The following is a 115,343-nucleotide window of genomic DNA, read 5'->3' on the forward strand; positions in this document are numbered from 1 at the left end:
GTGCGCCTGGAGCCCTCCCCCAAGAACCTCCGGGGGCTGAGCCACCGGGAGTGGGGGGATGGGACCGACGCCCTGCCCATCCTGGTGGAGGTGGCCAACCCCAGCCAGGGACGCCTTCGGGGGCGCACCGACGAGGCCCTGGTGCTTACGGGAAAAGACAAGGCCTATCTGTTGGCCAGCCGCCTGGGGCGCCTCTTCGTGCCCTACGACGAGAAGGGCAAGCCCATCGAGGAGCGGGTGGGGCGGGACCTGGCCACCCTGAAGGCCTTCCTGGACGCCCAGGAACTCTTCGACGAGGAGAAGGCCGTGCGGCTGGAGGGCATCCCGGGATATCGGGAGGTTCAGGAAAAGGGGCTGGGGGCCTTCCTGAAGCCCCTGCCCGCGGGACGGTAAACGAGCCCTCCGGATGGTCCGGAGGGGGGAGAAGGCCCGGCCCTCAAGGCCGGGGCGAAGGAGCGAGGGAGGGAACGGGATGAGGAAGAGTCGGTTGGGTCTGTGGACAAGGGGTTTCCTGGTCGCCGCGGCGTTGGCGGCCCTGGCGGGGGTCGCCGCGGCGGCTCCGGCGCAGGATGTGTACGCCAAGAAGGGCATGGTCTCCAGCGCCCACGAGCTGGCCTCCAAGGCGGGGGTGGAGATCATGCGCCGGGGGGGGAACGCGGTGGATGCCGCGGTGGCCACCGCCCTGGCGCTGAACGTGGTGGAGCCCAATGCCTCGGGCATCGGAGGGGGAGGCTTCATGACCCTGCGGACCCGGGACGGCAAGGTGGTGGTGCTGGACTACCGGGAGACCGCTCCTCGGTCCGCCGGCAAGGAAATGTTCGCCTCCGAGCAGGCGAAAAAGGAAAAGTGGTCCATCCAGGGAGGCCGGTCCGTGGGGGTCCCGGGATGGCTCGCGGGGATGATCTACGCCCTGGAGCACTATGGCACCATGACCTTCGGCCAGGTGGCGGAGCCCGCCATCCGTCTGGCGGAGAAGGGCTTCCCGATCCACCCCATGCAGAACCAGGTCATCACCGATGAGTTCGACAAGCTCACCCGGTACAACGATCCTGCCAAGGTGGCCTTCCTGAAGGAGGGGCTTCCCCTGGCGGCGGGAGAGCTTTGTGTGCAACCCGAGCTGGCCAAGACCTACCGCCTCGTCGCCAAGGAGGGGTCGAAGGCCTTCTATCAGGGGGAGATCGCCAAGGCCATCGTGGAGGCGGTGAACAAGTCCGGCGGGAACATGACCCTCCAGGACCTGAAGGACTACAAGGTGCTGGTTCGGGAACCCGTCTTCGGGACCTACCGGGGCTACAAGATCTACTCCACCCCTCCCGCCTCCAGCGGAGGGACCCACATCGTGGAGCTTCTGAACATCCTGGAGAACTTCCCCATCGCCAAAATGGGGCACAACACCCCCGGAACGGTGAACGTCCTGGCGGAGGCTATGAAACTGATCTACGCGGATCGGGCGGCCTACATGGCCGACACGGCCTTCGTGAAGGTTCCTCTGAAGGGGCTTGCCAGCAAGGAGTACGCCAAGGCTCAGGCCGAGCGGATCCGGGAAGGAAAGGTCGCCTCGGAGGTGCCGGCGGGGGATCCCTGGAAGTACGAGGGGGGCAAGACGGCCTACCTGGGCGGGGGTATCGACGAACGGGTGAGCACCAGTTCCTTCTCCGTGGTGGATGCGGCGGGGAACATCGTGGCCAGCACCAACACGGTGAACTACTTCTTCGGGTCCGGGGTCATCGTTCCCGGTTACGGCATCGTGCTCAACGACGAGATGGACGACTTCTCCTCCGATCCGAAGAGCGTCAACGCCCCGGAACCGGGCAAGCGTCCCCTCTCCTCCATGTCTCCCACGGTGGTGCTGGATCCCAAGGGGAACCCCTACATGACCGTGGGCGCCGCAGGAGCTACCCGGATCATCACCTCGGTGGCGCAGATCCTGATGAACTGCATCGATTTCGGCATGACCATGGACCAGGCCATCGAACAGCCCCGGGTGAGCAACGGGGTCTTTGGGGGCAAGGCGGGCAAGCTGGAACTGGAGAAGGGCTTCGACCCGAAGACCGCGGAGGTTCTTCAGGCCATGGGGTATGTCCTGGACAAGGACAAGCACATCGGCACCGCCCAGGGCATTCTGTTCGATTTCCAGAAGGAGACCCTGAACGGGGGGGCGGACTCCCGGCGGCTGGGCGTCCCCGTGGGCTTCTAGAACAGCGGACGTGAAGGGGGCCCCGCCGGTTCGGCGGGGCCCCTGTACAATGGCCCCATGAAGGTCCCCTCGATCCTCCCTCGAACCCTTCGCCCACGCCTCGTCTCCCCCCTCTCCCTGGGGGGAGCCCTCTGCCTCGTCCTGTGGGTCGCTACCCTGCGCTTTCGGCAGAACTACGTCCTGGCCTCCCTGGACCGGGCGGTGGTGTCCGACGGCAGCGGCCCCCTGGTTCTGGCGGCCATGGAGCTGGTGCTCCTCAACGCCCTGCGGGCCACCTTCCTCTACCAGGGTTGGTTCTTCCTGGGGGCGGCCCTGGACCGGAAGGGGGGACGGGGGCTTCCCTCCCTCCTCCTGCCCCTGACGGCCATCCCCCTCTGCTACGTGGTGCCCCTGCTCCTGGGCGGGGGGCTGCGGCTGCATTTCGGCACCTCCGCCGTCCTGGGGGTGGTGTCCGTCGCCCTGGTGCACCGCCTCACCCGAGGCCTGCGGGGCTGGGGAAACCGGACGGTGGTGCTGGCCCTGCTGGTCTTCTCCTTCCAGTGGCTGGATGTGGCCCCCTCCCTCACCCGGTGGGGCTTCGGTCAGGGGGAGCTGTCCCTGGCGGTGAAGGGCATCGGGGTCCTCATGGCGGACGGGGAGCTGCTGGACGGGGTCGGGCTGGGGGGCTTCGCCCTGGCCTTTCTGGGAGCCCTGGGGACGGTGCAGATCCTGGTGGGACAGATCCTCCAGGCCCGACAGTTCCAGCGTCTTCGGACCCAGGACCGCAAGCTGGAGCTGCTGCGCCGGGAGGCGGAGCGCAACTGGGTCTTCCGGGAGCTGCAGCATCTGGTGCACGACCTGCGCCGCCCCCTGACCACCATCCTGGGGCTGGCGGACGTGCTCCTCTCCTCCCTGCCCGGGCATCGGGAGGAGCTGACCCGGATGATCCGGGCGGGGGAGGGGATGGACCGGATGATCGGGGAGATTCTGCGGGACGACGCCCTCTCCCGGACCTCCGCCGGGGAGGTGCTGGACCTGGCCCTCTCCCAGGTGAGCCCCCTGCCCTGGCGGGCCCGGGTGAGGGAGCGCATCGACCCGGAGGCCGAAGCGGCCCCGGTGCGGGCCAATCGGGTGCGCCTCTCCCGGGCCCTGGTGAACCTCCTGGACAACGCCGCCCGGGCGGGGGAGGCGGCGGAGGCGGGCGGGGAGGTGGAGCTGACCTGCTCCTTGGAGAGCCGGAACGAGTCCCCGGGGGTGGTCTTCGCGGTGAAGGACCGGGGCCCCGGATGGAGGGAGACTCGCCCGGGGGAGTCGGGGTTCGGCTCCACGGGCATGGGGCTTGCCTTCGTCCGGGAGACGGCGCGGCGTCACGAGGGCCTCCTGGAGTTCCGGGACCGCCCGGGCGGGGGGTGCGAGGTCCGGCTCTGGCTGCCCCGGGCGGAGGAGGAGGGTGAGGCATGAGCCTGGTGCTGGCGGCGCTGGACGACGACGAGGGGATCCTCTTCACCCTGGAGGCCATGGCCCGCACCCAGGGCTGGACCATGCGCACCACCACCCGATACGAGGAGTTCCTGGACTGGGTCCGGGGAGGCGAGGCGGACCTCTTTCTGCTGGACTACCACCTTCCCCGCATGGGAGGCAGGGCGGTGCTGCAGGAGGCCAAGGTCATCCGTCCGGAGGCCCCGGTGCTGATCCTCACGGTGGAGCAGAGCCCGGAGGTGGCGGAGACCCTTCTCCTGGAGGGGGCGGAGGACTTCATCGCCAAGCCCCTGCGCCTGACGGACTTTGCCGCCCGGATCCGCCTCCACGAACGCCTGATCCGCTCCCGGGATCGGGACTGGCGGGAGCGGCGCAAAGGCATCGCCCCGCCCACCCTGAGGCGGGTCCTGGAGGCCCTGCGGGGGTTCCCGGGGGAGGCGGGGATCGACGAGGTCGCCTCCGCCTGCGCCCTGGCCTACACCACCGCCCACCGGTACCTGGAGCATCTGGTGGACCGAGGCTTCGCGGTGCGCTCCGAGAAGAGCGTGGACGGCCGCCCGGGGCGGCCCGCGGTGCGCTATCGGGCGATGAGGGGTGCGTGATGCCCCTTGCGGGGGACCCGGAGGGGGGAGTATGGTGAATACATAATCGCGTTTCGGAGGTGTTCTCCCTTGAGTTTCTGGACGTTGCTGGTTTCCTTCGCCCCCTGGTTTTCCCTCAAGATCATCTCGGACCTGCCCTTCGGCAACCCCCTGACCATGCTCAAGATCTCCATCGTGGTGGCCTTCGTTCTGTGCGCCTATCAGGGCTGGAAGGACAAGACCCGAAGCTCCATCTTCTGGGGGAGCATCTCCTTCTTTTCCTTCTGCATGGTCGCGGTGGTCCTGACCACCAACATGTGGGTGATCCGGCACATGGGGGTGCTCTCCCAGATCCAGCTGGTGGCCATCGCCTTCGGCTCCATGGCGGCGAAGCGTCCCTTCACCCTGGCCTACGCCAAGCAGCATGTCCCTCAGGAGCTGTGGAACCACCCCCGCTTCCTGCGGAAGAACTACCTCATCACCGGAGCCTGGGGGGTTTCCTTCCTCTTCTGCCTGGCCCTGGCGGTGCTGGAGCTGAACGGTCACGGCCCGGGCAAGCTCCTGGTGGAGATCCTGGACGACGGCTCCATGCTGGCGGCCATGGTCTTCACCAAGTTCCTCACCCGGCACCCCACCACCGCGGAGACCCCCGCCTAGGGTTTCTTCGCCGGTTCCCCGCCTTCGGAACGATCCAGGGGGCTCCTTCGGGAGCCCCCTTTCGCTTCCCTTCACGGGGAGTTGACCGGCCTGTATCCAAGTGGTATTTTTCTGGTATCCAGACAGGAGGCGTGACCATGGGGCGCAACCCGCAGGACAACCGGCTGTCCATGAAGGCCTACGAGTGGATTCGGGACGAGATCCTGGCCAATCGGCTCCACGAGGGGGAGCCCCTGAGCGAGAACCGCCTGGCCCAGGAGCTGGCCATCAGCCGGACCCCCATCCGGGAGGCCCTGCGCAACCTGGAGCAGGACGGTTTCGTGAAGTCCGTCCCCGGCAAGGGGGCCTTCGTGGCGGAGGTGTCCCGGGAGGACGTGGTGGAGATCTACGAACTCCGCCTTCTCCTGGAGCCCCTGGCGGCCCGCACCGCCGTGGGTCGGGTGCCTGAGGAGGCGATCGACGCCCTGGAGGCGGACTGGCGGGATCTCCGGGATCGGGCCGCCCGCGGGGAGGCGGTGGAGTACGAGGAGGTGCACCTCCTGGACCGGCGCTCCCACGGCCTGCTGAACGAACACTCCTCGAACCGCAAGCTCCGGCAGATCCTCTCTCTCCTGCACTCCCAGATCGAGCGGTTTCAGTTCCTCTCCGCCCGGTCCCTGGCGGACGTGCGGGACACGGCGGCCCAGCACCTGGAGATCTGCGCGGTGCTGCGCCGACGGGATCCGGAAGCCCTGGCGAGGCTTTTGGAGGAGCATATCCGGCGCAGCGAGGACTACATCCTGTCCCGCTATCTGCGTCGGTAATTTTTTTATCATCTATCGGTATACTGACGGGATTTTTATTGTATCCCGATCGGGGGCGGACAGGGAAGGAGACGGAAGGATGGGCTGGAAACCGCTTGTTTGGATCATCGACGAGGAGTGGCCGGACTACTCCGTGGAGACGGGACTGCTGGAAGAGGCTTTTCCGGGGTGCGACATCCGTTTTTCCGGGAACGACTACGCCGCGGACCTGGAGGCCTTCGGCGCGGAAGCCGACGCGGTGCTCTGCCAGATCTACGTGGAGATGCCCCGGGCGACCCTGGAGCGGATGGGGCGCTGCCGGGTGGTGTCGGTCTTCGGCGGGGGCTTCGACCGGGTGGACACGGAGGCGGCTCGGGAGCGGGGCATCCAGGTGACCTTCGTGCCGGGGTACTGTGTGGAGGACGTGTCGGACCACGTCCTCGCCTCCCTCTACCACGCCAACAAACGCATCACCGCCTACGGGGAGGCCCTTCGGCGGGGCATCTGGGGCGCCCAGGCGGTGGAGAGGCCGGCGCGCCGGATCTGCGGGTCCACCCTCACCGTGGTGGGACTGGGGCGCATCGGCAGCGCCACCGCCCGCAAGGCCGCCGCCCTGGGGATGCGGGTGCTGGCCTTCGATCCCTACGTGTCCGACGAGGCCTTCGCGGCGGCGGGGGCGGAGCGGGTCTCCTGGGAGCAGGGCTTCCGGGAGGCGGACTTCCTGAGCATCCACGCCAAGCTGACCCCGGAGACGGAGGGGCTGGTGGGGGCCCGGGAGCTGGGGTGGATGAAGCCCTCGGCGACCGTGGTCAACACCGCTCGGGGGCCCATCCTGGACGAGGACGCCCTGGTGGCGGCGGTGCGGGACGGGCGTCTCGCCGGGGCCTATCTGGACGTGATCCGCACCGAACCCCCGGTGTTGTCGGACCCGGTGTTCCACTGTCCCGGCATCCTGGTGACCCCTCACATCTCCTACCTCTCGGAGCAGTCCTTCCTGGAGCTGCGCACCCGGGCGACGACCAATGCCGTCCGGGTGCTCCAGGGGCTGCCGGTGGAAGATTCGGTGGAGGCCGTGGGTTGAAGACAAGACACAAAGGGGGCGCAAAGGCCCCGAGGAGGCGTGACGGGTGAGACTCAGCGACGAACAGAAACGGATGTACGACGGTTCCCGGGGGCCGGGGGTCCAGAAGGCCATGGAGCTGCTGGTGGCCCTGGGGAAGGCTTTCGATGCGGAGGAGATGATCCCCGTGAGCCGGACCCACGTGGCCCTGAGCGGCCAGGAGGGGGACACCTACTGGTGCGAACTCCTGGTGAACGGCGGGGCTCGCGCGGTGGTCCCCCCCACCACCAACCCCGCCTGGGACACCCAGACCCTGACGCGGCACTACGACGTGACCCCCGGGGAGCTGGACCTGGCCCTGCGCACCGTGGACGTGTACCGCCGCATCGGGGCGGTGCTCACCTTCTGCTGCACCCCCGAGCTGGCGGGGAACGTGCCCACCTTCGGGGAGCACGTGGCCTTCTCCGAGTCCAGCGCCACCCCCTACGTGAACTCCGTCCTGGGGGCCCGTTCCAACCGGGAGTCCTCCGTGAGCGCCCTGGCCTCCGCCGTCACCGGGATCACCCCCCTCTACGGCCTGCACTTCCGGGAGAACCGGCTGGGGACGTTCCTGGTGGACGTGGAGGCTGCGCCGAAGGAGCCCTACGACTGGGGCCTGTTGGGCTGGTACGTGGGCAAGCGGGTGGGGGCCCAGGTGCCGGTGTTCCGGTTCCGAAACCTTCAGGGACGTCCCTCCCCGGAGGCGCTGCTCTACCTGGGGGCGGAGCTGAACACCAGCGGGGCGGTCCCCCTGTACCACATCCTGGGGGTTACCCCGGAGGCTCCGGACGAGGCCGTCGCCTTCGGGGGGCACAGACCCGCCGGGAGCCTCTCCGTGACGGACCGCAACCTGGAGGAACAGGAGGCGGAGCTTTCGGAGAAGGGCGGGAAGATCAACCTGGTGATGCTGGGGTGTCCTCACTATTCCTACGCCCAGCTTCGGGAGCTGGATCGCCTCCTGGCGGGGCGCACCGTCTCCGTGCCCTTCTGGGTGCTCACCTCCGGGGATGCCATGGAGCTGGCCCGGCGAAGCGGCGAACTGGCCCGCATCGAGGCCTCCGGGGCCCGGCTGGTGCCGGATACCTGCATCGACGAGCCCTGTTGGAAGTCCTTCGAGGGGGGGCTGGGGGTCACGGACTCCCCCAAGTGCATGTACTACCGGGAGAGGCGGGGGCAGCCCTTCGTGATCCGGCGCCTCGGGGAGTGCGTGGAAGCCGCCGTGAAGGGAGAGATCTAGCCTTGGAGTACGAGGAAAAGCGCTATCGCTGCCGCAGCATCGTCAAGGGATCCGGGGAGGGGGAGGCCATCGTCTCCCGGGAGGCCATGTGCTTCTACCTCTGCGATCCCGAGACGGGGACGGTGATCGAGAAGAACCACCCCCTCCAGGGGCGGAGCATTGCCGGGAAGGTGCTGGTGCTCCAGTCCGGCAAGGGCAGCTCGGTGGTGCAGGTGGACGGGTTCTACCAGCTCTCGGTGAAGGAGACCCTCCCCGCCGCCATCGTGGTGCGGGAGACGGAGCCCGTGCTGGTCTCCTCCGCCGTGGTGGTGGGGGAGCCCATGGTGGATCGGGTGGAGGCGGACCCCTTCGAGATCATCCGGGACGGGGACTGGGTCCGGGTGGACGGGGAGGCCCAGGAGATCCTGGTCCGGCGTCCCCGGGTCTGAGGAAGAGCAGGAGAAGGCCGTCGCCTTCGCGGAGGGAGGAGATCCCGGAAAGCCGCGCACCGTGAAAGCTCCACGCGCCCGGAACCTGGCGTCCAGCCGCCCCTCGGGGCGGGAGATGGAAAAACGGGAGGGATTGGGATGTTGAAGAACCGCGTGTTCGTCGCACTGGCCCTGGTGGCCGCCCTGCTCTGCTTCGCCGCCGTTCCGTGCTTCGCCGCCAAGGCGGAGGTCACCATCAAGGTAGGCTACATCCTGCCGGAGACCCAGTCGGACCACATCATCATGCGGGACGTGTTCAAGAAGGACGTGGAGTCCAAGTCCGGCGGCCGGATCAAGGTGGAGCTGTACCCCAACGCCCAGCTCGGGGGAGACCGGGAACTCATCGAGTCGGTGCAGCTGGGGACCATCCAGATGGCCATCCCCGCCACCTCCGCCCTGGCGGGCTTCGAGAAGCGCTTCCAGGTCTTCGACCTGCCCTTCCTCTTCAAGTCCAAGAAGGCGGCCTACAAGGCCCTGGACGGGGAACTGGGCAAGAAGATCGACGCCCTCCTGCCCCCCCTGCGGATGGTCAACCTGGGCTACGGGGAGAACGGCTACCGCCACGTCACCAACAACCGGGGTCCCGTCACCAAGCCCGCGGATCTGAAGGGCCTGAAGCTCCGCACCATGGAGAACCCCATGCACATCGCCTTCTTCAAGCTCCTGGGCGCCAACCCCACCCCCATGAACTTCGGGGAACTCTACACGGCGCTGCAGCAGAAGACCGTGGACGGGGAGGAGAACCCCATCTCCCTGGTCTACACCTCCAAGTTCTACGAAGTGCAGAAGTTCTACTCCCTCACCGGGCACGTCTACAGCGCCACCATGCTCCTCACCAACAAGGCCTTCTTCGAGAAGCTCCCCAAGGATCTCCAGAAGGTGGTGGCCGACGCGGCCCGGCGCTACGTGACGGAGCAGCGGAAGCTGTCGGACAAGCAGGAGCAGAAGTTCCTGGCGGACCTGAAGAAGGCGGGGATGCAGATCAACGACCTCACGCCGGAGCAGAAGGCCGCCTTCGTGAAGGTCACCCAGCCCGTGTACGATCAGTTCAAGGACCAGCTCGGCGCGGACCTGGTGGAGGCGGCGAAGAAGGTCGCCAACGAGAAGTAGTTCCTGAGCCACCCTCCGCCCCCTGCCCCCGCGGCGGGGGGCGGATCACCGGGGCCTCCGGGCCCCTCAAGGAAGGGATCCCGTGATGCTCAAAAAATGGTTCGACAACGCCGAGGAGTACCTCCTGGTGGGGAGCCTGGCGTTCAACGTGGTCCTGGTGTTCTTCCAGGTGGTCATGCGGTACGTGTTCCAGAACTCCCTCTCCTGGAGCGAGGAGCTGGCCCGGTACATCTTCCTCTGGCAGACCTGGCTGGGGGCGAGCTACGCCGTGAAGGAGCACCGGCACCTGCGGGTGGAGATGCTGGCGGACCGCTTCAAGGGGCGGGCCCGGCTGGTCTTCGAACTTTTCGTGCTGGTGGTCTGGTTCGGCTTCAGCGGCTTTCTCGCCTACCAGGGATACCAGATGACCTCGTTCCTCGCCCAGAGCGGCCAGACCTCCGCGGCCATGCAGATCCCCATCTCCTGGGCCTACGCCTCCGTCCCCGTGGGCTGCGGCCTCATGGCCCTTCGTCTGGTGGGGGAGATTCGGCGGGTCTTGGCCGAGGCCCTCGCCACCCCCAAGGAGGTCTGATCCCGTGGAAGCCCTCATCCTCTTCGGACTGCTCATCGTCCTCATCGCCCTGTCCATCCCCATCGGCATCACCCTGGGGCTGGCCACCGCCGTCAGCTTCGCCCTCACCAGCGACATCCCCCTGGTGATCCTGGCGCAGAAGTCCTTCTCCGCCCTGGACTCCTTCCCCCTCCTGGCCATCCCCTTCTTCATCCTGGCGGGGGCCCTCATGAGCTACGGGGGAATCTCCAAACGCCTGGTGGCCCTGGCGGAGGCCCTGGTGGGCTTCATCGTGGGCGGCCTGGCCATGGTCACCGTCCTGGCCTGCATGTTCTTCGCCGCCATCTCCGGCTCCGGCCCCGCCACCGTGTCCGCCATCGGATCCTTCATGATCCCCGCCATGCGGGAGAGGAAGTACGCGGGGGCCTTCGCCACCGCCGTCACCGCTGCCGCGGGGACCATCGGGGTCATCATCCCCCCCTCCATCCCCTTCGTCATCTACGCCGTGGTGTCCGGCGCCTCCGTGGGGGAGCTGTTCATCGCCGGGGTCGTGCCGGGGGTGCTCATCGGCATTGCTCTCATGGTGGTGTGCTACTTCACCGCCCGAAAGCGGGGTTACCAAAGCTCCGCCGAGCCCCCCTCCTTCGCCCGGGTGGGCAAGGCCTTCCGGGAGGCGGTGTGGGCCCTCATCGTCCCCATCATCATCCTGGGGGGCATCTACGGGGGGATCTTCACTCCCACGGAGGCGGCGGTGGTGGCGGTGGTCTACTCCGTGTTCATCGGCAAGTTCGTCTACCGGGAGCTGGACTTCAAGACCCTCTACGACGCCCTGAAGGACGCGGTGCTGGTGAACGGAGCCACGTCCTTCATGATCGGCCTCTCCATGGCCTTCGCCGCGTACCTCTCCATGGCCCAGATCCCTGCCATGATGGGGGAATGGCTTCTGTCCGTCTCCTCCAGTCCCGTCACCACCCTGATGATCATCAACGTGTTCCTGCTCATCATCGGGTGTTTCGTGGACAACATCGCCGCGGTGATCATCCTCACCCCCATCCTGCTGCCCGTGGTGACCCAGCTGGGCATCGACCCGGTGCACTTCGGGCTCATCATGACGGTGAACCTGGCGGTGGGGTTCATCACCCCGCCCTACGGCATCAACCTCTTCGTGGGGTCCGCCGTTTCGGGGGAGTCCATCGAGGACATCTCCCGGGAGGTGATGCCCCTCATCGCGGTGATGATCCTGTGCCTGCTCCTCTTCACCTACGTGCCCCAGACCAGCATGGCCCTGGTGGAGCTGTTTCGGCACCACTAGGGGGTTCCGCGTCCCTTCCCGGCGGCCCTTCGGGGCCGCCTTTTTTTTTCGGGTCGAAGACAGAAGAATCGGAGGGTTACGAAACAACGGTTGAATTATTGTGAATTAGACAAACTATTGAATGCCCGACTTGTATGGAGTAAGATCAAATCCCCGGTGTTCCCCAGAGCCGAGGGAAGGGGGTGCGGGCATGGAACGGGTTTTTTCCTTTCTGTCCACCCAAAGGGGGACCGAATCTCCCCTGGGTCGCGCCGTCCGCCCGTGCTGCCCCATCCTTCCCGCCGGTCTGGGGTGCCTGAACCACGCCCGGGGCCTTTCCCGGGGCTGTCAGGTCCGCCCCCCCGCCCTTTTCTTCCCCTTCTGAAAACCAGCCATGCACCACGGTCCCGTCCGCCCCGTCCCGAAGCGGGTGACTTGCGCGTCCGCAGGCTCCCTGCCCTTGGGGTGCTGCATGGGATCGGCACGCGGGGGCTCGAGGGTGCCCCGGCGTCATGAGGGTTGGACCCGTCTGGTCGTCCAAAGGGAGGTAGAGAAGATGCATCAACGAACCGCCGACGTGATCATCGTAGGGGGAGGCGTGCACGGCTGCGCCGGAGCCTACGAACTTGCCAAGGCCGGCGTCAAGGTGGCCCTCTTCGAGGCGAACTATCTGTCCTCGGGGGGGTCGGGGCGTTCCGCCGCGGGGATCCGGCAGCACTTCGGCACCGAGGTGAACTGCCGCCTGGCCCAGTACAACGTGCAGTGCTTCACCCATCTGGAGGAGGAGCTGGGGGCGGAGCTTCCCCTGGACTACGCCCAGTGGGGCTACATGTGGGTGGCCTACACCGATTCCTGTCTGGACCAGCTGAAGAAGAACGTGGATCTCCAGAACAGCCTGGGGACCCCTTCGGTCATCATGACCCCCGGCGAGGTGAAGGCCAAGTGGCCCTATCTGCGCCTGGACGGGATCATCGGGGCGGCCTTCTGCCATCAGGACGGGCACATCAACCCCCAGACCATGACCATCGCCTACGGCCGTCAGGCGGAGCGCCTGGGAGCCACCGTGAAGACCCACAGCCCCGTGGAGCGCCTCCTGGCCTCGGGGGACAAGATCACCGGGGTGGTGGTGAACGGGGAGGAGTGGCACGCCGACAAGGTGGTGCTCACCGCCGGTCCCTGGTCCACCCCTCTGGCCGCCACGGTGGGGGTGGAGCTTCCCGTGTCCCCGGAGCGGCACAACCTGCTGGTGACGGAGCAGGTGGAGCCCTTCCAGTGTCCCATGGTGCTCTGTTTGGACGACGGGGCCTACTTCAAGCAGTGCCCCAACGGGTCCTTCTTCCTGGGTCGGGACGACGCGGGGGAGCCCAAGACCACCGAGAGCGGCAACTCCTGGAAGTTCCTGGAGGGGGTCACCAAGAGCGTCCTCTCCCGCATCCCCGTCCTGTCGGGGGTCCGGGTGGTGCGCCAGTGGTCCGGACCTTACGACAACACCCCGGACCACCAGGCCATCATCGACTGGGCGCCCGTGGAGGGGCTTCTCATCAACTGCGGGTGGAGCGGCCACGGACTGCAGTTCGGTCCCAGCGGCGGCCGGCTCATCCGGGAGATGGTCACCGGCCAGCCCACCTTCGTGGACATCCGCCGGTTCCGTCTGGCCCGGTTCGCGGAGAACGACCTGTTCTTCGAACCCGCCTACATCTAGGACCTGAGGGAAGGAGGTTCCGTCCATGCGCATGATCGACGAACATCCGATCTTGGAGTACCGCCACGGGCAGCGGGTGAAGTTTTCGTTTGACGGCCGGGAGATGGAGGGGTACGAAGGGGAGCCCATCGCCATGGCCCTTCACGCCAACGGAGTGCGGATCTACCGGGAGACGCCGGAGATGAAGCGTCCTCGTGGGTTCTTCTGCGCCATCGGGAAGTGCAGCAGCTGTTTCATGGTGGTGGACGGGGTTCCGAACGTGCGGACCTGCGTGACCCCCCTGACGGCGGGGATGAACGTCCAGACCCAGCGGGGCAAGGGCACCGTGGCCCTGGAAGAAGCCTAGGGGGGCAGGGGAGAATGAAGACCACCGACATCCTGGTCATCGGCGGCGGGGCCGCAGGGCTTTCCGCCGCGGCGGAGGCGGCCTCCGCGGGCGCGAAGGTCACCATCCTGGAAAGCGACCTCCAGCTGGGAGGCCAGCTCATCAAGCAGACCCATAAGTTCTTCGGGAGCAAGGACGAGTACGCCGGCACCCGGGGCTACAAGATCGCGGACATCCTCCTGGAGGAGATCCGGTCGGCGGGGGATCGGGTGGAAGTGCACACCAACACCACCGTCACGGGGTACTACCGGGAAGACGGCACCATCACCGCCATGCGGGGAGAAGAGGAGTACTTCCGGGTCCAGGCCAAGAAGGTCGTGGTGGCCACGGGGGCCCAGGAACGCCTCATCCCCTTCCCCAACAACGACCTTCCGGGGGTGTACGGCGCGGGAGCCGTGCAGACCCTCATGAACGTCTACGGCGTCCTGCCGGGCAAGCGGGTCCTCATGGTGGGGGCGGGGAACATCGGCCTCATCGTCAGCTACCAGCTCATGCAGGCGGGAGTGGACGTGGTGGCGGTGGTGGAAGCCATGCCCAAGATCGGCGGCTACTGGGTGCACGCCGCCAAGATCCGCCGCCTGGGGGTTCCCATCTACCTCCAGCACAGCATCAAGGAAGCCTACGGCAAGGACGTCATCGAAGGGGCCACCATCCAGGAAGTGGACAACACCTGCAGCGGCATCGGGAACGAAAAGCGCATCGACTGCGACATCATCTGCATGGCCGTGGGCCTGTCGCCCACCACGGAACTCTGCTGGCAGGCGGGATGCGCCATGCAGTACGTCCCCCAGCTTTGCGGATACGTCCCCAAGCGGGACCGGACCATGCGGACCAGCCACCCGGACCTGTGGATCGCCGGAGACGCCTCGGGGATCGAAGAAGCCAGTGCGGCCATGGTGGAAGGTCGCATCGCGGGCCTGAACGCCGCCGCGAGCCTGGGCCTTCCCGTGAAGGCGGAGGGCATGAAGGAATACTGGCAGCGCCTGGACCACCTCCGGGCGGGAGAAGTGGGAGAGAAGATCCGCTCCGGCATCGGCCAGGTACTCGTGGACACCTGGGAGGGCAAATGACATGACGGACAACGAAAAACTCTTCAACAGCGGCGTCCTCACCGACACCCGCCCCGGGGCGGTGCTGCCCCCGCAGGACCTCTGGGAGACCAAGAAGAACGGCCTGGTGGTCATCGAATGCCCCCAGCGGATCCCCTGCAACCCCTGTCACACCAGCTGCCCCACAGGGGCGGTGGTCCCCTTCGAGGACATCAACGACGTGCCTCGGATCGACTACGCCAAGTGCACCGGCTGCGGCATGTGCGTGGCCAAGTGCCCGGGGCTGGCGTGCTTCGTGGTGGACCTCACCTGGGGAGGCCCGGACCAGGCCCTCATGAAGCTCCCCCACGAAATGCTCCCCCGCCCGGAGAAGGGGCAGAAGGTGCACTGCCTGGACCGGACCGGCGCCACGGTGTGCGAAAGCACCGTGGAGGCGGTGACGGAACCGTGGAAGGACCGGACCCTGGTGGTGCACGTGGGCGTTCCGAAAGACCAGATCGGCCAAGTCCGCGCCGTAAGGGTGGTGAAGTAGCATGAGCCAGGTCATCCAGAAGGGCCCGGTGTGCGACAACGAAGAGGTCAAGCAGAAGCAGCGGGACATCGTCATCTGCCGCTGCGAGGAGATCACCCTGGGGGAGATCCAGGACTGGATCGCCAAGGGTTACGACACCTTCGACGAACTGAAGCGGGTGCTCCGGGTGGGCATGGGCCCGTGCCAGGGCCGAGGCTGCCAGGACATCATCCTCCGGGAGGTGGCCCGCATGACCGGACGTCCCGTGGCTCAGGTCCCCTCCGGCACCGTCCGGCCACCCGTCAAACCCATCAAGCTCGGCATCCTCGCCGCGAACCAGGGCAAGGAGTAGACCCTCCGGCCGTCCCGGTCTCCCTCGCCCTCGGGGGAAGGACGGGGCGGATCGGAAGCGAAGCATTCCCGGCCCCTTCCCCCAAGGGGCCCGAAGGTACGAAGCGGCCCCGGCGTCTCCTGCGCGCCGGGGCCGTTCCTTCCTCGTCGAAGGCCTGCTAGAGGAACAGTCCCCAGGCCCCCAGGAGCATGAGGCAGGAGCCCAGGAGGCGCCCCTTCAGGGGTTCGTGGAAGACGAAGTGGGCCAGCACCACCGAGAGCAGGATCCCCAGCATGGACAGGGGTTCCGCCAGGCTCACCTCCAGCCCCCGCAGGGCCAGAAGGAGAAGCAGGTAGGCGTAGATGTTGCAGGCCCCCGCCACCAGGCAGGCCCGGGGGCGGGATCGGAGTAGCCTCCAGGGAAGGCTGGTCCGTCGCCGGACCGCCAGAAACGCCAGGGCGTAGAGCCCCGAGAAGGCCGCCTGGACCAGGGCGTAGGGCACCGTGGGGGGGTGTTCCGCCAGAAGCCCCACGACCCGGGCGTCCACCACCCGTCCCGCGGCGATGAACAGGGAGGCCACCATCATGGTGCGGCAGGGCCGGTTCGCCGCCAGGGCCCGCAGGGAGGCTCCCAGGCTGACCCCCGGGTTCAGGAAGGTGCTGCCCCAGACCATGAGGGCCATGCCTCCCACCTTCCAGGGGGAGAGGGATTCCCCCAGGAAGAGCACCGAGAGGAGCAGGAGGAAGAAGACGTTGAAGTTGTACACCGGCCCCACCAGGGAGACCTGCCCCTCCGAGAGGGCCCGCACGTAGAGCAGGATCCCCGCGAGGTACACCCCCGCCGCCGCGGCGGCCGCGGGGACGAAGCTCCAGGAGGCCAGGGGTTCGAAGAAGGCGAAGGGGAGCAGCAGCAACGCCCCCGTCCACCCCAGGAGGACCACCACCGCCAGGGAGTCCTCCCCTTCCCCCATCTGCTTGAAGGCGATCTTCTCCCACCCCAGCAGGAGGATGCGTCCCCCCATGGCCGCAAGGGCCAGGGCGGTCACAGGGTCCCCCTCCTCCGGGGGGGAAGGGACAGGGGGTGCCTAGGGGATACGCTCAAGGGGATGCCTCCTCCGGTTCCGTGGATCCCCGCAGTCTAGGGGAAACGGGACGAACGCGCATCCCCCGTTCTGCGGGGACGGGGGATGCGCAGCCCCGGTGCGGCTTGTTTCCCCCCGTTCCATCCGGTAACATCCCAAGACAACACGGACTTTTTGGAGTGCTCGTGGGGAAACGGAAGGGGTGTCGCCATGGAGGCGCGGGATGTGAAGCGACTGTTCGCGGGGCAGGTCTCTCCGGTGATCCTGGACGGGGGCATGGGTACCCAGTTGGCCCTTGCGGGATGGCGCCCCCCCCTGTTGCCGGAGGAGATGGTCCTGGAGAATCCCGATTCGGTGACGGCGATCCATCGGGCCTACGTCGAGGCGGGGGCTCGGATCGTGGAGACCGACACCTTCGGCGGGTCCGCCCTCAAGCTGGCCCATCGGGGCCTGGAGGGGCGAACCGAGGAGATCAACCGCCGGGCGGCGGAGCTGGCCCGGCAGGCCGTGGGAGATCGGGCCTTCGTGGCGGGCTCCATGGGCCCCATCGGGCGGCTGGTGGATCCCCTGGGAGACCTGACCTTCGACGAGGCGGTGGAGGCCTTCCGGCCCCAGGCGGCGGGCCTGGCCCGGGGAGGGGCGGACTTCCTCCTGGTGGAGACCATGCTGGATCTCAAGGAGGCCCAGGCGGCGGCGGTGGCCTGCCGGGAGGCGGCCCCGGGACTGCCCTTCGCGGTGAGCTTCACCTTCGACAAGGACGGATCCACCGTCACCGGGACCCCCCCGGAGGCGGCGGCGGTCTGGGCGGAGGCCGTGGGGGCCTTCGCCGTGGGGGCCAACTGCGGTGTGGGGCCGGAGGAGTACGTGGACACGGTGCATCGCCTGGCGGCCTCCACGGACCTTCCCGTGTTCGTCTACCCCAACGCGGGGGTCCCCTCCTCCCGGGATTACCTGGGGCCGGAGGCCTTCGCCGGGGCCTGTGAGGCCCTGGTCCGGGCGGGGGCGGCGGTGGTGGGGGGCTGCTGCGGCACCACCCCGGAGCACACCGCCGCCCTGGTCCGCCGCCTGGGGGGCATGGCCATCCCCCCCTCCCTGCGGCGGGAGCGGGGGGTGCTGCGCTTCGCCAGCCGCTCCCGGGTGGTGGAGGCGGGGCAGGGGCGCCCCCTCCTGCTCATCGGGGAGCGGATCAACGTGTCCCGCAAGTCCCCCCTGCGGGAGGAACTGCGGGTGCAGGACTACACCACCGTGCGGGCGGAGGCCCGGGACCAGACCGCCGCGGGGGCGGGGCTGCTGGACGTGAACGTGGGGCTGCCGGAGATCGACCGGATCCGCGCCATGGGGAAGGCGATCCACGTGGCCGAGGCGGCGTCGTCCCTGCCCCTTTCCGTGGACAGCGACGACCCGACGGTGCTGGAGCGGGGGCTGCGGGAGGCGGTGGGGGTGCCCCTGCTGAACTCCGTCACCGCCAAGGCGGAGGCCCTGGAGCGGGGTATCGACCTGGCCTGGAAGTACGGGGCGGTGCTGGCGGTGCTCACCATCGACGAGTCGGGCATCCCCGAGCGGGCCTACGACCGGGTGGCCATCGCCCAGCGGGTGCTCCTTCGAGCTTCCGAACGGGGCCTGGGGCCGGAGCGGATCCTCCTGGACCCCCTCACCCTGGCCCTGGGAGCGGATCCTCGCAACGCCCTGGCCACCTGCGAGGCCCTGCGGTGCATCCGGGAGCTGGGGGGGCACACCATGCTGGGGATCAGCAACATCTCCCACGGCCTCCCCGCCCGGGGTCTGCTGAACCGCACCTTCCTGGTGATGGCCATGGAGGCGGGGTTGGACGCGGTGCTCTGCAACCCCCTGGACGAGCGGCTCCTCGCCACCGTGGCCGCCGCGGATGCCCTGAGGGGGCGGGACGAGGGGCTGCGGCGCTATCTGGCCTTCGCTCCGGGCTGGTCCGAGGGAGTTCCCGCATCGGGGGGCGCCTCCCGGGGCGAACCCGCCAAGGGGGGGGAGCAGCCCCTGACCCGCTGCATCCTGGAGGGGGACCCGGCGGGGGCGGAGGCCTCCGCCCGGGCCCTGGTGGACCGGGGCACCTCCCCCCTGGACCTGGTGTCCTCCTGGGTGGTCCCCGCCCTGGAGGAGGTGGGGCGGCTCTACGAGTGCGGCGACACCTTCCTCCCCCAGCTTCTGGCCTCCGCCCAGGCCGCCGGGGGGGTGTGCCGCCTGGCGGAGGAGCTTCTCGCCCGACAGGGGGTGAAGCAGGAGCCCAAGGGAACGGTGGTCCTGGCCACGGTGGAGGGGGACCTGCACGACCTGGGGAAGAACGTGGTGGGCATGGTGCTGGCCAGCCACGGCTACCGGGTGGTGGACCTGGGCAAGGACGTCCCGGCGGAGCGCATCCTGGAGGCGGCGGAGGCGGAGAGGGCGGACGTGGTGGGCCTTTCGGCCCTCATGACCAGCACGGTGCCCCAGATGGAGGCGGTGATCCGGGGCGCCCGGGAGCGGGGGGCCGCCTACCGCATCATCGTGGGGGGGGCGGCGGTGAGCCCCCAGTACGCCGAGTCCATCGGCGCCGACGGCACCTCCTCCGACGCCGTGGGGGCCGCCCGCCTGGTGGAGCAGCTTCTGGCCCGCCGCTGATCCCTTCTGAAAGCACCCCTTCCCCGGGCATCGGCCCGGGGCAAACCCTGCGGAGGAGGCGTTGCCGGTGCACCTGCGCGACCTGTTCCGGGCGAAGAAGCCCGTGGTTTCCTTCGAGATCTTCCCCCCCAAGGCGGGAACCCCGGTGGAGGGGATCTACGCCACCCTGGGGGCCATCCGGGACCTGAACCCGGACTTCGTCAGCGTCACCTACGGCGCCGGGGGTAGCACCAAGGACCTGACCCGGGACATCGCCTCCACGGTGAAGAACCGCTTCGGTCTGGAAGTGATGGCCCACTTCACCGGCCTGGCCCACACCCCCGCGGAGGTGGACGAGATGGCGGAGGACCTGATGGACGAAGGGGTGTGCAACGTCCTGGCCATGAGGGGGGATCCCCCCCTGGACGGAGTCCTGCCCCCGAACCCCGCCTTCCCCCACGCGGCGGACCTGATCCGGCACCTGCGCCGAGGGTTCGGGGACGACCTCTCCATCGCCGCAGCGGCCTACCCGGAGGGGCACCTGGAGTGCCCCGACCCGGAGCAGGACCTGCTCCACCTGAAGGCCAAGGTGGACGAGGGGGTGGACTTCCTGGTGACCCAGCTCTTCTTCGACAACGAGCTGTTCTACCGGTTCGTGGAGAAGGTCCGGGCCCTGGGGGTGACCGTGCCCATCTGCGCGGGGGTCTTCCCGGTGCTGAACCCCAAGCAGGTGCAGCGCATCCTCTCCCTCTGCGGCGTGGCCTTTCCCCCCCGGTTCGCCCGCATCCTGGCCCGCTACGCCGACGACCCCGCCGCCTTGGCGGAGGCGGGGATCGCCTACGCCACGGACCAGATCATCGACCTCCTCTCCTGGGGGGTCGAGGGGATCCACCTGTACACCATGAACCGTCCCGAGACCACGCGGCGCATCATGGACAACATCGGCCTGGTGCGCCGCAGTCTGGTGGACCGGAACGAAGGAGAGGCGTCCTAGAGAAAAAGGAGCGGCAAGGGACCAGGGAGGGCGCAGCGGGACGGGGACTGGGGATCCGAGGAGCGATGGATGGCCTGGATCCGGGAAGAGGGGAAGGGAGTGTCGTTGGGATGGTGCGACGTAGACGCGGGTTTTGGGGGGTCGGGCTTCTGGGGGCGTGTCTTGTTTTCTGGGCGTCCTGCGCCTTCGGGGCTCCCACCACGGGAGAACAGGCACTGAAGGCGGCCCGGAACTGGGCCGCTGCGGGGGCGCGTCTGGGGGAGAAGACCTCCTCCGGGGCCGGAACGGTGGCTTCCTACCGGGACGGAAAGGGGCAGGTCCTGTTCCACGTCGTCCGCCTGGGGGCGGGGACGGTGATCCTTCCCGGGGACGACCGGGTGGAGCCCATCCTGGCGTTCCTTCCCGAAGGGAGCTACGACGACCGCACGGATAACCCCCTCCGTGCCCTGGTGAGGCGGGACCTGAAGGGACGCTTCGCTGTCCTGACCTCGGGTGGGGCCTCGGAGAAGGGGGCGGGGGAGGGCAACGAGACGAAATGGCGTCGCCTGGAGTTGGGACGGCAGGCCGAGGGCGGCGTCGGCGGCGTCTCGGACGTGCGGGTGGCTCCCCTGGTGGCGGCCCGGTGGAATCAGGCGGAGGCCTACAGCGGCGGCCCCCTCTGCTACAACCTCTATACCCCGGAGAACCTGGTCTGCGGCTGCGTGGCCACCGCCATGGCCCAGGTGATGTACACCCACCGCCATCCCGCGGCGGGGGTGGGCACCCCCTCCTTCCCCATCCGGGTGAACGGGGTGGACCAGACCCGGGCCCTGCGGGGGGGCGACGGGGCCGGAGGCCCCTATGTCTGGGATGCCATGATCGCGGTTCCGGGGCCGGGGATCACCTCCGCGTCCTGTCAGGCCATCGGCGCCCTCACCCACGATGCGGGGGTGGCGGCGAAGATGCGTTACAGCAGCGCGGAATCCGGCACGGGCACGGAGGACGCCCGGGACGCCCTGGTGGGGGCCTTCGGCTACGGCAACGCGGTGCTGGGTTTCAGCGGCGCCTACGGGACCAACGTCCCGGGCAGCGTCCTCCGGGCCATGGTGAACCCCAATCTGGACGCGGGGTACCCGGTCCTCCTGGGGCTCACCCAGACCAGCGACGGCAGCGGCCACGAGATCGTCTGCGACGGCTACGGCTACGAGGCGGGGACGGGTTACCACCACCTGAACCTGGGGTGGAGCGGCGCCAGCGACGCCTGGTACAACCTGCCGAACATCGACGCGGCCATCCCCTTCGATGTGGTGGACGACCTCTGCTACAACATCTTCGTCTCCGGGACCGGGGAGATCGTCAGCGGCCGGGTCCTGGACGGGGCGGGCAATCCCGTGGCGGGGGCCACGGTGACCGCCGCGGGGGGCGGCCGGACCTTCACGGATCTCACCGACTCCAAGGGGGTCTTCGCCCTGCCCCAGGTCCCCTCGGGGGTCACCTACACCCTCACCTCCTCTGCCGGGGGGACCCGGACGGTGACGGTGGGGGTCTCGCAAAACGGCGCCGCCTCCACGGGGAACGTGTGGAACGTCCTCCTGGGGACGGCCCCGGACCCGAACCCCACCCTCACGGTCACGCCTCTTCCCACCCGGCGTCCCTCCAGCGGCGGGGGCGGGTGTGCCGCCCTGGGGTTCCTGCCCTTGCTGGCCCTGGTGGTCCTTCCCCTGGCCGCTCTGCGCCGGAGGGGCTGAGGGAGAGGGGGAAGGTCCCGTGCCTTTCGTCCGCCCGTCGGACACCTGCCCGGCGGGGGGACTCCGAGAGACTGCAAGGGGTGAAGAAGGAGGGATTTCGTTGCTCCGAGGAAAGGTGTGGGGCGCGGCGTTTCTGGGGCTGCTCTGCCTGAGCGGGGTCGCATGGGGGGAGCAGTGCCCGGGAGGGGTGCTGCGTCATTACGGCGTCCCGGGGGCCAACTTCGTCCGGGACGACGGGACGGGGCTGGAGGTGGCGCTGCTCTCCCGCTTCGCCGAGTCCCTGGGGGTGCGGTACGAGCTGGTCCCGGTGTCCCCGGAGGAGGCTCGGGCCCTTCTGGGGAAGGGACGGCTTCCCGGGGGTTTCGGCCGGGGGTGCGTCCTTTCCGGCGGCCTTGCCGCCGGGGTCCCCGAAGGGACCCGGGCCTCGATCCCCCTCTTCCCCTTCCAGTTCTGGCTTCTCGCCCCGGGGGATTCCCCGCTGCGGGGGGAGACCAGCCTGGGGCGGACGGATTGGGACATCCGCGTCGCCAAGGGGAAGATGAAGGGACGGAAGGTCTTCGCCCTCCGGGACGAGGTCTCCGCCCCCTTGGTCGAATCCCTGCGCCGGGAGGGGTTCCGGGTGGAGTTCGCCGGAGAGGAAACCGCCGACCTGCTTTCCCGGCTGCGGAAGGACCCGGAGGCCCTGGCCGTTCTGGACGCCCCCCGGGCCCTCCTGGCCCTCTCCACCTGGCGGGACGAGGTGAAACGACTGGGGGTCCTGACCCCGGAGACGGGGACCCGGGTGCTCTTCCCATTCCAGGACGAGGGGCTTCGGGGGGCCTTCGACGCCTTCGCTCAGGGGCTCTGGCGGGACTGGAGCTGGGCCCGCATGGCCCGAGACTCCTTCCCCCCGGTGTTCAACTACTACACCCCCTTCTTTCGCCGGGGCAATCCGGAACCGGCCCCCCTGTGGCTGCGCCCGGACCCGGCCTACTACCCCAAGAAACCCTGACCTGTCCGCCCGCCTCCCCCGAGGGGGAGGCGGGCCATTACCTCGAAGGAGAGGAACCCAATCATGACGACGAAGCATCGCGGAGGGACGGGAATCGGGCTGCTTGCGGCGGCCCTGTTGCTGTGGACAACCGCGGCCTTCGGGGCCCCCACCACGGCGGATCAGGCCCTCTCGGTCGCCCGGAACTGGGCCGCCGGAGGAGAGCGCCTGGGGGAGAAGACCTTTCCCGGGACCGGGACGGTGGTCTCCTACGGGGACGGCAAGGGGCGGACCCTGTTCCACGTCGTCCGCCTGGGAGCGGGGACGGTGATCCTCCCCGGGGACGACCGGATGGAGCCGATCCTGGCGTTCCTTCCCGAAGGGAGCTACGACGACCGCACGGACAACCCCCTTCGGGCCCTGGTGCGTCGGGACCTGGAGGGGCGATTCGCCGCCCTGGCCGCCGCGCCCGTTTCCCTGAAGGCCTCGGGGGAGGGGCACACGACGAGGTGGCGTCGCCTGGAGTCGGGAGGGCAGGCCAAGGGCGGGGTCGGCGGCGTCTCGGACGTGCGGGTGGCCCCCCTGGTGGCGGCCCGGTGGAACCAGGAAGGGGCCTTCGACGGCGGCCCCCTCTGCTACAACCTCTACACCCCCGAAAACCTTCCCTGCGGCTGCGTGGCCACCGCCCTGGCCCAGGTGATGTACACCCACCGGCACCCCGCCGAAGGGGTGGGGGCCCGATCCTTCCCCATCTCCGTCCGGGGAGCCGCCCAGACCCGGACCCTTCGGGGAGGGGACGGGTCCGGGGGACCCTACGCCTGGGACGCCATGGTCCCTGTCCCGGGGCAGGGGGTCTTTGAGGCGGCCTGCCAAGCCATCGGCGCCCTTGTCCACGACGCGGGGGTGGCGTCGAACATGAACTACAACACCCAATCCGAGGGCGGGTCCAACGCCATCGCGATCCAGGGGGTGGAGCGCCTCGTGGAGGTGTTCCACTTCTCCCAGGTCCGGACGGCCTACTCCGGCGCAAGCCTCACCTCCCTTGCCCCGGAGGCCCGGACCCGCATGATCAACCCGAACCTGGACGCCTCCCTCCCCGTGGTGCTGGGCATCTCCGGGAAGTGGCTCTTCTCCGACCGGTACGGACACGCGGTGGTGTGCGACGGCTACGGCTACGACGGGGGAACCCCCTACCACCACCTGAACCTGGGCTGGGGGGGCAAGGACGACGCCTGGTACAACCTCCCCGACGTGGACCTGACCGTCTACCCCTACTCCGCCTTGGAGAGCTGCGGCTACAACATCTACCCCCAGGGGACCGGGGAGATCGTGAGCGGCCGGGTCCTGGACGGGGCGGGCAACCCCGTGGCGGGGGCCACCGTGACCGCTTCGGGGGGAGGCGAGACCTTCACGGACGTCACCGACCCCAAGGGCATCTTCGCCCTGGCCCGGATCCCCTCGGGGGTCACCTACACCCTCACCTCCTCCGCCGGGGGGGCCCGCACCGTGACGGTGGGGGTCTCCGACAGCGCCACCTCCGTCACCGGGAACGTCTGGGGGGTCACCCTGGGGACGGGGCCCACCGCCTCCCCGGACCCCACGGGGGGAAACACCAAGAGCAGCGGAGGGGGCGGCTGTTCCGGCCTGGACCTCCCGACTCTGGCTGCGCTGGCGCTGGCGCCCCTGGTGGCCCTGCGGGGGCGGGCCTAAGGGGGACGCATCGGCGCCATTGATCCGTGGTCTAGCCTGAAGGATGTTTTTGTCCTCTGTGTCGTGGTGACGTGGCGTGGTATCTGCTATAGTGATCTCGCTGCAAGGCTAAGGCGATGTCCCGTTGGGAAGGAATGTCGACGCATCGGTGCTTCGCGAAGAGGAGGGAGACGATGAGATGATCCACAAGAGCCTGTTCTGGCTGTTCGCGCTGGTCCTGTTCCTTCCCTGCGGCTCCGTGGGGGCTCAGGCTTCCGCTCCTGCGTCCTCAGGGGCGGCACCGGGGGAGTATCTGGTGGTTTTTCCGCCCAGCAGCTTTGTGTTGGCATTTCAGGAGGGGGCGAGGGACGTGGCCCTTAAGGCCCTGGTCTCCACCCAGAAGGAGTATCTGCGAGATCAGTACCAGTTGGAGGTGGTGACGGTCTACGATGCCATCGGCCGCACCAACGGCAAGGGGATGTACCACGTGCGCAGCTCCAAGGGGGCAACCAGCGAGGAGGAATCCCGCAAGCTCCTGGAGCGCATGGGAAAGGACAGCAACCTGGAGTCCGTGTCCCCCAACCGGCAGGAAGGGCTGGCGGAGCCCAAGGGGGCCGTGAAGAAGCCCTAGGTCTCCCGGGTCCGAAGCGCCACGCAACGATCCGTTCCCCCTTGGGGGAACCCAAACGAACCGGAGGTGAAGCCTGTGAAGAAATGGGTAGCCTGGTTGGCTGTGTGTGCCCTGTTGATGGCGGGGACGGCCTTTGCGGAAGCCACACGGATCCGCGCTGTGGGGGCGTCCCGATATGTGGAGGGAGAGGCTTTGGTGGTGCTCCAGGGGCCGGATCGGACCCTTGCGGCTCAGAACGTCTCGTCCTTCCGCAGCGCTCTCACGCGACAGGCTGATACCTTGGCCGCCTCGGTGGGGGCGAAGACGGCGGCGACCTACGCCGCCGTGGCGGTCGCCTCGGGGCGGAACATCGTGTTCCTTCGGTCCTCCACCCGGACCACGGAGCAGCTTCTGGCGGACCTGAAGGCCAATCCCGCCGTCCTGGGGGCCCAGCCCAACTACCTGGCCCGGGCCTTCAAGACCCCCAACGACCCGTCCTACTCCCAGCAGTGGGGGCTTCCCAAGATCAACGCCCCCACCGCCTGGGACACCGTGACGGGACCCCTGGCGGGGGCGGATCCGGTGTATGTGGCGGTGATCGACACGGGGATCGACTACAACCACCCGGACCTGGCGGGCAACATGGGCCGGGACAAGGACAACCTCTACGGCAAGCGGTTCTACAACAACGGCACCGTGGGAACGGACCCCATGGACGTGGACGATCACGGGAGCCATGTGGCGGGGATCATCGGCGCGGTGGGGAACAACGACACGGGGGTCTGCGGGGTGAACTGGGCGGTGAAGCTCCTGGCGGTGAACGTATTCTCCGAATTCGGGCCAGGGGATTATCGCGCCTACAACACGGACACCATCGCGGGGATCGACTATATCCTGGCCCAGAAGGCCCGGGGGCTCAACGTCCGGGTGGCCAACATGTCCCTGGGAGGATGGAATACCCCTCCCGTCGGGGTGGACGCCTACGGTACCGCAATCCAGGCCATGAGCGACGCGGGGATCCTGGTGGCCATCGCGGCGGGCAACGAGTACCAGAACATCGACAGCCCCGGAGGTCCCGGGTCGGATCCCAGCGACCCCACGGCGGACTACCGGGGGCAGCGCCCCTACCCGGCGTGCTACCGGTACACCAACACCCTCACGGTGGGGGCCACGGATTCTGGTGATGTCAAGTCCGTCTTCTCCAACTACAGCCCCAACTGGGTGGATCTGGCCGCTCCGGGGACCGGGATTTACAGCACTCTCCCCGTGTCCAAGGGGAGCTATGGCAACATGAGCGGTACCTCCATGGCCACGCCCTTCGTGGCGGGGGCGTCGGCTCTCCTCATGGCTGCCCAGCCCACTCGGAGTACCACGGAGATCCGCACCATGATCCTGACATCGGGGAACACGGTAGGCGGCACCTTCTGGAAGAACGGACGGCTGGACGTGGCCAATTCCATGGGGGCCACCCCGCCCACGCCCACGGGCGCGGGCACCGCGACCCCCACCCGGGCGCCCTCCGGCGGCGGGGGCGGCGGCTGCTCCGGTCTGGGCTTTGCCCCCTTGGCGGTGCTGATCCTGCTGCCCCTGCTGGCCCTGAAGCGGCGGTAGCCCTTCGGCGACTCCAGGGAAGGAGCGCGAAAGGCGCAAGGTCAAGGAACAAGGAGGGCCTCCCCGGCCGGGGAGGCCCTCCTTTGTGGTTCCGGATCCTGCCGCTCCCGGTTCGGGGGCGGCTCTGCGCCTCGGGGGCGTCAGCGGAAGGTGCCGTCCGTGACCCCCTGACATCCCCGGCATCGGTCGCCGTGGGCGGGGGGGTAGGCCTCCCCGCAGATCGGGCAGACCACCGGGGGCGTCTTGTCCCGGGGCTTGAAGACTTGGGGGTCCACCTGCACGGGGCGATGGTCCAGGATGTCGTACCCCGCCCGGCAGATCTCCCCCAGGATGGCCTCCAGGCTCTGGTCCTTTTTCGGGGTGAGCTTGAAGAACCAGTCGTGGATGACCGGGAAGTTCTTGAGCTTTTCCGTGCTCAGGGAGATGCGGACCCCTTTCCCCGTCCTCTTGTCGTAGAACACCGCCGCGAACCGCCCCGTGTCCACCACCTTCAGCCAGTGGTTTCCCACGGTGCAGGGGGTCAGAAGCTGGATCGCGTCGGTGAGGCACTTGCGGGTCTCGCAGATCACGTCCATCTCGATGCCCGGGGGAAGAAGCTCCCAGGCCAGATTGACCATCTGGAGCCCCAGGACGCCCCCCGGCGCCATCTTCCCGTGGAATTGCTCCAACTCCTTCAGGAAGTCCTCGTAGGAGGCGAAACGCCCGTAGTTCATACCGCGATCTTCTCGATCTTGACAGCGCAGGCCTTGTAGGAGGGCGTGAGGGTATCGGGATCGAAGGTCTTCACGTCCCCGCTCAGGAGGCGGTTGGAGTTGGTCTCCCAGAAGTGGAAGGTCATCCAGACCATGCCTCGGGGCATGCGCTTGGTGACGTTGGCCTTGATGCGCACCTCTCCCCGGCGGGACTTCACCCGGATGGTCTCCCCGGTGACGATCCCCAGGGCCTGGGCGTCCTCCACGGAGATGTCCGCCCGCTCTTCGGGCATCCGCTCGTTGAGCCCCTTGGCCCGCCCCGTCTGGGTGCGGGAGTGGTAGTGGGTCAGGCGGCGTCCCGTGCTGAGGACGAAGGGGAACTCCTCGTCGGGCTGCTCGGCGCCGGGCACCCAGTCGATGGCTTGGAAGTTGCCCTTCCCCCGGGAGAAGTTCCCGTCCACGTGGAGGATGGGCGTTCCGGGATGGTCCTCGGAGGGGCAGGGCCACTGGATGCCGCCGATGGCGTCCAGGCGGTGGAACTTGATGCCCCCGAAGGCGGGGCACAGGAGGGAGATCTCGTTGTCCCACAGTTCCTGGCCGCTGTCGGAGGGCCATTGGTGGCCGAAGTGCTTGGCCGTCTCCTTGAAGATCCACCAGTTGGGCTTGGCGTCTCCCGGAGCTTCCTTGACCTTGCGCACCCGGCTGATGCGGCGCTCCGTGTTGCTGTACGTGCCCTCGTCCTCGCACCAGGAGGCGGAGGGGAGGATGACGTCGGCGAAGGGGGTGGTCTCGTTCTGGAAGATGTCCTGGACCACCAGGAACTCCGCCGAGTTGAGGCAGTGGGCGATGTGCTCCACGTCCGGTTCCGTGGCCACCAGGTTTTCCCCGAAGATCCAGAAGGCCTTGAGCCGGTCCGTGGTGAGGCCGTTGGTCATCTCGGCGATCTTGAGGCCCGGCTTGGAGGGCAGGCTCTCCACCCCCCAGAAGCGGGCGAACTTCTCGTTGATCTCCGGCTTGTCCACGTTCTGGTAGCCGCAGTACATGTTGGGCAGAGCCCCCATGTCACAGGCCCCCTGCACGTTGTTCTGTCCCCGCATGGGGTTGACGCCGCCGCCCTCCACCCCCATGTTGCCCAGGAGCATCTGGAGGTTGGCCAGGGACATGACGTTCCGCTTCCCCGTGTTGTGTTCCGTGATGCCCAGGGTGTAGATGACCATGGCGGGTTTCACCGTCCCGAGCATCCGGGCGATCTCCACGATGGTCTCCTCGGGCACGCCGCTGATCTCCGCTGCCCGCTTGGGGGGGTACTCCGCCACCTTCGCGGCCAGGGCCTCGAAGTTCTCGCACTTCTCCTCCACGAACTTCTTGTCGTAGAGTTCCTCCTGGATCAGCACGTGCATGATTCCGTTGAGGAAGGCGATGTCCGTCCCCACCCGAAGCTGGGCGAAGATGTCCGCGTAGTCCGCAAGCTCCTGCTTGCGGGGGTCCACCACGATGAGTTTGGTCCCCGTCTTGACCCCGTTCTTCAGGTACGTGGCCGCCACGGGATGGGCCTCCGTCATGTTGGTGCCGATGCAGAAGAGGAGCTTCGCCTTGGCGTACTCCCCGATGGTGTTGGTCATGCCGCCCGCTCCGAAACTGGACAGTAGCCCCGCTACTGTAGGAGCGTGTCAGACCCGGGCACAGTGGTCTATGTTGTTCGTGTTGAAGACCATGCGGAAGAGTTTCTGCATGCTGTAGGAATCCTCGTTGATGCTGCGCGCGCAGCTCACCCCTCCGACCGCATCCGGGCCGTGCTCTTCGATCACCTCCTTGAATCGGGATGCCACCAGGCCGAGGGCTTCGTCCCAGCTGGCTTCACGGAAGGTGTCTTCCGGGCTTTTCTTTTCCCCTTTCCGGATTCGGATGAGGGGTTTGGTGAGGCGTTCGTCGGAGTAGATGAAGTCGTAGCCGAAGCGCCCCTTGACGCACAGACGTCCCCGGTTGGGCATGCCGTCGGGGGTCCCGGTGACCCGGGTGATCTGGTCGCCCTTCATGTGGAGGTCCAGCTGGCAGCCCACCCCGCAGTAGGGGCAGGTGGTGCGGACGACCTGGGTCTGCCACGACCGTCCCTGGCCGATGGTTTTTTTCTCCACCAGGGCGCCCACGGGACAGGCCTGGACGCACTGGCCGCAGAAGACGCAGTCCGAATCCTCCAGCTTCACCCCCACCGGCGGGTTGATGGCGGTGTGGATGCCCCGGTGCTGGAAGTCGATGGCGTGGTAGCCCGACTGCCAGTCGCAGGACCGGACGCACCGGCCGCAGAGGATGCACTTGTTCATGTCCCGGACGTAGAAGGGGTTCGTGTCGTCCAGGGGGATGTCCGTGTTCACGTCGCCCTCGTCCCGCAGGGGGGACTTTTCGATGCCCAGCTCGTAGGCCAGATCCTGCAGGGTGCAGCGACCGTTGGATTCACAGGAGAAGCAGTCCAGGGGATGGCGGATGAGGATCATTTCCACCACCGCCTTGCGGGTGGCGATGGCCTTGGGGCTGTGGGTGAGCACCCCCATGCCGTCGGTGAGGGGAGTGGTGCAGGCCGGCAGAAGCTTGGGGTTGTTCTCCACCTCCACGAGACAGACGCGGCAGGCGCCGCTGGGTGGCAGGGCCGGGTGGTCGCACAGGGACGGGATGTGGATGCCGTTGGCTCGTGCGGCCTGCATGATGGTCATGCCCGGTTCTGCGGTGATGGTTTTCCCGTTGATTCTTGCTGTGATGGGATTGGAACCCATGAACCAAAACTCCTTTCCTTGGAAGATTCCTCAACTGCGCGCGGAAAAGGCGCATCCAGGGTAAGAGCACGCGTCGCAGCTCCTGCACAATCCCCCCCTTCCCCAACGTCGGACCTCTTCTCCCGTGGGAGGAGTGCCCGCATAGAGACGATCCAGAAGGACGTCCAGGGACGTCCGTTGTGCAAAAACCGCCGAGGCGGGAACGCCTACGAGGAATGCCTCCCCTTTCTGGGCAAGCATCAGGTTGGCCCCCGGAATCAGGGGGACCCTTCGGAAAACCACCCGGTCGCAGAGGGAGCGGATGGCCCGAGGTGTCTGGTCGTCCGCATCCACGCTCATGCCTCCGGTGCACAGGACGATCCGGGCCCCCTTGTCCAGCCACGCGGCGACGGCCCGGGCGATCTCGGAGGCGTCGTCGGGGCAGAGGGTGTGTCCCATCAGGGGAGCGCCGTAGGGTACGAGTTTGGTTTGCAGCTTGGGCAGGAAGGCGTCCTGCACCAGCCCTTCGTAGATCTCCCGCCCCGTGGTGACCAGGGCGGTGGGGAAGGGGTTCCAGGGCAGAACGGAAAGGGGGGCCACCCCCAGCACGCGGTCCACCTGTTCTCTTTGGACGGCCAGGGGGCCGATGCGGAAGGCCGCCGTCAGGGTCCCGAGGCTCACGGCGGTCCGGTTGGCCCGGGTGGTGAAGATCCAGTCGGGGTCCTGGTTGATGAAGTCCACGTCCTCGTCCCGAAAGTGCAGCAGGCCGGGACGGGTCGCCGTGAGGGTGCATTTCCCCTCCTCAGGTCCGCGAAGCTCCAGCCCTTCCCCTTGGACCCTTCGTCCCAGGAGGAGCGCTGCCTCGTCCTCGTGGACCTCCTCCGGGTCCAGCATCAGAAAGCGGATGTGGGACTTGCCCATGCGCAGGAGGAGGGGCACGTCCTCCTGCGCGATGCGGTGCCCCCTGCGGAAGCGGGCGCCCTTGAATCCCCCCACGGGATCGATGAGGGTCAAGTCATGGGAGAGGATTCTGCCGACGGCCTGCTCGACCGGGAGGGTTTCAGTCTTCACGTGTCTTCACCGCGATTCCGCCTTTCCATAAAAAAAGGGACCGTGCCCCATGCAAGGAGCACAGTCCCCCTACGTCAAGACGCAGGTGTGCGGCTCTCCTTGCCAAACAAGGGAGGCGTGCCCGTTTCCAGACACACCCTATCGGCCGCACACCACGGACACGGGGCCCGACAGGCAATGCGGCTCGGAGGCGCTCTATGGGGTCTCCCCCTGGGGGGAGACTTGGGGTCTTCGGTCGAGTACAGGAAGTTCCCCGCCGCCGAGGAGTTTTCTCGCGAACCGTCCTCCGCCGGATGTCCGCCGCAGAACGGAAAGCCGCCGCGCCCCGGGGGCACCAACCCCGGAGTCTGCCTCGGTGCTTCGGGAGTGCAGGCTGCGCATCCTCCCCCCTGTGGTTCTCGCGGAGGATAGGCCGCAGGCCATTCACAACACAGAGCCATCTTCATTCAGACTTGGTGGGCGTGTCAAGCATATCTGTGAAATATGTCACTGGAGGCCGGTTTCCTGGGGGAGAGGAAACCTTCGGGATCGGGTTGCGCCAAACCCCGATCGAGAGGGGGATCGTGGGTCGAGTGAAGGAGTCCCGTCATGGGGAACGGGATTGCCTCGGAGGTTTCCGATGGGCCCAAGATGTCCTTTTTCGTCTCGGGATTCGGAAAAGCGAGAGCTGGTGCCAAGAAGCACAAACCGGAGGTCCTGTGTGCGACGGGCCTGGCCGGGGAGAAACCGGATCGGACCGAGAGGATCCTGTCCCCTGTTTTGTGCAGAGCAGCGGAAAGGGCGGGGCCTTTTTTCTTTCGCGGAGAACCGGAGGTTTCTTGTGCAAGAACAGGGGGGGCTTTCTTTGCCCTTGCCCCTTCCGGGAAATTTGTGCATAATATATCCAAATGTCGTGGCCGCACGTTCCTCTTGCCCCGAGCTCTTTTCGGGCGAGCCGGCCTACGTTCCCCCATTGCCGACGCCGTATCCCCGCTTTCCGTCCTTTTTCGAGCGCGAAAGGGAGAGGGTTCGTTTGCATATCTTGTGAATTTTAGGTCGACCGGGTCCCGTGGGGGACCCACCCTGGGCTGGGACAGCCCTGGCAGCGTGTGCAGGATCCACGGGGATCCTGGGGCGAAGGAGGGCCTTCGCCGGAGTTCTCAAATCCTTTTTCTCATTGCTCGGCATTCCAACAAGGGTCGTTACTCCCCAAACGGGGAGGGAGGTCTGTTCCCCGGGAGCGGTTCCCCTGGGAACAGGCTTTGGCGTGTTTTGTCCTGCCTGCGGACTTCAAGGGAGTGCGCAGGAGAAGATGGGAGGTCTGTCATGAAGGTTCAGGAGGAGATTCTCGGCTGCTTCGACGCATGGAACCGGGCCCTGCAGAGCGGGGATCCCGGGGAGGTGGCGAAGCTGTACGCGGCGGACGCCATTCTGTTGCCCACGGTGTCCAACGCGGTGCGGCACAATTTCGCGGAGATTCGGGACTACTTCGCCCATTTCATGGAAAGCCATCCCAGTGGGCGGATCGACGAACCCAACGTGCGGGTCTACGGGGACCTGGCCATCAACTCGGGGGTGTACACCTTCTCCTTCCCCGATAAGCCCCCCATCCAGGGGCGCTTCACCTTCGTCTACCGGAAGAACGGACAGCGCTGGGAGATCGTGGAGCACCATTCCTCCCGGATGCCGGAGTAACGCCTCCGGGGGCGTCCTCTCTCGGAGGGGCGGCGGATTTGCGAGGGGTTCTTCCCCCTTCCCGAGGTTTTCGGGGTGGTCCGGAGGGCCGGATCTAAGGGGGTGCAGTTGCGGGAATGGGGTATCGGGTGTTTCTCCTCGGGGGTTTGGAGAAACGTAGGGCGATGGGAGGTATGGGAATGCTGGAAAGAGAAGAGGTCGTTTCCAGGACGCGGGAGATCGTGGCTCCCTGGAAGGGCCGCAAGGGCGGGTTGATCCCCATCCTGCAGGGGGCCCAGAACGCCTTCGGCTATCTGCCGGCAGAGGCGCTCCAGACGATTTCCGAGGAGCTGACGGTGCCGCTTGCGGAGATCTACGGGGTGGTGACGTTCTACGCCCAGTTCCACCTCAAGCCCCGGGGTCGTCACATCATCCGGGTGTGCCGGGGGACGGCGTGCCACGTCCGGGGGAGCCTGAAGCTGCTTCAGACCGTCAAGGAGTCCCTGAAGGTGGAGGAGAACGGCACCACCGAAGACCTGCGCTATACCCTGGAGCCGGTGGCCTGCATCGGGGCGTGCGGTCTGGCGCCGGTCATCATGGTGGATTCGGACACCCACGGCCGACTGGTTCCGGAGAAGCTCAAGGAAATCCTGGACCATTACGAGTAACCCAATCACGAGTTCGGAGGGGGACACCACGGTGGCGAAGATCACGAGCCTCGAGGATCTGCGGAAGATCAAAGAGCACGCGAAGGACCAGACGTCCGCGAGGTCCGAGGGAAAGACCCGCATCATCATCGGCCTGGGGACCTGCGGCATCGCCGCGGGGGCGCGGGCGGTGATGGAGGCGGTGATGGAGGAGCTGAACAAGAGGGGACTCAAGGACGTCTCCGTGGAGGGGACCGGGTGCATCGGCATGTGCCAGCAGGAGCCTCTCCTGGACGTGATCCGTCCCGGGGAGCCCCGGATCACCTACGGCCGCGTGACGGCCCAGGACGTGCCCCGGATCGTTGCGGACCACCTGGTGAACGGCCGGATCGTGCAGGACAAGCTCATCGGCCGGGCCGAGTAGGAGGACGAGAAGATCATGCCGACATACCGGAGTCACGTACTGGTCTGCGGAGGCACGGGCTGCGTCTCCAGCGGCAGCGCCAAGCTTCAGGAGGCCCTGCAGAAGGAGCTGGGCAAGCAGGGTCTGGACAAAGAGATTCTCCTGGTCCAGACGGGCTGTCACGGGATGTGCGAGGCCGGGCCCATCATGGTGGTGTACCCCGAGGGGACCTTCTACACCCACGTGAAGCCCGAGGACGCCGCGGAGATCGTGGAGGAGCACCTGCTCAAGGGGCGGGTGGTCCAGCGGCTTCTGCACAAGGAGGACCTCACCGCCGAGGCGGTGGCCCACTACAAGGAGCTGCCCTTCTACTCCAAGCAGATGCGCATCACCCTGCGCAACTGCGGCTACATCAACCCGGACAACATCGACGAGTACATCGGCCGGGACGGCTACCAGGGGCTGGCCAAGGTGCTCCAGGATCTTTCCCGGGACGACGTGATCAACGAGATGAAGACCTCCGGCCTGCGGGGGCGGGGCGGTGGCGGCTTCCCCACGGGGATGAAGTGGGAGTTCTGCAAGAAGTCCCCGGGGGACAAGAAGTTCGTCATCTGCAACGCCGACGAAGGGGACCCCGGGGCCTTCATGGACCGCTCCCTGCTGGAGGGGGACCCCCACGCCATCCTTGAGGGCATGGCCATCGGGGCCTACGCCATGGGGGCCGACGAGGGCTACATCTACTGCCGGGCGGAGTACCCCCTGGCCATCAAGCGGCTGCACCAGGCCATCGCCCAGGCGGAGGAATACGGCCTGCTGGGCAAGAACATCATGGGCACGGACTTCTCCTTCGAGATCCACGTGAAGGAGGGGGCGGGGGCCTTCGTCTGCGGCGAGGAGACCGCCCTCATGGCCTCCATCGAGGGGCAGCGGGGCATGCCCCGTCCCCGGCCGCCCTTCCCCGCCAACAAGGGGCTGTGGGAAAAGCCTTCCAACATCAACAACGTGGAGACCTGGGCCAACGTGGCACAGATCATCCTCCACGGGGGAGCCTGGTATGCCTCCGTGGGCACCGAGAAGTCCAAGGGCACCAAAGTCTTCGCCCTCACGGGGAAGGTGAAGAACACCGGGCTGGTGGAGGTCCCCATGGGCACCACCATCCGGGAGGTGGTCTTCGAGATCGGCGGCGGCATCCTGAACGACAAGAAGTTCAAGGCTGTGCAGATCGGCGGACCCTCCGGGGGCTGCCTCACGGAGGAGCACCTGGACCTGCCCATCAGCTACGAGTCCCTCACCGCCGCCGGGGCCATCATGGGTTCCGGGGGACTGGTGGTGGTGGACGAGGACACCTGCATGGTGGACGTGGCCAAGTTTTTCCTGGAGTTCACCCAGGCGGAGTCCTGCGGCAAGTGCGTCCCTTGCCGGGAGGGCACCAAGAAGATGCTGGACATCCTGACCCGGATCACCGAAGGCAAGGGGCAGGAGGGGGACATCGAAAAGCTCCAGTACCTGGGCACCCAGATCAAGGACGCGTCCCTCTGCGGCCTGGGGCAGACCGCCCCGAACCCGGTGCTCACCACCATCCGCTACTTCCGGCACGAGTACGAGGCCCACATCAAGGACAAGAAGTGTCCCGCCGGAGCCTGCGTCGCCCTGACGAGCTTCGTCATCGACCCCGCCAAGTGCATCGGCTGCACCAAGTGCGCCCGGGTCTGTCCCGTGAACGCCATCACCGGGGAGATCAAGAAGCCCCACGTGATCGACGCGGAGAAGTGTGTCAAGTGTGGTGCCTGCGCGGAGGCCTGTCCCGTGAAGGCTATTTCCCGACGCTAAAGCGCTAAAGAGAGAGGGTTGAGAGGGTATGCAAGGAATCGAAGCAATCATCAACGGTCGAACGATCGTCGCGGAACCGGGGATGACGATCCTTCAGGCTGCCAGGGCCCACGGGATCCACATCCCGACCCTGTGCGACCATCCGGTACTCAAGGCCGTGGGGGCGTGCCGAGTGTGCCTGGTGGAGGTGGAGAAGAACCCGAAGCTGCTGACCGCCTGTTCCACTCCCCTGAGCCCGGGGATGGTGGTGCACACCCATTCGCCCCGGGTCCTGGAGGCCCGTCGGGCGGTGGTGGAGCTTCTCCTGATCCGTCATCCCCTGGACTGCTTCAGCTGTTCCAGCAACGGGAAGTGCGAGCTTCAGGACGTGGCCTACGAGCTGGGGATCCAGAAGTCTCCCTTCGCGGAGGAGGGGGACACCTGCACGAAGTACGCCCTGGAGGACGCCAACCCGTTCTACGTCCGGGACATGAACAAGTGCATCCTCTGCGGTCGGTGCATCCGGGCCTGCGACAGCCTGGCCCAGTACCACGCCATCGACTTCCAGAACCGGGGGATCAAGACCATGGTCCAGCCTCCCGTGGGGGTCGACCTGGAGCACTCGGACTGCACCTTCTGCGGCCAGTGCGTCCAGGTGTGCCCGGTGGGGGCGCTTTCGGAAAAGACCGCCCGGGGGCTGGGTCGGCCCTGGGAGATGCGGTCCGTGAAGACCACCTGTTCCTACTGCGGGGTGGGGTGTGAACTCCACATCCAGGTGAACGCCAAGACCGGAAAGATCGCCAACGTCACCACGGACTACGAGAGCAAAAGCGCCCTGAACGAGGGGCGGAGCTGCGTGAAGGGGCGATTCGCCTGGCAGTTCGTGCACAGCGAGGAGCGCCTCACCAGGCCGCTGATCCGGGAGAACGGCGTCCTGCGCGAGGCCACCTGGGAAGAGGCCCTCAACGCGGTGGTGGGAGGGCTGGGGCACATCCGGGAGCAGCACGGCCCGGATACCATCGGTTTCTTCTCCTCCGCCCGGTGCACCAACGAGGAGAACTACCTGCTCCAGAGGCTGGCGAGGGAGGTGATCGGCACAAACAACGTGGACCATTGTGCCCATCTCTGACACAGCGCTACCGTGAAGGGTCTCGGTGAGACCCTCGGAAGCGGCGCCATGACCAACGATTTCCGGTCCATCCGGAAGGCGGACGTGCTGTTCGTCATCGGTTCCAACACCACGGAGGCCCACCCGGTCATCGGCTCCTGGATCAAGGAGCGTCGCCGGGCGGGGGCGAAGCTCATCGTCTGCGATCCCCGGAAGATCGAGCTGGCGGAGTACGCCGACGTGTACCTGCGGCAGAAGAGCGGCACCGACGTGGCCCTGGTGAACGGGCTGATGCACGTCATCCTGCGGGACAACCTGCAGGACGAGGCCTTCCTCGCCCAGCGGGTGGAGAACTTCGAGGCACTGAAGGCCCAGGTGGCTTCCTACACCCCCGAGGTGGTCTCGGAGATCACCGGGGTGGCCCCGGAGCTGATCGAAGAGGCAGCCCGGATCTACGCGAAGGGGCCCAACTCGGCGATCTTCTACACCATGGGGATCACCCAGCACGTCACGGGAACCAACAACGTGCGGAGCATGGCCAACCTGGCCCTTCTGTGCGGCATGCTGGGGCGCCCGGGCACGGGGGTGAACCCCCTTCGGGGGCAGAACAACGTGCAGGGGGCCTGCGACATGGGCTGTCTGCCCGACGTGTACTCGGGCTACCAGAAGGTGGCGGACCCCCAGTCCCGGGAGAAGATGGGCAAACTCTGGGGGGCGGAACTTCCCGCCGGGCCGGGGATGACCCTGGTGCGGATGATGGAGGCGGCGGGAAGCGGCACCTTGAAAGGGCTGTTCATCATGGGGGAGAACCCCATGGTGACGGACCCCGATACGAACCACGTGCGCCACAGCCTGGAGAAGCTGGACCTCCTGGTGGTGCAGGACATCTTCCTCACCGAGACGGCGCAGATGGCGGACGTGGTCCTGCCCGCCGCCTGCTGGGGGGAGAAGGACGGCACCTTCACCAACACCGCCCGTACGGTCCAGCGGGTCCGCAAGGCGGTGGAGTCTCCGGGGGAGGCCCGGGGGGACTGGGAGATCCTGCAGGACATCGCCGTGCGCCTGGGGGCGCCCTGGAACTTCCGCAGCGCCTCGGAGGTGTTCGACGATCTGGCCCGGGTCACCCCGAGCTACGGCGGCATGAGCTACCGCCGCCTGGAGGAGAAGGGGCTGGCGTGGCCCTGCCCCACCCCGGAGCATCCGGGAACGCCGATCCTGCACACGGAGAAGTTCCCCCGTCAGGGCGGGAAAGCCACCTTCTCCCCCTGCGAGTGGAAGGCTCCCCACGAGTGGCCCGACGAGGAGTACCCGTACCTGGCCACCACGGGACGTCTTCTGTACCACTACCATTCCGGGAGCATGACCCGACGGAGCGCCCCGGGAGAGTTCGTCAAGGAGCTGTACGTGGAGGTGCACCCCGCCGACGCGGCGGCCCTGTGCCTGGAGGAGGGGCAGCTGGTCCGGGTCACGTCCCGCCGGGGCAGCGTGGAGGGCAAGGCAAAGGTCACCGACCGGGTCCCCCCGAAGATGGTCTTCCTGCCCTTCCACTTCGGCGAGGCTTCGGCCAACGTCCTCACCGCCGCGGTGATCGACCCGGATTCGGAGACTCCGGGTTACAAGGTCAGCGCGGTTCGGGTGGAAAAGGTCTGACGGAACCGAGGAGGGGGGAGCGGGGCGCTGCGCCCCCTCCCTCCCCATCCAAACCATAGGAGGGAGATCAAAAGTCATGAATTTCAAGACCCCTGCGGAGCTGGCCAAGTCCGGCTGCGCCGTCGCCAAGGCCAAGTGCGCCTGGTCGGTCCCCCAGATGCTCATCATGGGCATCCTGGCGGGGGCCTACATCGCCTTCGGAGGCTTTCTGAACACCGTGGTCACCCAGGACCTGGCGAAGTACGCCGGGGTGGGGGTGACGAAGTTCCTGGGCGGGGCGGTCTTCTCCGTGGGACTCATGTTGGTGGTCATCGGCGGAGCGGAGCTGTTCACGGGGAACTGCCTCATGCCCATGGGGGTCATGGCGGGCTGCGCCACCTTCAGCGGGATGCTGCGCAACTGGTTCTGGGTGTACACCGCCAACCTCATCGGCTCCCTCCTGGTGGCCCTGCTGGTCCACCTGGGAGGCATGGACACCGGCGCGGTGGGGGTCAACGCCCTGAAGATCGCCTCCGCCAAGATGAACCTTTCCATGGATCAGGCCTTCTTCCGGGGCATCCTCTGCAACTGGCTGGTGGTGATGGCGGTGTGGATGAGCATGGCCGCCCAGGACATCGTCGGCAAGGTTTTCTCCATCTTCTTCCCCATCATGGCCTTCGTCGCCTCCGGTTTCGAACACAGCATCGCCAACATGTACTTCATGGCCCTGGGGATCTTTGCCAAGGGCGACGCCGCGGTGGTGGCCGCCGCGGAGCTGGCCCCGGAGAAGCTGGCCTCCGTCGGTCTGGGGGGCTACCTGCACAACCTGATCCCCGTCACCCTGGGGAACATGGTGGGAGGCATCCTCTTCGTGGCGGTGGCCTACTACCTGGTCTTCCAAAAGAACCTGGAAAACATGGAGTAGCCGTGGTCCCCAAGCGGAAGAACTCCTTGGGCGGAGGCGGGGCGATCCCCGCTTCCGCCATTGTGTTAGGGGGGGGAGAGGGCCGCCGGATGGGAGGCAACAAGCTCTTCCTGGCGGTGGACGGGCTGCTGCTGCTCCACTGCGTCCTGGATCGGATCTGTCCCTGGTTTCGGGAGGTCCTCCTGGCGGTGGGGCCCAAGGACGCCTCGTCCCTGTCCCTTCTGCTGGAGGGTCGGTCCTGGGCCTCCCCGGTGCGGGTGGTGGTGGACCGGGCCCCGGGAAAGGGTCCCCTGGCGGGGTTGGTCGCGGGGCTGCGGGAGATGGATTCCCCCTGGGCCTTCCTGATGGGGTGCGACATGCCCTGGATCCAGGAGCCCCTGGTTCGGCGCATGTGGGCCCTGCGGGAACGGGAGGAAGGGGTTCTCTGCTGGGAGAGGGAGGGCTACCTGGAACCGCTCCACGCCTTCTACTCCCGCTCCTGTCTTCCCTTCGCGGAGGAGGCCCTGGCCCGCAAGGACCACAAGCTGAAGAGCTTCTACCCCCAGGTGCCGGTGCAGGTGGTGCCCGAGGAGGCCTTCGCGGACCTTCCGGGACACCGCCGATCCTTCGAGGGGATCAACACCCCTCTGCAGCTGGAGCGGTTCCGGGAGTCCCGATAGCCCCAGGTTCCGTCAACCCTTCGATCCGCTCCGGCCACGCGTACACGTTCATCCGTCCCTCCCGGGCGAAGCCCACCAGGGTGATCCCTCCCCTTCGGGCCGCGTCCACCCCTGCGGCTGTGGCGGCGGAGACGCTGGCCAGGAGGGGAATCCGCGCCCCCTGCGCCTTGTAGACCATGTCCGCCGGGAGGCGTCCCGAGACGGCAAGGAAGCAGTCCTCCGGTTCCAACCCTTCCTTCAGAGCCCACCCCACCGCTTTGTCCACCGCGTTGTGTCGCCCCACGTCCTCCACCAGGAAACGCCTCGAGGTGGTCGTCGAGACGAGCACCGCCACGTGGACGCTGCCGGTCTTCCGAAAGAGAGGACCCTCCGCCAGCTGCGCCACAACCCCTTCCAGGGAGGCGAAGGGCAGGGACCACCGCACCTTCAGGGGACCCAGACGCGCCGCCTCCAGGTCCTTGGGGTCCACCAACCGGGTGGCGGCGGTGTGCAGCCTCCGGGCCAGGGGAGGGATGCCCTCTCGGGGGGTCCTTCGGGTCACCCGGACCCGTCCCGGCTCCAGGGAGAGGTCCTCCACGTCCTCCCGGGAGAGGATGCGTCTGCGACAGGCCAGGTTTCCCAGGGCCCAGAGTTCCTCGTTCCCCCGGGTGAGGATCACCTGTGCCTCCTCCAGCCCGTCCACCTCCAGGGTCAGGGGAACCTCCTCCAGCAGCTCGTCCGTCCAGGGGCGGCAGGTGCCGTCCCGAAAGGCCCGAAGGATCTCCATCCGACGTACCGGCGTTTCCATGGGGTCGCCTCCTTTTCTTGGCATTGTAGCCTTGACGGAGGAGGAAGAGTCCCTCCAATTTCCTGAAACTTTGTTGCAATAACTCCGCTTTCCCCTTAGCCTGGATTGCGGAAAAAACAGGGGGTGTTTGCCTTTGAGAAAAGCAAAATTGCGTTTTTTTGTATGGGTCAAAGCACCTTGTGAGGATCCGGGGTGTGAGGTATCATCGTGGACGCCTTTATTTTGTGAAACCGTGGACGTTACCTCGGGAAGGCGTGGGCAGGGTATGATAGGGCAAGGATCGAACAGAAGCACTATAAAGGAGGCGAGGTAAAGCGATGAGCTGCGGTGAAAACAATCCTCAGTACCAGGAGTTGGGGGCCTTCATCGACGGGCTTCCGGAAAAGCGCGGGGAGCTCATCACGGTGCTCCACAAGGCCCAGGGCATCTTCGGGTATCTGCCCGAGGAGGTGCAGGCCTTCGTGGCGAAGAAGCTGGACATCCCCCTGGCGAAGGTCTACGGGGTGGTGACGTTCTACTCCTTCTTCACCATGGTGCCCAAGGGCAAGGTGGTGGTGTCGGTGTGCATGGGAACGGCCTGCTACGTCCGGGGGGCCGAGGAAGTGCTGGCGGAGCTGGAGAAAGTCCTGGGGATCAAGGCGGGGCAGGTGAGCGCCGACGGGCATTTTTCCCTGGATACCCTGCGGTGTGTGGGGGCCTGCGGCCTTGCGCCGGTGGTCATCATCAACGGCAAGGTCTACGGACGCCTGACTCCCGCCCAGATCCCGGGGATCATCGCTCCCTACCGCCCCGTGACCCAGACCGCTTCCCAGGAGGTGTGTTCCTGTCATGTCTGAGAAGATCCGCTCCCTCGACGAACTGCGCAAGATCAAGCAGCAGATGAAGGACGGCACGGACCTTCGCGAGAAGGGCCAGAACATCGAGAACCTCATCGACGTGAAGGTCAGCATGGCCACCTGCGGGATCGCCTCCGGCGCCCGGGAGACCATGTCGGAGATGATGGAGGAGGCCAAGGCCCGGGGGTTGGACAACGTGGTGTTCACCCAGTGCGGCTGCATGGGCCTCTGCCACTCCGAGCCCACCATCATGATCACCCGCCCCGGAGAGGAGCCGGTGACCTACGGCAACGTGAAGGGACGGGAACGCATCAAGGAGATCTTCGACCACACCATCGAAAAGGGCGAGCTGGTGGACGGGGTCATCCCCGTAAGCTACCGCACCTCCCACGAATAAGGGGGCCGCTGGACGATCATGGCTCAGATGAAGATGCACATCCTGGTCTGCGGCGGCACGGGCTGCATTTCTTCCCAGAGCGACGTGCTGGCCCAGGCCCTGAAGGACGCCCTCAAGGAACAGGGGTTGGAGAACGAAGTGAAGGTGGTCCTCTCGGGCTGCTTCGGCTTCTGCGAGCAGGGGCCCATCGTCAAGGTGGCCCCGGACAACACCTTCTACGTGAAGGTGACCCCGGAGGACGCGGGGGAGATCGTGGCGGAGCACATCGTCAAGGGGCGCAAGGTGGACCGCCTGCTCTACCAGGACCCGGAGACCCGGGAGCACGTCGCCGACTCCAAGCACATGGATTTCTACAAGAAGCAGATGCGCATCGCCCTCCGGAACTGCGGCTTCCTGGATCCGGAGAACGTGCAGGAATACATCGCCCGGGACGGCTACGAGGCCCTGGGACGGGTGCTCTCCACCATGAAGCCCGCCGACGTGGTGGACACGGTGAAGAAGTCCGGCCTCCGGGGTCGCGGTGGCGGCGGGTTCCCCACGGGGCTCAAGTGGGAGATCGCCAGCAAGTACGGGGCGGACCAGAAGTACGTCATCTGCAACGCCGACGAGGGAGATCCCGGGGCGTTCATGGACCGGTCCATCCTCGAAGGGGATCCCCACTCTGTGGTGGAGGCCATGGCCATCTGCGGCTACGCCATCGGCGCCAGCAAGGGCATGGTGTACATCCGCGCCGAGTACCCCCTGGCGGTGGAGCGCCTCCAGAAGGCCATCGTGGCGGCTCGGGAGATCGGCCTGCTGGGAAAGGACATCCTGGGCACGGGCTTCGACTTCGACATCGAGCTGCGCTACGGCGCCGGGGCCTTCGTCTGCGGCGAGGAGACCGCCCTCATCCAGTCCCTGGAGGGCAACCGGGGCGAGCCCACCAGCAAGCCCCCCTTCCCGGCGGAGAAGGGCTTCTGGGGCAAGCCTTCCAACGTGAACAACGTGGAGACCTTCGCCAACGTGCCGCCCATCATCCTCAAGGGGGCGGACTGGTTCGCCTCCATCGGCACGGAGAAGTCCAAGGGCACCAAGGTGTTCGCCCTGGCGGGGAAGGTGAACAACGTGGGGCTGGTGGAAGTGCCCATGGGCACCACCCTCCGAGAGGTCATCTACGACATCGGCGGCGGCATCCGGGACGGCAAGGCCTTCAAGGCCGTGCAGACCGGCGGTCCCTCCGGGGGCTGCCTCACCCAGAAGCACCTGGACACCCCCATCGACTTCGACAACCTCATCGCCGCGGGTTCCATGATGGGCTCCGGCGGGATGATCGTCATGGACGAGGACAACTGCATGGTCTCGGTGGCCAAGTTCTACCTGGAGTTCACCGTGGAGGAGTCCTGCGGCAAGTGCACCCCCTGTCGGGTGGGCAACAAGCGGATGCACGAGATCCTGGAGAAGATCACCCAGGGCAAGGGCACGGAGAAGGACCTGGCCCGGCTTCGGGAGCTGGCCCTGGTCATCAAGGACACGGCCCTCTGCGGTCTGGGACAGACCGCCCCGAACCCGGTGCTGTCCACCCTGGACAACTTCGGGGACGAGTACCTGGCCCACGTGCGGGATCATCGGTGCCCTGCGGGCAAGTGCAAGGACCTGGTGCAGTACGTCATCGATCCGGAGAAGTGCAAGGGATGCACCCTGTGCGCCAAGGTCTGTCCCGCCGGGGCGGTGACGGGCAAGCTGAAGGAAGCGCACGTCATCGACCAGGAGAAGTGCGTCAAGTGCGGCGCCTGCTTCAGCGCGTGCAAGTTCGGCGCCATCTCCAAGAGCTAGAGGGCGGGAGGCAGAAACGATGATCAGCCTGAATATCGACGGCAAGTACGTCAAGGTCCCCGAGGGCTCCACCATCCTGGACGCGGCGAAGGCCCTGGGCATCGAGATCCCCACGCTGTGCCACCTGGATCTGCATGCGGTAGGCCTGGTGAACAAGGGCGCATCCTGCCGGATCTGCGTGGTGGAGGTGAAGGGGCGCCGCAACCTGGCCCCCGCCTGTGCCACCCCGGCGGTGGAGGGGATGGAGGTCAAGACGAACACCATCCGGGTGCTCAACGCCCGGAAGACGGTGCTGGAGCTGCTCCTTTCGGACCACCCGAAGGACTGCCTCACCTGCGCCAAGAGCGGCAACTGCGAACTCCAGGAGATGGCGGAGCGCTTCTGCCTGCGGGAGAACCGCTACGAGGGGGGCCTGCAGTCCACCTACAAAAAGGACCATTCTCCCTCCCTGGAGCGGGACATGGACAAGTGCGTCATGTGTCGGCGCTGCGAGACCATGTGCAACGAGGTCCAGACCGTGGGGGTGCTCTCCGGGGTGAACCGGGGCTTTACCTCCGTGGTGGCTCCGGCCTTCGAGAAGCCCCTGGAGGAGTCGGTGTGCACCTTCTGCGGCCAGTGTGCCGCCGTGTGCCCCACCGGGGCGCTGGTGGAGCGGGACTACTCCTGGCAGGTCATTGAGGCCCTGGCGGACCCGGAGAAGGTGGTGGTGGTGCAGACTGCCCCGGCGGTGCGCGCCGCCCTGGGGGAGGAGTTCGGTCTGGAGCCCGGCACCCTGGTGACGGGCAAGATGGCCGCGGCCCTTCGGGCCCTGGGTTTCGACCACGTCTTCGACACGGACTTCGCCGCGGACCTCACCATCATGGAGGAGGCCTCGGAGTTCCTGGACCGCCTCACCCGACACCTGAACGGGGACAAGGACGTGCGGCTTCCCATCCTCACCTCCTGCTGCCCCGCCTGGGTGAAGTTCTTCGAGCACCAGTTCCCCGACATGCTGGACGTGCCCTCCACGGCCAAGTCCCCCCAGCAGATGTTCGGGGCCATCGCCAAGAGCTACTTCGCCCAGAAGCTGGGGATCCCCCGGGAGAAGATGGTGGTGGTCTCCATCATGCCCTGCCTGGCGAAGAAGTACGAGTGCTCCCGACCCGAATTCGCCGAGAACGGGAACCCCGACGTGGACATCTCCATCTCCACCCGGGAGCTGGCGCATCTCATCAAACGGGCCAACATCGACTTCCTGGCTCTGCCCGACGAGGACTTCGACAAGCCCCTGGGCGAGTCCACGGGCGCCGCGGTCATCTTCGGCACCACCGGCGGGGTCATCGAGGCGGCGGTGCGCTCTGCCGTGGAGTGGGCGACCAAGCAGCCCCTGGATTCCGTGGACTTCACCGCCCTTCGGGGCTTCCAGGGATGCCGGGAGGCGAAGCTCCCCGTGGGAGATCTGACGCTGCACATCGGCATCGCCCACGGCCTGGGCAACGCCCGGCGGCTTCTGGAGGCGGTCAGGAAGGGAGAGGTGGAGCCCTTCCACGCCATCGAGATCATGGCCTGTCCCGGCGGCTGCGTGGGCGGCGGCGGCCAGCCCTACCACCACGGCAACCTGGAGATCGTGAAGAAGCGCGCCGAGGCCATCTACCGAGAGGATCGAAACAAACCCATCCGGAAGTCCCACGAGAACCCGGACATCATCCGGCTCTACGAGGAGTTCCTGGGCAAGCCCCTGGGCGAGGTGTCCCACCACCTGCTCCATACTCACTACTTCAAGCGCAGCGAGCAGTAGGCTCCCAGCTCTGTCCGAGGCCCCCGGATCCCCCGGGGGCCTTTTTCGTGGGGTGGTCCCGCAAACCCTCCGGCGTGCCTTAGAATCGAAGCAGTTTGTGTCCACCCGAAGGAGGAAAGGCCCTTGAACATCGGGATCATCGGCGCGGGGGTCACGGGGCTCACCGCGGCCTACAGGCTTGCCCGGGCGGGGGAGAAGGTGACGGTGTTCGACCGCTCCCCGGAGGCGGGGGGCATGGTGCGCACCTTCCAGATGGGGGGAACCCGTCTGGAGTCGTTCTACCACCACTGCTTCAACAGCGACACGGACCTGGTGTCCCTGGTGGAGGAGATGAACCTGGGGGCCCGGCTTCGCTGGAAGGCCCCGATCAACGCCCTCTGGGTGCCCCAGGGGCTGTACCGCTTCACCACTCCCGGGGACCTGCTGCGCTTTCGTCCCCTGTCCCTTGCCGGGCGGGTGCGCTTCGGCCTCCAGGTGCTGGGGGCCAAGCGGGTGAAGGACTGGAAGACCCTGGAGGGGATCACCGCCCGGGACTGGGTCTGCGCGGGCGCGGGGCGGGACGTGTGGGAGACCCTCTGGGGGCCCCTCATGCGCTCCAAGTTCGGGGACTCCGCGGAGGACGTGGCGGCGGTGTGGCTGTGGAACAAGCTGGTCCTCCGGGGGGGCAGCCGCTCCAAGGACCTGAAGAACGAGGAACTGGGCTACCTGGAGGGGAGCTTCGGGGTGCTCTGGGACGAGGTGGCCCGGCGGATCCGCACCCTGGGCGGCCGGATCTGCCTGGGGGAGAGGGTGGACCGGATCGTCCCCCGGGAGGAGGGGGTGGAGCTTTCCGTTTCCGGAAGCCTCCAGTCCTTCGACCAGGTGCTCTTCGCCGCCGCCCCGGCGCTGTTGCCTCCCCTGGCCCCGGACCTGCCGGGGGACTACGCCGCCTCCCTGGGGGAGCTGCCCTACCAGGCGAACCTGTGTTTGTGCCTCAAGCTGGAGGGGCCGCCTCTCTCTCCCTTCTACTGGATCTCCGTGGCTCGGGAGGACTGCCCCTTCGTGGCGGCCATTGAGCACACCCGGCTGGTGGATCCCGCCGCCTACGGCGGCACGGTGCTCTACCTCTCCCGGTACCTGGACGCGACGGACCCCCTCTTCTCGGCGGACGACGAGACGGTGGTGGCCCGCTTCCTGGAGTCCCTCACGGACCTGTACCCCCTCTTCTACCCCGACCTGGTGACGGAGAGCCACCTTTCCCGGGAACGATACGCCCAGCCCGTGGTGGGACTGGGGTACAGCGGACGGATTCCGGACCTTCGCACCCCCCTGAAGGGGCTCTACCTGGCCTCCATGTCCCAGATCTACCCGGAGGACCGGGGGCAGAGCTACGCCGTCCGGCTGGGACGGGAGGCGGCGGAAGAGATGCGCCGCGACGTCCGGAGGGGGCTGTAGCATGCACGCCCTGGAGGTGTTGGGCCGGGTGCTGGTGCTGCTGGGGGACCTCCTCCTGCGGGAGGGAGGGCGCCTGGTGGTGTGGTGGGGGGTGCTCACCCTCCTGGGGGCGGCGACCTACCCCCTGGTGTTCCCCCTCTGTCGTCGCCTGGGCGACCGGGGCTGGGGGGTGGCCCGGGCGACGGGGCCCTTCCTGGGGGCCTACGGGGCCTGGCTGCTCTCTTCCCTGAAGCTCCTTCCCTTCGCCACCGCCTGCTGGGTCTCCGCGGCGGTCCTGGTGGGGCTGGGGGTCTGGCGGGGCCGGGGGATGCGGGACGAGCTGCTCCGCACCCTGCGACGGCGCCGGGCCCTCTTCCTGACGGAGGAGGGGGTGCTGCTCTTCGCCGGGGGGGCCTGGGCCCTGCTGCGGTCCTTCCGCCCGGACATCCTGGACCTGGAGAAGTTCATGGACTTCGGCTTCCTCAACGCCGCCCTCAAGGCCGTCTCCATGCCCCCCGTGGACATGTGGCAGGCCGGGTCGGGGATCAACTACTACTACTTCGGGCACGTCACCGCCGCCTTCGTCACGCGCCTTTCCGGGATCGCCCCGGAGCGGGCCTACAACCTCATGCTGGCCACCCTGTGCGCCCTGGCCTGCATGGTGCCCCTGGCGCTGGTCTACAGCCTGGTGCGCCGCCTGCGGGGGCAGAACTTCCGCAACGCCCTGGTGGCGGGGTTCCTGGCCGCCTCCCTGGTGGCCCTGGGGGGGAACCTCCACGGCTTCCTCTACGGCTACGCCCTGCCCCTGGCCAAGCAGGCGGGGTTGTACTCCGGGGAGGTGAAGGCCTACTGGTACCCCGACGCCACCCGGTTCATCGGGTACTTCCCTCCTACCAACGACAAGACCATCCACGAGTTCCCCGTCTACTCCTTCGTGGTGTCGGACCTGCACGGACACGTCCTGGCCATTCCCCTGGTCCTGGCCCTGGTCAGCCTGGCCTGGTGTCTGGTGCCCCGGTTCCGCCGTCCCCTCTCTCGCACCTGGCGGGACCTGCTTCCCCGGGGCTGGCCGGAGCTGCTCCCGGGGCTGCTTTTGGGGATCCTCTTCATGACCAACGCCTGGGACTACCCCATCTACTGGGGGCTCCTCTGTTGGACCGCCTTCCTCCTGCCCCTGCGGAACCTCTCGGGGAAGGAGCTGGCGGCGCGGTTCGTCGCCGCGGCCCGATGGGGCCTTCTGGCCCTGGGGGTGAGCCAGATCGTCCTTCTGCCCTTCACCCTGCACTTTTCCTCCATCGCCAAGGGCATCGGGGTGGCGAAGGACCACACCCCCCTGTGGCAGCTGGGGGTGCTCTGGGGCGGCCCCGCCCTGTGGGCCCTGGTGCTGGGGGGCTTTCTGTTCTTGGAGGGGCGTCGCCGCCGCAGGGAGGGGATCCCCACCCGCCTGTCGGAGCCGGACCGGTTCGGCCTGCTGCTCTTCGCCTACGGGGCCTTTCTGGTGCTGGTGCCGGAGCTGGTCTACCTCCGGGACATCTACGAGAACGGCTACGCCCGGGCCAACACCATGTTCAAGTTCACCTACCAGGCCTTCATCCTCCTGGCCCTGGGCAGCGCCTACGCCGCCGGGCGGGTGCTCTCCTCCCTGGAGCGGCCGCTGGTGCGGATCCCCGGCCTCATGGCCGGGGCGCTGCTTCTGGCCATGCCCCTCTTCTACCCCCCCCTGGCGGTGTCGGGAGGCTACGCCCCTCCCGCCCGGGGGGACTATCGGGGGTTGGACGGTCTGGCCTTCCTGAAGGCCAAGGATGCGGGGGACTATGCGGCGGCCCTGTGGCTTCGGGACCGGGAGCCCCGGCAGGTGGCCATCCTGGAGGCCTACGGGGACAGCTACTCCGACCACGGACGCATCTCCATGGCCACGGGGCTGCCCACGGTGCAGGGGTGGTACGTCCACGAGTGGCTCTGGCGGGGGGACCCCCAGGTACCCCGGGACCGGGAGGGGGAGGTGCGCCGGGTGTACGAAAGCCCCGGATCTCCCGAGGCCCGGAAGGTGCTGGACCGCTACGGCATCCGGTACATCGTGGTGGGGGAGATCGAACGGAAGAAGTTCCCCACCCTGGACGAGGCGGGGCTGGAAGCTCTGGGCAAGCAGGTCTTCTCCTCCGGCAAGACCCGGATCATCCAGGTGGAGGGGCGCTAGAGGGATCCTTCCCCGGGGGCCTCAGAAGGTCCGCAAGCAGCAGAAGGGCCCCGGCGGAGAGAAACAGGTCCGCCAGGTTCAGGGAAGGCAGGGGGAGGGGGTGGCGCAGCGCCAGGTAGTCCACCACCCCTCCCCGGAGGAACCGGTCCGTCAGGTTGCCCAGGGCCCCTCCCCAGAGGAGGGCCAGCTCGGGGCACCGCAGGGGCGAGGAACGCAGCCGCGCCGAGAGCGCCCCCAGGGCGGCGAGGCCCCCCAGGGCCAGGAGGAGGCCCCACCCCCCGGAGGCCCCCAGGGAGAAGGCCACCCCCCTGTTGAGGGAGGGGGCCAGGGCGGCCCACCCGGCGTCCCGAGGGAGGAGCCCCTCCGCGCCCAGGCGCAGCACCTGGGCCTTCACCCCCTGGTCCAGGAGCGCCAGGGCGAGGGCCCACCCGGCGAAGGACCAGCGGCGGGGGGGACGAACCGGGGGGGGCGGGGTCGCCCCCGCCCCCCCCGCGCATCCACGGGGCTTCACGCCCTAGGCCACCGTGACGTCCCGGTTCAGGTACACGTCCTGCACCGCCTGGATGAGGGCGACCCCCTCCTTGAAGGGCTTCTGGAAGGCCTTGCGCCCCAGGATGAGCCCCGTGCCGCCCCCCCGCTTGTTGAGCACCGCGGTGTGCACCGCCTCCTCCAGGTCCCGGGACCCGGAGGCCCCGCCGGAGTTGATGAGCCCCATGCGGCCCATGTAGCAGTTGGCCACCTGCCAGCGTACCCAGTCGATGGGGTGGTCCGGCACCAGGTCCCCGTAGACCCGGTCGTCGGTCTTCCCGAACTTCAGTGCCCGGAACCCCCCGTTGTTCTCCGGCAGCTTCTGCTTGATCAGGTCCGCCTCGATGGTCACCCCCAGGTGGTTTCCCTGTCCCGTGAGGTCCGCGCTGACGTGGTAGTCCGTCTTGCCCTGCACGAAGGCGGGGTTGCGCAGGTAGCACCACAGGATGGTGGCCATGCCCAGCTCATGGGCGTGGTGGAAGGCCTCGGAGATCTCCAGGATCTGTCGACGGCTTTCGGGAGAGCCGAAATAGATCGTGGCTCCCACCGCCGCCGCCCCCATGTTCCAGGCCTGGTCCACCGAGGCGAAGAGGGTCTGGTCGTGCTGGTTGGGGTAGGAGAGAAGCTCGTTGTGGTTGAGCTTCAGGACGAAGGGGATCTTATGGGCGTACTTGCGGGCCACGGACCCCAGGACCCCCAGGGTGCTGGCCACGGCGTTGCACCCCGCCTCCAGGGCCAGGCGCACGATGTTCTCCGGGTCCAGGTAGAGGGGGTTGGGGGCGAAGGAGGCTGCGGCGGAGTGCTCGATGCCCTGGTCCACCGGCAGGATGGACAGGTAGCCCGTGCCCCCCAGCCTTCCGTGGCCGAAGAGCTGCTGCAGGGACCGCAGCACCGGCACGGAACGGTCCGAGGGGAGGAAGACCCGGTCCACGAAGTCCGGTCCGGGCAGGTGGATCTGGTCCTTGGGGATGCCTGCGCACCGATGGGTCAGCAGTTCCTTGGCCTCTGCGCCCAACAGTTCCTCCAGCTTCGCCTGTTTCTTGGCCATGGGGACACCTCCTTTGGTTTCCTCCTCCGGGGAGGGTTTCGCGTTCCCATTCTACCCGCATGGTGGGAGCTCCGGGGCGGGAGGAAACGGGAATCGGTGGACGGGAAGCTCCGGGAGGCGCATCATGGCTCTATCCGAGACGGGAGGTGTGTAGGAAATGCGGGAACTGGACTGGGAGGGGCTGCAGACGGTGGCGGCGGCCCCGGTGCGGCCCGTGGTGGTGGACGTGTGGGACCCCTGCTGTCCCCCCTGCGTGGCCCTGGGGCCCTACTTCGAGGAACTGGGGGAGTCCTACGGAGACCGGCTGGACTTCTACAAGTACAACCGGGCGGAGGATCGGCGGATCATGCAGGGCCTGTCCCTGCGGGGGGTGCCCACCCTGCTGTTCTACCTGCCCGGGGGCGAGCTGATGCGCCGCCTCACGGGGGACCAGGAGGCCACCCGTGAGGCCCTGAGACAGGGGTTGGAGGATCTGCTGGCCCGGGTCGCCGGCTGAGCGATAGGGGGACAATACGACAAAAAAACCGGCACAGCCGGGATCATCGAGAGGAGGAAAGAGGAATGACGAAACTTCGCACGGGGATCCTCGGGTTGGCGGCGGGGCTGCTTCTGTGGGCCCTGCCCGCCTGGGCGGCGGCGCCCTTCCACATCGGCGTGGTGACGGGGACGGTCTCTCAGGGGGAGGACGTGCTCCGGGGGGCGGAGCGCCTTTTGGCCCAGTACGGAGACGTCTCCAAGGGGGGCATGGTGAAGCACGTGACCTACCCGGACAACTTCATGTCCGAGATGGAGACCACCATCGCCCAGATCGTGGGGCTGGCGGATGATCCGAAGATGAAGGTCATCGTGGTGAGCGAGGCCATCCCGGGGACCACCGAGGCCTTCCGGCGGGTGAAGGAGAAGCGCAAGGACATCCTCTGCTTCGCCGGGGAGGCTCAGGAGGACCCGGCGGTCATCGCCAGCGCTGCGGACCTGTCGGTGAGCCAGGACTTTCTCTCCATGGGCTACATCATGGTCCTGGCGGCGAAGAAGATGGGGGCGGACACCTACGTGCACATCTCCTTCCCCCGGCACATGAGCTACGAACTCCTCTCCCGGCGCCGGAAGATCCTGGAGCAGACCTGCAAGGACCTGGGGATGAAGTTCGTCTTCGAGACCGCCCCGGACCCCACCAGCGACGTGGGGGTGGCGGGGGCCCAGCAGTACGTGCTGGAAAAAGTCCCGGCGTGGCTGGCCAAGTACGGCAAGAAGGCGGCGTTCTTCAGCACCAACAACGCCCAGGTGGAGCCCCTGCTCCGGCGCATCGCCGAGCTGGGAGGTTTCTACGTGCAGACCGATTCTCCCCTGCAGGGGTATCCCGGGGCTTTCGGCATCGACCTGTCCAAGCAGAAGGGCAACTTCCCCGCCATCCTGAAGAAGATCGAGCAGGCGGTGGCCGCCCGGGGCGGCTCGGGACGTCTGGCCACCTGGCCCTACGCCTCGGGGTACGCCATCACCGCGGGTCTGGGAGAGTTCGGCAAGCGGGTGGTGGAGGGCAAGGCCCGTCTGGGGAACTTCCGGCACCTCATGCAGGCCCTGGACGCGGTCTCTCCGGGCATCGCCTGGAACGGCAGCCTCTACACCGACGTGGCCACGGGGGTGAAGACCCGGAACTTCGTCCTGGTCTACCAGGACACCTACGTGCTGGGCAAGGGACGGCTGGGCCTGGACAAGGCCTCGGTGCCCCAGAAGATCTACCGGATCAAGTAGCGTTTCTCTGCCGAGGGAGGCGCAGGGAAGGGGGGAGGGTTTTCGACCTCCCCCCTTCCGGCGGAAGCGCTCAGGGACACGGCTCCTCTCTTCGGGGGGGCCGTGTCTTTTCCTGTGCTCTGCGAGCCTCCAGGGCACGGCGGATTTCCCGCACGCTTTGGAACACGTCCACGTTCCAGACGTCCGCCCCGATTTTCTCGGACCACCCTCGGGACGTCCTCCCTCCTGCCCGCAATCTCCTGCGGCGTGGCGAAGCAGGGGTCGCTGGCCTCAAGGATTATCCAGCGCCTACAGCAGGGTCGTCTTGCCGCTTCCCAGAAAGCCCGAGAGGAGGAAGACCCGGCACTTGCGGTCCCTCACGATTCGGCCTCCCGGGAGTCCATCTGAAGCCCCAGATGGCACCCCCCCAGCTGGTAGTACAGGCACCGCCTTCCCGCGCAGGGGCTGCAGGGAGAGGGGCCTCCGAAAAACGCCCCCCCCTCCTTCCCCAGGCACAGGAAGGAGTATTGGGTCTTTCGGGGGTGGAACATGACGGAGCCGCGGGTTTCCGCCCCGAGGGTGGCCGCCGTCCTCCCCAGGCGTTCGACGCTCTCCACGAGGGGGCGGGAGGTGTTCCCGGAGCCGGGGTAGAACTCCCCGACGACGCGGTTTTCCCCGAAGGGGCGATCCGGGGAGCCGACCCATTCCCGCAGCAGGCGGTGCATGTCGTAGAGGGCGATGGAGCCCGCCACGTCCAGGAGCAGTCCCCACATGGCGTTTCCCTGCTGGCTCATGACGCGTTCGCACTCCCGTTCCAGCCCGTCCCCCAGGGTCCAGACCATCAGGACCAGCGTCCCCGCGCTTCCGGTCACCTCCCGGGGGAGCACGTCCACCACCTCCTCCGGGGCGATCCCCGCGACGCTGGCCCTGGGGGCGAGGAGCCCTTCTCCCTCCTGGGCCCAGAATCGGCGGAACGCTTCCACCTTGGGGACGTGCCGCTTCCCGAGGGCCTGGTAGTGCCGCTTTAGGGGGGAGAGGTCGACGGCCAAGGGGAGTCCCGGGAACTCCCGGGGGGGATCGTCGCTTCGCCCGGAAGAGAAGTGGATGGTCATGGGTCTCATGGGTTCACCTCCATTGTGTTGCGCAGACAGGGGTTCAGAACGTCATGGCCCGGACGAAGCGCTCCTGAAAGTCCGGAAGGCGGGAAAGCTCGATGTAGCGCATCCTTTGGGCCGTCCGGGTCGTCCGCTCGTAGAAGCTTCGCGAGGCGAGGGCGCGGCAGGCTCCCAGGCCGGAGGTGTTCTGGACGCTTCGCACCTTTTCCGGGGGGACGTCCGGGACCAGGCCGACGGCGATGGCGCTGGGGACGTGGAGGTTGTTCCCGAAAGCCCCCGCCAGCAGGACCTCGTCCACCTCCTCCCGCGTCACGCCCCGTTCCGCAAGCAGCACCTCCACGCCGGTGTGGATGGCCCCCAGGGCCAGCTGGACCTCCCGGACGTCCTTTTGCGTCAGCGCCACCCCTTCCCGATGGTCCCCCAGGAGGAAGATCGTCATGCCCCTCTCGTCCCGGGCGAGGCGTTCCCGAAGCTGCGGGTGGGTGCACCGTTCCGGGGGAACGAACCGCCCGCTCCGCTCCACGATGCCCTCCCGGAGCAGAAGCGCCAGGGCGTCCACCAGCCCGGAACCGCAGAGCCCCTGGGGGCGCCCCCCTCCGATGACATCCAGGCACAGTCCCTCCGGCGCGAGCCTCACCCCTTCCACCGCTCCCTGCTGGGCCCGCATGCCCCACCGGATGCGCGCCCCCTCCAGGGCCGGACCCGCCGCGGTGGCGCAGCAGTGCAGGGCCTCCCGGTTGCCCAGCACGATCTCGTTGTTGGTGCCGATGTCCACGAGAAGCCGCAGGGGGAGTTCCCCGTCCATCTCCATCGCGGTGGTCCCCGCCACGATGTCCCCCCCCACGTAGCCCGCCACGTTGGGGATGAGCCGCACCGGCGCCTCCGGGTGGGGAGCCCGAAGCCCCAGGGATGCGGATCGAACGGGCTCGTGGGCGAGGAAGGCCGGGGCGTAGGGGCTTTTCCCGATGCTCTCCGGGGAGACCCCCAGGAGAAGGTGCTCCATCACCGTGTTTCCCGCCACCACGATTTCCCGGATCTCCCGAGGGGGGACGCCGCTTTGCGCCGCCATCTCCCGGAGGGCGTCGTCCAGCCCGCGGACGATGGCCCCCTGGAGCCCCTCCAGGCCCTGGGGATGGGCCGTGGAGGCGGAAATCCGGGAGATGACGTCGTCCCCGAAGACGATCTGGGGGTTCAGAAAGGAGTGCAGCCCCAGGGGCTTTCGTCCCTGCAGGTCCAGGAGGCAGCAGGCCACCGTGGTGGTGCCCAGGTCCACGGAGACCCCCAGGCCGGGGCGCGGGTCGTCCCAGGGGAGCGTCGTATGCGGGGCGAGGTTCTCCAGGATCTTCTCGTTCGTCCCCTCGGTGGTGTCCAGCACCAGGACGGCGCCGCTTCCGCGCAACGTGGCGCAGCAGGCCAGGCGGACCCCCGATGCCCGATCCGCAGGGGACAGGGTCCGCTCCTCCGTGGGCGATAGGGGGCTCAGGAAGGCGCCCCCCTCCTTCGGGCGGATGCGGCACTTCCCGCAGACCCCCACGCCGCCGCAGGAGTGCCCCAGGGGGACGCCGGCCCGAAGGGCCAGGTCGTCGATCCGTTCCCCCGGGATGCCCTCCGCAGTGGCGCCGGAGGGGAGGAAGACCAGGCGAAGGGGTCGGTCGGCCATGTCAGGCCCAGCCCCTGGCGAAGGCCAGGACGTCGTCGCCTATCTTCCCGGCCCGGTAGTCCCGGATGGAGGCCGCCTTGAAGGGGGCGTAGGGAGGCTGGGAACGGGGAGAGAGGACCTCCTCGTCCCTTCGGAGGATGTGAAGACACGGGGAGATGCGTTTTTTCACGGTAGACACCCCTTCCTGCCCGGATCGGGCGGAGGTCTTTCGGGGATGGGGAAAAGCCCGGACCGGGCCACGGGGGCTTGAGCATCCGCCCCGGGACCAGGTCGCCCGAGAGAAAGGAGAAAGCGACGAGGGTGACCCTGTCCCCTGGGGAGTGTACCCCCTTGAGCAGGGGAGTGAGCAGCACCTCCCTGCAGCGGCAGCCTTCCATGATGCACCCCAGGACCAGGGGCAGGGCAAAGGCAATGCAAGAGGCGCGAAGGACGTTGCCTCCCAGGGGGAGACGAAGGGGGTGTTTCGTTTTTCCTGTTTTGTCGCGATGGTTCCCCTTTTGACAGGAGCCTTCGGGTCTGCTAGCGTTTTGTCCACAAGGGCGCGACCTGCGCCCCCATACGTAGGGTCGCGGCGGAGGAAGCCGGTGCAAAGCCGGCACAGCCCCGCTACGGTAAGGAGGACGACGTGCGGACGATCGCCACGGGGGGACCCCTGGAAGGCCCGCACGGAGGAGGATTCCAAGTCCGGATACTGCGCCGATGGCCCCACGGCTCCTTCCTCGAGGGCGGAAGGTGTCCTTTTGATTGCCCAAGGACTCCGCCCCAAAGGGACCCCTTCCCTCCCGAGGAGGAGTGTCTTCTGCGCCCGAGGACGGCGGCGGTCCCGAGGGGGACCGGAGGCGATGAGGAACGGAGGAGAGGGACCATGAGGAAGGGGTTTGGACGGGTTCTCTGGGGTGCCGCTGCGGGGATCGTCCTGCTGGCGGGGTGCGCCTTCGCCGTGGAGGCGGACAGCGCGGTCTACGCCACCAGCGACTTCACCACCGGGAGGCTGGGGGTGGCCGCGGGGAACGCCCTGACGCAGGTGGGCACCGTGGCGGGCGACCCGGGGGTGCTGGTCTTCCGCAAGAACGGGGCGGAGAAGGTGCTCTACCGGGAGCCGGTGAACTACGGGGCGGGGGAGGACACGGTGACGGTCTTCGACCCCGCCAACTGGTCCGCCCCGGAGGCGAACCTGCGCATGGGCCACAACATCTGCGGCGCCGTCGCCTCGGGACAGCACCTGTTCTGTGCCAACTACTACAACGACGGCACGTCCTCCTTCCTCACGAAGCACGACATGAACGACCGGTACAAGCTGGTGGCCAGTCTGGACCTGGACGACAAGAACGCCGCCAACGGGTCGGAGTACGTGAAGGACGTGGCCCTGGTGGACGGGGCCCTCTTCGTCCTGGTGGAGCGGCGGGACGGGGCCTGGCCTCCCGCCTTCTTCCCCAGCTCCCTGGTGAAGGTGGACCCCTCCGCCCTGACGGTTCAGGGAAGCGCGGAGCTGAACCCCAACCCCTCCACCATGGCCTATTCTTCCATCACAGGGAAGTTCTACGTGGCCTGCGTCGGCGGAACCCGCAACGCCGCGACCCTGCCCGCCACCTCCATCCAGACGGTGGTGCCCTCCACCTTGGCGGTGGGGACCTTCGCCACGGCGGAAAACCTACCCGCTTCGGACAGGCAGTACGCCTTCGACCAGATCGGCGTGGCGGGAGGGGTGCTCTTCGTGACGGGGTACTTCAACGGCCCCGTGACCTGGCCCGCTCCGAACCCCTGCAAGGTCTACTCCTGCACCCTTCTGGCCCCGGCCATGACGGAGCGGGGCAGCTTCACCGGCTGGATCAACGACGCCGCCGCAGACCCGGAGCAGGGACGTTTCTGGGTGTCCCACCGGGGCACCGGGCAGGCCGACGGGGCCCTGGTGCTCTACGGTCTCTCGGGATCGGAGGTGCGCCGGTTCGATGAGGCGAAGCTGGGCGGCGTGCCCTACGCCGTGGCGCCCCTGACCCGCACCGGCGGCGGAAGCGGCGGCGGGTCCGGCGGCGGCTGCTCCGCTGCGGCCTTCTCCCCCTTCGCCCTGTTCCTGCTGCTGCCCCTTCTGGCCTTGCGGTGGCGGCGCTAGATTCCTACCCGGGGGGCCGGGCGGAACGCCCGGCCTCCCTCTCCCGCTGGGCCCGGCTCCTCCTTCTGGGAGGAGCCTTGGCATTTCTGGGCGCCCCCGCCCGGGGGGAGGACCTGCCCCCGGTGACGGTAACGGACACCCGTCTGGAGGCGGAGGAGGGGGCCGCTTCTCCGGGGTGCGTCACCATCCTCCGGCCCGAGGAGGTCCGGGGGGAGGCCAAGACGGTGGCGGACCTGCTGGAGCAGAGCGCGGGGGTGCACGTGGTGCGCCTCCGGGGTCGGGGCAACTACACCGTGGCCCTGGTGCGGGGCAGCACCGCCGCCCAGGTGGCGGTGTACCTGGACGGGACCCTGGTGAACTCCGCCGGGGAATCGGCGGTGGACCTCTCCACCCTCCCGGTGGAGTCGGTGGAGCGCATCGAGGTGTACCGGGGGGCCATCCCCGCCCGGTTCGGCGTCTCCGGCGCGGGGGCGGTGGTCTCCATCCTCACCCGGCGTCCCCGGGGACGGGAGGGGTCCGTCCTGGTGCAGGGAGGCTCCTACGGTGAGTGGGGACTCTCGGGACGCTACGGCAACGATCTGGGGGACGGGCGCTACCTGGTCTCCTTCGGGTTCTCCGGATCCCAGGGGGATTTCTCCTACCACAACGACAACGGCACCCCCTGGAATCCCTCGGACGACTACGACGCCACCCGACAGAACAACGACTGGACGGAGGGGAACCTGCTCTTCCGCTACCAGGGGGACGACGGCTGGCGCTTCCGCGCGGAGGCCTACCGTCGGGACCAGGACCTGCCCCGCAAGGCCTCGGGGAACGACCGCCCCGGGGACCCGCCGGGGTCCAACCTGGACACGCGACGGCTGCGCCTCGCCGCGGGGAAGGAGGGAAGCTGGGAAGGGGGCTCCTGGAGCTGGGACCTGACCTACGGTCGCCTGGAGAAGGAGTTCTTCGATCCCCTGGACCCCCGGACCCTGCCCACCCCCCGGTCCACCCGCAACCAGTACGACACGGACCTGTGGGACCTCTCCGGCGGGACCACCCTGACCCCCTGGAAGGGGCACCGGGTGGACCTGCGCATGCGCCTGGCCCACGAGGCCCTCTCGGTGAAGGGGGACTACGTGGACCGCTACGGCCTGCGGGGGGAGTACACCCAGAACGCCACGGACCTCACCGCGGAGGACCGCATCGACCTGGGCGGGGGGACGGTCCTGGTCCCCACCCTGCGCTGGAACCGGGTGGACGACGAGTCCCACCTCTCCGGCGGCCTGGCCCTGGAGGGGCGCTTCTCCTCCTCCCTGGGGTGGCACGCCTCCTGGGGGGTGTACCACCGGGCGCCGAACCTCTACGAGCGCTACGGCGACGGGGCCCTCATCCTTCCCCGGCCGGACCTGGAGTGGGAGCGCTCCGTCCAGTGGGACGCGGGGCTCCGCTGGTCCGGCACGGTCGCGGGGGGCCGGACGACCCTGGACGTGTCCTACTTCCAGGCGGACGCGGAGGATCTCATCGAGTTCGTCATGGCGGGGCCCTACGTGGGGTACTACGACAACATCGGCAAGAGCTTCGTCCGGGGGGCGGAGGTGGAGGCCACCTACGCCCGGGACACCTGGGACGCCGTCCTGGCCTACACCTACACGGACGGGGAGAACCGGACCCCCGGGGGAAACTACGGGAAACCCCTGCCCAACCGGCCCAAACACGCCGCCACCCTGCGGGTCAACGGGGACCTGCTCCCCCGCCTCCGGGGTTTCCTGGAGGTGGAGTACCTGGGGGAGAACTGGGTGGACGCGGGGGCCAACCTGGCCTACGAGGACCTCACCACGGTGGGGCTGGGGATCAAGTGGAGCCTCCGGGAGGGGGGCGTCCTCACCCTGGGGGTGCGGGACCTCTTCGACCAGTCCTCGGACCGGAAGAACCTCCCCACCTACGGCCCCTCGGAGCTGGCCTGGTACCCCGACCCGGGGCGCACCTTCTACGCATCCTACCTGTGGACCTTCTGATCGAGGTCCCGGGGTGAAGGAGACGAGACATCCATGAACGACCCACAGAACCCGGGGCGGCGCCGATTTCGAGCCCCCCTTCTCCTGTGCTGCCTGGCGGCGCTGCTTGCGGGAGGCCTTCCCGCCTGGGGAGCCCCGAAGGGGGAGGCCCCCCGCCACGCCCGGCTCTTCTCCCTGGATCGGAAGGAGGGGCTGACGGTGCTGCACAACCGCCTCCCCTGGGGAGGGGCGACGGAAGAGCTGGCCTGGGTCCTGACCCCGGACCCCTCCGCCCCGGTTCCTCCGGCCCTGGCCGGACTCCCCCGGCTTCGGTGTCCCGCCCGGCGCATCGTGGCCCTCACCATCCCCGCGGTGAGCGCCCTCTCCCTGTTGGGTTGCTCGGACCGCATCGTGGGGGTGGGGGGCAAACGGTTCCTCTACGATCCGGGGAAGGAGCTGGCGGGGGTGACGGAGGTGGGACCCGAAGGGGGCATGGGGCCCGACGCGGACCTGGAGCGCATCGTGGCCCTGAAGCCCGACGTGGTGCTGGCCTACGTCTACACGCCCCAGGAGAGGGCCACGGCGGAGCGCCTCGCCTCCCTGGGGGTCCCGGTGGTGTTCCTCTCGGAGTACCTGGAGGCGACCCCCCTGGGGATGGCGGAATGGCTGGTGGCCGTGGGAGCCCTGGTGGGTCGGGAGGCCCAGGCCCGGGCCTTCTACGACCGCACGGTTCTGGACTACGGGGCGATCCGCGCCCGGGCCCTGGGGGCTCAAGGTCGGCCCAAGGCCCTGGCGGGAGCCCCCTTCCAGGGGAGCTGGTACGTGGCGGGACGGGACAGCTGGCTGGCCCGCCTGGTGGGGGACGCGGGGGGGGACTACCTCTGGAAGGACCTGCCCGGCCGGGGCTCCGTGCCCGTGGAGGCGGAGACGGTCTTCTCCCGGGCTTCGAAGGCGGACGTGTGGGTGCAGTGCGGTCTCTGGCGCTCCCTGGAGGAGATCCGCCGCAGCGACCCCCGGCTGGCCCAGCTGGCTCCCTTCCGGGGCGGTCGGGTCTTCAACAACGACGCCCGATCCCGGCCCGGAGGGGGCAACGACTACTACGAGAGCGGGGTCTGGCGCCCCGACCGGATCCTGGGGGACCTGGCGGCGGTGCTGCACCCGGAGCGCTTCCCGGGGCACCGGTTCACCTACTACCGCAGACTCCCGGTAGGGAAGCCTTGAGGGCGGACGCCCTCCCCCGGGGCCTCTGGCTTCTGCTGCTGGCGGGGGCGGCCCTGGTCGCCTTCGGGGCGGACCTGTTCCTGGGCTCCGTCTCCATCCCGCCGGAGCGGGTGCTGCGGGCGCTCCTCTCCTGGGGGGTCCAGGACCCCCAGGACCGCATCGTCCTGGCCTTCCGCCTCCCCCGGGCGGCCACGGCCCTGCTGGCGGGGGCGGCCCTGGCCGCCTCGGGGCTGCTGATGCAGACCCTCTTCGAGAACCCCCTGGCGGGGTCCTTCGTCCTGGGGGTGGACTCCGGGGCGGGGCTGGGGGTGGCCCTGCTGCTTTTGGCGGCGGACTCCCTGGGGGCGGGGATCTCCCGCTTCCTGGCCCTGGGGGGGGTGGCGGCGGCCTCCTGGGCCGGGTCCCTGGCGGTGCTCCTGGTGGTGCTGCTGGTCTCCCGGCGGGTGGAGAACAACACGGTGCTCCTCATCCTGGGGCTCATGTTCGGCTACGCCTCCGGGTCCCTGGTGACGGTGCTGCTGCATTTCTCCTCGGGGGAGCAGGCCCACGGGTACCTGGCCTGGAGCTTCGGCACCTTCTCCGGCACCACGGGGGCCCAGGTGGGGGTGATGGCCCTGGGCATCCTCCCCGCCCTTCTGGCGGCCTGCGCCCTGGCCAAGCCCCTGAACGCCCTCCTCCTGGGGGAACGCTACGCCGCCACCATGGGGGTCCCGGTGCGCCGCCTCCGGGGGGGGCTCATCGTGGTGGCCGCCCTCCTGTCGGGGAGCGTCACCGCCTTCTGCGGTCCCGTGGCCTTCCTGGGCATCGCCACCCCCCACCTGTGCCGGGCCCTGCTGCGCACCGAGGACCACCGGGTCCTCCTGCCCGCCTGCGTCGCCGCCGGGAGCCTCCTGGCCCTGGGGGCGGACCTGGCCTCCCGGGGGCTGGGGGGCGGTCTGCCCCTGCCGGTGAACGCCGTCACCTCCCTCCTGGGGGCGCCGGTGGTGGTCTGGGTGGTGCTCCGGGGAAGGGGAGGACGACGATGAACGACCCCATCCTGGAACTGCGGGACCTGTCCGTGGGCTACCGGCTGGGGCGGGGGCGGACCGTACCCCTGGCGTCGGGGCTCAACCTGGCCCTGGCCCCGGGGACCCTCACCGCCCTGGTGGGGCGCAACGGGGCGGGGAAGAGCACCCTGCTGCGCACCCTGGCCCGGCTGCTTCCCCCCCTGGAGGGGCAGGTGCTCTTCCGGGGGCGTCCCGTGGGGACCCTGGGAGCCCGGGACTTCGCCCGATCCGTGAGCCTGGTGCTTCCGGAGCGGGACGCCCCCCCGAACCTGACGGTGCGGGACCTGGTGTCCCTGGGGCGCACCCCCCACACGGACTGGCGGGGCCGGTTGGGGGAGGGGGACCGCCGGGCGGTGGAAGAGGCCCTGACGACCCTGGAGCTGGAGGCGCTGGCGGACCGGAGGGTGGTGTCCTTGAGCGACGGGGAGCGGCAGCGGGCCTTCGTGGCCCGGGCCCTGGCCCAGGAACCGGAGCTGCTGCTGCTGGACGAGCCCACGGCCTTCTCGGACCTGCTGCACAAGGCGGAGGTGCTGCGCATCCTTCGGGAGACCTGCCTCCGGGGGGCCACGGTCCTGCTGATCCTCCACGACATCTCCGTGGCCCTTCGGTTCGCCCACCGCATCTGGGTGCTGGAGGAAGGACGGGTGGAGGAGGGGATCCCGGAGGACCTGCTCTTAGCCGGGACCCTGGAACGGCTCTTTTCTTCTCCTCGGCTGCGCTTCGACCCCCTTCGGGGGACCTATCGGGTCCCCCAGGAGGAGTTCCGGGGGGCCGTGGCCCTGCGGGGAGAGGGGCGGGCGGAGGCCTGCGCCGCCCTGGCCCTGGAGCGGTGGAAGCTGCGGCAGGACCCGGATGCGTCCCTGGTCCTGGAGGCCCGGGACGGGGTCTTCCGGCTCCGGGAGGGGGACCGGGACCTGGGGGTCTTTGGGCGTCTGGAGGACCTGGAGCGGGAACTCCGACGGCACCTTCCGGGGGAGGCCCCGGGAACGGCGGAAGGGAGCTGAGAGCGTGGGGTTGCTTGAGATCATGCGGCTCGGGGGGGCCATCATGTGGGTCCTCCTGGGAATTTCCGTGGCCGCGGGGGCGGTGGTGGCGGAACGGCTGCTCTTCTTCCGACGGGCCTCCACCGACCCGGTCCGCCTGGAGGAGGGCATCGGCACCGCCCTCTGGGAGGAAAGCCCCGAAGAGGCCCTGCGCCTGGCCGCCTCCCGGGACGGATCCCTCCATCGGATCTTCGCCGCCGCCCTGGGGCACTGGGACGCCCCGGCGGAGACCCTGAAGCTCCTCCTGGAGCAGGAGCTGCGTCGGGAGGTGTTTCGCTGGGAGAAGGGGCTTTCCCTCCTCTCCGCCCTGGCCCGGGTGGCCCCCCTGCTGGGGCTTCTGGGGACGGTGCTGGGGATGGTGGAGATCTTCCGTGCCCTCCCCTCGGCGGGGATGGCTTCCCCCATGCTGGTGCTCTCCGGGGGCATCTGGAAGGCCCTGCTCACCACCGTGGCGGGGCTGGTGGTGGCGGTGCCCATCGTCCTGGCCCACACCTACCTGGTCTCCCGCATCCTGCGGGCGGAGGAGGGGCTGGAGCGGGGGGCTGACTTCCTCCTGCGGGAGAAGCTCCTGGGCCGGGGGGCCCGAAGGAACGGGGCATGAAGGGCTTCTCCTCCCGCCGGGCCTCCCCGGACCTGGACATCACCCCCCTCATCGACATCCTCTTCATGCTGATCCTCTTCTTCGTCCTGGCGGCCACCTTCGACCGCGGGGGGCTCTCGGTGGACCTGCCCCGGGGGACGGCCCAGGAGGCCCAGAACCGTCCCTTCACCCTGACCGTGACCCCGGAGGGGACGATCCTGGCGGAAGGAACCCCGGTCGCCCCCGGGGAGGCGGTGCGCCGGGCCGCCGAGGCGGCGGGTACGGGGCGCCCCGTGGCCCTGGCGGGGGACCGAAAGGCCCCCTACGGGGTGGTGGCGGAGCTGCTGGACGGCCTCCGGGTCCAGGGAGTCCGGGCCGTGGGGCTCCTCACCCGCACCGGAAAGGCCCCCTGACCCTCCCCATGAAGCCCTACGCCCTGCCCCTGCTGCTCAGCCTGGGGATCCACGCCCTCCTGATGGGGGCCCTGGGGCTGTGGCGTCCCGCCCCCCTCCCCGAGGCGCCGGAGCGGGTGCTGGTGTTGCGCTTCGCCCCGGCTCCCCCGCCCCCCGTGGCCCCCCCCCGCAGGACGCCCCGGGCCGCGCCGCAGGCAGCCCCCCCGGAGCCCCGGAAGGCACCCGCCCCGGCGGCGGCGCCCAAACCGCCCCAGGCTCTCCCCCGCCGTGCCGCCGCCCCCGTTCCGGCTCCCGTCGCCCCCCTCCGCCCCGTTTCCCGGACCGCCGAACCCCCCGGAGCGGGGGAGGCGGAGGAGGTTCGAGGGGACGCCGCCCCCGCCTCGGGCTCCGGGACGAAGGAAGCGCCCCCTCCTCGGGAAGAGGCCGCAGCTCCGGGAGGCGAAGGACTGAAGGACGCGGAGGTGGTGGACGTTCGGGGCGTGGAGGTGCTCCGTCGCGTGGTGCCGGACTACCCCCCGTCGTGCCGCAGACGGGGCCAGGAGGGCACGACGGTGCTGGTGGCCCAGGTGGAGGGGGGAGCGGTGCGCTCCCTTCGGGTGGAACGGTCCAGCGGCTTCGGGGCCCTGGACGAGGCCGCCGCGGACGCCCTGAAACGCTGGCGCTTCGCCCGGGGCGTCACCGCCTCCGTCCGGGTCCCCGTGATCTTCCGGCTTCAGTGAACGGGGAAGGGCGGGAAGCGGCTTCCTGTTTGTCAGAGCCTCAGGGAAGAACGGAAGTCAGGTGGCTATTCAGGTAGCGGTTGAGACTGACCTTGGCTTCCGTCGCCTGGACCGCCAGCTTGCGGTGCAGCTCCGGAGTGGTCCGAAGAAGGATCTTGCCCGAATAGACCCGATCCGATAGCGGTTCGGGGATCGGCTCGCCGTTGCGCTCCATGTCCTCCACCGTCTCGGCGACGAGGGCCATGATCCCGCTGAAAGCCTTCTGCGGGTCCTTCTCCAGCCAAGAAAGGCTTGGGAACTCGGAACAGAGCCCGACGTACTCGTTGTCTCCCTGGGACCACTCCACCCGGTAGATGTAGTGGGACGTGTTTTCGTTCATGACGGGCTCCTTTCTTCGCCTTCCAGTAGGCGATCGGTGGGCCTTGATGACCTGCTTGACCTGGTATCCTTTGGCTTTGCCGCCTTCGCCTTTCTGAATGTTGACCCTCGGGTCACCGGGCCAAGGCGTCTTGAAGTCATAGCTCCCTGCCGCACTCCGAAATGCTATGCTTATAACCTTGCTTATGTCATGCGCCGGGCGGTCATAGCTCCCTGCCGCACTCCGAAATGCTATGCTCGGGGGCGCAGCCCCTCGAATGCCGCCTACGTCATAGCTCCCTGCCGCACTCCGAAATGCTATGCTCACGACCGTTGTGGTGTCCACCGATACCGCGTCATAGCTCCCTGCCGCACTCCGAAATGCTATGCTTAGAAAAACCCCGCCAAAAGACAAAGAATCGTCATAGCTCCCTGCCGCACTCCGAAATGCTATGCTCCTAGTCCGGGCGTTTGATGCTATGTTCCCGTCATAGCTCCCTGCCGCACTCCGAAATGCTATGCTAGGGGGCCACCTACCCCCGGTGTCGTATAAGTCATAGCTCCCTGCCGCACTCCGAAATGCTATGCTGTTCCGCCGAGAGGCCCTCTTCCCCAGCGGGTTGAGGGCCTCTCGGCGCTTCAAAAATAAGGTCAGAACAGGAGCATCTGGCAGGCGGGGACCTTCTTTTCCTGGCGGGTGCGTCCCCCCACCAGCAGCTTCATGCGGGCGTACTGTCGGTCCGTGACCTGGAGGAACCGGACGGACCCTTGGGGGGGCAGGTTGTGGGCCAGGCGCTCCAGATGCTTGGACACCGCATCCTCGCCGTTGACGATGCGGCAGTAGACCGAGAACTGAAGCATGTCGTATCCGTCCTCCAGGAGAAAACGGCGGAACCTCACATAGTTCCGTTTGGCCTCCTGGGTGGTGACGGGCAGGTCGAAGAACACCAGCAGCCTCAGGAGTCGCGGGCCTCCTCGCCCTTCAGCCATCCGGGGAAATCAGCGCAGGAAGGGCCAGCAGGTCCGGGTTCTTCTCCCGGCAGGCAGCGGCGAAGCCCTCCGCGCACAGCTCCGTTCCCCGAAGGATCGTGTGTCGTTCCCCCTGGATCTCCATGCGTCGATGCAGAAGCCCCACGAGGGATGCCCGATGCTCCGGGGAGAAGGGGTCGTCGTCCGAGACGTTTCGGAAGACCCAGAGGTCCACCTGGGGGCGGAAGAGTTCCAGCAGGTCGTCCGCCAGGTTGAAGGGATTCAGTTCGTTGTGGTGTTGGATGCCCAGGGCGGGAAGGAATCCGTGGGCCGCCAGACTTCGGGCCAGGGCGCCCCGGAGCACGGAGTAGCCGTAGTCCAGGGCGGCGTTCCGCGAGGTGGGGTCGTCCCGGGTCCGCCCCGGCATCAGACGGGAGAAGTACAGCCGGGCCGCCACCCCTTCCCGCTGGTCCGGATCGCCGGAGCGCACCTGGGAGGCCAGAGCGTGCAGCTCCTCCGCACCGGGGAGGTCCAGAAAGCGCAGGCAGGCTGCCTGGTTGAGGATCTTGCGCCGCACCACCCGCTGCCAGCAGTTCTTGGCGAAGGGGCGGGAGAGTCCCATCTGGGCGCGCAGGACCTTCTCCTGACGACAGTGGGCGTGGAAAGGCAGCAGCACCCCGCAGGGCAGATGACGCCGGTCGCAGACGAACAGGGGCACCCGGTTCTCCGCCAGCTCCCGAAGAAGGGGAACCGTGAGGGACACCTGGGGGGATTCCAGTACCAAAGCCCCCAGGTCCTCCAGGGGGACGGAGGCGGCTTCCCCTTCCTGCTCCACCTGCAGGCGTCCCCCTCCCGTGGAAAGCCGGGCGGGGTTCGCGATGAAGACGCTGCGCCAGCCCATGGCCTACAGGACGAAGGGAGGCTTTTCGCTCCCCACGAGGCGGATCTCCCCCAGGGGGTCCACCTGGTACTTGCTCATGGATAGCACGTCTTTCCGTGTGGAGACGTAGAAGGTCCCGCAGTCGCTTTCCCGGGGCATGCGATCGTGTCGGTCCAGTAGAAGCCGTCCGTCTCCTCGATGGCAAGACTTGTAATACCCTAAGTAAGCGCCATCCTTTTTTTCAATCTCCACCAGATCCCCTGGAAACAGGCTGAACCGGAAATCGAAGGACCCGTCCACCAGATCCCATTCTTCTTCTGATTTGTGAGCCACGATGGCCCGATTCTTCACGATTCCTCGGGCCACGTCGGCCACGTACACCGGCACCAGATAGAACCGGTTTTTCTTGGCGTACACGTCCACCCGGACCATGGACTCATGGTCTGCCACGGCGTAGACTTCTCCCCCATCTCGGAGTTCGACTCCGGAGTAACCGGAATCGAAGATCCGAAGGGATCGGACCAGGGGCCCCTCCCCGGAGCGACAGGGCTTGCGGAAAGGTGCGACGAAGGCCTTCTTCCCGTTGCCCCCGAAGGCTGCGAGACGTTCCCGAAGAGCTTCGTAGAGCTTCCGGTCCCGGTCCTTCCCCACCATCCTCTCCAGCTTCTCAAGGTTCAGATCCTTCAGGGGAATCCGGGAGGCCGTCCGGGGGCCTTCGGGGTGATCCTTCCACTTGGGACTGCGCAGTGTTTCCATGTGGGCCTTGCCCCGGAGGCGTCGGGAAGGGGCGCGGGAGACGAAGACCGGTCGAAGGCCGTTCCGGAAGGCCTCGTCGTATCCCACTCCCCCCTGGTCCAGACGCAGGAGGATCTCCTCCCGAGTGGGGCACAGCCGGGCCAGCACCTCCGAACGAAAGGCGGGGTAGGGGAGGGAAAACCCGTTTTCCGCCTCCCGCCCCCGGGGAAGCTCGCCCCAGGCGGCGTTGTGGCTGGAGAGCCGATAGACGAAGGAGCGGCTGGCGACGGCCAGGACCGCCGCGTCCAGGGCGTGGTGGAGGTCGCCGTTCTTCCGGTTTTTGTGGAGCCCCCATTGCTTTCGGAGGAAGGCGGTGAGCCGTCCGTTGAGGGTCATCACCGGGTCCTTTGGGGCTTCGGGGTGGAAGGTCAGCCGATCTCGCAGAAGCGTGGCGGCGGTCTTGGTGATGAAGCGGGTGTCCGTGAGGTTGCGGTCCTTCAGCTCTCGTTCCGCCTCTTCGCCGAAGTCCTCCCGAAGCAGGTTGCGTTTCTTGGGGGCGGAGAGGTGGGACGCCTGGACCCAGGCAACCAGGCGGTCCCATCGGGCCGTGTCTCCTCCGAAGGCCTCGAAGGGGGTGCGGTTGCCCTTGTCCCGGTTGTCCTTTCCGTGGACCAGGACCCGGTTGTGCCACCCGTTGTCCAGACTGCGGCTGTAGGGGAGGATGTGGTCCATCTCCGCGTACCCCGGCTCCGCCAGCCTGGTGGGATTCAGGTACTCCTCGCAGTAGGGGCAGAAGCCGCCCTGTTCCCTCCAGAGGCGCATCTTCAGCAGGTCTCCCGGCCCCGGGGCGGTCCCCACGATGTCCAGAAATTCCCGCTCCGCCTGTTGCTTCTTCTTCTCGTTGGCCTGCTGCTCCGTTTCGATGCGGCGGCGGACCTTGGCGGGCTGGGAGAGTTCCCGGGCGGTCTCCAGGTGGATGCACCAGGGGGGGCCGTAGCGCCGCACCAGGGCATTGACCACCTTGCGGGTCTGGGTCAGGGCGCGGAACACCACGGGGTTCCGCCAGTCGGCCTCTTCCAGGGGGGGCAGCTTGGGGTGGCGATCCGGGGGAGGGGCGGCGTAGCCCGCGTCGGCCCGGGCCTGGGTGTAGCTTTTCCCTTCCTCCAGGTGGGGCAGAAGCTTCCCCAAAGCCGAGAGGGAAAGATGGGCTGTGCCGCTGAAGGAGAGGGGAGCAAGGGCCCGGGCGTTCTCGGGGGAAAGGCCCAGGGACTCCAGTCGGGGCAGGATTTCGTCTTCGTTTTTGTAGAAGGTGAGGGTGTCCGCGATGGAATCCAACAGGTCCCGTCGGGACCGGAGGGTATCCCAGACCGCAGGGTCGGGGCCCTTATCCAGGGCCTTGCGGATTTCATGGATTCCCGCGAGGTGGACGAAGAGCTTCTCCTCCGCCTTGTCGCCGGATCGGTGGTAGGGAAGCCCGGTGAATAGCCACTCCTCCGGGATCTCCAGGTGCCGGCGAAGGGTCTTGTGGGTGACCTTCTCCTGTTTCCAGGCCAGGAGGTGGATCTGTTCCCGTTCCTTGTCGGTGAGAGGCCGTTCTTCCCCGGTGCGCCGGTGGATCAGCCGAAGGTTGCCGGTTTTCTGGAGCAGCATGAAGGTCTCCGCCGAGGCGCTGCGACGGGGAGCCCGGATCTGATCCGGTTCGAGGCTGCAGTGGCCTGCCTTGTTGCGGATGTCTTCCCCCGAGGCGAAGGGGTTCTGGAAGGCGACGAGATGGAGGAAGGCTTCTTCCAGGTTCGAGGAGGCGTGGGGGTTTCCCAGGGTCCGCTGGGATTGGAAGAGCCGACGGGCTTCCTCCAGGAGAAGGGACCGGGAAAGGGTGTGGCTGTAGTCTCCCGCCCGGTTGCGTCGGTGGTCCTGGAACTTGGGGTCTCGGGCCAGCATTTCCCCGGCGGTGCGGTAGCCGCCTTCTCGAAGGAGGCGTTCGTTCTCTCCGACGCCGGAGAGCAGTTTTCCTTCCTCTTCCTGACGGCTTCTTTCTTGCCCATCCTCCACGGGGTTTCTGCGGTTGGATTGAAAGCCCCGGTGTTTGGTGATGTGGTAGAGGACCCGGACCCACTCGGGAAAGGAGAGGGGACGGTCCAGTCCCTCGGCCCGAAGCTGGTAGGGGTCCTTCGCGGGGGTTTCCCGGAAGAGGGTCTCCAGGTCCGAAAGGGAGAGGACGCCCTCCTTTGCCAGAAGGCGGCGCAGGTCCTCCAGACGCTGGGTTTTCCTGCGGAGGCGTCTTCGAAGCCCCCGGGCCTGGCGTCGAGGTTCCGCCAGAGAGCTGCCGTCCTTGGGGTTTTCCGCCTTCGTGAAGGTCCGGACTGTATTCGGTAATCTAAAAGCCCCCCAGTTTGGGGTCCAATGATCGTCGAAAAGGCACCCACCCCGCACATGTTCCCCTATCATCCTGCGAAAGGAACGGGCATTCCGGTTCGCAGGGAGGACGAGAGGAGATGTACGGGGTGGTTGACAGGGAGTATATCCGCAAGCAGCACTTCCGGGAAGGTTGGTCCATCCGGAAGATCGCCCGGCAGTTGGGGATGTGCCGCAAGACGGTCCGCAGGCTGTTGGAGGATTCGCAGGTTCCCACCTACACCCTCAAGGAGCCCCGTCCGCGTCCGGTCACGGGGCCCTACCTGGAAGTCATCCGGACCTGGCTTACGGAGGACCTCCAGGCTCCCCGCAAGCAGCGTCATACGGCTCGTCGGGTGTACGACCGGCTGGTGACGGAGAGGGGGTTTGGGGGCAGCGAGTCCATCATCCGCAAGGTCGTTGCGGAGCTGAAAAGAGAGATCGCTCCGAAGAAGGGGTTCCTTCCCCTGGAGGCGGACCCGGGAGAGCAGGCTCAGGTGGATTGGGGGGAGGCGATGGTGCGTCTCGAAGGGGAATCGACGCGGGTGCATCTGTTCTGCATGAGGCTTCGTCGCAGTGGAACTCCCTTCGTCTACGCCTTCCCCGACGAAGGGCTGGAGGCGTTTCTGGCGGGGCACCGTCTGGCCTTCGAGTTCTTCGGCGGGGTTCCCAGGGAGTGCGTTTACGACAACCTCAAGTCGGCGGTCACCAAGGTGCTCCAGGGACCCCACCGGGAGGAGAACCGGCAGTTCTCGGCCCTTCGCGGCCACTACCTCTTCGAGAGCGTCTTCTGCAATCCTCGAAGCGGCCACGAGAAGGGGGCGGTGGAGCACCTGGTGGGGTTTGTCCGCAGGAACGTCCTGGTTCCCGTTCCGGATCTGCCCTCCCTGGAGGAACTCAATCTCTGCCTGGCCCGGTGGTGCGAAAAGCAACGCAGGAGCCGAGGGACCTCCTTCGACGAGGAAGCGACCTGTCTGCTGCCGTTACCGGCGCTGCCCCATCCGTGCGCCCTTCAGACCGTTGCGGTGGTAAGCCCCACATCTCTGGTGCGGTTCGAGGGAAACGTCTACTCCGTTCCCGTGGGCCACGAGGGGGAAGCGGTGAACCTCTCCACCACCTGGGACCGGATCCGCATCTCCCGTAACGGCACCCTCCTGGCGGAACATCCCCGGCTTTCCGGGAAGGGGAAGGCTTCCATGGAGCTGGTCCACGTTCTCCCGTTGCTGCAGTTCAAACCGGGGGCGGTGCGCAACGCGGCGGTTCTCCGGCGCTTGGCGGAACCCTGGCAGAAGGCCCGAACGCTCCTGTGCGCTCAACCGGAGGGCTATCGGGAGTTCTGCGCCATCCTCCTGCTGCACCGGGACCATTCCCTGGAGGTTCTCACGGAAGCCCTGGAGGAGGCCCTTGCCCTCAAGCGGGTCACGGCAGAGACGGTTCGTCAGCTGGTGTGGAACCGAACCCCCTCGGTGGTCCCGGAGGCCTCGGTCCCGGATCCCCTGGCGGAGTTGCCCGCCGGCTGCGCCCCCGACCCGAGCCGCTACGACACCTTGCTGGGGGAGGCGGTGGCATGAGCGGACCGACCCACGACCGGGACACGGCCGTCCAAACCCTCTGCCGGGACCTCAAACTCCCCGGGGTCCTGAGACACTACCGAAACGGCATCGTCCCCACCGACCCCAAGGACTACCTCCAGGAAAGCCTGGAGGCGGAACGGACCTCCCGACGGGAGAAACGGCTGAAGAACCTCCTGAAGGGAGCGAGGCTTCCCTACGCCCGCACCCTTTCGGAGTACGACTTCCTGCGCCTTCCCTCCCTGCCGAAGGAGCAGATCCTCTCCTTGGCCCAGGGGGACTTCCTTCGTCGCCGGGAGAACCTGGTTCTCCTGGGGAACTCGGGGACCGGCAAGACCCATGTGGCCATTGGCGTAGCCGCATCCTGCATCGCCGCAGGCTACGCAGTCCGGTTCACCACTGCCCTGACGCTGGCCCAGGAACTGCTCCTGGCCCAGGACGAACACCGCCTCCCCCGGGTGCTCAAATCCTACGACCGGTATGACCTCGTGGTGGTGGACGAACTGGGTTACCTGGGCCTGGGTCCCGGAGGAGCCCCCCTGTTCCAGTTCTTTGCGGAGCGGTACGAGAGAAAGAGCGTCTGCATCACCACAAACCTGGAGTTCGGCCGTTGGGCCGAGGTCTTCGGGGACGCCACCCTGACGGAGGCCCTCCTGGACCGCCTGACCCACCACGCACACATCTTTGTCTTCAGGGGGGAATCCTATCGGTTTGCTCAGCGCAGCGCCAGGACAATGACCGCCTAGGCGGCATCCATCAGGCAAGGGGGATTGGGGTGGGTCCCTTTTCGAGGATCACACTGGGCGCATTTTCGGTTGACGAAAACACTCCATTGACAGGCCGAACCAGGTATGGAGCACGGACATCACCTACCTTCCCATGAACAGCGGCTTCCTGTACCTTGTGGCGGTGATCGACTGGCACAGCCGGTACGTCCTGTCCTGGGGACTGTCCAACACCCTGGACGCGACCTTCTGCATCGAAGCTCTGGAAGAGGCCCTGTCCCAGGGGACACCGGAGATATTCAATACCGACCAGGGCAGCCAGTTCACCAGCAAGGCCTTCCTGGGGCCACTGAAGGACCGGGAGATCCGCATCAGCATGGATGGCCGAGGGCGAGCGTTGGACAACATCTTCGTGGAACGTTTCTGGAGGACCTTGAAGTACGAATGGCTCTACCTGAACGACTACCAGGAGGTTCGAGAGCTCAAGTTGGGACTTAGAGAGTATATGAAGTTCTACAACGAGCAACGGCTTCATTCATCGCTGCGCTACCGGACTCCACAGGAAGTGCACTTCACCACCCCGGGTTCCATGGCGGTCTGACCTTAACAAACCTTGCCGCTCCCGTGGTCTTGACATTGGGGTCCACCATACCTCCGGTCACGTCCATCGACTCGTCACGGCGTTTCCATACCTCATAGGAAGGCTTGAAGCGAAGGCCGCCGCTTCCGCTCGCTGCGGCGCGGGGCCTCGTTTCCATACCTCATAGGAAGGCTTGAAGCCAAAGGGTGACAAGGGACACCAGGCGATCCCTTGAGTTTCCATACCTCATAGGAAGGCTTGAAGCGCGGCGGTGATGATGGCCCGAACCGTTGGGAAGACCATGTTTCCATACCTCATAGGAAGGCTTGAAGCCTGGACGTGGATTACTCGGCGCACTGGGTCCGAGGTTTCCATACCTCATAGGAAGGCTTGAAGCCGTGGGTGGGTGTGCGTGGGGAGTTTATTGAGGGTTGGGTTTCCATACCTCATAGGAAGGCTTGAAGCGAGGGATCGAACGTCCTCCAAGGCCAGCACCAGAGCGTTTCCATACCTCATAGGAAGGCTTGAAGCGTAGTCTGCCCGCAGTGCCTCCCTCCACATGGCGAGTTTCCATACCTCATAGGAAGGCTTGAAGCGGCCTGGTATCCATGTCCATGATGCCAGCGCCAATGTTTCCATACCTCATAGGAAGGCTTGAAGCTCGGACCAGGACCTCATCTACACGAGACTCCACCAGGTTTCCATACCTCATAGGAAGGCTTGAAGCGGAGGGCACAGCCCCCAGCCTGGTGGCCGGACCACTGTTTCCATACCTCATAGGAAGGCTTGAAGCCACCCCGCGCTTGATCGTGTGACCTCGACGGACCGTAGTTTCCATACCTCATAGGAAGGCTTGAAGCGAAAGCGGGGTTCGCGCACGGGCTCGCGGTGTCCCAGTTTCCATACCTCATAGGAAGGCTTGAAGCACAGGGGCTTAATTGGTGTGTGACCCTGTTGATGCGTTTCCATACCTCATAGGAAGGCTTGAAGCACAGTCCCGAGGCTTCGAGCCAAGGCGGCACCTTGAGTTTCCATACCTCATAGGAAGGCTTGAAGCGATATTATGGAAGAACCCGGCGTACTTTACGTTGAGTTTCCATACCTCATAGGAAGGCTTGAAGCTTGGTGGGCACAGTCTATCGCGGGGGATCGCTTCTGTGTTTCCATACCTCATAGGAAGGCTTGAAGCGCAGAGCTGCGGAGGCCAGGGACCAGGCGACGAAGCGTTTCCATACCTCATAGGAAGGCTTGAAGCCCAAGGGGTTGCACGTGTAGACCAAACAGTCCCGCGTTTCCATACCTCATAGGAAGGCTTGAAGCTTTCCACCCTTGAGCGCCTTCACGGGACTGGAAAGGTTTCCATACCTCATAGGAAGGCTTGAAGCTCCCTTTCATGGAATCGTCCATCCCCACGACGAAGGTTTCCATACCTCATAGGAAGGCTTGAAGCAACCACGTTCGGCCCCTCCGGTGTGTTCTCCTTGAGGTTTCCATACCTCATAGGAAGGCTTGAAGCTCGATCTCTTCTTCGATCTCGCTGGCGATCCTCTCAGTTTCCATACCTCATAGGAAGGCTTGAAGCTGCCCCATCACCCTCGCCAAGCCGAACCGAGCCACACGTTTCCATACCTCATAGGAAGGCTTGAAGCGAGGAACCAGTCTTTCGGGGACGGCCCCTTGCTCAGTTTCCATACCTCATAGGAAGGCTTGAAGCGCACAGGGCGTCGTGGCACTCCACTCGCCCGTCTTCAGTTTCCATACCTCATAGGAAGGCTTGAAGCGCGGACGAACCGGGTTCGCCTCCGCACGTAGGAGACCGGTTTCCATACCTCATAGGAAGGCTTGAAGCGAGTACGACTCCGTCTCGGTGCCCTTGGTGGTGTAGCGTTTCCATACCTCATAGGAAGGCTTGAAGCCACCCGCGCCTCCACGAGCAAGCTCGTGGAATCGTGTTTCCATACCTCATAGGAAGGCTTGAAGCTCGTAGTCCGAGGTCGTCGAGACGGTCAGCCACGTGTTTCCATACCTCATAGGAAGGCTTGAAGCGAGCGGCAGAGCTGGTGTGCGCCTACGGGGTAGGGTTTCCATACCTCATAGGAAGGCTTGAAGCCCCACGATGGCCGCCAGCGCATACCTTCGGGCGTAGGGTTTCCATACCTCATAGGAAGGCTTGAAGCGAACGCTTCCGCCCCCCGGATGGTCACTGCATGCCGGTTTCCATACCTCATAGGAAGGCTTGAAGCGAACGGGGTCGTAGCCTTCGTCTCAGACCCGTACCTCGTTTCCATACCTCATAGGAAGGCTTGAAGCTGTTGCGGTTGCGCTAGGACCTATTCGTGATGACTGGTTTCCATACCTCATAGGAAGGCTTGAAGCGGCCACCTCCTTTCTGTGTCCTTACGATGAGTATAGTTTCCATACCTCATAGGAAGGCTTGAAGCCGTGGCGGAGACATACTGGTTGTAGACGACTACTGGTTTCCATACCTCATAGGAAGGCTTGAAGCGGATCGTATCCTTGGCGGGGATAGGGTACTGGAAAATGTTTCCATACCTCATAGGAAGGCTTGAAGCGTTCTGCGACCTCATGCACGAGGTCGCCCAGATGTAGTTTCCATACCTCATAGGAAGGCTTGAAGCCGTCCGCCCCGGTGGCGGTGCTGTCCAGGTCCTCGAGTTTCCATACCTCATAGGAAGGCTTGAAGCGCGGGAAAGGCCGCCATCACCGCCATCCGAGACGAGCGTTTCCATACCTCATAGGAAGGCTTGAAGCTTGAGACGACGCACAGCGTCAGAAGCAGGCAAAGGTTTCCATACCTCATAGGAAGGCTTGAAGCGGAGTGCCTGGCATCCGTGATCGAGATTGCCCGGGAGTTTCCATACCTCATAGGAAGGCTTGAAGCGTCTCCGAGGGCACGCAGTGGGCTGAGTTCGAGAAGTTTCCATACCTCATAGGAAGGCTTGAAGCGGCATGGCAAGCATTCCCTCTCACTCGCCAGCATAAGTTTCCATACCTCATAGGAAGGCTTGAAGCTAACTGGCCCCGTGGTGTGGACCCTCGCACAGGCAGGTTTCCATACCTCATAGGAAGGCTTGAAGCTCTAGATACTCCAGAAGCTCTTCAGTGGTGGTACATCGTTTCCATACCTCATAGGAAGGCTTGAAGCGGGTAGGGAGGAAATTGCCTATCAAATCAAGACTAGTTTCCATACCTCATAGGAAGGCTTGAAGCTGGTCTTACTGGACGTTGCCCACGGAGCAGATTCTGTTTCCATACCTCATAGGAAGGCTTGAAGCCAGACACGACCGGTCCTATCGCTGCTGTCATCGACGTTTCCATACCTCATAGGAAGGCTTGAAGCTGGCCTAGCGGTCTTCCCCGGACCGAGGAGGGACACGTGTTTCCATACCTCATAGGAAGGCTTGAAGCGGCCGAGGGGGGAAGGGGGATGCGGTCTCTGCTGGAGTTTCCATACCTCATAGGAAGGCTTGAAGCGAACGGGCTTTCCGGCTAGGGGTGGCCGCCGCCATGTTTCCATACCTCATAGGAAGGCTTGAAGCCTGTATTGGCTGGCGGCTGGGCGGCACCCCTACCAGTTTCCATACCTCATAGGAAGGCTTGAAGCATGGAACCGAAGGTGGCTCTGGCGGGAATCAGAAGGTTTCCATACCTCATAGGAAGGCTTGAAGCTAGGGGGGGAGAACCACGTCCTCTGCGGCACACAGGTGTTTCCATACCTCATAGGAAGGCTTGAAGCGGAGCTGAAAGGAGAGGAAACCACATGTGCATGAGGTTTCCATACCTCATAGGAAGGCTTGAAGCGGGGCCCGGGTCATCTTCCGGGGAATGAAGGACGCGTTTCCATACCTCATAGGAAGGCTTGAAGCGGCCCGGGCGGGTTGTCCCTTGCCCGGGACGCGACAGTTTCCATACCTCATAGGAAGGCTTGAAGCATCTCCTCGGTCACCTGAGTCAGGTGACCCTCATCGGTTTCCATACCTCATAGGAAGGCTTGAAGCCACAGAGGGGCGTAGAGGGGCTTGGGTGCCCCGAAAGGGTTTCCATACCTCATAGGAAGGCTTGAAGCCCGAGAGAAGCGGATCATCTGCAAGTTCTTTGCCCGTTTCCATACCTCATAGGAAGGCTTGAAGCCGAATGACGCCCTGTGCCTGGACTTCTTCGAGTCGGTGTTTCCATACCTCATAGGAAGGCTTGAAGCGGACCTGGCTGTGGGTCTCCGGCGACACCCGCCCCGTGTTTCCATACCTCATAGGAAGGCTTGAAGCGAAGTCCCCGGAAACCACGAAGTTATCCCGAAAGTCGTTTCCATACCTCATAGGAAGGCTTGAAGCAGGGCGAAAGAGCGGATGGGACTTGCAGAGGATGAGGTTTCCATACCTCATAGGAAGGCTTGAAGCCTCTCCGAGACGTCGCCTGCTGCCTTCGGGAACCTGTTTCCATACCTCATAGGAAGGCTTGAAGCCGGCGGAAAGGAGGGGTCACCCGTGAGCCGCGGCTAGTTTCCATACCTCATAGGAAGGCTTGAAGCCATCCCCCTGACCTTCGCCAACGCGTCTTTGGCAGGTTTCCATACCTCATAGGAAGGCTTGAAGCCATCCCCCTGACCTTCGCCAACGCGTCTTTGGCAGGTTTCCATACCTCATAGGAAGGCTTGAAGCAGGGGGGGCAGAAGCCCCCCCTTGTCCTTCTTGTAGTTTCCATACCTCATAGGAAGGCTTGAAGCCACACCAGTCGCAGACATGCGGCTTCTTGCCTCGTAGTTTCCATACCTCATAGGAAGGCTTGAAGCGAGAGGTCCTGACAGGGAAACCCTCCATGGACAAGAGTTTCCATACCTCATAGGAAGGCTTGAAGCTGGAAGGGCTCAACCCCTTGCGGTTGTGGTTGCCGGTTTCCATACCTCATAGGAAGGCTTGAAGCCGCTGGCGATGCTTGGTGTGTCTACGATCTCCTGTGCCCCTGAAGATGGGGCAGGTTCGATTGTCAAGGTGCATGGTAAGGCAGGAATCCCAGGTTCTGCAAGGGGGTGGGAGCCCTAGGGCTTCGGTGTCGATCCCCTGGGGTTTCTGCATGATCGGAGGTCGACGAGGCACACACCCCATGGGGAGATCAGAGGAACGGATCTCCCGTGCCGCGCTCCTGCCCCAAAATCTCACGGGTGCTGTATCGTTCGGTGCGCCATGTGTAGAAGATCACGCTGTCGTGGGTTTTGTCGAGCAGGTGCCCCATGTCCGCCTTGAGCTGCTGGTAAAGGGCCGGAGAAAGCTCTCCTTCGAAGACGGAGTTCTGGACCCAGGAAAGGTAGCGCCTTCCCACCTTCAGCGCCTTGTTCACCCGCTTTTCCCCCACATCATAGACCATGAGGACGAACACGGTTCACCATCGCGAAGCGAAGGCTTCGTAGGGCTGGTCGCCCAGGATGTGTTTCTCCAGTTTGTAGGCTTCCATGCGAAGAAGGGTGCGGTAGCTCACCTTGCGGTTCAGCGTGGGGTGGTCGATGGTTCCCTGAAGGCGTTCCTCCCAGGTTTTGAGGACGATCTCCCGACCTCCTTCTGTGAGAAACACCCCATTCCCCGTTTCGGAAAAGTGTTTCACCTGGAGCGCCCTGCGGTTGAGCAGGGAGAAAATGACTCGGTCTACCAGCAGAGGTTTGAAAATTTCCGAAAGATCCAGGTTGAGGCTGAACCTGCGGAAATTGGTCTCGTGCAGGTAAGCGATGCGCGGGTCCAAATGGGTCCGGTAAATCTGAGAGAGCACTGACACGTAGCAAAGGGTGTTGCAGAAGCTGATGAGGGCGTTCATGCGGTTTCCGGGGGGACGCCGGGTGCGGGATTCGAAGAGAAACCGATCGTCCTCCACGATGGCGTCGAAGGCTCCGTAGTAGGCTTCTCTGGCATTGCCTTCGAAGGCCATGACCTGCCCCACGTCGCCGGCATCGTTCAGGTTCTCCCGGAACCGTTGCACCGCCGCTAGGGAGTTTTGCAGGGTCTGTTTTTGGACCGGGTCTTCCTTGCGGTTGCCATAGTAGACAAGCACTTTTTCCATGTTGGCGAGAGCGCCTCGCACGAAGCGGCCCGCCAGGTCCAACCGCGCGGAGTCGTCCAGATACGCCTTGACTTGGGCCACGATGACCGCTCCGGCGTTGAGGTGTTCCCGGGGATAGTAGCTTCCCTGATAGTAGCCGTGGTGGTTGAAGAAGTGCAGGATCAGCTGGGTCTGCGTGGCAAATTCGAGGAAGCGTTTGTTCAGGGTCACTTCCCCGAAGACGAGAATTTCGTCGGTGGTCTCCACGGGCACGAACCGTCGTCCGGCGTCGCCCTCCACGACAATGGTGTTGTCCTTGCGCTTCAGTTCTCCGGAGGAAAGAAGATAGAGCGTGCGTCCCATGAAGTCCCTTCCTTCCTGATGCTCTGGCCGGTTCCGTTTTTCAGCTCCAGCACCATTCGGCATAGGCGCAGGATCGACAATAGGAACATCGCTTTCGCGGCGGGGGATCTTGGACCTCCGCGATGGCGGCGATGGCCGTGTAGAGTTCGTCCAACCGCCGACGAAGGGGGTCGTCCAGGAGCACCTCCTCTCGGCGCCGTTCCTTCGGAAAGAGCAGCAGTCCCTTGGCGTGTTGCCCCTGTTTTTCCAGTTCATAAAGGTAATGGCCCAGTTGGAGCCGGGCTGCGTCGAGACTGCGGGAGCTTTTCTTCACCTCCGCCACCACCAGGGCGCCGCCCTCCTCCCGGAGGATGTCGAAGCGGTTATCCCCGAAAACGATGTCGTGGCGGTCTCGGACGTAGGTCTCTCGGTCGTTCAGGCGCCCCAAGCGGAGCAGTTCGTCCCGTCGGTCCGGCTCCACTCCCCGGGCCATGAGCCACACTTGGCGAGAACAGATGGCGGCATACCAGACCAGGGTGCCGCCGATGCGAGGGGGTTCGGAATAGCTCACAAGGGTGGTCATAGGTCAGGCCAATCCTCGTCGCGCCGGGTTTCGGCCACCCGGAACCCGGCGCGGCCATAGGGATGGGCGCGTTCCTCTTCCCAGGTCGCCCAGGTGCGGCACTCCGAGCGCGGCAGAAGCACCGCGTCTTCCGATAGGGTCTCCAGGAGTGTCGGTGTCTCGCCCCAGAAATTGCTGCCCAGCGCGGTTTCCCAGCGACGAAGCTCCTCCCGGGATACCTGGATGGCCCATTGGCGGAGGCGCCTTGCCAGGTAGCGTCTTCGGTCCAGGGTCTCCAGACCTTTGTCCAGGGTCTCCAGCTCTGTCAGATCCTGTCGGGGGCGACCGTTTCTCTCCACGTAGACCGTCACCAGGTCCTCCTGCCGGCGCTCTTCGTAAAGGTCCGGCAGGCAGTCCCACGTTCCCTCCTGGATGCCGGACCACAAGTCGCCTTGCTTGATGTTTTCCGCAACCCCGTCGAAGTAGTGTTGCACCCGTTCCGGCATTTCCGGTTCGTCGAACCGCTGATCCGACAGGGTCGTCTGATTTCCCCCCAGAAAATGTCGGCTGTGCCCCAGCAGGATGGGGGAGTAGACGAAGGAGGAGAAGGATTTTCCTCTGTCGTTCTCCAGTTCCGCGATCAGAACGGTTCCGACGAAATCGGGACGAGCGTGGCGGTTGCATCGTCCCGCCACCTGAACGATGGAATCCAACGGTCCCAGATCCCGAAAGACCCAGTGGAAGTCCAGGTCCACCCCCGCTTCCACTACCTGGGTGGCCACCAGGAGACGAGGGGTACCCGCCCGTTCCATCCGTCGCAGGATGCGCAGCGTGAGGGCTCGGTGTGCCGGGGTCATCCAACGGGACAGGAATAAGACTTTGCGCTTCTGGGGTTTTCCGTCCTTTTCTGCGGGAGCCCGGTGTTCCTCCAAGGATCGGATCAAGTCGTAGGCCGCCAAGGCGCTTTTCTTGGTGTTGCACACCACAAGCCCTGAGGAGGCGGGATCGTCCAGAAAACCCTCCAACAGGTGGGGCAAGTCCTCGATGGAGCGTTTCCCTCCGAAGACGCGGTAACGGTGTCGCAGGGCCGGGAGGGTGTGTCGGTGCTTCGGCGCCAGTTCCACCGCCCCCGGAACGATGCGGGGCTGGGTGGCGGTGAGGAGGAGGAAGGTGGTGTGCTGTTTTTCCACCAGAAGCTCCATGACCTTGCCGAAATCTCCCCAGAGTTGGGGAGGAATGCTCTGCACCTCGTCCAGGATTACCACGGCGTGTGCCAGACGATGGAAGTCCATGGCTCCGTTGGCGCGGCGGTCGAAGAGGGCCTCCCAGAGGTGGGCGAAGGTGGTCACCGTCACCGGAGCGTTCCAATAGCGGAAACTGGAGAGCATCCGGCGCAGGGGACTCCCTTCGTCCTCCGAATCGACCTTCCTGTCTTGACGGGGTCTCTTGGTTTCCAGAAGGCTGTGGTCCTCCTGCACCGCCTCGGGTCCGTAAAGCCCCCGGGCCACGGCGGCGTTCTGCTCCACGATGGCGATGAAGGGAAGGGCGTAAACCAGGTTGGCTGCCCCGATCCGCTGAGCATAGGCGAGGGCGATGTCCAGGCCGATGCGGGTCTTGCCGGCACCGGTGGGCAGGGAGAGGGAGTAGATTCCAGGCCCCTTGAAGGTTTGGGTGGCCTGTTCGAGGCAGTCCCGGTGGGTCTCCCGCCGCCACTGGTCCAGTTCCCGCCGCGGTTCGGGGAGAGGGATTGTGGTGGGAGCCAGGGGAAGGGATTCCAGGGAGCGTACCCCCAGGGCGTCCATCCGGTCCGCGGTCACCAACAGGGAGAGGAGCATGCGGTAACGGAGCCATTCGCTCTCCAGATCTTCGCCGCCTTCCAGGAGTAGCTTTTTTTTAAATGCTGCGGCTGCCTTTTCGGGCAAGGAGAAAGGCCACGGTCTGGAGGAGTGTCCAAGAGTTTCTTCTATTTTTCGGGTTAGCGTTCTAAGGTTTGCGGAGGCAAGCTGATTTGTCCAGTAAGTCTCTGCGCCCTCTCGGGGATGCGTCCGGGTATGGTGGCACCGGATCGCTTCCAAGGAAGAGACGTCCTTCTCGTTTCCCTCTAGGAGCAGGGTCAGCAGAAACCATGTCGAAGGCTCCGCGTGGGGAATGCCTTTCCCCATGCCTCGCAAGTATGCCTGGAAGTGTCGATGGATCTTGCCCAGGTCGTGCACAAGGCAAAGCCGCCGGAGCGACCGTGCCTCCACCTCGCCGCCCTGGCGGAGGCGGAGCGCCTCCGCCAGGGCGGCGGTGCCTTCTAGGTGTTCCGCCAGAGGGCGGCCGGGGTGGCTCCAGATGTCACCAGGGAGGGAAGAAAGCCACGATGTCAGATCCGCATCGGGCCACATCGGCTTTGCCCCTTTCCTTCAGTACCAAAGCTTGGTCGGGATGGGGGGAGAAGTATACGGACAGACTGTCCGCAAGACCCCGTTCCCGGGTCATCCGGTAGGGCAGGATCTCCCGAAAGGCACCCCCCGAGGCGAGCACGTCGAAGACCAGATCTTCCGCCTCCGGCACCACCGAGGACACCTGCACGGGACCGGTGGGTAGATCCTCCTTGGGCCATCGCCCGATCCAGCGCAGGTCCCCCAGGGCGTAGGCCACTCCCAGGTAGGGGGTGTAGCGGAATCCCCCTCGGGAGAGGATCTCCTCCAGCGGTTCCTCCAAAGGGCCCTCGAGGTAAATGCGGTAGCCCACGTTTTTGAGGAACTGGTGCTTCACCTGGACGTGGGTGTTCTTCTGGGGGTCCTTGACGTTCCAGAAGTTGAGGGACCCCCGGAAATACCGAAGGGGTTCCAGAATCCGCAGGGCCACCCGGTTTCCCGCGAGGTGGTCCCAATAGAGCGCCTGCTCTCCCCGGGCGGAAGCGCCCGAGTCGATCCCCAGGATCGCGGCGACGAGCCCCCCCAGAGCCGTGGGGGGAGGCAGGGGAAAGGAGACGGAGGAGGTGGTGGTGTACCCTTTGCGGAACAGGGCAAGCCCGCCCCGCACCTCGAAGACGGCGGCCATGACGGATCACCTCGTTTCTTCGGTATAACGTTCCTTCAAGGTGTCCGTCCCATCCCAGCCGGTCAGGGCGATGGCATCATCCCGCAGAACCTTCACCGAGGCCACCTGGGAGTTGAGGGATTCCAGGCGTTTCCCGATTTCCCCCATGTCCAGGGCAAGTCCGTCCAGGGAGCGCAGGTTCCGCTGTTCGTCCTCGGAGAGGAGGCCTCCTTGACGGTGCACCAGCCGGACTTTTTCATCCAGGGAACCGATGGCCCCGTCGAAGCCATCGCGGTAGCGGATCTCCAGGAGCAACCGGGGGCGGTGTTCCATCTTGCTGCGGGTGATGAGATTGGCGGTGCCCTTCCAGAGTCCTTCCGTCAGGGCGTTCAGGTCTTCCTCGGTGGCGCCGGTTTCCCGGGAGGGGTACTGGTTGGCGATGCCGTAGACCCCCAGCAGGCAGAAGGGAACCCGGTACTCGTTGCGGAAGGAACGCTGTGCGCTTTCCTCTTTGGTGGCGAAGGCTGCCGTCCCCTGTGCCATCTCCACCTTGGCCCGGTGAAGAGACCGGCCCCACTTGAACTGTACCGGTCCGGTCCAGGAGAAGGCCTCTTTGCCCAAAGCGAAGGTCACGCCGAAGAGGCGCGTGTCGATGCACTGTTCCAGAAGGTCCTTGCCCTGTGGGGAGTTGAAGGTCATTCGAAGGGCCTCCACTCGTTCCTTGAGGGTGTTCTTCTCCCCGTCCACGAAGACGATTTTCCCCTCCCGAATCCACTGATCCCGCACGGTACGCTTGACCCGCACATCGGAGACCAGGATCTGCTCCGTGTCTTCGTCGTAGCGGGGGTGGTTCGCGTTGAGGGGATCTCCGTTGGGGTTTGCGTCCTTCACAGTGTAGGCGAAATAAAGCTCCCTGCGTCCCGTAAACGCCATGGTTTCTCATTCCTCCTTGTGGTGGTTGTTTGCTGCTCTCGGTATTTTCGGTTCGGATCTCAAGGGATTCTGCTCAGCCGTTTAAGCGTTCTCCCCGTTTTCTTCCTCCCCTTCCGTATTCGTAGGGGTTTCCTCTCCCGGAGACATTGCATCGGCTGTTTCTTCCTGAGGTGCCGTTTTGCCGAAGCATCGCCAAAAGTAACCCGTTGCCGAGAGGAAGCCGGCGGCGAAGGCGAAGTTCCCTTCTTCCCCCAGCTCCTTGGGGGTTCCCTCCAGGAGGAGACGGGTTACCTCTCCCGCCAGGGATTGGATGGCTCCCGCATGGGGTACTCGGTACTGGTGAACCAGGCCGGGTAACCGTCCCAATTGTCCTTGAAGATCCCTTCGGCGAAGTCGGCCGAAGTTGAGTTGTTTGAAGAGGGGTGCCGATCCCAGATCTCCGCCTTTGCCCACCTGTTCGCGGGCGAAGACCCCCAGAACCACTCCAGCGAGAAACACCCCCTGTCCGAAGGGTTCCTGCAGGTAGGGATCGGCGAAACCCTTCAGCATCTCCTCCATTGCTTCTCTTACGTGTTTACGGGGTGTCGTCTTCAGAACATCTGCCGTCTCCTCGGGGCGCATCGTTTCGTCCTGCACGTCGATTTCCTCCTCTCCATGGTTGCCGCGTTGTCCGAAGTGCTCCTGGTTCACCCGGGCAAGAAAATCCACCAACCGCTCTGCCCTGCGGACGGGAGGAATTTTATCCTTCATCGGTTTGTTGGGGTCCTTCAGCAGCCCCGGGAGACGGGCGCAGACGATCCCTTTGATCAGCCCCAGGTCCACTGGCTCGTCCTGGAGGAGCTTGCCCGTCACCGCCAGGGCCAGATCCCGCATCGCCGTCTGATCCTGCTTGCTCTTTCCCGCGAAAGAACCCAGAACGCCGAAGACGAAGCGCATGCCTGCGGAAAGACTTTGTTTCTCTTCGGGGGACATCGTTGCGCTGGGGCGTTGCGTTTCTGGGAACATGCGGCAGGATCGTCTCCAGGCATGGAGCAGTTGGGTCAGGCGCAGGGGGGGGACGTCTTCCGCCATCAGGTGGATGCGTTCCTGTGCCTGGATCTGTTCCCAGAAAAGGAAGTGGTACACCAAAACATCATCCTGATCCAGAAGGGCCTCGAAAAGCCCCGGAGCGTTGGTCAGGCCGGTATTGAGAAAGTCCTTCGTTTTGCGCTCAAGGGGACGACGTCCCATGGAGGGGCCGCTACCGAAGAGTTCCGGGATTACGGTGAGATGCAAGGGATAGGCCATGCGGTCCTCCCGGAAAAGGGTATCCCCGTGATCTTTGCCCCGGCTCAACCAGCGGAGGCATTCTCGGCACAGAGGAAAGACCTTCTCCGGGGTTCCCGGCATGTTGCGGATTCCCGGCAGAAAACTTTCCTTGTCGAAGGTGGCGAAGGCGAAGACCTGGTTCAGGTTGACCGCGTGTTTCTCCTCTTGGCCGCAAAGGGAACACCGCGCTTCTTTGCCCTTGGAGAGAACCACCCCCAGCTTGGCCCAGAAATAATCGGAGAAGAGCGCGTTTACGGGAGTATCGCCCGGGTAAAGGAATCGCTCTCCCGATCGGATACCGAAGACCAGGAGGAAGGAAGCGGTCTTCTTGTCCCGTTTGGCCGCATCCAAGGCATCCTTGCCCAACAGGGCCAGCTCGTCCCGGTGTTGCCGGAGTCCTGTCAGGATGCGCGGGATGCTTCCCGACTGAAAAACCTGAAACGTTCCTTCCGAAGCTGAAGATTCGGTAGGGGTGGTAAGGGGTGTCTCGAATTCCTTGAGAACCTTCGTTTCCAGTTTCTTCAGATAGGCTTCGTCGAAGTTCAGCTCTTTCTTCTGCATCCGCACCACCGAGGAGTAGCAGTAGGAGAAGTTCGACCCCTCCGTGTCTCGATATAGATAACGGGATTTGTTGCGGGGATCCACATCCGCCAACGTCACCCTGTGGACCCCCAGAACGTTCAGGGGGCGTGCGGCGGGGTCCTCCACGTCCAGCCAAATCTGGATTTCCGTGCCCTCAGCCATGGGCATCTTGGTGGCGCACTCTAGTTCGTCTCCGCCCAGGGCCTTTCCGATGTCCAGAAGCGCATTCAGCATTCCCATGGTCGATTCCTCCTTGTATCAGGCAATCAACAGGTCCACGAATGCACGGGTCAGGCGTTCACCTCCTCCGCAAGCTCCACGCAACCCCAGCCGCTGGAGTTCTTGGCCCCCAGACCCGCGTCCAGGGCCAGCTGCAGCAGTTCCGTCGGGCCCTCCAAAAGAAACGTGCCCTCCCATCCCTTGATGAGGAAGGTGTCTCGGGGAGAGAACCGACCTGTGACACGGTGTACCTTCCCGGCGGGGCGGAAACGCAGGGGGACCGAAACGTCGAGGGGGAAAGGTGTTTGGGGGGATGGGGTTTCTTCTTCTCCTGAGAGGGGGAGAGTCAAAGGGAAGGAGGCGCCGCGCAGGGCGGCGTGCTTCTTCCGGAGGTTGGCGGTGATCTGCTCCGCGAAGGTGGTTTCTTGGGGTTCGTAGTACACCGCGTAGGGTTGCCCGTCTTGTTTTTTTAATGTTGAATAACAAGTAATGGGGGAGCAGGTGTGCAGGCGAAGGCGGGTTCCCGTCGTCTTGGGGGCCGCCACCTCCACCCCAGAGCAGACCAGATCATTGTTTCCCAGGCGGAGGGATCTGCCTGCAAGAAGCCCCTGGGCACAGTCTTCCAGGATGTCCAGGACGGGAGAGGACAGGATGAAAGAAAGGGGAGGATCGAAGAGCAGGATGTCCTTCCCCATGCTGCGGGGAGGTCGGGGGCTGCGGAGGGTGGAAAAGACGAAGAGTCGAAAGGACCGCTTCTCGTAGAGGAACCCCGGGCCATGCAGGAAATCCGCGAGCTCCTCGGAAAGCAACCCGTACACGGCGGATTGGAGGAAATGATGGTAAGCCCTGGGGAGGCGGACTTCGAGACCGCTTCGGGGGATGAGATGGATGCTCAGTCGCATGAGCGCCGTCCAGAGCGCCGTTCTATTGCGTTCATTTTTAAGTACCCCCTATAGACTGCTTGATATTATATTATTCTTCGTGATCTTGTTGCGCAAGTAGGACAAAGGGCTCAGTTTTTCCCTTTGCGTTTATCCAAAGTTTTTCTAAATTTCTCGGGCCTTCTCCCCCCTCCTTGCCCCTTCGCCTTCCACGGGGCACAATGGGCCGGTGGCCCGGGCGACGCCCGGGCGGGATCATCTCGACGGAGGGGAGACGTCCATGGCCGAGAAGTTTTCCTTTGCCCGAAACAGCAGCGACCTGAGCACCGACCAGGGGTTCCAGTTCGAGTTCGTTTGCGACCGGTGCGGCACCGCCGTGCGCTCGTCCTTCCAGACCAGCGCCCTGGGGATGGCTTCGGGGGTGCTGGACGCGGCGTCCAGTCTCTTGGGGGGGCTTTTCTCCAGCGCCGCGGACGTGGGAGACCGGGTGCGCTCCGCCGCCTGGAAGCGGGCCCACGACGCGGCCTTTCAGGAGGCCTGTCGCGAGGTGCAGGGGGAGTTCGTCCAGTGCCCCCGCTGCCAGGCCTGGGTCTGCCGCTCCGGCTGCTGGAACGAGCGGAAGGGGCTGTGCAAGAGCTGCGCCCCCGATCTGGGGGTGGAGATGGCGGCGGCCCAGTCCAGCAAGGCGGTGGAGGAGGTCTGGGCCCACGCCCAGATGGCGGAGGAGGACAAGCACCTCTCCGAGGAGGAGTGGCGGGAGGGCATCCGCGCCACCTGTCCGTCCTGCGGGGCGGCCCTGCCCCGGAAGGTGAGGTTCTGCCCCCAGTGCGGAGGCAAGATCTCCCAGGCCCGACACTGCACCCAGTGCGGCGGCAAGCTGGACCCGGCGGACCGGTTCTGTCCGTCCTGCGGAGCCGTGGCCCAGACGCCGGAGGCCTAGCCCCGGCCCATCCCTTTTGTTGAAGAGGAGGAAACCCACCATGAGACTGCTGCTTCCCTTTCTTGCCCTGACCTTCTTTCTGCTGCCTCTTGGGGCGGAGGCGGATGCCAAGCCTAACCCCACCGCCACCTTCGAGACCTCCCTGGGGAAGTTCACCGTGGAGCTTTTCGCCGACAAGGCCCCCAAGACGGCGAAGAACTTCGAGACCCTGGCGAAGAAGGGCTTCTACGACGGGGTGATCTTCCACCGGGTCATCGACAAGTTCATGATCCAGGGCGGGGACCCTACGGGCACGGGCACCGGCGGCCCGGGGTACACCATCCCCGACGAGTTCGGCCCCGGGCTGAAGCACGACGCCCCGGGGATCCTCTCCATGGCCAACGCGGGTCCCAACACCGGGGGCTCCCAATTTTTCATCACCCTGGTGCCCACTCCCTGGCTGGACGGGCACCACGCCATCTTCGGCAAGGTGGTCTCGGGGATGGACGTGGTGAAGAAGATCGGCAAAACGAAGACCGACGGCTCCGACCGTCCCGTCACCCCCGTGACCATCAAGAAGGTCGTGGTGAAGTAGATTCCAGGCAGATAATCTATTGACGGAATAGCTTACATCAAGGAGATTTGTGGGGTCCCGTCTCGGCGGGGCCCCATTCTTTTTTTGCGAAGGAGGCGTTTCCATGGAGTACCACGTGGAGGTCCGTGCGCAGGACCCGGTCCGGGTGGCCCGGTCCCGGTTCGTCACCAGCATGGCGGAGGTCTGTCAGGACATGGGCCGGGGCTACCGGGAGCTGTGGCAGAGCCTGGAGCGGGGGAAGGTGCAGGTGACGGGGGACTACGCCCTGGCGGTGTACCCGGATCCGGCCTTCGACCCCCACCGGTTCACCGTGGAGGTGGCCTTCGAGGTGGGGCCCGACGCGACGGCGGGGGAGGGGTTCGAGGTGGCGGAGCTTCCCGGGGGGCTCTTCGCGGTGCTGCTCCACGTGGGGCCCTACGAATCCCTCGGGGGAGCCTACGAGGCGATCCTGGGCTGGGTGCCCGCCCAGGGCTACCGGTTCGCTGGCCCCATGCGGGACAAGTACCTGAACGACCCGGATCGGGTGCCTCCCGAGGAGCTGCGAACGGAGATCCAGGTTCCGGTGGAACGAGCGTAAGGGCAGGCGGGCGGGGCTTTCAGGCTCCGCCCGCCTGCGTCATCAGACCGTCTCGTCCTTGAAGGACCGGACGGTCCGCAGGGGGAGGAAGCATAGGAACAGAAGGCCGATGAGCACCCCGTAGGAGAGCAGGAATCCTCCGGGATGGTACAGCCCCGGCCTTGCCCCGGGCAGAAGCCCCAGGACGGCCCCGGTGCCCCACTGGCACAGGATCACCGAGACGAAGACCGTCAGGTTCGCCGTCCCCAGGAGGGAGCCGATGCGCTCCCGTCCCACCAGGTCGTTCAGGGCGGCGTTGCAGAGGATCACCGCCACGCCGGTGGTCACGCCGATGAGCCCCCCCGCGACCCCGGAGACCCACAGGGGCAGGCGCAGGGCCATGCAGGCCCAGAAGAGCACCCAGGTGCCCCCCACGGCGGCGCAGGTGCGGGCGAAGACCCCCACCCGTCCGCCCCCTCGGGCAGCCACCCGGCCCCCCCACAGGGTCCCCGCCATCATGCCCACCCCCAGGAGGGTGGCCCAGAAGCGGGCCTGGGCGGGGGAACAGCCGTAGGCGGTCTCGAACCAGGCCACACCCCAGAGGCCCTGGAGGGAGAGCAGTGCCCCCACCAGGGAAGCCCAGATGAGGGTGGCCACCCGGATGCTCCGGGATCGGGCCAGGATCCGGAAGCCCAGGGTGAGCCCCTCCAGGAGGGGGACCGGGGCGGAGGCGTCCTGCCTCTGGTGGTGCAGCACCACCGGGTCGTCCCGGCGTGTCAGGAAGAAGAAGCCCCCCAGGGCCAGGCTCACCAGGGTGAGGGCGGCGAACACGGGCCCCCGTCCCCAGGCGTCCAGGGCGGTCCCCAGGGGGGCCACGGAGACCACCGCCCCCAGATTGCCCACCGCTACGGTGATGCCCGTGAAGGCGGCGTAGCGCTCCCGGGGGAGGGCGTTGGCCTGGTGCACCAGGACCCCGGAGAAGATGGGCGCCACCCCCAGTCCCGTGAGGAGCCGGGCGGTGCCCAGGAGGAAGGGGGTGTCCGCCACCAGGAAGAGCCCCACTCCCAGGGCGCAGATGCCCATGCCGATCCCTCCCACCTTCAGGGGGCCGAACCGGTCGTTCAGGGCGCCGCACAGGGGCTGCACCGCCCCGTAGGTGTAGAAGAAGAGGCTGGAGATGAAGCCCGTGGCGGCGGCGGTCATGCCCAGCTCCACCGCCAGGCGGGGCAGCAGCACCGCCGCGGAGATGCGGAAGAAGTTGGAGAAGAAGTAGGCCGTCACCAGGAGGCCGTAGAGGATCAGGGGGACGTGGGGGGCGAAGGGACGCAGCAGGGGGCTTCGGGGCGGGGCGGAGGTGTCCAGGGCCGGTTCGCTCATGGGATCCATCCTTTCACACGAAGAGGGCCAGGGCTTCCGGGGGGGAAGCACTGGCCCAGAAAGGAGCTTCGGGAGGGACGCCTAGTCCCAGTTGGTGATGTCCTTGTTTTTGTCCTCCCCGCCCTCCTGGCCGTCGGGGCCGTAGGAGAGGAGGTCGAATTCCCCGTGGTCTCCGGGCATGCGGTAGATGAAGGGGCGTCCCCAGGGATCGTTGGGGACCTTCTTCAGGTAGCCCCCGCTGCGGTAGTTCATGGGTTCCGGGGGCAGGCTGGGCTTGGAGACCAGGGCGTCCAGTCCCTGATCCTGGGTGGGGTAGGAACCGTTGTCCAGGTGGTAGAGGTCCAGGGCCTGCTCGACCTCCTTGATCTGCACCTGCGCGGCGGTGCGCTTCGCATCGTCGCCCCGACCGATGACCCGGGGGATGACCAGGGTGGCCAACATCCCGATGATGACCACCACCACCATGATTTCGATGATGGTAAAACCTCGGTGACGCCGTTCTCGGAGCATGTCTTCACCTCGTCGGGCCTCGTGGGCCAAAGCATACGGACCGTGCGGGTTGCTCGGTCCCCGGAACTTTCCTAGGCTAGCATGGAGCCTCTCCCCTGTCCATCGGGGGAACTACTTGCCCACGATTCCCGTCCACCCCCCGGAGATGAGGGCCGCCAGGTCCGCCAGGATTCCCGGCAGGGCCAGCCCTCCCGGGGCGGCGAGGTAGCGGGGGGACCACTGGGGGTCGAACTTCTCCTTGAAACGCCGCAGCCCCTGGAAGTTGTAGAAGTGCTCCCCGTGGGCGAAGAGCCGGGCCCCCAGGCGCTGCTCCAGGGGGGCCAGGGACCGGTCCTGGAGGCCCGAAAGGGGAGCCATGCCCAGGCTGAAGGCCCCGTAGCCCTCCTCCTTGCCCCACGCCAGGAGGCGCACGAAAAGGTACTCCATGATCTCCCGGGGGGCGTCGCTTCGGTGGCGCATCAGGTCCGGGGACAGCTCCTCCCGCCCCTGGGTGGTCCAGAGATTGGCGAAGGCCTGGATGCCCCCGTCCCGCTCCGCCAGGGCCACGGGGAAGCGGCGCAGGTAGGGCTCGTCGAACCGCCCCAGGGAGAAGCCCTTTTCCCGGGTGTGCTTGGCCTCCAGCCACTGGTCGGAGATCTCCCGAAGGGTCGGGAGCAGGGACGGGACCTCCGAGGCCGGGACCACCCGGAAGGAGATGCCCTCCCGCTCCTCCAGGCGCCGCAGGACGGCCCGGAAGCGTTTCCCCGAGGAACCCTCCAGGGAGAACCGGTCCAGGGGAACCCGGGCCTCCTCCCCGATCTTCCGGGGGCGCAGCCCCAGGTCCAGGCAGAGCCCCAGGGCGGATTCCCCCACCTCGTAGAAGATCCCCCGGGCCCCGCAGCGATGGGCCCGTTCCCGGAAGGTCCAGGCCAGCTCCTCCCAGCACTCCCTGGGGCCCACGGGGTCGCCGAAGGCCACCCAGGTTCGCCCCTGCACCCCGTACTGGATGAAGGCCCGTCGGTCCGGGGAGAAGAGGAGCCGCTTGTCCCCCAGGAAGACCAGGTGTGCCTCCGCCTTCGGAGAGGCGGCCACCACGGGCTCCGCCGCCGCCAGGTCCTCCTCCGTGGCGGGTTCGGGGGACGGGCAGGCGGGACGGAGGAGCCGAAGCCCCGCCCAGCCCAGGGCCAGGACCGCCGCCCCCACGGAGGCCCGCAGGAACCGGGAGGCGTCCCCGTCCCCCTGGAGGGCGAAGGCCCACCAGAGGGCGTCCCGGTACTCCACGTGCCGGAAGGCGAAGAACCCCAGCCACAGGGAGGCCCCGAAGCCCAGGACCACCGCGGCGGTCCAGCCCGGGGAGAGGGGGTCCCCCCAGAGGGCGCAGCGGCGGTCGAACCGAACCCGCTGGGGCAGCAGAAGCAGCGCCCCCACCAGGGGGATCGCCGCGCCCAGGGGGCCGTCCCCCTTCAGGACCCCCAGGACCGCCCCCGCCCCCAGCAGGGTCACGGAAAGCAGCCAGGCCCCGTCCACCCGACGGCGCAGCCCCTCCGCCACCAGGAGCAGCCCCATCCCGGCGAGGCTGGAAAGGAAGTGGGAGGCCTCCACCAGCGCCAAGGGGCGGTTCAGGGGGTGGGGAAGGGGGATGGCCCCGGCGGCCAGCAGGTAGAGCCCTCCCGCGAAGGCGGTGAGGGAGGCGAACAGGGGGATCTGCCCCGCCAGGGGCTCCAGGACCCGCAGAGGCTCGATTCCCCGCTGCCGCAGCTCGTGGACCCCCAGCAGGGTCCCCGCCGTCCCCAGGGGGAGCAGGTAGTAGATCCCCCGGAAGGCCAGCAGGGCCCCCAGGACCTGGGGCGCGGGGATCCAGGGCTTCAGGGACAGAAGCAGCAGGGTCTCGAAGACCCCCAGCCCTCCCGGGACCTGGCTCATCACCCCGCACAGGGCCGCCGCCAGGAACAGCAGCAGGAAGTGGGGGAGGGAGAGGGCCGAGGGGGGCAGCAGGACGAAGAGCGCCCCCGCCGCCACGGTCCAGTCCAGACAGGCCAGGGCGATCTGGGCGACGTACAGGGGCAGGGGGGGCAGGCGCAGGACGTGTCCCCGCACCTCGAAACGCCGCCCCGTCGCCGCCAAGACTGCCCCCAGGGCCAGAAGGGCCAGCAGCGCCCCCCCCGCCGCGCGCAGGAGGGGAAGGGGCAGGGAGAGGAAGGGCAGCCTCGGGGGGAAGAAGGCCAGGGCGACCCCTCCCAGGGCCGCCAGCCCCATCCAGTAGGTGAGGCCGCAGAACCCCACCACCCCGGCGATCTCCAGGGGGGTCAGGCCGAAGGCGGAGTAGAGACGGAAGCGCACCCCTCCGCCGGAGAGCAGGGCCATCCCCAGGTTGTGGCTGGCGGCGTAGCCGCAGAAGGAGGCCAGGGCGGTGCGCCGGTAGGGCAGGGGGCGGTTCAGGGCCCGGAGGGCCAGGACGTCGTACCCCGTGAGGAGGACGTAGTCCGTCGCCGTCAGCGCCAGGGCGGCAAGCAGCCCCCAGGCGGGGAGGGAGCGGATCTGGCGGATCACCTCACCGGGAGGGTAGGAGAGCATCTCCCGGTGGAAGGCCCAGAGGGCCAGGGACAGAAGGGCGCCTCCCGCCAGGAGGGTCAGGTTGCGTCGCGGTTCCGGTGCGATCATGGAGGTTCCTCCCCGAGTCGGTTTGGTCGTTGCGGGGATCATCCTACAACCATTCGGGGAAAAGGGGGGAGGGCGTTTCCCCTATACTGGAGGGAACCGCGACCACCCCCTGCAAGGAGGCATGCCCGTGACCTCATCCGTCCTCTCCGCCTGCGCCTTCGACTGCCCCGACTCCTGCGGCCTCGTTGCCACGGTGGAGGGAGGGCGCCTCCTGGGCCTCCGGGGCCGGGAGGACCACCCCTACACCAGAGGTTTCCTCTGCCCCAAGGGAAGTCGCTGGGTTCGAGACCTGGCGGCCCCGGACCGACTGACCGTCCCCCTGTGGCGGGACGGGGCGGGGTTTCGCCCCCTCTCCTGGGAGGAGGCCCTGGACCGGCTGGTCCGGGGGGTGGAGTCCGCCCTCGCCCACAGCGGCCACCTCGGGGTCCTCTGGGCCACGGGATCGGGGAACCTGCTGTTGGGCAACGGGATCCTGGACCGCTTCCCCGAGGCCCTGGGAGGGTGCACCCGGGTCCGAGGGTCCCTCTGCGGGGGGGAAGGGGGGGCGGCGCTGAAGGAATCCTACGCCCTGCGGGCCCACCTCCCCCCGGAGACGGTGCTGGCAAGCCGCCGGATCCTCCTGTGGGGGCGCAACGTCGCCGTGACCAACCCTCACTTCGTCCCCCTCCTGGTGGAGGCCCGAAGGCGGGGGGCTCTGGTGGGTTCCCTGGACGTGCGCACCACCCCCACGGGACGCTTCGCCCACCGCACCTGGACCGTCCGGCCGGGGAGCGACGGGGCCCTGGCCCGATACCTGGCGAGGCGGGCCTTCGAGGCCCGAGGCTTCCCCGATGCCCCCGGAGAGGGAGGGGAGACCTTTCTTGCCGCCCTGCGCTCCCTGGGGGAGCCGGAGGCCCGGGGGGCCACGGGGATGGGGGGGGAGGACCTGGAGGACCTGGCCCGCTTCGTCCTGGACGAAGGCCCCTTGAGCCTCTGGGCGGGATGGGCGGTACAGCGCAGCCTTCAGGGAGGGGAGACCCTCCGGTGTCTGGACGCCCTGGTGTTCCTCCTGGGAAGCCAGGGGGTCCCGGGGGGCGGCCTGGGCTTCAGCGCCGACGACGAAGCGGCCTTCCCCGCGGACCTGGGGCGCCTGCCCGGGACCCGTCCCCGGTGGATCCCCCGCCCCGCTCCCGGCCCCGCCCTCCTGGAGGCGGACCCTCCCGTGGAGGCCGCCCTCTTCCTGCGGGCCAACCCCCTCTCCCAGGCTCAGGACGCGGGGGCCCTGGGGCGGTTCCTGGAGACTTGCCCCTTCTCCGCCTGCTTCGACTGGCGCCTCTCCGTCACCGCCCGGGCCTGCCGCTTGGTGCTTCCCGTCTCTCCCTTCCCGGAGCAGCCCGGGGACTTCGTGCTGAGCTACTGGCACGACCTGCTCCAGCGCACCAACCCCCTGGTCCCCTCTCCCGTGCCCTCGGAACGGGAGCTGCTCCTGCGCCTGGGGGCCCGGCTGGGCCTGGCGGACCCGTTCACCGAGGCCTTCGGGGAGATGGAGCGGCGCATCCTGGCCACCCCCGGGCTGGAGCCCCTGGGGGAGGGAATCTGGCGTTTCCCCCACCCCCGGGAGCACCAGGGCCCCTTCCGGTTCCCCCATCTGACGGAGGCCGTCCCGGCTCCGGAGGGACCTCCCGGCCTTCCCTGGCGGCTGGTCACCCCCCATCGGTTCGGCTCGGTGAACGGCAACGACCTCGCCCAGGCCCGGCTCCGCACGGGGCGGCTCGCCGCCTGGGTGGGACCGGCGGCCCTGGTCTCCCGGGGCTGGAAGGAAGGGGACGAGGTGGTCCTCTCCGCCCGGGGGGCGCGTCTGGAGGCGCTCCTTGCCCTGGACCCCGTTCTGCCGGAGGGCGTGGTGGTGGTGGAGTCCGGCGTCGAGGGGCTCAACGCCCTCATCCCCCCCGCCCTCACGGACCGGGGGAACAACCGCCTCTCCGACGCCTGGGTGCAGGTGGAGCGGGGGTAGGGGGCTCGGCCCCGAGCGGGGAAGGGGGGCTCGAAGACGTGGACGGCTTTTCTGTGCCCGAAAACGAAGATGGCCCGTGGGGCCTTCGCCTCAGGAGGGGACAGCGGGCGACGGTGCGGACAGAAAAGGACGGGGAGCAAGAAGGGAAGCGGTTTCGCTGGCCCTCGTGGTCTTGGTCTCCCCGATAGCAGGTTGTCTTGCGAAGCAAAGGAACGGCTTGTCTAGAACACCCATCCCTTCGAAGCGCCGTTTTCCAGGGGGCGCAGGGGCTCCGGCGTGCCTGCCCTGGGGTATTCCGTCAGGATTTCCAGAAGGTACGACAGGACGCTCTGCGTCACCCCCGTATCCTTCAGGTCGGCCTGGGGCAACCGCAACCCTTCAAGGAGCGCCGGGAAATCCATCCGCTCCTCCCAATAGGAGGCGGAGGGATCGGAGACGTACAGGGGGTTTTGGGGGGAGGCGGCGAGTTCGATGGGGCGAAGGGCCTTGGCGGCCGCGACCCGATCCGTATGGCCCCCTTCGCGGTACGCCACGAGGGCGTACATCTCCACGCGGGTGGCGCACCGGGGGTTGACCTTGTCCACTTCCACGACGCAGGTCTTTTTTTCTCCCTTGTCCGTGATCTCCACGGCGATGCGGGGGCAGGAAGCGGTGGAGAACTCGTGGATGCGAAGGGTGATCTGCTGTTCCCCCGAGGGGGAGCAGGTGGAGACGAAGGTCTGGGATCGGATCTGTTTCTCGTGCTCCGCCGGGGTCTCCGGCTTGGGGAGGACGGAAAGGGAGTGCGGGTGGATCTGTTGCGGTCCGGAATCCGTCACGAAGCAGCCCTCCTTCAGGAACTCCCGGGGACATGCGCACCTGCTTCACATGGCTTATGTGTAATCTAGTCGTATCTTTTATGTTTGTCAATCGATGCGGCGGGGTCGGGGGGCGTACTCAGGGGTATGCCCCTTGGAGGGGGAAGGTCCGAGAGGGGAAGAGGGCAGAAAAAACGGGGAGGGCTCAAGGGCCCTCCCCGAGGGAGGTGTCCTGACCGGACGCTACCGGGGCATCTTGTTCTTCTGGGCCTCGAAGTCCCGCCGCAGGGAGGCGCGAAGCTCCGGGTCCAGGAAGACCTTGAGGCAGGTCCGGGCCAGGGCCTGGGCTCCCACCCCCAGCATCCGGTGGGCTTCGGGCAGCAGGAGGGCCGCCTCGAACTCCCGGGTGTGGAGGGACATGCGTTCCGGGGTGATGGCCAGCTCGGGCTGGAGGGCGGGGCAGCGGTAGCTCACGTTGCCCACGTCCGTGGACCCCATGGGCCCCGGTCCCGGAACCAGGGAAACCCCCAGGTCCACCAGGATGCTTCCGATGAGGTTCTCCGCGGTGGGGTTGGGGAGCATGTCGTCGAAGCTGGCCTCGTTGTTGCGCCAGGTCACCTGGGTCCCCGTGGCCAGGGCGGCCCCCCGGGCGCAGTCGTAGACCTTCTCCATGAGCTGGTTCAGGTAGGGCCGCCAGGGGGCACGGAAGTAGAACCGGGCCTGGGCCGTCTCGGGGACGATGTTGGGGGCCACGCCCCCGGCGGAGATGATGCCGTGCATGCGCGCCTCCGGCCGCACGTGCTGGCGCAGCATGTCCACGCCGTGGAAGAGGAGCTGGACGCCGTTGAGGGCGTTGAGTCCCTCCCAGGGGGAACCGGCGGCGTGGGCGGGCTTGCCGGTGAAGGTGAACTCCACGGAGTCCATGGCCAGGGATCGGTAGTCCACGAAGCTCTCCCCGGCGTTGCAGTGGATCATGAGGGCCAGGTCGCAGTCGTCGAAGATCCCCGCCGCCGCCATGGACACCTTGGCCCCGTTGGTCTCCTCCGCCGGGGTGCCCACCACCCGGATCTGTCCCTCCAGGTCCGGCAGGCACTCCTTCAGGGCCAGCCCCGCCAGGACGGACATGACCCCGTGGAGGTTGTGGCCGCAGGCGTGTCCGATCTCCGGCAGGGCGTCCATCTCCGTCAGCAGGGCCACGACGGGGCCCGAGCCGTGTCGGGCCACCCCCTGAAAGGCCGTGGGAAGGCCGCAGGTCGGGGCCTCCACCTGAAAGCCCCCCTCCCGGAGGCGCTCCGCCAGGAGGCGGCTGGTCTCGAATTCCTGCTCCCCCAGCTCCGGGTGGGCGTGGATCCGGTCGGCAAGCTCCGCCGCCCCGTTCAGGTGGGCGGCGAGGAAACGGTCGATGCGGGCGATGCCCTCTTCGTAGGTCAACATGGCAGGTTTCCTCCTCTTTCTTGGGTTCTGTTCCGGTAACTAGAGGTCGTTTCGGCCTTACCGGCGCTTCTGGAAGTCCTCCCGGACGGCGGCGCGGAGAGCCGGGTCCGCCAGGATCCGCAGGGCAGCGGCGGCCAGGGCCTCCGCTCCCCGCACCAGGGCGTCGTGTCCCTGGGGGGCGGTGGTGGCCTGGGCGAACTCCCGGGTGTGGATGGACAGGGGGAGGTCCGTGATGGACACCTCCGCCTGGAGGGCGGGACAGCGGTGGCTCACGTTGCCCACGTCCGTGGACCCCAGGGGACCCGGAGAGGGGGCGAGGGAAAAGCCCTGACGGGCCAGCTCCTCCCCCATGAGGGCTTCCGCGGGGTCGTTGGGAAGCATGTCGTCGAAGCCGTGGAGGAACTCGTGCCAGGCCACCTCGGTGCCCGTGGCCAGGGCGGCCCCCCGGGCGCAGTCGAAGACCCGCGCCACCAGGGCGTCCAGGTCGCCCCGGCGGGGGCAGCGGGGTTCCAGGCGGTACACCGCCCGGTCGGGCACGATGTTCGGGGCCTGTCCGCCCTCCAGGACGAAGCCCCCCAGGCGGACCTCCGGGCGCACGTGCTGGCGCAGCATGTCCAGGGCGTGGACGAAGAACTGCAGCCCGTTCAGGGCGTTGCGTCCCTCCCAGGGGGAGGCGGCGGCGTGGGCGGGTTTGCCGGTGAAGACGAACTCCCATCCGTCCAGGGCCAGGGAGCGGTAGTCCGCGTAGGTCTCCTGGGGGCTGGCGTGGAACATGAGGGCCAGGTCGCAGTCGTCGAAGACCCCCGCTTTCGCCTGCGTCACCTTGGCTCCGTCGGTCTCCTCCGCGGGGGTGCCCACCACCCGGATCTCTCCGGGCTGGTCGCCCAGGGCCTCCGCCGCCGCCAGGGCCGCCAGCACCGAGGCGGTGCCGTGGAGGTTGTGGCCGCAGCCGTGTCCCACCCCGGGGAGGGCGTCCATTTCCGCCAAAAAGGCCACCACGGGGCCGCCGGAGCCTCGGCGGGCCTGAAACGCCGTGGGCAGCCCTCCGAGGGGGCGCTGGACCTCGAAGCCCTCCTCCTCCAGCCAGGAGGCGAAGAGCCGGCTGGTTTCGTGTTCCTCTCCCGACAGCTCCGGGTGCGCCGCCAGGTAGTCGCTCAAGTCCACCGCCCGTTTTGCCCGGGAGGCGATGGCTTCGTGCAGGGTTGCCCGAAAATCCCCCATGATCCTCTCCTTCCCGGAGCGGGAGGCCCCGCCCCGGAAACCAGCCTACTCCCCCTTTTCTCCCTTGAATAGCGCAGGGGGGCGAAGAAAAATGCGCCCCGTTTTGCGTGGCAAGTCTCTGCTACAATGATCAAAAGACACGGCGAGGGGGCGACGGCATGAGAAGGCTCTGGGTGCGTCCGGCGGTGCAGGGGGCTTTCCTCCTCTTCCTGTCCTGGGTGGGGTTTCGGCACCAGCAGCTGGGGGGCGGTCCCGGCGGGGCTCCCCCCGTGGACGCCCTGTGTCCCCTGGGGGGACTGGAGGGGCTGCACCGTCTCCTGACGCAGGGGGAATGGCTGAGGCGTCTGGCCCCCAGCTCCCTGATCCTCCTGGGGGCGGTGGTTCTGGGGACGCTGCTCTTCGGCCGGGTCTTCTGCGGCTGGATCTGTCCCCTGGGTACCCTGGGGGAAGGGATGGCCGCCCTGGGGCGTCGCCTGGGGATCCGCCCCCTTCGGGTCCCCCCGGGGGTGGACCGGCCCCTTCGGTGGCTCAAGGGGGCGGTGCTGGTGGGGATCACCCTGTGGGCCTGGCGGGCGGGCACCCTGGCCTGGAGGGACTATGACCCCTGGGTGGCCTGGATGCACCTGTCCGCCGGTTGGGAGGAGGTGGGGGAGCGCCCCTGGGCCTACGTCGTCCTGGCGGGGGCGGTGCTTTTAGCTTCCCTGTGGATCGAGCGGTTCTGGTGCCGCTACCTCTGTCCTCTGGGGGCCCTGTTGGCTCCCCTCCAGCGTCTGGCCTGGTGGAAGGTGGTGCGGGTCCCGGATCGGTGCATCCGCTGCGGGGCCTGCGACCGGGCTTGCCCGGTGGGCTTAGAGCCCCTGGGGACGGAGCGGGTTCGCTCCGGGGAGTGTCTGGCCTGCGGGCGCTGCGTCTGCGCCTGCCCCGCCCCGGGGGCCCTGGCCTTCACGGGGGTGCAGGGACGGACCCTCTCCCCTCTTCGACTGGGGCTCGCGGGGGTGGGGCTCTTTCTGCTGGTCTGGGCGGGGGCCCGGGCCACGGGGATCTGGGCCACCTTCGCGCCGCCCCGGCAGGAGAGCGTCCAGACCTCCCCGGGGGAGGGGATCTACGGCTGGATGACCCTGGAGGAGGTGTCCCGGACCCTGGGAATCCCTGCGGAACGGCTGATCCTCCTGGGGGGACTGGATCCCGGGGTCTCCCGGGACGTGCCCCTGAAGAAGCTCCCCGGGGTGGACGACGAGGCCTTTCGGGCCCGGGTGGCGGCGGCCCTTGCGGGGGCCCCCGAAGGGGACCGGAAAAGCCCCCCGCCGAACCCCGACGAGGTGCGGGGCAGCCAGACCCTGCGGGAGGTGGCGGTCCTCTTCGGGGTGGAGGAGGCGGCGCTGCTGGAGGAGGCGGGCTGGCCCCGCACGGTGTCGCCGGACCGGCCCCTCAAGGAGTCCGCGGCGGCCCTGGGCTCCGATGTCCAGGCGCTTCGGGACGCCCTGAAGAGGCTGACGGAGGGGGTCCCCTGAGGCGGCTGGACGGGGCGGCGGTGCACGACGTAACATGACGGGGTTTGCATCCAGGAAGGCGGGAGGCCGGGCATGGGAAAGATCGGGGTGCAGCACCTCAAGGAAGGCATGGTCCTGGCTGCGGACCTTCTGGCCCCCAACGGGAGGTTCATCCTTCCCCGGGGAGCGGTCCTGAAGGAGGGCCAGTTTCCCACTCTCAAGGCCTGGGGGGTGGTGGAGGCGGACGTGGAGATCCCCGGGGAGGCGGGGGAGGGAGGGGAGCCCGAGGGGCTGCCCCGCTCCCTGCTGGAGCGCTCCCGGGGGCTGGTGGACCGTTACTTCCCCGCCTCTCGGCGCACCGGGCTTCCCATGGAGGAACTCTACCGCATCTGCGTGCGCCGCACCGCGGAGCGCATGGCCCAGGGGCTTCCCCTGCCCGGGGAGGAGGAGGGGCTGGTGGACCCGGAGTTCCGGGGGGCCGCCCTGCCCCGAAGCAAGGGAGGGGAGCTTTCCCCCCGGGACCTGGTGCAGAACGACCGCTTCCTGGCCTCCTTCCCGGACGTGTACTTTCGCATCACCGAGGTGTTGAACTCCCCCACCAGCTCCGTGGCCCACATCTCCGAGGTGGTGAGCAAGGACCCCAGCCTCTCCGCCAAGCTGCTGAAGCTGGTGAACAGCTCCTTCTACGGCTTTGCCTCCCGCATCGATTCCGTCTCCCGGGCGGTGGTGCTCATCGGAGGCAACGAGCTGTCCACCCTGGCCCTGGGGATCTCCCTGCTCGCCGCCTTCAAGGACGTGCCGGAGGCCTACGTCACCATGCGCTCCTTCTGGATGCACTCCGTGTCCTGCGGGGTCTTCGCCCGGCTCCTGTCCACCCGTCGGGACGCCTCCAAGGAGGAGCACTTCTTCCTGGCGGGGCTGCTCCACGACCTGGGACGGTTGATCCTCTACCGGAGGGTCCCCTTCAGCATGGCCCAGGCCCTCCAGGAGGCGATCCGGCGAGGGGTGGGGGTGCACCAGGCGGAGCGGGAGCTTCTGGGGTTCGACCACGCTTCGGTGGGGTACCAGCTCCTGAAAGACTGGAAGATCCCCCCCTCCCTGGCGGAGGCGGTGCGCTTCCACCACCAGCCCGGGGCGGCTTCGGACCCCTACGAGCCCGGGGTGCTCCACGTGGCGGACCTTCTGGCCCTGGGGTGTCGCTTCGGCTCCAGCGGCAGCTTCGTGATCCCGGAGCTGGACCTGGATTCCTGGGACCTCCTGGGGCTTTCCCCCAACGCCCTGGATTCCCTGATTCTCCAGGCGGAGCGGCAGATCCGGGAAGTCTCCGGCATGTTCTTCGGCTAGGAGGGATGGGGATGGACGACCACCAGAAGATCCGCTTCCTGGAGGAACGCCTGGCCCAGGCGAACCGGGAGAGGATGGAGGCCATCACCGCCCTGGAAATGGCCCTGGACCTGCACCGCTACCTGCCCACCCTGGACGAGGGCACGAACGCCGAATCCCTCCTGGAGGAGGCCTCTCCCCGCATCCGGGCTGTGCTTCCCTTCCGGGCCTTCGCCTTCTACCTGGTGGGGGAGGGGTTCCCCAGCTTCGACCGGATCTACTGCGACCCCGTCTCCTGGTCCGCCTTCGTGGAGCGGGAAAAGACCCTGTTGGTGGAGGACGGTTCCTTCTCCTGGGCCATCGACCGGCGCAAGGTGGTGGCCGTCACCTCCTCCGGCCGGGAAGAGAAGATCCTCCTCCACGTGCTGGCCACGCCGAGCCGGGTGTTGGGCATGTTCCTGGGGGTGCTGGACCCCAAGACGGAGATTCCCGACGTGTCCCTTATCTTCCTTTCCGTGGTGCTCAACTCCGTGGCCTCCCTGATCCAGAACCTCCAGCTCTTCCGGCTGGTCCAGGGGCTCAACGGGGAGCTGGTGGAGCGGGTCTTCGCCCTGGAGCGGTCCGGCCGGAACCTCCAGAAGGAGCGGAGGGAGCTGCAGGGCAAGGCCCAGGCGGCGGAGGAGGACCGGGACCACGCCAACCGGACCCTGCTGCAGGAGATGGCCCAGCGCCGACGGATGGAGGAGGTCCTCCGCAGCCAGGAGGAGCAGATCCGGGCGCTCTTCGAGTCCTCCCCCGATTCCATCGTGGTCCTGGGGCGGGACGGGACGTGTCTGTACGCCAACGGGGCCTTCCTGGAACGCACCGGTTCCTCGGAGGAGCGGGTGCGGGGTCAGGGTCTGGAGGAACTGCTCTCGGAGACTCCGGACCAGGTCCCCTTCTGGCGGGAGGCCCTGGACGAGGTCTTCGCCTCCGGCCGGACCGTCCGAAGGGAGACCCGGATGGTCTTCCACGGGCGGGCGGTGTGCCTGGAGTCCACCCTGTCCCCCATCCGGGGGAAGGGGGACGAGGTGTGCGCCGTGGGGGTCATCTGGAGAGACGTGACGGAGCGCCGCCTGGCGGAGGAGCGGATCCGGTTCCTGAGCTACCACGACCCCCTCACGGGGCTGTACAACCGCCGCTATTTCGAGGAGGAGCTGGTCCGGGTGGACACCCCCCGGCAGCTTCCCATGAGCCTGCTCATCGGGGACGTGGACGGGCTCAAGCTCACCAACGATGCCTTTGGCCACCAGGAGGGGGACAGGCTTCTGGTGGACGCGGCGGAGCGCATCCGCAAGGTCCTTCGGGGGGAGGACATCCTGGCCCGCTGGGGAGGGGACGAGTTCGTGGTGGTGCTGCCCCGCACCGACGCCGCCACCGCCCGGGCCGTGGCGGAGCGGATCTCCCGGTACGACGAGGCCCGGATCCCCATCCCCTGCCGCATCACCTTCGGGGCGGCCACCAAGGATCGGGAGGACCAGGACCTGGGGCAGGTGCTCCGGGAGGCGGAGGACCGAATGTACGCCCGCAAGCTCCTGGAGCGGGAGGGGGTGCGGCGGCAGATTCTGTCCGCCCTCATGGACCGGCTGCGCCGCAGCACCTTCGAGAGCGAGGCCCACACGGAAGGGGTGGGGGGAGCGGCGCGGCGGGTGGGAGAGCTGCTTCGCCTTCCCCAGGAGGAGATGCGCTGGCTGGAGCTGTTGTGCTGCTACCACGACGTGGGGATGATCGACCTGCCCGAGGCGGTGCTGCGCAAGCCCGGTCCCCTGGACACGGGGGAGTGGGAGATGGTGCGCAAGCATCCGGAGCTGGGGTACCGCATCGCCCTGTCCTCTTCCTCCGACCTGGCTCCGGTGGCGGAGACGATCCTGTGCCACCACGAGCGCTTCGACGGCACCGGCTACCCCCAGGGGCGCAGGGGGGAGGAGATCCCCCTGCTGTCCCGGATCCTGGCCATCGCGGATTCCTACGAGGTGCTCACCTCCGGGCGCCCCTACCGCCCCGCCCTGTCCCCCCGGAAGGCCCGGGAGGAGATCCTCCGGGGGGCCGGGTCCCGCTACGACCCGGAGCTGGTGCGCCTCTTCCTGTCCGAGCCCTGAAGGATCACTTCCTCCAACAGGCGGGGTGGAGCAGCACCGCCACGGTGAACAGCTCCAGCCTCCCCATGAGCATGGCGAGGCTGTAGATCCACTTGGCCCCGCCGGGAAGGGCCGCGTAGTTTTCCGCAGGCCCCACGTTGCCCAGCCCCGGACCGATGTTCCCCAGGGTGGCGGCGGCTCCCGAGAGGGCGGTGAGGATGTCCACCCCCAGGGCGCAGACCCCCAGGGTGCAGAGGGCGAGGGCGCCTATGTACAGGGAGAAGAAGGCCCCGATGGCGCTCACCAGCCGGGGAGGCAGGGCCTGGTGTCCCAGGCGGATGGGTACCACCGCCCGGGGGTGGAGCAGGAGGAACAGCTCGTGCCCCACGTGACGGCACAGCACCAGGAGCCGCACGTTCTTCATGGCCCCCCCGGTGGACCCGGCGCAGCCCCCCACGAACATCAGGAGCAGCAGGAGGAACTGGGCCGCGTAGGGCCAGTTCTCGTAGTTCGCCGTGGCGAACCCCGTGGTGGTGAGGATGCTCACCACCTGAAACGCCGCCGCCCGGACCCGCTCCTCCAGGTGGGGGTAGAGCCCCCCCCCGGCCAGGAAGGACACCGTGAGGACCACGCAACCCAGGGTGATGAGGGCGTAGAACCGGAACTCCGGGTCCTTCAGAAAGGCCCCGGGGTGTCCCGTGAGGGCCAGGTAGTGGAGGGTGAAGTTGGCTCCCGCCAGGAACATGAAGAGGATGATGACCCACTGGAGGTAGGGGCTGGAGAAGTGCCCCACGCTGGAGTTGTAGGTGGAGAACCCCCCGGTGGCCATGGTGCCGAACATGTGGGTCAGGGCGTCGAAGAGGTTCATCCCCCCCGCCATCATCAGGGCGGTCTGGGCCAGGGAGAGGAACACGTAGACCCCCCACAGAAGCAGGGCTGTCTGCTGCACCCGGGGGGTGAGCTTCTCCGGCACCGGCCCGGGGACCTCCGCCCGGAAGAGCTGTCCCCCCCCCATGCCCAGCACCGGCATCACCGCCAGGGTGAGCACGATGATCCCCATCCCCCCCAGCCAGTGGGTGAGGCTGCGCCAGAAGAGGAGGCCCCGGGGGACGACCTCGATGTCCGTCAGCACCGAAGAACCGGTGGTGGTGAAGCCCGACATGGTCTCGAAGAAGGCGTCGGTGTAGGTGGGGACGGCGTGGGCGAACCAGAAGGGCAGGGCCCCCACGGCGGAGGCGGCGATCCAGGAGAGGGTCACTGCGGCGAAGGCCTCCCGCAGCCCCATGTCCGAGGATTGCCCCCGGCGTCCCAGGAAGAACAGGGCCCCGGAGGCGGCGAACCCGCTCATCATGGACAGGGCCAGGGCGTCCCGGTCCGACGTGTGGTCCCAGAGGGCCCAGCCCAGGGGCCAGAGCATCCACAGGGTCACCACCCCCGTGAGCAGCCCCAAAAACTTGGCGACCACGGGAAACCTCACGCCTCCTCCACCCCCAGGATCCGCACCGCGTCGGGCATGTCGTGGGTGGCGGCGAAGAGCACCGCCCGGTCCCCCGCCTGGAGGAGGGTGGCTCCCGTGGGGATGAAGGCCTCCTCCCCCCGGATGACGATCCCCAGCAGCACCCCCTGCGGCAGGGGGAGGTCCTGCAGGGAGACCCCCACGGCGGGGCTCGTCTCCGGCAGGGTGACCTCCAGGGTCTCCGCGCCGATCTGGTCCAGCACCGCCAGGACCTTGGAGCCCGCAGGATAGCGCACGTTGCGGATGATGCCCTCCGAGAGGGCCAGGTTGCGGTTCACCACCGCGTCCAGGGGAAGCCGGTCCGCCATCTTCAGGTAGGAGTGGCGCTTCACCACGGCGATGCTCTTGGCGGCCCCCAGGTGTTTGCCCAGCACTGCCAGGAGGAGGTTCTTCTCGTCCTCTCCCGTGGCTGCCACGAAGCCGTCCGCGTCCTCGATGCCTTCGTGACGCAGCAGGTCCTCGTCCGCCCCGTCCCCCCAGAGCACCGTGGTGCGCTCCAGCTCCTGGGACAGGCGTTTGCACTTTCCCCGGTCCTGGTCCAGGAGGCGCACGTCCACCCCCCCGCGGTGTTCCAGCAGCCGGGCCACCTGGAAGCCCACCTTGCCGCCCCCCACCAGGAACACCCGGCGCAGCTTGCGGCGGCGGCGGGGCTGGAAGATCTGCTCCAGTTCCTCCACCTGGTCCCGGTAGCACACGGAGTAGCACAGGTCCCCCTCCCGGAGGGAGTCCCCCGCCCGAGGGACGAAGCCCTTACCCTCCCGATCAATGAAGGCCACCAGGGTGATGAGGTTGGGGTACATGCGCCGGAGGGCGTGGAGGGGCACCTCGCAGGCCGGGGAGTCCGGGGCGATGCGGAACACGTAGAGTCCCGCCTTCCCCGCCAGCAGCTCCGTGGCGTGCACCGCCGAACGGATCTGGAGCAGTTCCTCCACCTCCCGGGCCACGGAGCGCTCCGGGGAGATCATCAGGTCGATCCCCAGGTCCTTCGCCCAGGTGCCCGTGTCGGTGAACTCCAGCCCCACCGCCCGGGCGATGACCTTGTGGATCCCCATCCGCCGGGCCACCCAGCACGCCAGGATGTTCACCTCGTCCCGGTTGGTGCAGGCGATGAGCAGGTCCACCCCCGAATCGGGGTGCACCCCCGCCCGTTCGAGAACCTGGGGGCGGGCCCCGTTGCCCCGGACCAGCATCACGTCCAGCTCCTGCTCCGCCTTGTAGGCCCGATCCTCGTCTTCCTCCACCACCACCAGATCGTGCCCGTCCTGGGACAGGCTCTTCGCCACGCTGAAGCCCACTTCTCCTGCGCCCACCAACACGATCTTCAAGAGGGGTCACTCCCCGACTCGTGAAATCATCCAGGCAGGGAGGGCGCTTTCGCTCCCTCCCCACCGGGCTTATCCTATCATCTGGCGGGCAAACGGGCGCCTCGCAGGGAATCCGATGAGAGCAGGGGGCAGGACCGCAAGGGGAGAAGGACCCTCCGCTCCGCCTCTTTTGGGGGCGCCGAGCCGTGCCGCGGCGGATCCCCCCGTTCCCGCCCTCCCTTCGGAGCTTCGACCCTTCCGGGAACACCTGCACCGAAGCGCCCGCTTCCGGCGGATGGATCGCCGGGGGGGTGCTTTCGTTTCTCCTGTTGTTTCGGGTGGCACGGATCCCCGTCCCCGCCTCCTTCTCCTGCCTGGCGCGCTGCTTCGGGCGTCCCCGCCCCGGGTGCTGCTTTGCGACAACCCTTTTGTTCCCGGGCCTACCCCGAATCTCCTGGTCCCGGGCTCCCCTAGTCCCCTCCTCGTTCCCTTCGGCCCTCCCCCGGTAGGGGGCGGCGGAGTCGGTGGAATTTTCTCGCAGCAAATGCCCTCCTTGTTTTTTCAAGCCCCTTGACGTTCCCTGGAGTTTCTACTAGCCTGGGATGCATCTTGGGATCCCAAAATGGACTCATTGAAGAGAGGGGGAGGCGGTCATGCCGCGAAGCCGGGCCGAAGAGGACGCCCGTTCGGAAATCATCCGGCTGGTGATGCACCGGACCCTTTCTCCCGGGGAACGGGTGGTGGAGCAGGCCCTGGCGGAGCAGATGGAACTCAGCCGGACCCCGGTGCGCAACGCCCTTCGGGAGCTGATCGCAGAGGGTTTTTTGGAGCGCCTGGACCCCAAGGGTGCCCGGGTCCCGGTGCTCTCTCCGGAGGACATGAAGCGTCTCTTCCAGGCCCGGGGCGAGGCGGAGGGGCTGGCTGCCCGGGAGGCGGCGGAGGCGATCACGGAGGAGGAGCTGGAACGTCTTCGCGTGCTCTTCGCCCGGGAGGAGGCGGTCTACCGGAGCTGGAGCATCGACGGGTTCACGGAGGTGAACTGTGCCTTCCATCGGGGCGTTGCCGAGGGGAGCCACAGTCCCTATCTGGTCCGGTTCGTCCAACAATGTTTTTGGCGTTCCCAGGTGTACGTCTTCTTCTTCGACCAGTTCTACTTGGGGTATCGGGAGTACGAGGGGACCCGGGTTCCTCCCGGATACGACTTCAGCCACGAGGCCCACCGGGGAGTCCTGGAGGCCCTGGCGGACCGGGATGCTCCCCGGGCCCGGCGTCTGATGGAGGGGCACGTGCGGGAGACCTACGAGGCCCTGTTGCGGCGGGAGTGAGGAAGGAGGAGGGCATGGTGCGTCGAGTGCTGGTCCTGGGGGCGGGGCGCGTGGCGGGTCCCTGCATCGCCCATCTGGCGAAGCGGGAGGACGTGGAGGTCCATGCGGCGGATCGGGACCCTTCCAGGTTGGAGGCGCTTCGGTTTCCCCGGGTGGTCCCCCGGCTCTGCGGGGATCTGTCGGACCCGGGTTCCCTGGTGCGGGAGCTTCGGCCGGAGGTGGTGGTGAACCTCCTGCCCGCCCCCACCATGGCCTCCGTGGCCCATGCCTGCCTGGAGGCTCGAGCCCACATGGTGAACGCCTCCTACATCAAGGACCCTCTGTCGCGCCTGGATGGGGCCGTCCGGGAGGCGGGGCTGCTCTTCCTGTGCGAGATGGGCCTCGATCCGGGGATCGACCACATGGCCGCCTGCCGGACCGTGGGGGAGATCCACCGGCGGGGGGGCAAGGTGGCGGCGTTCTGGTCCGCCTGCGGGGCCCTGCCGGATCGGTCCTCCGACACGAACCCCCTGGGTTACAAGCTCTCCTGGTCCCCCCGGGACCTGCTGGGGGTATGCCGCCGGGAGGCCCGTTTTCTGCGGGACGGGAAGGAGACGGTGCTTCCGGGGGGAGAGCCCTTCCGACACGCCACCCTGGTAGAGGTGGAGGGGCTCGGGTGGTTCGAGGAGTACGCCAACGCCGATTCCCTGCCCTACCGGGAGCGCTACGGCATCCCGGAGGTGCGGGACCTCTACCGCTGTACCCTCCGGTACCCCGGATGGAGCGAGCTGGTCCGCTATCTGCTGGATCTGGGGTGGTTTGAGGAGGGCGAGCGGGATCTGCGGGGCCGTTCCCTCTGGGACCTGACGGCGGAGAGGGTCGGCGACGCGCCCCAGGAAGGGCGAAAAGGGGCGGCGGCCCGGCGCCTGGGTTGCCCCGTCTGGGCTGCCGCCTTGGCGGTCCTGGAGTGGCTGGGAGTCTTCTCCGACGCCCCCTGTCCCCTGGAGCGGGGGAGCCTTCGGGACGTTCTGGAGCGGGTTTTCCTGGAAAAGCTGTCCTTCCTCCCGGGAGAGCAGGACCTGGTAGTGCTCCAGCACCGTTTCGCGGTGGAGTACCCCGACGGCCGAAAGCCGGAGACCTGGGTCTCCACCCTGGTGGATCGGGGGACGGAGGGGGAGGAGACCTCCATCGCCCGAACCACCGGACTTCCCGCCGCCATGGGGACGGAACTCATCCTGGAGGGGCTTGCCCTCCGGGGGGTGCACGCCCCCGTGGCCCCGGAGGTGTTCGTTCCGGCCCTGGAGCTTCTGGCGGCTCGGGGGCTTCGGTTTCTGGAGACGGTGCTTCCGGGGCGCAAGGTCCCGGGAAGATGACCCCACGGGAGGGATGAGGCGTCGCGGAGTCGCCAAGGGAAGGTCCGGGCAGGGGGACGCCCCGGCCCGGACGGCAGGCGGTTCTCCCGGGACCCGGTTTCGGGGGAGCTTGCGGGGAAGGCCGATCCGACGGGACAGAGGGAACCGGCCGCAGAAGGATCCGAAGACGCGCATCCCGGTGAGCCCGGGTCCCGCTTTCGGGAACAGAGAAGACAGAGGGGGGTTTTCCATGAGGAGGTTCGGTTGGTTGTGGGCGTGGCTTCTGGTGGGGATGACCGCGGGGGCCGCCTGGGCGGCGGATCCCATCGTCCTCGGGAAACTGGCGGCCCTCACGGGATCCGGGGCCACCTGGGGGGAACACTACCAGAACATCTCCATCCTGGCGGTGGAGGAGATCAACGCCAAGGGCGGCCTGTTGGGGCGTCCGGTGGAGCTGGTGATCTACGACACCAAGGGACGCCCCGAGGACACGGTGAACGCGGCGCGGCGGATGATCGAGAAGGACAAGGTGGTGGCCATCGCGGGGACCAACTACAGCGGCCTGCAGATCGCCATCCGTCCCCTGAGCGAGCGGGCCCAGGTGCCCATTCTGGCCACCTCCGCCACGAACCCCGCGGTGACCGTGGACGCCAAGACGGGCAAACCCTACCCGTACTCCTTCCGGATCTGCTTCACCGATCCCTACCAGGGGACCATCATGGCGGAGTTCGCCTACAGGAAGCTGAAGCTCGCCAAGGCGGCGATCTTCCACGACGTGGGGAGCGACTACGCCGAGGGGATGAAGCAGTTCTTCGTGGAGCGGTACGCCAAGCTGGGGGGCAAGGTGGCGGGAACCTACGGCTACCGGGACGGGGACGTGGACTTCCGGGCCCAGATCACCAACGCCAAGGTCTCCGGGGCCCAGGTGGTCATCCTCCCGGGGCTGTACAAGGAGATGGCCCTCATCATCAAGCAGGCCGCGGAGATGGGCTGGAACCCCGTCTTCATCGGCGGGGACGGCTACAGCCCCGCCATGTACGAGATCGCCGGGAAGGCCATGGAGAACACCTACTGGGTGACCCACATCGCCTTCGACGATCCGGTCCTCAAGCCCCTCATCGCCAAGTACACCAAGCGGTTCGGCAAGCCTCCGGTGGAGATCGTCTCCATTACCCTGGGGTACGACGCCATGTACGCCCTCTTCGACGCCATCCGCCGGGCGGGCACCACCGACGGGGCGGCGGTGGCCAAGGCCTTATCCCAGACCAAGGGGCTCCAGCTGGTGGACTTCAAGCTCACCATGGACCCGAAGACCCACGATCCCTTCAACAAGCCCGCGGCCATCCTGAAGATCGTGGACGGCAAGGAGACCCTCTTCGAGAAGGTGACTCCGGGGGACTAGTTCCCGGGGAAAGGAGCTGGACCATGACAGAAGAAAGAGGTTCCGCGGGGACGGACGTGGTGCACCCCGAGGCGTGGTGGAAGGACCTTCCCCGGAAGGCCTACGGGGAGCTGGAGAAGGTGGGGACCTTCCAGGGGTGGTTCGAAGTCTACCGGGTGGCCCCGTGCGTCTTCGCCCTCTACGAGGACGGGCAGTTCGAGGAGACCCTGAGCTACCTGATCCTGGGCAAGGAACGGGCGGTCCTGCTGGACACGGGGGACGGCATCGGGGACATCCGGGCCCTGACGGAGGAGCTGACGGACCTGCCCGTCTCGGTGGTGAACACCCACCACCACATCGACCACGTGGCCCAGAACTACCGGTTCGACGACGTGGCCCTCTTCGACGATCCCTACGCCCGAAGGGCCGCAGAGAAGGGGTTTTCCCACGAAGAGGCGGCGGAACTGATCCGGGAGGGGCTGGTGCGCAAACCCTTCCCTGCGGGATTCGACCCGGCGACCTACCACATGCCTCCCTTCCGGGTCACCCGGTGGCTGCACCAGGGGGACGAGATCGACCTGGGGGGGCGGGTCCTGGAGGTGATCCATACCCCCGGGCATTCCAGCGATTCCATCTGTCTCCTGGATCGGGGGGCACGGCTGCTCTGGACGGGGGACCTCTTCTACACCGGGTCGGTGTATACCTACCTGCCCGGGGGAAACCTGGACCAGTTCGTGGAGAGCTACGAGAAGATCCTGGGGCGGTGGGACGAATACGACCGGCTTCTGCCCAGCCACAACGAGCCCTGGGTGGAAAAGGAGCTGCTCCGAGAGGCCCACGGGCTGGCGGTGCAGGTGCGTTCGGGAGGGGGGATCCCCCAGGTGGGGGCAGGGGGGGTGCGGAAGTACCAGGGAAGCCGCTTTGCCCTCATCGTGGGACCTGAGAACGCTCCCTAGACGTCTCGGGGACGAGGCGAAGGCACAGGAAGAAGGCGGGGTCCCGATCTCGGGGCCCCGCCTCGTTACCGGTCAGGAGAGTCACTCCGCGAAGGGGTTGGCCGTCTCGTAGCGGTTGCGTCCCCGGGACTTGGCCTGGTAGAGGGCCAGGTCCGCCCGGCGCATGAGGTCCAGGGTGCCGGTGCCGTGCTCCGGGAAGAGGGCGATCCCGAGGCTTGCGGTGACGGACACGGCGGTGTCCTCCAGGACGAAGGGGGCACGGAAGGCCTCCAGGATGCGCCCTGCCGCCCGCTCCGCGTCCTCCGGCCTGCCGAGGCCGGGGAGGAGGAAGGTGAACTCGTCTCCCCCCATGCGGGCCACCGTGTCCTGGGCCCGAAGGGTCTCCTTGAGGCGAAGGGCCACCTCCGCCAGGATCCGGTCCCCCACCAGATGCCCCAGATGGTCGTTGATCTCCTTGAAGTGGTCCAGATCCATGAAGAGTACCCCCAAGCGTTCCCCGGTCCGCTCCGCCCGGGCCAGGGCCTGGTCGAGGCGGTCCAGGAAGAGGGGGCGGTTGGGCAGCCCCGTGAGGGCGTCGTGGGTGGCCTGGTGGGCGATGGTCTCCTCGTGGTTCCGTCGGTCCGTGATGTCCTGGAGGGAGCCGGCGATGCGCAAGGGACGTCCCGCAGTGTCGAAGAGTCCCTGCCCCCGGGCCAGGACCCAGAACACCTTCCCGTCCTTGCGGACCATGCGGTGTTCCACCCGGTAGTCCTCCCGCCGGTGGTTGAAGTAGTCCGAAAGGGTCCGGGCCACCAGGGGCAGATCCTCGGGGTGTATCCGGTCGAGGCAGGAACGGGGGACGTCTTCCAGCTCCTCGGGGGCGTAGCCCAGCATGGCCTTGAACCGATGGGAGAAGAAGGCCTTCCGGTTCGGGATGTCCCAGTCCCAGATTCCCTCGTCGGTCCCCTGGATGGCCAGCTGCCAGCGCTCCTCGCTCTCCCGGAGACGGTGTTCCGTCTCCTTCAGTTCCGTGATGTCCGAGTTGGTTCCCACCATGCGCAGGGGGTTTCCCTCCTCGTCCCGTCCCACCACCAACCCCCGGCCCAGGATCCACCGCCAGGAGCCGTCCTTGTGGCGGGCCCGGAAGGTGACGCGGTGCTGGGATTCCCCCGTGACCAGGCGTTCGGCGATGGTCCGGAGGACCTCCTCCCGGTCCTCCGGGTGGAGCAGGGCCTTCCAGGCTTCGCTGGTGCCGGGGAACTCCCCGGGCTCGTAGCCCAGCATGGTGTAGTACCGGGGGCTGAAGTAGGTTTCTCCGGTGACGAGGTCCCAGTCCCACAGGCCGTCCTGGGCTCCCTCCAGGGCGAACTGGAGTCGCTGCCGGCTGCTCTCCAGTTCCGATCCCAGGGCGCGGAGTTCCGTGACGTCCTGCAGGGTGCCGAAGAGGCGGGTCACCCTCCCCGTAGGGTCCTCCAGGGCCTCGCCGATCGCCCGGACCACCCGGTCGCTTCCGTCGGGCAGGCGGATGGGGTGCTCGAAGTGGAAGGATCCGCCCCGAAGGGGCAGAGTCTCCTCGTGCTTTCGAAGGGTTGCCACGTCCTGGGGGGCCATCCGGGTGCACAGGGTTTCCTCCCCCGCAGGGGCCTCCGGGGGCAGGTCCAGGAGGCGGCGGATGCCCCGGGACCACCGGGTCTGGCGAAAGGGCGGATCCAGGGACCAGGTTCCCAGGCGCACCTGGGCCTCCGCGCGGTCCGCGTCCTCCAGGAGAGCTTCGATCCGCTTCTGGCCCTTCTGGGCCCGGTCGGACCGGAACCAGAGGAACCCCGCCAGTCCCAGGGCCGAGAGCGAGAGAGCCAGGCGGAGGGACGCGACCCTTTCCGAAGACCCGGCGGTGGGGGCCCAGCCTTCCCGTGCCCCGATCTCCAGCAGGACCTCCAGGGCCAGGGAGGCGGTCAGGGCGAGGAAGCAGAGGCGGCGCTTCAAGCGGGGGCCCTCAGTCCCCGGCCCTGCGGGCCAGGGGGGCCCAAGTCCCCTCGCAGGCTCGTCGCAGGTCCTCCGGAGCCAGGTAGACCTGGATGCCCCGCAGCCCCGCGCTGACGGAGATGAAGGGAAAGGCGCGGGCGCTTTCGTCCAGGAAGACGGGGTACTTCTTCTTCATCCCCAGGGGGGAGCAGCCGCCCCGGAGGTAGCCCGTGAGGGGCTGCACCTCCTTCAGGGGGACCAGGTCCACCTTCTTGTTCCCGGAGACCGAGGCCAGGGCCTTGGGGTCCAGCTCCCCGCCCCCGGGGAGCACCGCCACGATCACCCCGGTGCGGTCCCCCCGGGCCACCAGGGTCTTGAACACCTGGTTCAGGGGCAGTCCCACCTCCCGGGCCACGTGCTCCGCCGAGAGGTCCGATTCGTCCACGGGGTATTCCTGGAGGGTGTGGGGGATCTTGAGCCCCTCCAGGAGGCGGGCGGCGTTGGTCTTCTTCATCTTTCCCAGGTCTCCCGGTGGATGCGGGAGGGGTCCGGTTCCTCCGGGTGGGGGGCTTTGGTCTCCTCCGGCCAGCCCAGGGCCACCAGCGCAAAGGGGATCACCGTCTGGGGCAGGTGCGCCCAGCGGCGGCAGCCCTCTATGAGGGATTCCTTGGGGTAGACCCCCAGCCAGCAGGAGCCGATGCCCCGGGCCGTGGCCGCCACCAGGAGGTTCTCCGTGGCCGCCGCCAGGTCCTGGGGGAGGAAGTCGTCGTCCTTGGAGGCGGGTTCGCCGCACACCAGCACCGCCGCGGCGGCGGTGCGCATCATGCTGGAATAGGGATGGAAGGCGGGAATCTCCTCCAGCCGGTCCTTCCGGGTGGAGACCACGAAGTGCCAGGGCCGCTGGTTGTGCGCCGAGGGGGCCGCCAAGGCCGCCGCCAGGAGGGCGCTCAGGTCCTCTTCCTCCAGGGGGCGAGGGGCGAATCGTCGGATGCTTCGGCGGGCCAGGATGGGGTTCATGACAGCACCTCCGAGGGTCGATATAGTGGATGTCGGGATTATACCGCTCTTTCGGGGTGTGGCGGCGCCACAATGCACGGAGAAAGGGGGGCGAGGCATGACCGGTTCTCAAGACGCTTCGGCTGTACCCCCTGCCCCGAATCCCGGCTTCAAGGGGTCGGCGGAGGGAGGAGCCGTTTGCCTGGAAAACCTGCAGTCCCTGCTTCACGTCGCCTCGGATCTGCTCTTCGTCCTGGACGGGGAGGGGCGGATCCTGGAGGTGGGTCGCCAGGCCCACCAGTCCTTGGACTTTCCCCGGGAGGAGCTTCTGGGGCGTCCCTTCGCGGACTTCATCGTCCCCCCGCGCCGGGAGGAGTTTCGCGTGGCCCTGGGGGAAGACCCGCTTCTGCCTATGAACCGGTTCCCCCTGGTGTCCCGAGACGGGGCCCCCCTGGAGATGGAGCTTCACCTTTCCCGGGGAAGCTGGGACGGGAAGCAGGCCCTCTTCGTGGCCGCCCGGGACCTGCGGGAGCGCCTTCGGGCGGAGGCCCAGGCGAACCTGTACATCCGGGAGATCGAGCGGACCAACCGGGAGCTGGCGGCGGCCCACGCCCGGATCGACGCGGACATGGCCAAGGCGGCGCGGCTCCACGGCAAGCTTCTTCCCCAAAGCCATCCCCCCTTCCCCGGTCTGGACCTGTGGGCCTTCTACCAGCCCGCGGAGCGTCTGGGGGGGGACTTCTACCAGATCCTGCCCTTCCGGAACCAGCTGTTGGTGTACGTGGTGGACGTGAGCGGTCACGGCCTGGACGGGGCGCTGCTGTCCCTGTTCGTGCGGGAGTGGGTCCTGGCCTACCTGGAGCGGTTGGGTCCGGAGGACCGGCCCCTGGAGCCGGAGGCCCTGGTGGGGTTCGTGGCGGAGCAGTTCGCCCGGGAGCCCCTGCCGGAGGAGTACTTCCTGTGTCTCCAGGTGCTGGCCGTGGACCTAACCCGGGGGGTGGCGCGCCTGGCCAACGCGGGCAGCCACGTGCGGCCCCTCTGGAGCGGTCCCGGCAGGCGTGCC

95 protein-coding genes, 2 pseudogenes, 2 CRISPR repeat arrays and 2 riboswitches (2 of these 101 only partly in view) are annotated in these 115,343 nt (G+C 67.1%); of the genes and pseudogenes, 63 read left to right on the plus strand and 34 right to left on the minus strand.

Annotated elements, in window-relative coordinates; translation table 11 throughout:
- From APAU_RS01010 to APAU_RS01090, 18 genes are all read left to right on the plus strand, one after another.
- On the plus strand, positions 1-393 hold the final stretch of the coding sequence (locus APAU_RS01010; protein ID WP_006299786.1) for a succinylglutamate desuccinylase/aspartoacylase family protein. The gene continues 756 nt to the left of window position 1, outside the view; only the last 393 of its 1,149 coding nucleotides appear in the window; the start codon falls outside the window, past its left edge; its stop codon occupies positions 391-393.
- Between the two features lie 79 nt (positions 394-472).
- Positions 473-2,197, plus strand: a complete 1,725-nt coding sequence (ggt, locus tag APAU_RS01015) for a gamma-glutamyltransferase (protein ID WP_006299787.1) — start codon at positions 473-475, stop codon at positions 2,195-2,197.
- 57 nt (positions 2,198-2,254) lie between these two features.
- Positions 2,255-3,637, plus strand: a complete 1,383-nt coding sequence (locus tag APAU_RS01020) for a sensor histidine kinase (RefSeq protein WP_006299788.1) — start codon at positions 2,255-2,257, stop codon at positions 3,635-3,637.
- Positions 3,634-4,257 carry a response regulator gene (locus tag APAU_RS01025; protein ID WP_006299789.1) on the plus strand — a complete coding sequence of 208 codons (624 nt, stop codon included), beginning with the start codon at positions 3,634-3,636 and terminating at the stop codon, positions 4,255-4,257. Before APAU_RS01020 ends, APAU_RS01025 begins: the two co-directional genes overlap by 4 nt.
- 69 nt (positions 4,258-4,326) lie before the next feature.
- Positions 4,327-4,893: a hypothetical protein gene (locus tag APAU_RS01030; RefSeq protein ID WP_006299790.1), complete on the plus strand. Its 567-nt coding sequence runs from the start codon at positions 4,327-4,329 to the stop codon at positions 4,891-4,893.
- Positions 4,894-5,030: 137 nt separating this feature from the next.
- Positions 5,031-5,696, plus strand: a complete 666-nt coding sequence (locus APAU_RS01035; RefSeq protein WP_006299791.1) for a GntR family transcriptional regulator — start codon at positions 5,031-5,033, stop codon at positions 5,694-5,696.
- A gap of 79 nt (positions 5,697-5,775) precedes the next feature.
- On the plus strand, positions 5,776-6,756 hold the full coding sequence (locus APAU_RS01040) for a C-terminal binding protein (protein ID WP_006299792.1): 981 nt from the start codon (positions 5,776-5,778) through the stop codon (positions 6,754-6,756).
- Between the two features lie 46 nt (positions 6,757-6,802).
- Positions 6,803-8,011 (plus strand): aconitase X catalytic domain-containing protein, encoded by a 1,209-nt coding sequence (locus APAU_RS01045; protein ID WP_006299793.1) that lies wholly within the window; start codon positions 6,803-6,805, stop codon positions 8,009-8,011.
- A 2-nt stretch (positions 8,012-8,013) separates the two neighbouring features.
- Positions 8,014-8,439, plus strand: coding sequence for an aconitase X swivel domain-containing protein (locus APAU_RS01050; protein ID WP_006299794.1), 426 nt, complete (start codon positions 8,014-8,016; stop codon positions 8,437-8,439).
- 138 nt (positions 8,440-8,577) lie between these two features.
- Positions 8,578-9,588 (plus strand): TRAP transporter substrate-binding protein, encoded by a 1,011-nt coding sequence (locus tag APAU_RS01055; protein WP_006299795.1) that lies wholly within the window; start codon positions 8,578-8,580, stop codon positions 9,586-9,588.
- A gap of 85 nt (positions 9,589-9,673) precedes the next feature.
- Entirely contained in the window at positions 9,674-10,159 is a 486-nt protein-coding gene (locus APAU_RS01060) for a TRAP transporter small permease (protein WP_006299796.1), read from the plus strand.
- Between the two features lie 4 nt (positions 10,160-10,163).
- On the plus strand, positions 10,164-11,450 hold the full coding sequence (locus APAU_RS01065) for a TRAP transporter large permease (RefSeq protein WP_006299797.1): 1,287 nt from the start codon (positions 10,164-10,166) through the stop codon (positions 11,448-11,450).
- 190 nt (positions 11,451-11,640) lie between these two features.
- Positions 11,641-11,814 carry a hypothetical protein gene (locus APAU_RS13185; protein ID WP_006299798.1) on the plus strand — a complete coding sequence of 58 codons (174 nt, stop codon included), beginning with the start codon at positions 11,641-11,643 and terminating at the stop codon, positions 11,812-11,814.
- 87 nt (positions 11,815-11,901) lie between these two features.
- Entirely contained in the window at positions 11,902-13,131 is a 1,230-nt protein-coding gene (locus APAU_RS01070) for an NAD(P)/FAD-dependent oxidoreductase (RefSeq protein ID WP_156789390.1), read from the plus strand.
- Between the two features lie 25 nt (positions 13,132-13,156).
- Positions 13,157-13,477 (plus strand): (2Fe-2S)-binding protein, encoded by a 321-nt coding sequence (locus APAU_RS01075; RefSeq protein ID WP_006299800.1) that lies wholly within the window; start codon positions 13,157-13,159, stop codon positions 13,475-13,477.
- A 14-nt stretch (positions 13,478-13,491) separates the two neighbouring features.
- Positions 13,492-14,586, plus strand: a complete 1,095-nt coding sequence (locus tag APAU_RS01080; protein ID WP_006299801.1) for an NAD(P)/FAD-dependent oxidoreductase — start codon at positions 13,492-13,494, stop codon at positions 14,584-14,586.
- 1 nt (position 14,587) lies between these two features.
- A complete protein-coding gene (locus APAU_RS01085; protein WP_006299802.1) occupies positions 14,588-15,097 on the plus strand; it encodes a 4Fe-4S dicluster domain-containing protein in 510 nt (169 codons plus the stop codon).
- Between the two features lies 1 nt (position 15,098).
- Positions 15,099-15,428, plus strand: a complete 330-nt coding sequence (locus APAU_RS01090) for a (2Fe-2S)-binding protein (protein WP_006299803.1) — start codon at positions 15,099-15,101, stop codon at positions 15,426-15,428.
- Positions 15,429-15,585: 157 nt separating this feature from the next.
- Here APAU_RS01090 and APAU_RS01095 read toward each other — a convergent pair whose 3' ends face one another.
- Positions 15,586-16,452 (minus strand): EamA family transporter, encoded by an 867-nt coding sequence (locus APAU_RS01095; RefSeq protein WP_006299804.1) that lies wholly within the window; start codon positions 16,450-16,452, stop codon positions 15,586-15,588.
- 261 nt (positions 16,453-16,713) lie between these two features.
- On the opposite strand from APAU_RS01095, the gene APAU_RS01100 reads away from it, so the two are divergent.
- The 7 genes from APAU_RS01100 (at position 16,714) to APAU_RS01130 (ending at position 26,699) form a co-directional block, all read left to right on the plus strand.
- Entirely contained in the window at positions 16,714-19,119 is a 2,406-nt protein-coding gene (locus tag APAU_RS01100; protein WP_006299805.1) for a homocysteine S-methyltransferase family protein, read from the plus strand.
- 67 nt (positions 19,120-19,186) lie between these two features.
- Positions 19,187-20,092, plus strand: coding sequence for a methylenetetrahydrofolate reductase (locus APAU_RS01105; RefSeq protein ID WP_006299806.1), 906 nt, complete (start codon positions 19,187-19,189; stop codon positions 20,090-20,092).
- Between the two features lie 110 nt (positions 20,093-20,202).
- Entirely contained in the window at positions 20,203-21,819 is a 1,617-nt protein-coding gene (locus APAU_RS01110; protein WP_006299807.1) for a C10 family peptidase, read from the plus strand.
- A gap of 100 nt (positions 21,820-21,919) precedes the next feature.
- Positions 21,920-22,810: a type 2 periplasmic-binding domain-containing protein gene (locus APAU_RS01115; protein ID WP_006299808.1), complete on the plus strand. Its 891-nt coding sequence runs from the start codon at positions 21,920-21,922 to the stop codon at positions 22,808-22,810.
- 63 nt (positions 22,811-22,873) lie between these two features.
- Positions 22,874-24,499: a C10 family peptidase gene (locus APAU_RS01120; protein ID WP_006299809.1), complete on the plus strand. Its 1,626-nt coding sequence runs from the start codon at positions 22,874-22,876 to the stop codon at positions 24,497-24,499.
- A 178-nt stretch (positions 24,500-24,677) separates the two neighbouring features.
- The gene (locus APAU_RS01125) at positions 24,678-25,109 is read left to right on the plus strand and encodes a hypothetical protein (RefSeq protein ID WP_006299810.1); all 432 of its coding nucleotides are present in this window, start codon (positions 24,678-24,680) and stop codon (positions 25,107-25,109) included.
- Between the two features lie 102 nt (positions 25,110-25,211).
- Entirely contained in the window at positions 25,212-26,699 is a 1,488-nt protein-coding gene (locus APAU_RS01130) for a S8 family peptidase (RefSeq protein ID WP_198004020.1), read from the plus strand.
- 140 nt (positions 26,700-26,839) lie between these two features.
- On the opposite strand, the gene APAU_RS01135 is transcribed toward APAU_RS01130, so the two are convergent.
- Genes APAU_RS01135 through APAU_RS01150 form a run of 3 tightly spaced genes read right to left on the minus strand, consistent with a single transcriptional unit; the run spans position 26,840 to position 31,152 of the window.
- Positions 26,840-27,412, minus strand: coding sequence for an FmdE family protein (locus APAU_RS01135; RefSeq protein WP_006299812.1), 573 nt, complete (start codon positions 27,410-27,412; stop codon positions 26,840-26,842).
- Complete coding sequence (gene fdhF, locus APAU_RS13740) at positions 27,409-30,159, minus strand: formate dehydrogenase subunit alpha (protein WP_083806712.1); 2,751 nt, start codon at positions 30,157-30,159, stop codon at positions 27,409-27,411. Before fdhF (APAU_RS13740) ends, APAU_RS01135 begins: the two co-directional genes overlap by 4 nt.
- A gap of 30 nt (positions 30,160-30,189) precedes the next feature.
- Complete coding sequence (locus APAU_RS01150) at positions 30,190-31,152, minus strand: molybdopterin-binding protein (RefSeq protein WP_232207744.1); 963 nt, start codon at positions 31,150-31,152, stop codon at positions 30,190-30,192.
- Positions 31,153-31,304: 152 nt separating this feature from the next.
- Positions 31,305-31,399: riboswitch (molybdenum cofactor riboswitch) on the minus strand.
- Positions 31,400-32,514: 1,115 nt separating this feature from the next.
- Between APAU_RS01150 and APAU_RS01155 the strand changes: the two genes are divergently transcribed.
- The 7 genes from APAU_RS01155 (at position 32,515) to mobA (ending at position 40,042) form a co-directional block, all read left to right on the plus strand.
- Entirely contained in the window at positions 32,515-32,883 is a 369-nt protein-coding gene (locus APAU_RS01155; protein WP_006299817.1) for an SgcJ/EcaC family oxidoreductase, read from the plus strand.
- 179 nt (positions 32,884-33,062) lie between these two features.
- A complete protein-coding gene (gene nuoE / locus APAU_RS01160) occupies positions 33,063-33,530 on the plus strand; it encodes an NADH-quinone oxidoreductase subunit NuoE (RefSeq protein WP_006299818.1) in 468 nt (155 codons plus the stop codon).
- A gap of 31 nt (positions 33,531-33,561) precedes the next feature.
- On the plus strand, positions 33,562-33,933 hold the full coding sequence (locus tag APAU_RS01165; RefSeq protein WP_006299819.1) for a (2Fe-2S) ferredoxin domain-containing protein: 372 nt from the start codon (positions 33,562-33,564) through the stop codon (positions 33,931-33,933).
- A 15-nt stretch (positions 33,934-33,948) separates the two neighbouring features.
- Positions 33,949-35,742 carry an NADH-quinone oxidoreductase subunit NuoF gene (gene nuoF, locus APAU_RS01170; protein WP_006299820.1) on the plus strand — a complete coding sequence of 598 codons (1,794 nt, stop codon included), beginning with the start codon at positions 33,949-33,951 and terminating at the stop codon, positions 35,740-35,742.
- Positions 35,743-35,770: 28 nt separating this feature from the next.
- Positions 35,771-38,479, plus strand: coding sequence for a formate dehydrogenase subunit alpha (fdhF, locus tag APAU_RS13745; RefSeq protein ID WP_006299821.1), 2,709 nt, complete (start codon positions 35,771-35,773; stop codon positions 38,477-38,479).
- 76 nt (positions 38,480-38,555) lie between these two features.
- On the plus strand, positions 38,556-39,383 hold the full coding sequence (locus tag APAU_RS01185) for a formate/nitrite transporter family protein (RefSeq protein ID WP_006299822.1): 828 nt from the start codon (positions 38,556-38,558) through the stop codon (positions 39,381-39,383).
- A gap of 62 nt (positions 39,384-39,445) precedes the next feature.
- Positions 39,446-40,042: a molybdenum cofactor guanylyltransferase gene (gene mobA, locus APAU_RS01190; RefSeq protein ID WP_269490266.1), complete on the plus strand. Its 597-nt coding sequence runs from the start codon at positions 39,446-39,448 to the stop codon at positions 40,040-40,042.
- Here mobA and APAU_RS01195 read toward each other — a convergent pair.
- A complete protein-coding gene (locus tag APAU_RS01195) occupies positions 39,999-40,829 on the minus strand; it encodes a formate dehydrogenase accessory sulfurtransferase FdhD (protein ID WP_006299824.1) in 831 nt (276 codons plus the stop codon). The two genes, mobA and APAU_RS01195, sit on opposite strands and share 44 nt — an antisense overlap.
- 317 nt (positions 40,830-41,146) lie before the next feature.
- Between APAU_RS01195 and APAU_RS01200 the strand changes: the two genes are divergently transcribed.
- The 6 genes from APAU_RS01200 to APAU_RS01225 all read left to right on the plus strand — a co-directional run bounded on the left by APAU_RS01200 (position 41,147) and on the right by APAU_RS01225 (position 49,261).
- Complete coding sequence (locus APAU_RS01200) at positions 41,147-41,665, plus strand: NADH-quinone oxidoreductase subunit NuoE family protein (RefSeq protein ID WP_006299825.1); 519 nt, start codon at positions 41,147-41,149, stop codon at positions 41,663-41,665.
- Entirely contained in the window at positions 41,658-42,062 is a 405-nt protein-coding gene (locus APAU_RS01205; RefSeq protein ID WP_006299826.1) for a (2Fe-2S) ferredoxin domain-containing protein, read from the plus strand. The genes APAU_RS01200 and APAU_RS01205 overlap by 8 nt, the downstream gene beginning before the upstream one ends.
- An 18-nt stretch (positions 42,063-42,080) precedes the next feature.
- The gene (locus tag APAU_RS01210; protein WP_006299827.1) at positions 42,081-43,874 is read left to right on the plus strand and encodes an NADH-quinone oxidoreductase subunit NuoF; all 1,794 of its coding nucleotides are present in this window, start codon (positions 42,081-42,083) and stop codon (positions 43,872-43,874) included.
- A gap of 19 nt (positions 43,875-43,893) precedes the next feature.
- On the plus strand, positions 43,894-45,651 hold the full coding sequence (locus APAU_RS01215; protein ID WP_006299828.1) for an NADH-dependent [FeFe] hydrogenase, group A6: 1,758 nt from the start codon (positions 43,894-43,896) through the stop codon (positions 45,649-45,651).
- 123 nt (positions 45,652-45,774) lie between these two features.
- Positions 45,775-47,085 carry an NAD(P)/FAD-dependent oxidoreductase gene (locus APAU_RS01220; protein ID WP_006299829.1) on the plus strand — a complete coding sequence of 437 codons (1,311 nt, stop codon included), beginning with the start codon at positions 45,775-45,777 and terminating at the stop codon, positions 47,083-47,085.
- 1 nt (position 47,086) lies between these two features.
- A complete protein-coding gene (locus tag APAU_RS01225; RefSeq protein ID WP_006299830.1) occupies positions 47,087-49,261 on the plus strand; it encodes a DUF2298 domain-containing protein in 2,175 nt (724 codons plus the stop codon).
- Here the strand turns inward: APAU_RS01225 and APAU_RS12355 are convergent.
- Complete coding sequence (locus APAU_RS12355) at positions 49,239-49,772, minus strand: signal peptidase II (RefSeq protein WP_006299831.1); 534 nt, start codon at positions 49,770-49,772, stop codon at positions 49,239-49,241. The two genes, APAU_RS01225 and APAU_RS12355, sit on opposite strands and share 23 nt — an antisense overlap.
- Positions 49,773-49,775: 3 nt before the next feature.
- On the minus strand, positions 49,776-50,837 hold the full coding sequence (locus APAU_RS01235; protein ID WP_006299832.1) for a class I fructose-bisphosphate aldolase: 1,062 nt from the start codon (positions 50,835-50,837) through the stop codon (positions 49,776-49,778).
- A 157-nt stretch (positions 50,838-50,994) separates the two neighbouring features.
- Here APAU_RS01235 and APAU_RS01240 point away from each other — a divergent pair, with 157 nt between their 5' ends.
- A complete protein-coding gene (locus tag APAU_RS01240; protein ID WP_006299833.1) occupies positions 50,995-51,333 on the plus strand; it encodes a thioredoxin family protein in 339 nt (112 codons plus the stop codon).
- Positions 51,334-51,398: 65 nt separating this feature from the next.
- A complete protein-coding gene (locus APAU_RS01245) occupies positions 51,399-52,586 on the plus strand; it encodes a DUF3798 domain-containing protein (protein ID WP_006299834.1) in 1,188 nt (395 codons plus the stop codon).
- 356 nt (positions 52,587-52,942) lie between these two features.
- On the opposite strand, the gene APAU_RS01250 is transcribed toward APAU_RS01245, so the two are convergent.
- Genes APAU_RS01250 through APAU_RS13190 form a run of 3 tightly spaced genes read right to left on the minus strand, consistent with a single transcriptional unit; the run spans position 52,943 to position 55,509 of the window.
- Positions 52,943-53,686, minus strand: a complete 744-nt coding sequence (locus APAU_RS01250; RefSeq protein WP_006299836.1) for a hypothetical protein — start codon at positions 53,684-53,686, stop codon at positions 52,943-52,945.
- Positions 53,687-53,720: 34 nt separating this feature from the next.
- Positions 53,721-55,340, minus strand: a complete 1,620-nt coding sequence (locus APAU_RS01255) for an ASKHA domain-containing protein (RefSeq protein WP_006299837.1) — start codon at positions 55,338-55,340, stop codon at positions 53,721-53,723.
- A 1-nt stretch (position 55,341) separates the two neighbouring features.
- Complete coding sequence (locus tag APAU_RS13190) at positions 55,342-55,509, minus strand: hypothetical protein (RefSeq protein WP_156789391.1); 168 nt, start codon at positions 55,507-55,509, stop codon at positions 55,342-55,344.
- A 406-nt stretch (positions 55,510-55,915) separates the two neighbouring features.
- Positions 55,916-56,033, plus strand: a riboswitch (cobalamin riboswitch).
- A 172-nt stretch (positions 56,034-56,205) separates the two neighbouring features.
- On the opposite strand from APAU_RS13190, the gene APAU_RS01260 reads away from it, so the two are divergent.
- The 8 genes from APAU_RS01260 (at position 56,206) to APAU_RS01295 (ending at position 64,448) form a co-directional block, all read left to right on the plus strand.
- Positions 56,206-57,450, plus strand: coding sequence for a Synerg-CTERM sorting domain-containing protein (locus tag APAU_RS01260; protein WP_006299839.1), 1,245 nt, complete (start codon positions 56,206-56,208; stop codon positions 57,448-57,450).
- A gap of 77 nt (positions 57,451-57,527) precedes the next feature.
- Positions 57,528-59,447 carry a TonB-dependent receptor plug domain-containing protein gene (locus tag APAU_RS01265; protein ID WP_040344802.1) on the plus strand — a complete coding sequence of 640 codons (1,920 nt, stop codon included), beginning with the start codon at positions 57,528-57,530 and terminating at the stop codon, positions 59,445-59,447.
- Positions 59,448-59,480: 33 nt separating this feature from the next.
- Positions 59,481-60,647 carry an ABC transporter substrate-binding protein gene (locus tag APAU_RS01270; RefSeq protein ID WP_006299841.1) on the plus strand — a complete coding sequence of 389 codons (1,167 nt, stop codon included), beginning with the start codon at positions 59,481-59,483 and terminating at the stop codon, positions 60,645-60,647.
- Positions 60,644-61,672, plus strand: coding sequence for an iron ABC transporter permease (locus APAU_RS01275; protein WP_006299842.1), 1,029 nt, complete (start codon positions 60,644-60,646; stop codon positions 61,670-61,672). Before APAU_RS01270 ends, APAU_RS01275 begins: the two co-directional genes overlap by 4 nt.
- Positions 61,669-62,697 (plus strand): ABC transporter ATP-binding protein, encoded by a 1,029-nt coding sequence (locus tag APAU_RS14475; RefSeq protein ID WP_006299843.1) that lies wholly within the window; start codon positions 61,669-61,671, stop codon positions 62,695-62,697. The genes APAU_RS01275 and APAU_RS14475 overlap by 4 nt, the downstream gene beginning before the upstream one ends.
- A 4-nt stretch (positions 62,698-62,701) precedes the next feature.
- Positions 62,702-63,337, plus strand: coding sequence for a MotA/TolQ/ExbB proton channel family protein (locus APAU_RS01285; protein WP_006299844.1), 636 nt, complete (start codon positions 62,702-62,704; stop codon positions 63,335-63,337).
- Positions 63,334-63,729 carry an ExbD/TolR family protein gene (locus APAU_RS01290; protein ID WP_006299845.1) on the plus strand — a complete coding sequence of 132 codons (396 nt, stop codon included), beginning with the start codon at positions 63,334-63,336 and terminating at the stop codon, positions 63,727-63,729. The genes APAU_RS01285 and APAU_RS01290 overlap by 4 nt, the downstream gene beginning before the upstream one ends.
- Positions 63,730-63,737: 8 nt before the next feature.
- Entirely contained in the window at positions 63,738-64,448 is a 711-nt protein-coding gene (locus APAU_RS01295; protein ID WP_006299846.1) for a TonB family protein, read from the plus strand.
- Between the two features lie 40 nt (positions 64,449-64,488).
- Here APAU_RS01295 and APAU_RS01300 read toward each other — a convergent pair whose 3' ends face one another.
- The 4 genes from APAU_RS01300 to cas9 form a co-directional block, all read right to left on the minus strand.
- On the minus strand, positions 64,489-64,827 hold the full coding sequence (locus APAU_RS01300) for a type II toxin-antitoxin system HicB family antitoxin (protein ID WP_006299847.1): 339 nt from the start codon (positions 64,825-64,827) through the stop codon (positions 64,489-64,491).
- Positions 64,828-64,961: 134 nt separating this feature from the next.
- Positions 64,962-65,394: a CRISPR direct-repeat array (repeat unit 37 nt; unit sequence CGTCATAGCTCCCTGCCGCACTCCGAAATGCTATGCT).
- A gap of 62 nt (positions 65,395-65,456) precedes the next feature.
- Positions 65,457-65,795: a CRISPR-associated endonuclease Cas2 gene (gene cas2, locus APAU_RS01305; RefSeq protein WP_198004024.1), complete on the minus strand. Its 339-nt coding sequence runs from the start codon at positions 65,793-65,795 to the stop codon at positions 65,457-65,459.
- Complete coding sequence (gene cas1 / locus APAU_RS01310) at positions 65,788-66,675, minus strand: type II CRISPR-associated endonuclease Cas1 (RefSeq protein WP_006299849.1); 888 nt, start codon at positions 66,673-66,675, stop codon at positions 65,788-65,790. Before cas1 ends, cas2 (APAU_RS01305) begins: the two co-directional genes overlap by 8 nt.
- Positions 66,676-66,678: 3 nt before the next feature.
- The gene (cas9, locus tag APAU_RS01315) at positions 66,679-69,837 is read right to left on the minus strand and encodes a type II CRISPR RNA-guided endonuclease Cas9 (RefSeq protein WP_006299850.1); all 3,159 of its coding nucleotides are present in this window, start codon (positions 69,835-69,837) and stop codon (positions 66,679-66,681) included.
- Positions 69,838-69,884: 47 nt separating this feature from the next.
- Here cas9 and istA point away from each other — a divergent pair, with 47 nt between their 5' ends.
- The 3 genes and pseudogenes from istA to APAU_RS01330 form a co-directional block, all read left to right on the plus strand.
- The gene (gene istA, locus APAU_RS01320; protein ID WP_006299851.1) at positions 69,885-71,354 is read left to right on the plus strand and encodes an IS21 family transposase; all 1,470 of its coding nucleotides are present in this window, start codon (positions 69,885-69,887) and stop codon (positions 71,352-71,354) included.
- Positions 71,351-72,100, plus strand: a complete 750-nt coding sequence (gene istB / locus APAU_RS01325; protein ID WP_006299852.1) for an IS21-like element helper ATPase IstB — start codon at positions 71,351-71,353, stop codon at positions 72,098-72,100. Before istA ends, istB begins: the two co-directional genes overlap by 4 nt.
- 73 nt (positions 72,101-72,173) lie before the next feature.
- Positions 72,174-72,680, plus strand: a pseudogene (locus APAU_RS01330) (IS3 family transposase); the annotation flags it as partial.
- Between the two features lie 81 nt (positions 72,681-72,761).
- Positions 72,762-77,600: direct repeats of the CRISPR family, unit length 30 nt; unit sequence GTTTCCATACCTCATAGGAAGGCTTGAAGC.
- Positions 77,601-77,789: 189 nt separating this feature from the next.
- On the opposite strand, the gene cas2 (APAU_RS01335) reads toward APAU_RS01330, so the two are convergent.
- From cas2 (APAU_RS01335) to APAU_RS12360, 9 genes and pseudogenes are all read right to left on the minus strand, one after another.
- Positions 77,790-78,041, minus strand: a complete 252-nt coding sequence (gene cas2 / locus APAU_RS01335) for a CRISPR-associated endonuclease Cas2 (RefSeq protein WP_006299853.1) — start codon at positions 78,039-78,041, stop codon at positions 77,790-77,792.
- Positions 78,042-78,056: 15 nt separating this feature from the next.
- On the minus strand, positions 78,057-79,067 hold the full coding sequence (gene cas1b / locus APAU_RS01340) for a type I-B CRISPR-associated endonuclease Cas1b (protein WP_006299854.1): 1,011 nt from the start codon (positions 79,065-79,067) through the stop codon (positions 78,057-78,059).
- Positions 79,068-79,107: 40 nt separating this feature from the next.
- Positions 79,108-79,629 (minus strand): CRISPR-associated protein Cas4, encoded by a 522-nt coding sequence (gene cas4 / locus APAU_RS01345; RefSeq protein WP_006299855.1) that lies wholly within the window; start codon positions 79,627-79,629, stop codon positions 79,108-79,110.
- Positions 79,626-81,443 carry a CRISPR-associated helicase Cas3' gene (cas3, locus tag APAU_RS01350; RefSeq protein ID WP_040344811.1) on the minus strand — a complete coding sequence of 606 codons (1,818 nt, stop codon included), beginning with the start codon at positions 81,441-81,443 and terminating at the stop codon, positions 79,626-79,628. The genes cas4 and cas3 overlap by 4 nt, the downstream gene beginning before the upstream one ends.
- 21 nt (positions 81,444-81,464) lie before the next feature.
- Positions 81,465-81,995 (minus strand): annotated as a pseudogene (locus APAU_RS14845) (CRISPR-associated endonuclease Cas3''); the annotation flags it as partial.
- A complete protein-coding gene (gene cas5b, locus APAU_RS01355) occupies positions 81,946-82,656 on the minus strand; it encodes a type I-B CRISPR-associated protein Cas5b (RefSeq protein WP_006299857.1) in 711 nt (236 codons plus the stop codon). The pseudogene APAU_RS14845 and the gene cas5b, both read right to left, overlap by 50 nt.
- Positions 82,657-82,662: 6 nt before the next feature.
- Positions 82,663-83,568, minus strand: coding sequence for a type I-B CRISPR-associated protein Cas7/Csh2 (cas7b, locus tag APAU_RS01360; RefSeq protein ID WP_006299858.1), 906 nt, complete (start codon positions 83,566-83,568; stop codon positions 82,663-82,665).
- 81 nt (positions 83,569-83,649) lie between these two features.
- On the minus strand, positions 83,650-85,698 hold the full coding sequence (locus APAU_RS12845) for a TM1802 family CRISPR-associated protein (RefSeq protein WP_006299859.1): 2,049 nt from the start codon (positions 85,696-85,698) through the stop codon (positions 83,650-83,652).
- A gap of 50 nt (positions 85,699-85,748) precedes the next feature.
- Entirely contained in the window at positions 85,749-86,579 is an 831-nt protein-coding gene (locus tag APAU_RS12360) for a CRISPR-associated endoribonuclease Cas6 (protein WP_006299860.1), read from the minus strand.
- 259 nt (positions 86,580-86,838) lie between these two features.
- On the opposite strand from APAU_RS12360, the gene APAU_RS01375 reads away from it, so the two are divergent.
- From APAU_RS01375 to APAU_RS12365, 3 genes are all read left to right on the plus strand, one after another.
- Positions 86,839-87,498, plus strand: a complete 660-nt coding sequence (locus tag APAU_RS01375; protein ID WP_006299861.1) for a zinc ribbon domain-containing protein — start codon at positions 86,839-86,841, stop codon at positions 87,496-87,498.
- A 40-nt stretch (positions 87,499-87,538) separates the two neighbouring features.
- Entirely contained in the window at positions 87,539-88,072 is a 534-nt protein-coding gene (locus APAU_RS01380; RefSeq protein ID WP_006299862.1) for a peptidylprolyl isomerase, read from the plus strand.
- Between the two features lie 103 nt (positions 88,073-88,175).
- On the plus strand, positions 88,176-88,649 hold the full coding sequence (locus APAU_RS12365; RefSeq protein ID WP_006299863.1) for a GyrI-like domain-containing protein: 474 nt from the start codon (positions 88,176-88,178) through the stop codon (positions 88,647-88,649).
- A 42-nt stretch (positions 88,650-88,691) separates the two neighbouring features.
- Here APAU_RS12365 and APAU_RS01390 read toward each other — a convergent pair whose 3' ends face one another.
- From APAU_RS01390 to mprF, 3 genes are all read right to left on the minus strand, one after another.
- On the minus strand, positions 88,692-90,005 hold the full coding sequence (locus tag APAU_RS01390) for an MFS transporter (protein WP_006299864.1): 1,314 nt from the start codon (positions 90,003-90,005) through the stop codon (positions 88,692-88,694).
- Between the two features lie 81 nt (positions 90,006-90,086).
- Entirely contained in the window at positions 90,087-90,515 is a 429-nt protein-coding gene (gene gspG, locus APAU_RS01395) for a type II secretion system major pseudopilin GspG (RefSeq protein WP_006299865.1), read from the minus strand.
- Positions 90,516-90,626: 111 nt separating this feature from the next.
- Positions 90,627-93,155 (minus strand): bifunctional lysylphosphatidylglycerol flippase/synthetase MprF, encoded by a 2,529-nt coding sequence (mprF, locus tag APAU_RS01400; protein ID WP_006299866.1) that lies wholly within the window; start codon positions 93,153-93,155, stop codon positions 90,627-90,629.
- A 127-nt stretch (positions 93,156-93,282) separates the two neighbouring features.
- Here mprF and APAU_RS01405 point away from each other — a divergent pair, with 127 nt between their 5' ends.
- On the plus strand, positions 93,283-95,148 hold the full coding sequence (locus APAU_RS01405; protein WP_006299867.1) for a molybdopterin-dependent oxidoreductase: 1,866 nt from the start codon (positions 93,283-93,285) through the stop codon (positions 95,146-95,148).
- 221 nt (positions 95,149-95,369) lie between these two features.
- On the opposite strand, the gene APAU_RS01410 is transcribed toward APAU_RS01405, so the two are convergent.
- From APAU_RS01410 to APAU_RS01420, 3 genes are all read right to left on the minus strand, one after another.
- A complete protein-coding gene (locus APAU_RS01410; protein ID WP_006299868.1) occupies positions 95,370-95,966 on the minus strand; it encodes a hypothetical protein in 597 nt (198 codons plus the stop codon).
- Between the two features lie 222 nt (positions 95,967-96,188).
- Entirely contained in the window at positions 96,189-97,379 is a 1,191-nt protein-coding gene (locus tag APAU_RS01415) for a M20 family metallopeptidase (RefSeq protein WP_006299869.1), read from the minus strand.
- Positions 97,380-97,436: 57 nt separating this feature from the next.
- Positions 97,437-98,600 carry an amidohydrolase gene (locus APAU_RS01420; RefSeq protein WP_006299870.1) on the minus strand — a complete coding sequence of 388 codons (1,164 nt, stop codon included), beginning with the start codon at positions 98,598-98,600 and terminating at the stop codon, positions 97,437-97,439.
- Between the two features lie 158 nt (positions 98,601-98,758).
- On the opposite strand from APAU_RS01420, the gene APAU_RS01425 reads away from it, so the two are divergent.
- The 3 genes from APAU_RS01425 to APAU_RS01435 all read left to right on the plus strand — a co-directional run bounded on the left by APAU_RS01425 (position 98,759) and on the right by APAU_RS01435 (position 103,551).
- Positions 98,759-100,111, plus strand: coding sequence for a 4Fe-4S binding protein (locus tag APAU_RS01425; RefSeq protein ID WP_006299871.1), 1,353 nt, complete (start codon positions 98,759-98,761; stop codon positions 100,109-100,111).
- A gap of 72 nt (positions 100,112-100,183) precedes the next feature.
- Positions 100,184-101,434, plus strand: coding sequence for an HDOD domain-containing protein (locus APAU_RS01430; protein ID WP_006299872.1), 1,251 nt, complete (start codon positions 100,184-100,186; stop codon positions 101,432-101,434).
- Between the two features lie 11 nt (positions 101,435-101,445).
- The gene (locus APAU_RS01435; protein WP_006299874.1) at positions 101,446-103,551 is read left to right on the plus strand and encodes a diguanylate cyclase; all 2,106 of its coding nucleotides are present in this window, start codon (positions 101,446-101,448) and stop codon (positions 103,549-103,551) included.
- 4 nt (positions 103,552-103,555) lie between these two features.
- On the opposite strand, the gene APAU_RS01440 is transcribed toward APAU_RS01435, so the two are convergent.
- Together APAU_RS01440 and trkA are read right to left on the minus strand one after the other, a co-directional pair.
- A complete protein-coding gene (locus APAU_RS01440; protein ID WP_006299875.1) occupies positions 103,556-105,007 on the minus strand; it encodes a TrkH family potassium uptake protein in 1,452 nt (483 codons plus the stop codon).
- Positions 105,004-106,362 carry a Trk system potassium transporter TrkA gene (gene trkA / locus APAU_RS01445; RefSeq protein ID WP_332248408.1) on the minus strand — a complete coding sequence of 453 codons (1,359 nt, stop codon included), beginning with the start codon at positions 106,360-106,362 and terminating at the stop codon, positions 105,004-105,006. Before trkA ends, APAU_RS01440 begins: the two co-directional genes overlap by 4 nt.
- A gap of 641 nt (positions 106,363-107,003) precedes the next feature.
- Here trkA and APAU_RS01450 point away from each other — a divergent pair.
- The 4 genes from APAU_RS01450 (at position 107,004) to APAU_RS12370 (ending at position 111,343) form a co-directional block, all read left to right on the plus strand.
- Positions 107,004-107,675, plus strand: a complete 672-nt coding sequence (locus APAU_RS01450; protein ID WP_006299877.1) for a GntR family transcriptional regulator — start codon at positions 107,004-107,006, stop codon at positions 107,673-107,675.
- 14 nt (positions 107,676-107,689) lie between these two features.
- Positions 107,690-109,027, plus strand: a complete 1,338-nt coding sequence (locus APAU_RS01455) for a saccharopine dehydrogenase C-terminal domain-containing protein (RefSeq protein ID WP_006299878.1) — start codon at positions 107,690-107,692, stop codon at positions 109,025-109,027.
- Between the two features lie 229 nt (positions 109,028-109,256).
- Positions 109,257-110,408 carry an ABC transporter substrate-binding protein gene (locus APAU_RS01460; protein ID WP_006299879.1) on the plus strand — a complete coding sequence of 384 codons (1,152 nt, stop codon included), beginning with the start codon at positions 109,257-109,259 and terminating at the stop codon, positions 110,406-110,408.
- Between the two features lie 23 nt (positions 110,409-110,431).
- Positions 110,432-111,343, plus strand: a complete 912-nt coding sequence (locus tag APAU_RS12370) for an MBL fold metallo-hydrolase (protein WP_006299880.1) — start codon at positions 110,432-110,434, stop codon at positions 111,341-111,343.
- Between the two features lie 81 nt (positions 111,344-111,424).
- On the opposite strand, the gene APAU_RS12375 is transcribed toward APAU_RS12370, so the two are convergent.
- From APAU_RS12375 to APAU_RS01480, 3 genes are read right to left on the minus strand one after another with little or no spacing between them, the layout of a single operon-like run.
- Positions 111,425-113,305, minus strand: a complete 1,881-nt coding sequence (locus APAU_RS12375; RefSeq protein WP_006299881.1) for a sensor domain-containing protein — start codon at positions 113,303-113,305, stop codon at positions 111,425-111,427.
- A 10-nt stretch (positions 113,306-113,315) separates the two neighbouring features.
- The gene (gene ybaK, locus APAU_RS01475; RefSeq protein ID WP_006299882.1) at positions 113,316-113,798 is read right to left on the minus strand and encodes a Cys-tRNA(Pro) deacylase; all 483 of its coding nucleotides are present in this window, start codon (positions 113,796-113,798) and stop codon (positions 113,316-113,318) included.
- The gene (locus tag APAU_RS01480) at positions 113,795-114,301 is read right to left on the minus strand and encodes a nitroreductase family protein (protein ID WP_006299883.1); all 507 of its coding nucleotides are present in this window, start codon (positions 114,299-114,301) and stop codon (positions 113,795-113,797) included. Before APAU_RS01480 ends, ybaK begins: the two co-directional genes overlap by 4 nt.
- 97 nt (positions 114,302-114,398) lie before the next feature.
- Here APAU_RS01480 and APAU_RS14480 point away from each other — a divergent pair, with 97 nt between their 5' ends.
- Positions 114,399-115,343, plus strand: the 5' portion of a protein-coding gene (locus APAU_RS14480) for a PP2C family protein-serine/threonine phosphatase (protein WP_006299884.1). The gene runs 300 nt beyond the window's last position; 945 of the gene's 1,245 nt are visible here — the first part of the coding sequence; the start codon lies at positions 114,399-114,401; the stop codon falls past the right edge of the window.

Source organism: Aminomonas paucivorans DSM 12260 (assembly GCF_000165795.1).
Classification (GTDB): domain Bacteria; phylum Synergistota; class Synergistia; order Synergistales; family Synergistaceae; genus Aminomonas; species Aminomonas paucivorans.

Coding starts and splice junctions, on each gene's coding strand:
- cas5b (WP_006299857.1), bottom strand. CDS start 82,656: ATGGCCGCCGTCTTCGAGGTGCGGGGCGGGCTTGCCCTGTTCCGCAAA.
- APAU_RS01090 (WP_006299803.1), top strand. CDS start 15,099: ATGAGCCAGGTCATCCAGAAGGGCCCGGTGTGCGACAACGAAGAGGTC.
- APAU_RS01480 (WP_006299883.1), bottom strand. CDS start 114,301: ATGAACCCCATCCTGGCCCGCCGAAGCATCCGACGATTCGCCCCTCGC.
- APAU_RS01215 (WP_006299828.1), top strand. CDS start 43,894: ATGATCAGCCTGAATATCGACGGCAAGTACGTCAAGGTCCCCGAGGGC.
- cas9 (WP_006299850.1), bottom strand. CDS start 69,837: ATGATAGGGGAACATGTGCGGGGTGGGTGCCTTTTCGACGATCATTGG.
- APAU_RS01425 (WP_006299871.1), top strand. CDS start 98,759: ATGAGAAGGCTCTGGGTGCGTCCGGCGGTGCAGGGGGCTTTCCTCCTC.
- APAU_RS01120 (WP_006299809.1), top strand. CDS start 22,874: ATGACGACGAAGCATCGCGGAGGGACGGGAATCGGGCTGCTTGCGGCG.
- APAU_RS01390 (WP_006299864.1), bottom strand. CDS start 90,005: ATGAGCGAACCGGCCCTGGACACCTCCGCCCCGCCCCGAAGCCCCCTG.
- cas1b (WP_006299854.1), bottom strand. CDS start 79,067: ATGGGACGCACGCTCTATCTTCTTTCCTCCGGAGAACTGAAGCGCAAG.
- APAU_RS12360 (WP_006299860.1), bottom strand. CDS start 86,579: ATGCGACTGAGCATCCATCTCATCCCCCGAAGCGGTCTCGAAGTCCGC.
- APAU_RS12370 (WP_006299880.1), top strand. CDS start 110,432: ATGACAGAAGAAAGAGGTTCCGCGGGGACGGACGTGGTGCACCCCGAG.
- APAU_RS01035 (WP_006299791.1), top strand. CDS start 5,031: ATGGGGCGCAACCCGCAGGACAACCGGCTGTCCATGAAGGCCTACGAG.
- cas7b (WP_006299858.1), bottom strand. CDS start 83,568: ATGGCGTTTACGGGACGCAGGGAGCTTTATTTCGCCTACACTGTGAAG.
- ggt (WP_006299787.1), top strand. CDS start 473: ATGAGGAAGAGTCGGTTGGGTCTGTGGACAAGGGGTTTCCTGGTCGCC.
- APAU_RS01075 (WP_006299800.1), top strand. CDS start 13,157: ATGCGCATGATCGACGAACATCCGATCTTGGAGTACCGCCACGGGCAG.
- APAU_RS01110 (WP_006299807.1), top strand. CDS start 20,203: ATGGTGCGACGTAGACGCGGGTTTTGGGGGGTCGGGCTTCTGGGGGCG.
- cas2 (WP_198004024.1), bottom strand. CDS start 65,795: ATGGCTGAAGGGCGAGGAGGCCCGCGACTCCTGAGGCTGCTGGTGTTC.
- APAU_RS01055 (WP_006299795.1), top strand. CDS start 8,578: ATGTTGAAGAACCGCGTGTTCGTCGCACTGGCCCTGGTGGCCGCCCTG.
- APAU_RS01415 (WP_006299869.1), bottom strand. CDS start 97,379: ATGTTGACCTACGAAGAGGGCATCGCCCGCATCGACCGTTTCCTCGCC.
- APAU_RS14475 (WP_006299843.1), top strand. CDS start 61,669: ATGAACGACCCCATCCTGGAACTGCGGGACCTGTCCGTGGGCTACCGG.
- APAU_RS12365 (WP_006299863.1), top strand. CDS start 88,176: ATGGAGTACCACGTGGAGGTCCGTGCGCAGGACCCGGTCCGGGTGGCC.
- APAU_RS01085 (WP_006299802.1), top strand. CDS start 14,588: ATGACGGACAACGAAAAACTCTTCAACAGCGGCGTCCTCACCGACACC.
- APAU_RS01070 (WP_156789390.1), top strand. CDS start 11,902: ATGGGATCGGCACGCGGGGGCTCGAGGGTGCCCCGGCGTCATGAGGGT.
- APAU_RS01040 (WP_006299792.1), top strand. CDS start 5,776: ATGGGCTGGAAACCGCTTGTTTGGATCATCGACGAGGAGTGGCCGGAC.
- ybaK (WP_006299882.1), bottom strand. CDS start 113,798: ATGAAGAAGACCAACGCCGCCCGCCTCCTGGAGGGGCTCAAGATCCCC.
- APAU_RS01455 (WP_006299878.1), top strand. CDS start 107,690: ATGGTGCGTCGAGTGCTGGTCCTGGGGGCGGGGCGCGTGGCGGGTCCC.
- APAU_RS01060 (WP_006299796.1), top strand. CDS start 9,674: ATGCTCAAAAAATGGTTCGACAACGCCGAGGAGTACCTCCTGGTGGGG.
- APAU_RS01380 (WP_006299862.1), top strand. CDS start 87,539: ATGAGACTGCTGCTTCCCTTTCTTGCCCTGACCTTCTTTCTGCTGCCT.
- APAU_RS12845 (WP_006299859.1), bottom strand. CDS start 85,698: ATGGGAATGCTGAATGCGCTTCTGGACATCGGAAAGGCCCTGGGCGGA.
- gspG (WP_006299865.1), bottom strand. CDS start 90,515: ATGCTCCGAGAACGGCGTCACCGAGGTTTTACCATCATCGAAATCATG.
- nuoE (WP_006299818.1), top strand. CDS start 33,063: ATGCTGGAAAGAGAAGAGGTCGTTTCCAGGACGCGGGAGATCGTGGCT.
- mprF (WP_006299866.1), bottom strand. CDS start 93,155: ATGATCGCACCGGAACCGCGACGCAACCTGACCCTCCTGGCGGGAGGC.
- cas3 (WP_040344811.1), bottom strand. CDS start 81,443: ATGCTCCTCTCCCTGTTGGTGACCGCGGACCGGATGGACGCCCTGGGG.
- APAU_RS01135 (WP_006299812.1), bottom strand. CDS start 27,412: ATGAACTACGGGCGTTTCGCCTCCTACGAGGACTTCCTGAAGGAGTTG.
- APAU_RS01300 (WP_006299847.1), bottom strand. CDS start 64,827: ATGAACGAAAACACGTCCCACTACATCTACCGGGTGGAGTGGTCCCAG.
- APAU_RS01020 (WP_006299788.1), top strand. CDS start 2,255: ATGAAGGTCCCCTCGATCCTCCCTCGAACCCTTCGCCCACGCCTCGTC.
- cas1 (WP_006299849.1), bottom strand. CDS start 66,675: ATGGGCTGGCGCAGCGTCTTCATCGCGAACCCCGCCCGGCTTTCCACG.
- APAU_RS01430 (WP_006299872.1), top strand. CDS start 100,184: ATGGGAAAGATCGGGGTGCAGCACCTCAAGGAAGGCATGGTCCTGGCT.
- nuoF (WP_006299820.1), top strand. CDS start 33,949: ATGCCGACATACCGGAGTCACGTACTGGTCTGCGGAGGCACGGGCTGC.
- APAU_RS01225 (WP_006299830.1), top strand. CDS start 47,087: ATGCACGCCCTGGAGGTGTTGGGCCGGGTGCTGGTGCTGCTGGGGGAC.
- APAU_RS01200 (WP_006299825.1), top strand. CDS start 41,147: ATGAGCTGCGGTGAAAACAATCCTCAGTACCAGGAGTTGGGGGCCTTC.
- cas2 (WP_006299853.1), bottom strand. CDS start 78,041: ATGGTCTATGATGTGGGGGAAAAGCGGGTGAACAAGGCGCTGAAGGTG.
- APAU_RS01460 (WP_006299879.1), top strand. CDS start 109,257: ATGAGGAGGTTCGGTTGGTTGTGGGCGTGGCTTCTGGTGGGGATGACC.
- APAU_RS01245 (WP_006299834.1), top strand. CDS start 51,399: ATGACGAAACTTCGCACGGGGATCCTCGGGTTGGCGGCGGGGCTGCTT.
- APAU_RS01435 (WP_006299874.1), top strand. CDS start 101,446: ATGGACGACCACCAGAAGATCCGCTTCCTGGAGGAACGCCTGGCCCAG.
- APAU_RS01185 (WP_006299822.1), top strand. CDS start 38,556: ATGAATTTCAAGACCCCTGCGGAGCTGGCCAAGTCCGGCTGCGCCGTC.
- istA (WP_006299851.1), top strand. CDS start 69,885: ATGTACGGGGTGGTTGACAGGGAGTATATCCGCAAGCAGCACTTCCGG.
- APAU_RS01295 (WP_006299846.1), top strand. CDS start 63,738: ATGAAGCCCTACGCCCTGCCCCTGCTGCTCAGCCTGGGGATCCACGCC.
- APAU_RS01255 (WP_006299837.1), bottom strand. CDS start 55,340: ATGGCCGACCGACCCCTTCGCCTGGTCTTCCTCCCCTCCGGCGCCACT.
- APAU_RS01450 (WP_006299877.1), top strand. CDS start 107,004: ATGCCGCGAAGCCGGGCCGAAGAGGACGCCCGTTCGGAAATCATCCGG.
- APAU_RS01080 (WP_006299801.1), top strand. CDS start 13,492: ATGAAGACCACCGACATCCTGGTCATCGGCGGCGGGGCCGCAGGGCTT.
- APAU_RS01270 (WP_006299841.1), top strand. CDS start 59,481: ATGAACGACCCACAGAACCCGGGGCGGCGCCGATTTCGAGCCCCCCTT.
- APAU_RS01025 (WP_006299789.1), top strand. CDS start 3,634: ATGAGCCTGGTGCTGGCGGCGCTGGACGACGACGAGGGGATCCTCTTC.
- APAU_RS13185 (WP_006299798.1), top strand. CDS start 11,641: ATGGAACGGGTTTTTTCCTTTCTGTCCACCCAAAGGGGGACCGAATCT.
- APAU_RS01250 (WP_006299836.1), bottom strand. CDS start 53,686: ATGAGACCCATGACCATCCACTTCTCTTCCGGGCGAAGCGACGATCCC.
- APAU_RS01205 (WP_006299826.1), top strand. CDS start 41,658: ATGTCTGAGAAGATCCGCTCCCTCGACGAACTGCGCAAGATCAAGCAG.
- cas4 (WP_006299855.1), bottom strand. CDS start 79,629: ATGACCACCCTTGTGAGCTATTCCGAACCCCCTCGCATCGGCGGCACC.
- APAU_RS01195 (WP_006299824.1), bottom strand. CDS start 40,829: ATGGAAACGCCGGTACGTCGGATGGAGATCCTTCGGGCCTTTCGGGAC.
- istB (WP_006299852.1), top strand. CDS start 71,351: ATGAGCGGACCGACCCACGACCGGGACACGGCCGTCCAAACCCTCTGC.
- APAU_RS01375 (WP_006299861.1), top strand. CDS start 86,839: ATGGCCGAGAAGTTTTCCTTTGCCCGAAACAGCAGCGACCTGAGCACC.
- APAU_RS01235 (WP_006299832.1), bottom strand. CDS start 50,837: ATGGCCAAGAAACAGGCGAAGCTGGAGGAACTGTTGGGCGCAGAGGCC.
- APAU_RS01260 (WP_006299839.1), top strand. CDS start 56,206: ATGAGGAAGGGGTTTGGACGGGTTCTCTGGGGTGCCGCTGCGGGGATC.
- APAU_RS01240 (WP_006299833.1), top strand. CDS start 50,995: ATGCGGGAACTGGACTGGGAGGGGCTGCAGACGGTGGCGGCGGCCCCG.
- APAU_RS01420 (WP_006299870.1), bottom strand. CDS start 98,600: ATGGGGGATTTTCGGGCAACCCTGCACGAAGCCATCGCCTCCCGGGCA.
- APAU_RS01210 (WP_006299827.1), top strand. CDS start 42,081: ATGGCTCAGATGAAGATGCACATCCTGGTCTGCGGCGGCACGGGCTGC.
- APAU_RS01155 (WP_006299817.1), top strand. CDS start 32,515: ATGAAGGTTCAGGAGGAGATTCTCGGCTGCTTCGACGCATGGAACCGG.
- APAU_RS01125 (WP_006299810.1), top strand. CDS start 24,678: ATGATCCACAAGAGCCTGTTCTGGCTGTTCGCGCTGGTCCTGTTCCTT.
- APAU_RS01290 (WP_006299845.1), top strand. CDS start 63,334: ATGAAGGGCTTCTCCTCCCGCCGGGCCTCCCCGGACCTGGACATCACC.